The sequence below is a fragment of the Pseudomonas sp. GM41(2012) genome, from assembly GCF_000282315.2.
Lineage (GTDB): Bacteria > Pseudomonadota > Gammaproteobacteria > Pseudomonadales > Pseudomonadaceae > Aquipseudomonas.
The window spans coordinates 57,672-173,014 of the sequence record NZ_AKJN02000002.1 but is presented as its reverse complement, the minus strand read 5'-3'; the positions used below and the strand labels follow the sequence as shown (position 1 = coordinate 173,014).

Genomic DNA, 115,343 nt, shown 5'->3' with positions numbered 1-115,343 from the left:
GCGACCTCTATGAGGTGTTCAAGAACTACCGCAAAGGCATCACCAAAGGTCTGCTGAAGATCCTGTCGAAGATGGGCATTTCGACCATCACGTCGTACCGCGGTGCGCAGCTGTTTGAAGCCATTGGCCTGTCCGAAGAAGTCTGCGAGCTGAGCTTCCGTGGCGTACCGAGCCGCATCAAAGGTGCGCGTTTCGTCGACATCGAAGCCGAGCAGAAAGCCCTGGCTGCCGAAGCCTGGAGCCCGCGCAAGCCGATCCAGCAGGGCGGTTTGCTGAAGTTCGTCCACGGTGGCGAATATCACGCGTACAACCCGGACGTGGTCAACACCCTGCAAGCCGCTGTGCAGCAGGGCGACTACAGCAAGTTCAAGGAATACACGGCGCTGGTGGACAACCGTCCGGTGTCGATGATTCGCGATTTGTTCAAGGTCAAAACCCTGGACACGCCGCTGGACATCAGCGAGATCGAACCGCTGGAGTCGGTGCTCAAGCGCTTTGACTCCGCGGGCATCTCCCTCGGCGCCTTGTCGCCGGAAGCTCACGAAGCCCTCGCCGAAGCGATGAACCGCCTCGGTGCGCGTTCCAACTCCGGCGAAGGCGGCGAAGACCCGGCGCGTTACGGCACCATCAAGAGCTCGAAAATCAAACAGGTTGCGACTGGCCGTTTCGGTGTGACCCCGGAATACCTGGTCAACGCTGAAGTGCTGCAGATCAAAGTCGCTCAGGGCGCCAAGCCCGGCGAAGGCGGTCAGCTGCCAGGCGGCAAGGTCAACGGTCTGATCGCCAAGCTGCGTTATGCAGTACCGGGCGTGACCCTGATCTCGCCTCCACCGCACCACGACATCTATTCGATCGAAGACTTGTCGCAGCTGATTTTCGACCTGAAACAAGTCAACCCGAAGGCCCTGGTCTCGGTGAAGCTGGTAGCAGAAGCGGGCGTCGGCACCATCGCTGCCGGTGTGGCCAAGGCCTACGCGGACTTGATCACCATTTCCGGCTACGACGGTGGTACCGGTGCATCGCCGCTGACCTCGATCAAATACGCGGGCGCTCCGTGGGAACTCGGCCTGGCCGAAACCCACCAGACCCTGCGCGGCAACGACCTGCGCGGCAAAGTCCGGGTACAAACCGACGGTGGCCTGAAAACCGGCCTCGACGTGATCAAGGCAGCGATCCTCGGCGCTGAAAGCTTCGGCTTCGGCACCGCGCCAATGATCGCGCTGGGCTGCAAATACCTGCGTATCTGCCACCTGAACAACTGCGCCACCGGCGTCGCAACTCAGAACGAGAAGCTGCGCAAGGATCACTACATCGGGACCGTCGACATGGTGGTCAATTTCTTCACCTACGTCGCCGAAGAAACCCGTGAGTGGCTGGCCAAGCTGGGCGTGCGCTCCCTCGAAGAGCTGATCGGCCGTACCGATCTGCTGGACATCCTCGAAGGCCAGACCGCCAAGCAAAACCACCTGGACCTGACCCCGTTGCTGGGCAGCGATCACATCCCGGCAGACAAGCCTCAGTTCTGCCAGGTCGACCGTAACCCACCGTTCGACAAAGGCCTGCTGGCCGAGAAAATGGTCGACATGGCCACCTCGGCCATCAACGACATGAGCGGCGCCGATTTCGCCCTGGATATCTGCAACTGCGACCGTTCGATCGGCGCGCGGATCTCCGGTGAAATCGCTCGCAAGCACGGCAACCAAGGCATGGCGAATGCACCGATCACCTTCCGCTTCAAAGGGACGGCCGGTCAGAGCTTCGGTGTGTGGAACGCTGGTGGCCTGAACATGTACCTGGAAGGCGACGCCAACGACTACGTCGGCAAAGGCATGACCGGCGGCAAACTGGTCATCGTTCCGCCGAAGGGCAGCGTCTACAAGACTCAGGACAGTGCCATCATCGGCAACACCTGCCTGTACGGTGCAACTGGCGGCAAGCTGTTCGCCGCCGGTACCGCGGGCGAGCGTTTCGCGGTGCGTAACTCCGGTGCTCACACGGTTGTGGAAGGCACGGGCGATCACTGCTGCGAGTACATGACCGGTGGTTTCGTCTGCGTATTGGGCAAGACCGGTTACAACTTCGGCTCAGGCATGACCGGCGGTTTCGCCTACGTGCTCGACCAGGACAACTCCTTCGTTGACCGGGTCAACCACGAACTGGTGGAAATCCAGCGGATCAGCGGTGAGGCGATGGAAGCCTATCGCAGCCACCTGCAACGCGTGCTGAACGAATACGTCGAGGAAACCGACAGCGAGTGGGGTCGTAACCTCGCTGAAAACCTCGATGACTATCTGCGTCGTTTCTGGCTGGTCAAGCCCAAGGCTGCCAACCTGAAATCGTTGCTTTCCAGCACCCGTGCCAACCCGCAGTGATATGCGCCTGAAGAGTTTGATGAGGTTTTAACAATGGCTGAACGTCTGAATAACGACTTCCAGTTCATCGATGTCGGGCGCAAAGATCCGAAGAAGAAACTGTTGCGTCAACGCAAGAAAGAGTTCGTGGAGATCTACGAACCGTTCAAACCCCAGCACTCGGCCGATCAGGCTCACCGTTGCCTGGGTTGCGGTAACCCGTATTGCGAATGGAAGTGCCCGGTGCACAACTTCATTCCGAACTGGCTGAAGCTGGTGGCCGAGGGCAACATCCTCCAGGCCGCCGAGCTGTCGCACCAGACCAACACCCTGCCGGAAGTGTGCGGCCGGGTGTGCCCGCAGGATCGTCTGTGCGAGGGTGCTTGCACCCTTAACGACGGCTTCGGCGCGGTGACCATCGGTTCGGTCGAGAAGTACATCACCGACACCGCGTTCGCCATGGGCTGGCGCCCGGACATGTCCAAGGTCATACCGACCGGCAAGCGTGTTGCGGTGATCGGCGCAGGCCCGGCAGGCCTGGGCTGTGCCGACGTGCTGGTCCGCGGCGGCGTGACCCCGGTGGTGTTCGACAAGAACCCGGAAATCGGCGGCTTGCTGACCTTCGGCATCCCTGAGTTCAAGCTGGAAAAGACCGTGCTGAGCAATCGCCGCGAAGTCTTCACCGGCATGGGTATCGAGTTCCGTCTGAACACCGAAGTGGGCAAGGACGTGACCGTCGAGCAACTGCTCGAAGAGTACGATGCCGTGTTCATGGGCATGGGCACCTACACCTACATGAAGGGCGGCTTTGCCGGTGAGGATTTGCCGGGCGTGCATGACGCGCTGGACTTCCTGATCGCTAACGTGAACCGCAACCTGGGCTTTGAAAAGTCGCCGGAAGATTTCGTCGACATGAAAGGCAAGAAGGTGGTGGTGCTGGGTGGTGGCGACACGGCGATGGACTGCAACCGTACGTCGATTCGCCAGGGCGCCAAGTCGGTAACCTGTGCTTATCGTCGTGACGAAGCGAACATGCCGGGCTCGCGCAAAGAGGTGAAGAACGCCAAGGAAGAAGGCGTGAAATTCCTCTACAACCGCCAGCCAATCGCGATCGTCGGTGAAGACCGCGTCGAAGGCGTGAAGGTGGTCGAGACCCGTCTCGGTGAACCGGACGCCCGTGGCCGTCGCAGCCCCGAGCCGATCCCGGGTTCCGAAGAGATCATCCCGGCTGATGCCGTGGTCATCGCGTTCGGTTTCCGTCCAAGCCCGGCATCGTGGTTCGAACAGCACAGCATCCAGACCGACAGCCAGGGCCGCGTAGTGGCCCCGGAGCAAGGTCAGTACAAGCACCAGACCAGCAACCCGAAAATCTTCGCCGGTGGCGACATGGTTCGCGGTTCTGACCTGGTGGTCACGGCGATCTTCGAAGGCCGCAATGCCGCCGAAGGGATCCTGGATTACCTGGGCGTTTAACCCCTCAATCGCGGCAAGCCTCGCTCTGTAGGAGCAAAGCTTGCTCGCGATAGCATCACCGCTGTGTTCAGGTTGACCGAGGTGCCTGCATCGCGAGCAAGCTATGCTCCTACGGGGGTTGAAGTTGTTTCGGCAGGCAGTTCCACCGCGACAAATTGACCCGATAGACAAAAGGCTGACCTGCAACCGTGCCTTTTGCGTCGCGCTCTGAGAAAATGCCCGCACTTTTTTTCCGGATGCCGACATGACTGCCCTGAAGAACGACCGTTTCCTTCGTGCCCTGCTCAAGCAACCCGTAGACGTCACGCCTGTCTGGATGATGCGTCAGGCCGGTCGCTACCTGCCGGAATACCGCGCCAGCCGTGCCAAGGCCGGCGACTTCATGAGCCTGTGCATGAACCCGGAGTTCGCTTGCGAAGTCACGATGCAGCCGCTCGATCGCTACCCACAACTGGACGCGGCGATCCTGTTCTCCGACATCCTGACCATCCCCGATGCCATGGGCCAAGGCCTGTACTTCGAAACCGGTGAAGGTCCGCGCTTCAAGAAAGTCATCAGCACGATGGCTGACATCGAAGCGCTGCCGATTCCTGATCCTCACAAAGACCTCGGCTACGTCATGGACGCGGTCAGCACCATCCGCCGCGAACTGAACGGTCGCGTGCCGCTGATCGGCTTCGCCGGCAGCCCATGGACTCTGGCCACCTACATGGTCGAAGGCGGCTCGTCGAAAGACTACCGCAAGACCAAAACCATGCTCTACGACAACCCGCAAGCCTTGCACCTGCTGCTGGACAAGCTCGCGCAGACGGTCACCAGCTACCTCAACGGCCAGATCATGGCCGGGGCGCAAGCGGTGCAGATCTTCGACAGCTGGGGCGGCAGCCTTTCGGCGGCGGCGTACCAGGAATTCTCCCTGGCCTACATGCGCAAAATCGTCAGCGGCCTGATCCGCGAACATGAAGGCCGCAAAGTGCCGGTCATCCTGTTCACCAAGAACGGCGGCCTGTGGCTCGAAAGCATTGCTGATGCTGGCGCTGATGCGCTCGGCCTGGACTGGACCTGCGACATCGGCAGCGCCCGTGATCGCGTCGGCAGCAAAGTCGCCCTGCAAGGCAACATGGACCCGACCGTGCTCTACGCCAAACCAGAAGCCATCCGCACCGAAGTCGGTCGCATCCTCGCCAGCTACGGCAAGGGCAGCGGCCACGTGTTTAACCTCGGCCATGGCATCACCCCTGAAGTCGACCCGGAACACGCCGGCGCCTTCCTGCGCGCGGTGCATGAACTGTCGGCGCAGTATCACGAGTGATCGTCGCCCAATAAAAAACGCCCGGCTTATGCCGGGCGTTTTGTTTGTGTTGGTTTTTAGCGGCCTAGGAGTTGTTCGGCGTAGCGGGCGATAATGTGGTCGAAAGGTTTTTGGTCGCGGATATCGGTAGAACGAATTGCAGCAACGAGACGGGTCAGCTCTTCCTCGCTGGCCTGTGTGATGAACTCCTCATCGAACAACAGTCGGATTGTGTTCTGACGGCGATTGTTGAGATATGCAATGTCGAGTGCTAACACTTCAATCATCTTCGTTGCCGGCAGATCGGTAGATACTGTCGGTTGGATTTCACCGGTTCTCAGGTATCGAAAACGTAGTTCACATTGCTCGTCCATTGGGGAGATATGCTGCGCTTCATCAAACCAGTTGCCCTTACGGTGGCCGCAGTGCAATGGATTGCCAGGTTTTGTCTCGCGAAGGCAAGAGGCATGGAGGTTTTGATACTCCAGTGCCAACTCCCCATAGTGTTCTTGGGGCTTGAAATGCTCGATATGACTGCTGCTAGCATCTATTTCTCTACCGCAGTAACAACAAAAGTAGCCTTGTTCTTGCAGTAGATTCGTGTGCAAATCACGCTTCTGCGGATTTTGTAAGTTGGAGTACGTTGGACTCCAGTCATTGTTCGCTGTAGATTTCCAGGTTGTAAACGACGCGGGTTCAGTTCCTTTGATCACTCGTTTCATTTACCGAGGATCTCCTTACGCCTGATCAAAGCTTCCGCACCCGCAAATTCTGGTAAGTCAGGGGCTTGTTTCTTGAGCGCTTCTAGTTGTACTTTAGCCTTTTTAAGGTCGTTATCCTCGAGTGTAGAAAACAACTTAGACAACAGCGCTTCAATTTTTGGCTCACGTTGGGAGACGTCCATCACCTCCTCAAGCACGCTGCTAGAGTCCAGCCCATAAGTTACGCGGGGGTGAGACCCGTCTCCGTTATTCAGCACGATAACTTCTTCCGGTTTCAGGCTACCGATGATTTGCGGTGAATGGCTGGCGGCGATGAACTGCACCTTAGGGAAGGCTGATTTTAATGCAGCTACGATGCTTCGTTGCCAAGAGGGGTGCAGGTGGATATCAAGCTCATCGATGATAATAATACCGACGGTTTCAGCTAATGCTTTTTGGCCAAAATGAGGATTTAGAAGACAGATTCGACGAGCAATGTCTGCCATTAATGCGATCATTGCGCGCTGGCCGTCGCTCAGTTGGTTGAAAGGAAGTGACTCCTTTGTATCAAGGTCGACCATCAGGCTGCGAAGGGTTATGTCGTAGCGAAGTCCATGTGAATTAGGAAGTGCCTTTTTGAGCGCTGAGTTTACTAGGGATAACTCATCATCGAAATGTTTGATCGCCCCTTCGGTTTCCGAAACTTTTTGAAGGCGTTCTAGGGTCTTTCCAATGAACCAGCTCTCAAAGTCGGTAAGGTTCGCCGCGGCATCGAACCAGTTCTCATAGCCGTGCAGGCGTGATACCCGTTGACTGGCAGCTGATTCCGCGGTCACACCTGATATTGCCCACCGTCTGTTTGCTCTATAAAAAGCAAGTATTGGTAGATCTAGATTATTTTCAGTGCCCAGCAGATTCTTTTTCTCTGTGAGTACTTTAAGTACGTTCGCATCTGCACTCGCGGATCCATCGTTACGTAATTTTTCGATAACCCAGTTTGATAAACCGAAGATGCATCCCTCTGCTTTAAGTTGCATCGGATAACATCTTTCAAATCGGACTCTTCCTTGGTGTTTGTCAATCGCGAAACGTATCAACTCTTCGTCTAAAGGTACGAAGTACCCATTGAACGCGTTACTGAAGTCGGTAAGGCAAGTTGCTATCGCTTGTAATAAGGAGGTTTTGCCACTCCCGTTAACCCCCACCACCAGATTGAAACCCGGCTGAAAGTCGAAAGTGGCATCTTCGTAGCAACGAAAATTCTGAATGTTGAGACGGTCCAGGCGCATTCTGGCTTCCCTTTACCAAGACTGACGAATGCCGTCAGTGTACCTTGGCTCGCGATTACCGCTAGGGCGCAGTTGTGGCTAAACCTGTGCTGTGCCCGGCAACGGCGGTAACTTCGCCAGTTTCAGCGCCACCAGCAGCGCAATCACCAGCAACCCGCCAATGAACAACCCGATCCCGTTCCACCCGCCCAAGTGCCAGAACACCCCGCCCGCCGTCCCGGCGATGCTCGAACCGGCGTAATAGCTGAACAGATAAAGCGACGATGCTTGCCCTTTGGCCTTGATCGCCCGACGGCCGATCCAGCTACTCGCCACCGAATGGGCGCCGAAAAAACCGAAGGTGAAGATCAGCATTCCGATGATCACCACCGGCAGCGGCGTGAGCATGGTCAGGGCGAGGCCGGCGATCATCAGCACGATGGTCGCCCACAGCACTTTGCGACGGCCGAGCTGGTCGGCCAACGAGCCGATTTTCGCTGAGCTGTAGATACCCGACAGATACACCACCGAGAGCAGCCCGACGAAGGCCTGATCCATGTGGTACGGCTCGGCCAGCAGGCGATAGCCGATGTAGTTGAAGAGGGTGACGAACGCGCCCATCAGCACGAAGGCTTCAAGGAACAGCAGCGGCAGGCCGGCATCGCGAAAGTGCATGGTGAAGCCGTCAATCAGGCTGCGCGGGTGCAATGAGCGGGCGCGGAAGTTGCGCGACTCGGGGAGGATTTTCCAGAACACAGCCGCCGCGATCAGCGCCAGACCACCGATCACCAGCATCGCCGTGTGCCAGCTGACGAAGTCGATCAACACGCCAGTGATCAAGCGTCCGCACATCCCGCCAATCGCGTTGCCGCCGATGTACAAGCCCATGGCCAGGCCGATGTGTTGCGGATGGATCTCTTCACTCAAGTAAGTCATGGCAACCGCTGCCAGGCCACTCAACGACAACCCTATCAGCGCCCGCATCACCAGCACGCCGTGCCAGCTCGGCATCATGGAACTGGCGATTGTGCAGAGCGCGGCAGCGAACAGCGCGGCGACCATCACCGGTTTGCGCCCGATGCGATCAGAGATCGGGCCGGTGATCAGCAGACCAATGGCGAGCATGCCGGTGGCGACCGACAGGATCAGGCTGCTCTGGGCGGCGTTGATGGAATACTCATGGGACAGCAGCGGCATCATCGGTTGCACGCAATAAAGCAGGGCGAAGGTCGCGAAGCCGCCGGAGAACAGCGCCAGCACCGTGCGCATGAACATCGGCGTGCCTTTTTCGATGTAGATCTCCTTTAATTCGGCGACAACATCGTCCACCGCTGCGGGCGGAACTTCATGGGCAAGTGGAGCAACAGCAGTTTTCACTTCGGACCTCGGAGGGCGCAGCCGGTCAGGTAATGAAAAAAGCATATAGCTGCCTAATGATTCAATCCAATATATTGTTCGACCTGTTTGATAGGTTTAACGACCTAATGGAGTTTTCATGGAATTGCGTCACCTGCGCTACTTCATTGCTGTTGCCGAAGAACTGCACTTCGGCCGCGCTGCCCAGGTGCTGGGCATCTCGCAACCGCCCCTGAGCCAGCAGATTCAGGCGCTGGAGCAAGAGGTGGGTGCGCGGTTGTTCGAGCGGACCAATCGTCGGGTCGAGCTCAGTGAAGCCGGCCGGCTGTTTCTGGAAGAGGCGCGGCTGGTGTTGGCGCAGGTCGACAAGGCGGCAGATGTTGCGCGGCGGGCGCAGTTGGGTGAGCTGGGCGAACTGAAGATTGGCTTCACCTCGTCGGCGCCGTTCAACTCGACCATCCCTCAGGCGATCTTTTCGTTTCGCCAGCGATTCCCGGCGGTGCACCTGAACCTGCGGGAGATGAGCAGCACCCAGGTAGCGGATGCGTTGGTGGATGAGTCGATAGAGGTCGGGATCATGCGGCCGCTTGGGTTGCCGGACTCGCTCAGCGTGGTGGAGCTGATGCGTGAGCCACTGGTGGCGGTGCTCAGCTCCAAGCATCCATTGGTGACCGATAGTGAAGAAGGCTTGTTTCTGTCAGCCCTGGCCCTCGAGCCTTTCGTATTTTTCCCACGCAGTTATGGCAGTGGTCTGTACGCACAATTGCTCAGCCTGGCCCGGGATGCCGGTTTCAGTCCGCACTTCGCGCAAGAGGCGGGCGAGGCGATGACGATCATTGGGTTGGTGGCGGCGGGGTTGGGTGTTTCGGTGCTGCCGGCGTCTTATCAACGGATGCGCATCGAAGGGGTGGTTTATCGGCCATTGCTTGATCCAGAGGCGGTGTCGGCGGTGTGGCTGGTGCAGCGCAAGGATCAGAAGTCGCCGATGGCCAAGGCGTTTGTGGAGTTGTTGACGCGTAAGGTTGAAGGAATCTGAGTAAGTTACCGCACTTGGGACATCCTAAGTTACGGATCCGCCTTAGGGATTTATCCGATTCTTGCGCAAAATCGATTTCTTTCGATGAGTGCCATGGATGCCACTTCTATATCAGCCCAAGGAAGGCAGCGTGCTGATTTGCGATTTCAGGGGCTATGAAGTCCCTGAGATGATCAAGGTCAGGCCCGTTGTCGTGATACGTAAGCATAGAACGAACAGCTTGCTGGTAACGGTTGTGCCGTTGAGTACTACCGCTCCGGATCGCGTACTTGAACATCATCTGGAACTTCAAAGTCATCTCCAAGGTGCGAGTCCTATCTGTTGGGCAAAGTGCGATATGGTTGCGACAGTAAGTCTCTCCAGACTCGACCGGATCAAAAGCCGAGACCGTCACGGGAAGCGCATTTATGTCATTTCACAACTTGAAACAGATGAGTTCTACGCAATCAAAGTCGCAGTGCGCAGCGCCCTAGGACTGTGATGGCATAAGGTATGGTGTGGTCGGGCGAACTGCCATCCGTTGCCCCAGGTTCAATTTCAAGCAATACTGCCCGCGTTCCCGAAAGGGGCTTGTGAGACTCTGAGGATCCTGGGTAACCAGCCATCGCAGAGCCAGACAGGTACAGGGCGATGACAAGCCGGCCTGTTTGTGAAGGGGCGCCGAAAGGCGCCCTTTGTCGTTTCTGGCGTTACGACCAGCGCCGGAAAATCAGCGACGTATTAACCCCACCAAACGCAAAGTTGTTGTTCATCACATACTGATTACTCATCTGCCGGAACTCGCCGCGCAGGTAATCGAGTTTGCCGCAGTGCGGGTCGACGTCGTCGAGGTTGAGGGTGTGGATGTACAGGTCGCGGTTCATCATTTCGATGCTGAACCAGGATTCCAGTGCACCGCAGGCTCCGAGGGTGTGACCGAGGAAACTCTTTTGCGAGCTGATCGGCATGTGCTCGCCGAACAACGCGCTCGTTGCCAGTGTTTCGGCAATATCGCCCTGTTCAGTGGCCGTGCCGTGACCATTCACGTAGCCGATGTCCGAAGGCTGCAGCCCGGCGTCTTCCAGCGCCAGTTCCATGGCTCGGCGCATGGTGACCTGCTCTGGGCGGGTGGCGTGCTGGCCGTCGGCGTTGCTGCCGAAACCGACGAGTTCGGCGTGGATGTGCGCACCGCGAGCCAAGGCGTGTTCGAGTTCTTCGAGCACCAGCATGCCGCTGCCTTCACCGATCACCAGGCCATCGCGGCCACTGTCGTAGGGGCGTGGGGACGTCTGCGGCGCATCGTTTTTCAGGCTGGTGGCGTAGAGCGCGTCGAAGACCATCGCTTCGGTGGGGCACAGTTCTTCGGCACCGCCGGCGAGCATCAATGGCAGGCGACCGAACTTGACCGACTCGTAGGCATAACCGATGCCCTGGCTGCCGCTGGTGCAAGCGCTGGAGGTCGGGATCAGCCGGCCGGTGAGGCCGAAAAAGATGCTGATATTCGCCGCCGTGGTGTGCGGCATCATGCGCACATAGGAGTTGGCGTTCAGGCCCTCGGCCACTGAGTTGAGCAGCATGTTGCCGAACGCCTTGATCTCGTCGGTGCTGCCGGTGGATGAACCGCAGGAAACGCCCATGCGCCCGTCCTTGATCGATTCGTCACCCAACAGCCCGGCATCGGCCAATGCCTGTTCTGCCGCGCCGACCGCCAGGCGCGAGACCCGGCCCATGCTGCGCAATTGCTTGCGGGTCCAGTGGCTCGGCACTTTGAAGTCGTCGATCGGCCCCGCCAGGCGCGTGTTGAGTTCGGTGAAGCGATCCCACTCGTCCATCCGGCGAATGCCGCTGCGATTGGCCGCGAAGTTGCCGACGATGGTGGCCCAATCGCTGCCCAGTGAGGTGATACCGGCCATGCCGGTGACGACGACGCGCTTCATCAGCACAGGCCTCCGTTGACGGCCAGAACCTGCCGGGTGATGTACGACGCTTCCGCCGACATCAGGAAATTCACCGCGCTGGCCACCTCTTCCGGGGTGCCCATGCGTTGTGCGGGGATCATTTTCATCATTTCTTCCACCGGCACGTTTTCATCGAGCATCGCGGTGTCGATCAAGCCGGGTGCGACACAGTTAACAGTAATTTTGCGCTTGCCCAATTCAATCGCCAACGCCTTCGCCGCGCCGATCAAACCGGCCTTGGAAGCGCTGTAGTTGACTTGGCCACGGTTGCCGATCAACCCGGAAACCGAGGTGATGCAAACAATCCGTCCGGCGGCGCGACGACGAATCATCGGCATCATCACCGGGTGCAGCACGTTGTAAAAACCGTCGAGGTTGGTGCGCATCACCACGTCCCAATCATCTTCGGTCAAGGCCGGAAAAGCACCGTCGCGCGTCAGGCCGGCGTTCAGCACCACGCCGTAATAGGCGCCGTGGGTTTCCACGTCGGCTTCGAGAATGGCTTTGCAGTTGGCGCGATCGGACACGTCGAATTGCACAATGCGCACGTTGCGCCCCAAGGCTTCGATTTCGGCCTTCACGGCTTCAGCGTCCGCCAGGCCACTGCGGCAATGCAGCACGATGTCATGCCCGGCCTGGGCCAGACGCAAAGCGATAGCACGGCCGATGCCACGGCTGGAACCGGTGATCAGTACGGATTCAGTCATGGCTGGGTTCCTTGGGTTTCATGAAGGTATTGAGCAGCCTGAGGCGGACGGAACACGTTCAGACGAGCGGTGGCGTGAATGCCGGGGGCGGTGATGTGGCATTCGAACACGCCCATGCCGTTGTCGTCCTCCAGCGAGCGGATGCCGTGGATGGTCAGCTCGGTGCCGGCGGGGAAGTGCTCGACGTTGCATTCGAATTTGCGGGTGCCGAGCAGAAACCCCAGCTCCACCGCATCGCCTCGCTGGCGCGCATGGCAACCGGCGTAGGCGGCGACGCTCTGGGCCATTAGTTCGATGCCGACCCAGGCCGGCAGGCTGCCGTCCGGGCGGTTGAACAGGCCATCGGGTTTGACCGTGAGGCGGGTGTAAATCTGCTCATCATCGAACGACAGGATCTGCTCGATGAAGATCATGTCGCCAGCGTGCGGCAGCAGCTCGGCGATCGGCCAGTCAATCATGGGGCGTCTCCGATAATCAGGCTGACGTTATTACCACCGAAGGCAAAGGAATTGCTCATCAGATAGCGAGGTGCAATGGACGTCAGGCGATCGGCCGGGGTCACCCAATTCAGGGCTGGCAATTGGGGATCCGGTTGGCCGTCCCAGACGTGGGGCGGCAGGGCGTGCTCGCGATTGCCTGCACTCAGGCTCAACCAGCAGAACGCCGCTTCCAGGGCGCCGGCCGCACCGAGGGTGTGACCGGTCATGGGTTTGGTCGATGAACACGGCACCCCCGCCGGGAACAACGTCGCCACCGCCAGGCTTTCCATGGCGTCGTTGTGTTGGGTGGCGGTGCCGTGCAGGTTCAGGTAATCGATCTGTTGCGGCTGCAGTTGTGCTCGGCTCAAGGCTTTGCGCATCGCTTGCAGGGCGCCGCGGCCGGTCGGTTCCGGTGCGGAAATGTGGTGTGCATCGGAGCTGGCGCCACTGCCGAGCAGGGCAATCGGCTGGCTGTCGCCGACATTTTTGCTCATCAAAAACAGCACCGCCGCTTCGCCTATGTTGATGCCGTTACGGTTCACCGAAAACGGGTTGCAGCGTTGCCCGGACACCGCTTCCAGCGCCGAAAACCCATTGAGGGTCAACTTGCACAGGCTGTCGACACCACCGCACAGCACAGCGTCGCACATGCCCAGGTCCAGCAGTCGCTGAGCACTCATCAGCGCTCGGGCGCTGGAGGTACAGGCCGTGGAAATCACATAGGCCGGGCCGCTCAGTTGCAGCCAGTCGGCGAGGAAGTTCGCCGGGGCGCCGAGTTCCTGTTGCTGATAGTCGTAATCGGCCGGGAACTGATGCTCGCGGATGTAATGGGCCAGGCTGCGACTGGCTTCGTCGATGCCCGAGGTGCTGGTGCCCAGAACGATACCGATGCGGTCGCGGCCGTAGGTCTGGATCGCCTGGTCGATGTCTTCGCGAATTTGCAGCGCGGCTTCCAGCAGCAATTGATTATTACGGGTGTCTTGCGGCGCAAGCTCAGCCGGGATCGGCGCCAGTTCGCCTTGGACCGCGGCCACGGGCAGCGACCGTTCCGCCACCCAGCCAGCCTCATTGCGCATGCCCGAACAGTCACCGGCAAACAGGTTGCGAGCGACTTCGGACTTGTCACGGCCCAGGGCGCAGATCACCCCGAGGGCATTCAGGTAGGCCGTCATGGCGCGTCCTCGCTGAGCGGAGTGACTTGATATTTCGGGCCTTTGGGCAGGTTCAATTCAAAGCTCATGGGTTGTGAGTAACGGACTTCCCAGTGCGCTGGCAAGGACCGTTGCGAGCCATGCTGCCACGCGGCGGGATAGTTGCCCGACAGTTCATCTTTTGGGGTCAGTGCAAACAACAGCGCGGCGAACAGCTCTCGCGCTTCCGGATTGGGCGGTAGCAGACCGTCAGCCTGCCACTCGCCATCGACCAGTTTCTGGCGCGCCTGTGGAATGCCCAGCAAGTCCATCATCGACCAGCGAATGCCAGGGCCTTCACGCTGGATCACCAGCACCCAGTCCTGCCGTTGGTCGGCCACCAGACGCTGGATGTGCAATTGCAGCGGCAACGCCAGGTTCGGGGTTTGCTCAGGCAGCGGCGCCCGGCTGGCACAGGCGCTCAGCAACAGGACCGCGCCAAGTAGCAAAAACCTCAGGATGCCGGCTATCCCTGTGGGAGCGAGCCTGCTCGCGATGAGGGCACTACATTCAACAGTTATGCTGGCTGACCCACCGCTATCGCGAGCAGGCTCGCTCCCACAGGTTTGAGTTGCAATGAACATCACACAACACCTTCAAGGGGTTTGCGCGCGACCACATTGACCAGGGTTTCTTCCCGTTGGCCGAAGGGCTTTGGCCGGCGCAGACCCAAGCGTTCAAACAGGCCGAAATCCTTGGCGCGGCTCCACCACAAGTATGGATAAGACACGTTTTGCGGGCCGAGTTCGAAACCCTGCTGGCGAATCATGTCCAGGTACCCGGCGGCGCTCTTTTGCACGTGCATCGGATGGCGGAACAACCAGCGGATCACCCAGGTATCAATGTAAGCCTCGGTGGATTCGGCGAACAGCAGATAGCCACCGGGCTTGAGCACGCGGTAGAACTCGGCCAGTGCCTGTTCCTGCTGCACCAGATGGTGGAAGGTCTGGTGACAGAACAGCAAATCGACGCTGGCGTCCGGGACGTTGATGCTCGCGCAGTCGCTGCCGGTCAACTCCACCGCCATGCCCTGACGGACGGCTTCTTCGCCGGCCAGGTTCAGGCTGTGCGGGTCGGCGTCCAGACCGATCAGGCGCTGGGGGGCAAAGGTCTGGCGCAAGTACTGGAACGACTTGCCCTGACCGCAACCGGCATCCAGCAGCACCGGGTTGCTCGGCGGTGTTTCGCTGAACAGGCTGCGCAAATCGGTGATTGCCACTCGCAGAACATGGTGCTGCCAGGTGTGGCTGCGCAGGAACCAGAAACCAAAGCGGGTTTCTTCGACGTAGGTGTCGCTCAAGTAGCTCATGTGGCGTCCTTTGCACAGAGCTCCGAGAGCATCCGCAGCCGGCGCTTGGGTTCGGCGACGAACGGATTACGCTCGTCCCAGGCATAACCGGCGAGGATCGAACTGATCATGCGGCGAATATCCGGCGAGCCGCCCTCAAAATAAATCACATCCTGGAACGTCCCGGCGTACCAGCCTTCGACGTAGCAACGGAACGTGTCGACGCCGCGTTTGAGCGGGATGGCGAACTCAGTCTGCCAGTCGACATTTTCGCCTTGCAGTTGGCGATGCAGAACCCCGGCGGCCATGCTCGCCGAGCGCATGGCGATGGTCACGCCGGAGGAGAACACAGGGTCGAGGAATTCCGCTGCGTTACCAAGCAGGGCAAACCCTGGCCCATGGAGGGTTTTGACGTTGGCCGAGTAGCCGCCGATGGTTCGGGCAGGCGTGTCCCACACGGCGTTGTTCAGCACGCCGGCCAGGCTTGGGGTTTCAGCGATGAACCCGCGCAGGCACTCATCCAGATTCTCCATACGGCCTTCGAAGTGTTCGGCTGCCGCGACCACGCCCACCGAACAACGGCCGTTGCTGAACGGGATGGTCCAGAACCAGATGTCGCGGTGGATCGGATGGGTGGTGATGAGGATTTTTTCCCGTTCGAAGGCCGGGTTGTCGATGTGGTCTTCGACGTGGGTGAACACGGCCTGGCGCACCGGGAAATTCGACGGCGCTTCAAGGTCGAGCAAGCGCGGCAGCACACGGCCGTAGCCGCTGGCATCCAGCACGAAATCGGCTTCGACGCGGTACTGACTGCCGTCTTCGCGAAGCACGTCGAGCTGCGGTTTCGGCAGGTTGAAATCGGCGCTGACGATGGCTTCGCCGTAACGAACGTCCACGCCTTGCAGCGCGGCTTGATCGGCCAGCAGCTTGTCGAAATCGGCACGCTGGACCTGGAAGGTGGTCGGCTTGCCGTTGCTGAACGTCTCGCCGAAATCAAAGGCGCTGTATTGCTCGCCCCAAGCGAATGCCGCACCGTTTTTCAACTGGAATCCGGCGGCGTTCACCGCCTCGAGCATGCCGGCTTCTTCGACGAAATCCAGGCAGTGGGACAGCAGGCTTTCACCGATGGAAAACCGTGGGAAATGCTGGCGTTCGATCATCAGTACGTCATGACCTTTGCGCTTGAGCAGCGCGGCGGCGATGGCGCCCGATGGACCTGCACCGATAACCACGACCTGGCGATGTTCCATTTCAACTGTTGGCACGGGGGCTCCTTGCCGGGACGGCGATGTTCAAAGGGGTTCGGTGCATACCGGCGAGTGCCGGCAGCAGTGTCGCGATCAGGCCCATCACCATCAGCGCGAAGTACAGCGCCGGGCTGATGAGTTGTTGTTGCTGCAACAGGTTGAGAAAGACGATCTCGCTCAAGCCACGAATATTCAGCAAGACGCTTTCCCGCCAGCGACTGGCGCCTTCAAACGAGGCACCGGCCCAGCCGAGGCCCAGCCAGTTGCCCAGCAGTTTACTGGCAATCGGGAACAGCAGCAGTGCCGCCAGTTGCACCCAGCCGAGGCTGGCCATGGCCGCGTGGACGTTGATTTGCACGATGCCGAACGTGAGGATCAGCGGGATCGCGATATACGTCTGCAAGTGACTCATCCAGATCACCGGCAACGGCAGCACCAGCGGCACTTTGAGCGCGGCCATCCACAGCAGGTAACCGATGCCGAAAATCAGCGCATTGAGCTTGAAGTGTTCCGCCACGACCAGCAGTGCAAAGAAGCAACCGCTGTGCAGCAACGGTTGGCGCAAGCGCAGCAGACGCAGCAGCAACGGCAGGCAGGCGCCGGCCAGCGGCAGCAAGAGGCTGCTCAGGTGCAGGCTGCCCTGGGCGATAGCGAACAGGGTCCAACAGGTGAGGTCGATCAGGATCGCGGTCTGCACCAGTCGCCGGGTAGCGGCAGGCGGGTACTTGATGTGTCGCAGGTACAGATACAACACCGGAATCGCCGTGATTGCGAACAGCAGGCCGACTGCCAGCGAACTGATCCAGGGTTGCGGCGGTAACAGCCAGACTGCTGTCGCGAGACCGCAGGCAAATGGAATGGAGAAACTCGGCAGGGCGATTTTCAGGCTCTGACGGTCGAGTCGCAGGTCAATCACGTCACTGAGAATGTGCCCCAGCAACAAGGCAAAGCCCAGGCTGTAGACATTTTTCAGCCAGGCCGGCGCGACCAGTGCGGCGCCGCTCAATTGCCACTGCGGTTCGATCCAGAAGTACATCAGCAGCGGCAGGCCGAAGGTGGCCAGCAGCAACTGGCTGACAATCGGGATCACGCCGAAGTGACGACCGACACGGGTGGCCGCGGCGAACAGCGCCAGGGCCATGACCCAGAACACGGCGATCATCATGTTGCCGACTCCGTGACCGGGGCGGTGTGAACCTGGCGTCCGGCCCACGGCGCAAGGATGAAGCTGTACGCCAGGCCGAGGCTCACCGACAGACCGAAGTTGCTCACCGCCGGCGTGCTGGACACCGCCAGCAAACCGAACGACAGCCAGGTGGTCAGCGCCGCCAGCAAGGTGCCCAGCAGGCTCACGGCAGCGCCGCCGACCTGTTCACGCATGAGGATCGCGTAATCGACGCTGATGGCCGTCACCAGCAGCAGGCCGAACAGGCTGAACAGCGTCAGCGGTTGCCCCAGCCAGCCGAGACTGGCCAGGCTGCACAGCGCGGCCAACAGCGGCAGCGAGACGATTCGCAGCGCGCCGCCGAAACCGAACGGCAGGATCAGCACCAGCACGATCAGCACACAGGAAGCGAGTTTCAACTCTGCGGCACTGATCTGGGTGTCGGCGAACACCTTGTTCAACTCACCGAGGCGATCCACCAGTTCCACGCCCGGCAAATCCAGAGCCTGGACTCGCAACAAGGAAGGGTTGTTCAAGCCTTGCAGACTGACCATCGCCGCTACGCCGTCATCGGTCGGTCCCAGCCATAGCGTGCGATAGGGTTCGGCCAAAGGACCGACCAGCGCCGCATCGATGTCTTCGGTGGGCAGTGCCTGCAACTTCGTGAGCTCTGCTTGCAGCGCCTCGGCCGGCACACCGACATCGAGCAGCGGTTGCCAGAATTGCGGCAGCTTGTTCAGCGCTTCACGTACTTTCTGCTGTTCGGTGGGTTGGCTGACCAATTGATTGAGGGACAGATAACCCTGGAGTTTTTCCAGGTTGACCAGCTGATCCAGTCGCTCGTTCAGCGCGGTTTGGCGTTCCAGCAGTTGCTGCTGATTGGCCGCGCGCACCAGAAAGAACTGGCTGGTGGGTTGATAGCCGGTGATGCGTGCAATGGTTTGTGCTTCGTCTGTCAGTTGCTGCGGTGCACCGACCCATTGGCGAATGTCGTTTTTGGTGTCGAGCTGCAACAGGCCGCCCACACAAAAGGCAATCAGCAGCGCCAGCAGCACCGGCGTACTCGCGAGTTTGAGCAGCGCTTCACGGCACCTCAGCAAATACTCGGCCACTCGCAGCGGCCACTGCGCTGGACGCAAATCTGTGCCCTTGAGCAGTGCCGGCAGCAGGCACACCGCGGACAAATAAGCGCCGAGCAGACCGGCGGCAGAGAACACGGCAATCTGGGTCAGCGCCGGGAACGGTGTCCAGGCCAGGGCCAGGTAACCGATGCAACTGGTGATCAGGCTCAGCGTCAGGCCCGGCAACGTCAGGCGCAGGGCCGGCCAACTGTGCCAGGGTTTCAGGCTCCAGCTCTTGGACAGGTAATGCAGCGGGTAATCGACCGCTACGCCGATCAGGCTCGAACCGAGCACCAACGTCATCACATGCATATGGCCGAACAGCGCCACACAGGCCACCGCGCCGAAAAGCATGCCGACCAGCACCGGGACGAAGGCCAGCAACACCCGCCAGCGCCGGAAGGCCAGCAGCAACAGCAATAGAATGCCCGCCGTGGCACCGCCACCGACCCAGGTCATTTCCCGGGTGGCTTGTTTTTGCCCACTGGCCGCATAGAGCAAGCCGCTGGCGGCAAGCAATTGAACGTTGGCCTGGGCGGCTTCTTCACGGCTGTGCTGGAGCAGGTCGGCCACTTGCAGCGGCAGGTTCATGTCGAAGGCGTTGCCCGTGGTGCGCGAGCGCAGCAGCACCCAACTCTTGCCGTCGGCATCGGCGACCAGCGCACCGCTGCCGATGTCCAGTTGCACTGAACCGTGCTGCGGCTGGCTGTTCTGGATGCGTCCGGTCAGGCCCAGCCAGTCATCCTGGCTCGGCACCAGACTGAAACCGGTGAAGGGGTCGAACAGCGCTTGTACTCGCTGCTGGATAAAGGCGTCGGGATGCTCGATCAGTTGCTGTCTATCAGCCGCTGAAAGCATTGCCAGTCGGCCATTGAGCAATTGAGTGCGCAGCGCCGGCAAGTCGGCTTGCAGGTTCCACTGAACCTTCTCGAACAAGCCGCTCGCCTGCCATTGCTCACCCAGTTTCTGCGCCATCGCGACTGCTTGCTGGCGATCGCTGTGGCCGACCAGCACCAGCATTTCGCGGTTCAGTGGTTCTTGCATGCGTTGTTCGGCGCGCAGTTCCAGCGCGTCCGGCGCCGTGCCCGGCACCAGTTCCATCAGGTTGGCCGACAGCGGTGCGCCGTCACGCCATTGCCAACCGGCGAGCGCGAGCACCGCCAGCAGCAGGATCAGAAACAGCCGTGGAAGCCTCCGTTCATTCGGCAAAGTCATGTTGCTCCGCGTCGCTCAACGGTTGGAAGCGGGTGCTGTTCTGCATGCGCAAGAGGGTGCTGTCACCCTGGGTTTCGAGCAGCTCGATGCTGTGCACCAGTTCGCCGCCGTCAATGTTGATCTGAGTGAACACCTGCTTGAGCAGCATGGAGCGCGGGGTCAGCGTCAGCTTCCAGTTCTGTGCGTCGCCGCTCAGTGAAAGCTCGAAATCCCGTTGCAGCCCGCTGCTGTCGCCTTGCAGTACGGCGAGGAACAAACGGTTCTGCTCGGCGCCGGCACTCTTGCTCGGCAGCATTTGCCAACCGTTGGCGTCACGCCGGGCAATGCCTTTGGCGCTGATGCGGTAATCCTGTTGCAGCGGGGTTTTCAGCAGCCAGAGCAAACCGTGGTTTTTAGCGAGGACGAAAGTGCCCTTGCTGGTCAGCGGCTGGGGCAGGGCACGCAGGTGTTTTTCCTGAATGAAATTGCCGTGGATCACGTCAGGCTTGGCCAGTTGATCGCTGAGCTGTTGCAGATCGAATGCATGAGCGATCGATGACAACCCAAGCAGCGCCAATGCGCCGAGGCATTTGAAGAACGGGTTCATGCGAGCATCCTTTCAACAGCGTCGGTGAAGACCTTGGGTGAGGCCAACTGCATTTCGCGGCTGCTCATGTCGACGGCGACCTGCACGGAACTGGCGCGGGTCAAGCGTTCGCCGGTTTCCAGATCGCTGATCAGGTAGCTGATCTTCAGACGGTTCTCCCATTCCACCAGATTGGCCCGCACGTTGAGCTTTTGGCCAAACACGGCGCCGCGCACATAACGTAATTGCAGATCGATCACCGGCCACGCGTAACCCGACTCGACCATGGCCGAGTAGTTGTGGCCGATCTTGTCCAGCAGCGCGCAGCGGGCGACTTCCAGGTATTTGATGTAATGGCCGTGCCAGACGACGTTCATGGTGTCGACATCAAAGAACGGCACGAGGATTTCCGTATCGGTGTGAAGCACTCCCTTGCTACGCATGCAGCCTCCAGTGTTGCTCGGCGATGCGTTGCAGACACAGGCGCAATTCACCTTCCAGCGCGCGGTCTTCGATGACCGGCGGGAAGTCCTTGGCCAACTCTTCGTGCATGGCCGCCAGGGCTGGCGGCAATGGACGTGCATCCTCGGCCTTGCTGCGCAGCCAGACGCCTTGGTTGGCGGCCAGCAGGGTGGCGGCGGCGACCTGTTCGGTCAGTTCCAGCACGCGGATCGCATCGCGGGCGGCGATGGTGCCCATGCTCACTTTGTCCTGGTTGTGGCACTCGGTGGAGCGCGAGAAGACGCTGGCCGGCATGGTGTTTTTCAGCGCTTCGGCGGTCCAGGCGCTGGTGCCGATCTGCACGGCTTTGAAACCGTGATTGAGCATCGCGCGATCCGCGGTGGCGCCGGACAGGTTACTTGGCAGACCATGGTTGTAACGCTCGTCCACCAGCAAGGCGAGTTGACGGTCGAGCAGGTCGGCGACGTTGGCCACCAGGTTTTTCAGGCTGTCCATGGCGAACGCAATGTGGCCGCCGTAGAAGTGCCCGCCGTGCAGCACGCGCTCGGCTTCGGCGTCGATGATCGGGTTGTCGTTGGCGCTGTTGAGCTCGATCTCGATGAACGAGCGCAGCCAGTTCAGGCTGTCGGCCAATACGCCGAGGACGTGGGGTGCACAACGCAGGGAATAACGGTCTTGCAGACGATGCAGCGGTGCTGTCGGCGCGTCGATCGCCAGATCCTTGCGCAGCCACGCGGCGACTTGCATTTGCCCCGGATGCGGTTTGGTGGCGAACAGGCGCTCGTCAAAGTGCTCGGGGTTGCCTTGCAGGGCGACCACGTTCAACGCGGTGATGCGCGTGGCCAGTTGCAGCAGGTAATCGGCGCGGGCATAGGCCAGGCACGCGAGACCGGTCATGACGGCAGTGCCGTTCATAAGCGCCAATGCTTCTTTCGGGCGCAGTACCAACGGCTCCCAACCCAGTTCGCGGTGCACGTCGGCCGCTTGCCGGCGTTCACCCCGGAACATCACTTCGCGCTCGCCGGACAAGGTCGCGGCGACATAGGACAACGGCGTCAGATCACCGCTGGCGCCCACCGATCCTTCTTCCGGGATCAGCGGCAGAATGTCGTGTTCGAGGAAGGCTTGCAGGCGTTCCAGCAGTTCCACGCGCACCCCGGACACGCCGTGGCACAGCGACTGCAAGCGCGCCGCCAGCACCGCGCGAGTGGCCTGCGCATCAAGCAGTTTGCCCAGACCGCAGCCGTGGAACGTGTACAGATGACGGGGCAACGCCTCGACGTGATGCAGCGGCACCGCGACCACGCAGGAATCGCCGTAGCCGGTGGTCACGCCGTAGATCACACCTTCCTTATCCAGCAGGGAGTCGAGGAATCGCGCACCCTTGGCAATACGCTCGCGGTACGCAGGGTCGCTTTGCAACTGCGTCGGCACCTGACGGTTGGCCAGGGCCAGCACGTCTTCGATGCGCAAAGGGAGTTCGCCGAAGGTTACCGGCTCAAGCGTTGGCGTCGTCATCGGTCTTCCAGAAAGGGTAAAAGTTGAACCATTGTTGGGGCGCTTCAAGGCAATAGTGACCCAAGCGTTCGGCATAGCGGGAGGCCCACTGATGAATGACCTGCTCGCGGTCGCTGCGCTTCCACACCACGGCCTCGGCGAACGGTTCGAGGGTCAGTCGATAGTCGCCCGTCGGTTTCTTCAGGCACAGCATCAGGTTGATCGGGCATTTCAGCAGACCGGCCAGCAACCAGGGCCCCTGAGGGAACGCGGCTTGATGGCCGAGGAAATCCACCGTCACGCTGCGCCCGCCGTGCAGCGGCACGCGATCGCCGGCAATCGCCAGCCATTCGCCGCGCTCCAGGCGTTCATGGAGTTGCAGCATGATCAGCGGGTCCAGCTCGCTGACTTGAATCAGCCGCAAATTGGTCGCGCCAGCTTCACCGAGCAAACGGTTGAATTGTTCGGCGTGCTTGGTGTGCACCAGCACGTTCATCGTGACTTTTTCGCCGATCTCGGCCAGCGCACGGCAGACCTCGAGATTGCCCAAATGCGCGCCTACCAGCATCTGCCCGCGGGTGCCGCGCAGTTGATTGCGCAGCAAGGCCGGGTCGATGATTTCGATCTGCTCGATGCTCAACTTGCCGTTCCAGACGTCGAGCTTGTCGAGCATCGAGTCGGCGAAGGCCATGAACTGTGCGAAGACTCGCCAATGGGTCGGGCGCAATTCATTGCGACCACTCCAGTCGGCGAGCCGCTGCTGGTATTGCCAGGCGCTGTGACGGGCGCTGCGCCCGAACAGGAAAAAGTACAGAACGATGCCATACAGCAGCGGGCTCAGCAGCCGACGGCCCAGCACTTTGGCGCAGAGTGCGGTGAATTTCATCAGCCAGAAACTGCCGCGCTCTTCGCGATCAGCCCAGTGCTTTTTATCAGCGTGAGTGCTCATGCTCGCCACCGTCGCCAGAGAATCACTGGCGCCCGCAGCAACATGCCGAAGAACAACCGGGTGTGCATGCTCGTAATCAGCACGTTGTCGTGGAACAGGCGGAAATGCGAGACGCCATCCAGCGGGTAATGGACGTTGGTTTGCAGCCATTGCATAGGCAGATTGCGCCAGGCCAGTCGTACCAGAATGTCCGAGTCGAAGTCCATGCGCTTGCCGATCTTCGCCGAATCGATCAGCGCCAGGGTCGGTGGTAACGGATAGACGCGGAAGCCGCACATAGAGTCGCGAATCTGCAACGACAGGGTGTTGATCCAGACCATGACGTGAGTCAGGTAACGGGCGTACAAGCGACCTTTCGGCACGCTGGCGTCGTATCGCGGATAGCCGCAGATCACCGCCTCGGGATGGGCGCGTGACAGTTCGATGAAGGTCTGGACGTCTTGCAGATCATGCTGACCGTCGGCATCCACCTGCAAGGCATGGCTGAAGCCCAGGCGCGAGGCTTCGCGAAAACCGGTCATGACCGCGCCACCCTTGCCCTGGTTGGCGCCGAGCCGGACCAGGAACACCTTGTCGCGCAGGGCCAGTTGATCGAGCACCTTTGCGCAGGCCGGGCTGCTGGCATCGTCCACCAGAATGCATGGCAGGCTGCTGGCGAGCAGCGCATCAACCACCGTGGTGATGGCGGTTTCGTGGTTGTAGACCGGGACGATTGCGCAGGGGCTATGCATGTTGGGTTTCGCCTGAAGCACCGAGGCGCCTGCATCGCGAGCAGGCTCGCTCCCACAGGGGATTCGTGTAGGGCGCAGATCCAGTGTGGGAGCGAGCCTGCTCGCGATTGAGTGCGCAGCACTCACTAAGGTTATGCATCGCTTGAGGCCTCCAGCAAGATCCGTCCACTGGAGCAGGTCGCAGTCTCATTGCGATAGGTGAAATACAACTTGCTGCGCGTCGGATCGAAGCGCAGGTGCAGTTGGACTTCATCGCCGGGGCGCACCAGTTGCTGAAATTTGAGCACTTCCATGCCGGCGAATTTTGCCGGCAGGTCCATCAATTGCTGGCCCAGCGTTAACGCCCATTCCACTTGCACCACGCCGGGCAATACCGGCGCCTGGGGGAAGTGGCCGCTGAAGTAGGCGAGGTCGGGTGGTACCGCCAGTTGCAGGCTCCACTCGCCATCGACTTCGACCTGATCCAGCACTTCCGGCGTCTTTGGGCGCGGCGCCAGCAGCAGGGCTTCAACGGTGGCCTGGGGCAGTTTGCCCTGAGCGTTCAGCGGCAGTTGCCGCAGCAGGCGCCAGCGTCGTGGCAGGGCCAGGGCTTCGCAATGCTGGCTCAGGTGCTGACGCAGTTCTTGCGTGAGGGTGCGTCGACCTTGATTGCGCAAGGCATGCAGGCCTGACTCGGTCAGCACCAGCAGCGCACCTAATGAGGCGCGGTTTTCCTGAACCACGCCAAGACGCGCTTCGGCGACCCAGTCGTGGGCCATCAGTGCCTGTTCCAGCATGGGTAGCGAGATACGTTTTTCTTCCAGTTTGACGATTCGGTCCAGCCGTCCGAGCAGTTCGAATCGGCCGTCGGCAGCGATTCGCGCGGCATCCGCGGTGTGTTCGATATGGCCCGGCGGCAAGTACGGCGAAGCAATAAGCAGGGCGCCGTCGCTGTCCTGGCTCAACTCGATGTCAGCAAAGGGCAGCCAGAGCGCGTGGCCCTGACGCCAGGCGATACCTCCGGTCTCTGAGCTGCCGAAGATTTCCGTCGGCCATTGCTGCAGGCGTTGCTGAAGGCTTTGCGCGGCCTCGGCCGGCAATGCACCGCCGGAAGAAAATACTCGGCGAACCGCACTTAATGTGGGCCAGTCGAGGTTGTCACCCATGCGCTTGAGCAGCGCCGGGCTGGCGACCCAGGCAAACGCCGGGTGTTCACGGCTGGCGCGCTGCAGGTCTTCAGGGAATGCCAGTTGCTTGCGCACGAACTCGCGCCCGGCGCACAGCGGCCACAGGACCCGAAACAACAAACCATAGATGTGTTGAGTGGCGACGCTGCCGATGATGCAAGCCGCGCCAAGATCGGCACCCCAGAGCCGTTCCAGCGCTTCGACTTCATTGGCCAGTTGGCGCAGGGTTTTGTCGATGCGCTTGGGCTCGCCGCTGGAGCCAGACGTGCACAGGCTCAGCGAACAGCGATCCAGATCCAGTGCGGCCGCCATCAACGGCGGATGCCGGTAATCGCTCAGGTGCGCGTCATCGGCCTGATCGGTCAGCCACAGATCGACTTCGGTCGACCAGCGCTGGCGAGTCTGGGCTTGCAGGTCTGCGGGCAGCAGCACGCTGACCCCGGCGCGCCAGGCACCGAGCAGGGCAATCGCCAGGTCAGCGGCGTCCTCAAGGTGCACGGCAATGCGCCGCACACCCTGGGCTTGCAGGCCCGCGGCGAGGCTTAACGCCTGTTCGCAAAGCTGAGCGTGATTCAGTGCCGGTTCGGCCGTCACGGCACGTTCCGGTTGTGTCTTGAGCAACAATTGCTCAAGTTTTATCCAATTCATGGGTGGCCTCGTACCCGTTGTCGTATAAGCCATTCAATGGCAAATAGCAGGCCCATCAATCCGTAGGAAATCAGGCCGGTGTACAACATCCACCAACTTAGCGGCGCCCAGAGGGTCAGGGCGGCAGCGAGCAAACCGTTACAGAAGAAAAACACGCACCAGACGATCGTCACCTGGCGGGTATAAACAATCGCCTTGGCCGGCAGTTGCGGTTCACGCAAACGCGCCAGGCGTTCGATGATCGGCGGGCCAACAATCAAGCTCAGGCCAAACAGCCCGAGCATGAAGGCGCTGATCAGCACCGGGTACCAGCGCAACAACAATGGGCTGTCGAACAGTGCCAGCAACAGGCAAAAAGCAATCGCGGTGACCGCCATCCACAAACTGCCGGGCTTGCGCGTACCGAGCAGCGCCCGGGCCAGCCACAGGCTGCCCAGCAGCAGGCCGAACTGCCACGGCGCGAAATGTTCCATGCCGAAATACACCGCGAAGGGGTACAGCAGGCCCGCCAGCAGCAGGCCGAGGCCGATCAGTCGGCTCATGCGGCTGGCTGAACCAGACGGTAGACCGCCTCGACCACGTCGCTGACGGTACGCACCGATTTGAACTCTTCGGCAGCGATTTTCTTGCCGGTCTGGCGTTTGATGTGATCGATCAGGTCGACCGCGTCAATGCTGTCGATTTCCAGGTCCTGATACAGGTTGGATTCGAGGCTTACGCGCTCGGGGTCCAGCTCGAAGAGTTCGACCAGAGCATCGCGCAGGGTGTTGAAGATGTCGTCACGAGTTTGCATGGTCCGGTCTCAAGCTGCCTGTTTTGCAGTGACGAACGCCGCAAGGCTCGCCACGTTGCTGAAGTGATTGCGGGTGTCTTTGGCGTCGGCGTCGATTTTGATGCCGTACTTCTTCTGGATGGCCAGGCCGAGTTCCAGGGCGTCTACCGAATCCAGGCCCAAGCCTTCGCCGAACAGCGTCTGATCGTCGCCGATGTCTTGTGCGCTGATGTCTTCAAGGCCCAGGGCGTCGATGATCAGTTCTTTGATTTCACGGTGTAGATCGCTCATCTTCGGCGAGCTCCTTAATATAGTAATGATGCAAATAGTCATTGAGCTTGCGCGAGGCCTGAGGAGCAGGGCCCAGCGAGGCGAAGGCTTGTGGGTCTATATCGGCCCCGACACGGAAACTGAAGTGCACACGGCGTTTGGGGATCCGATACCAGGGGTCGGCCTTGGTCAACGTGGTCGGGTTGACCTTGATGATCACCGGGGTGAGGATTTTCGCACCGCGCAGGGCGATTGCCGCAGCACCCCGATGGAAGGCTGGCGCCTGACCGGGCTGAGTGCGGGTGCCTTCAGGAAAGATGATCAGGGTCTGGCCGCTTTTCAGCGCGTCGGCAGCGGCATCGAGCATGTCCATGCTGCCGTCGTTGCTGATGTATTCGATGCAGCGTAGCGGGCCGCGGGTAAAGGGGTTCTCCCAGAGGCTTTTCTTGACCACGCAGTTGGCGTGGCGCACCAGGCCGATCAGGAACACTACATCGATCAGCGACGGGTGATTGGCGATGATCATTTGCCCCGGCCGACCGAGTTTTTCGGCGCCCTGGATGTCGTAAGTCAGCACGCCGGTACGCGCCATGAATCGCACAAAAAACCAGAACAGGCGGGCGACGGTGTGCCGCGCTCGCCGCCGATGTGTCCGGGCATCGCCGGGCAGGCAGTTCAGCAGCGGGAAAACCACCAGTCGCAGGCATAGCCCGCCCAACCCGAACAGGGTGAAGCTTGCGGCGGTAGCCAGCAGGCGCCAGTAATAGGCGTCGCGGTTTTTTTCGGTTACAGGTTGCGTTGCCAGGTCCATACACGATTTTTCCAGGCATGTTGGCAGGTTGTCTGCTGGCCGAGCAGGGTGCGCAAAAGGTTCAGGGCATGGGGCCATTGGGCTTTGGACAACTCATCCGACGCGCTGTTCAGGGACAACTGCCAGTCATTTCCGGGAGTGATCAGCAGGCCGACCGCGTAAGGGAACGGCACGTCGTCGATCCAGGTCGAGTAGGCCTTTGGCGGTTGCTCTTCGGTGACGATCAGCAGTACCGCGGGAGCGCCCTCGGAAAGCAGCGCCGCGGCCTCTAGCATGCCGTGTTCAAGGCCATCGCCGGCTGCTGCGAGGGCCGTCATTTCGCTGGTTTCGCCGCGCATGATCGACCACAGGCCGATGATCGCGTTGTGCACGGACAGGCTGAATTGAGTCGGCGACAGCGGCTGTTCGGTAGCCAGATCGCTGAGAATATCGAAAGTGCGCGGGGTTTCGCCGTGGCGAGAAATAAAGACCAACGGTAGGTCCTGACGGCCTTCGGCCAAGGGCCAGCCGACACTGAACGCCATCCGCGCCAGACGACTGAGTCGCCGGCGCTGCATGGCCGGCAGAAACGAGACGTCGGGTGCGGCATCGCTGCTCGCAAGCACGACCGGTTGTCGGCTCCAGGCTTGCCAATCGTCCACGCTTTCGAGCCCAGGGGCCCACGCGCGCCATTGGGCGATGTTGAAATTGATCACAGACATTCATCCCGCCCCTGCGGGCTTCCTTGACGCGGTGAGTCGCAAAACACGCGAATTACCTTACGTAGCGCTGAGCGCTGAGTGGTGCGCATTATCCCGTTGCGGCGGGCGTGTAGCAAATGATGGTTACATTTTGCTCAATGAAATGTACCGGTTGGTTCGTGCATGGCTGTCGTTTGGCCATTATCCGCATTTCGGTCGGCCGATCTGCCGGCTCTGTCGGCAAGCAGTGCATGAGTTCACGGATTTTTCCGCGCGAGATTGCACCTGACTATGTAGTCCCAATGCTGGCGAGGTAGCTAAGCAGCGCCGTGGACTACTACACTCGGTCATTCTTTGATACACGGAGGTTTTGACATGCGGCGCGTGGTGTTCAATCAGAAAGGTGGCGTAGGCAAATCCAGCATTGCCTGCAATCTGGCGGCGGTCAGTGCCAGCGAAGGTTATCGCACGCTGTTGGTGGATCTCGATGCCCAGGCGAACTCCACTCAGTACCTGACGGGGCTCACCGGGAATGACATTCCCATGGGTATCGCCGATTTTTTCAAGCAGACCTTGTCTTCCGGGCCTTTCGCCAAGAAAAACCAGGTCGATATCTACGAAACCCCGTTTGATAACCTCCATGTGATTACCGCAACGGCCGAGCTGGCTGACTTGCAGCCCAAGCTTGAGGCGAAACACAAGATCAACAAGCTGCGCAAATTGCTCGAGGAACTGGACGGTGATTACGACCGGATCTACCTCGATACGCCGCCAGCGCTGAATTTCTATGCGGTATCTGCATTGATTGCCGCTGATCGTGTGCTGATTCCCTTCGATTGCGACAGCTTCTCGCGTCAGGCGCTGTATGGCCTGTTGGCGGAAATCGAAGAGTTGAAGGATGACCATAACGAAGGGCTGGAAGTCGAAGGTATCGTCGTCAACCAGTTCCAGGCTCGCGCTAGTCTGCCCCAGCAAATCCTCGACGAACTGATCGCCGAAGGCCTGCCGGTGTTACCGGTGTACCTGGGCAGCTCGGTGCGCATGCGTGAATCCCACCAGGCCAACACGCCGCTGATTCACCTCGACCCGCGTCATAAGCTGACGCAGCAATTCGTCGATCTGCACAACCTCCTCGAAAACGCCTGATTACGTCAATGACGCCCAATCACTGTGGGAGCGAGCCTGCTCGCGATAGCGTCGTGTCAGTCGATATAAACGTTGACTGACACACCGCTATCGCGAGCAGGCTCGCTCCCACAATGGGATAGGCAGTGCTTTCAGATACCCTGGCTACGCAACCAGCTCATCAACTGCGGTAACGGGAAGGCGCCGCTCTGACGCGCCACTTCCCGGCCGTTCTTGAACAGAATCAGACTCGGAATCGAACGGATCCCCAGCTGCGCCGACAGCTGCTGGTTTGCCTCGCTGTCCAGCTTGGCCAGTCGACACTTGCCCGCCAATTGCACCGCCGCCTGCTCGAACACCGGTGCAAACGACTTGCACGGCCCACACCAATCCGCCCAAACGTCCACCAGCAACGGCAGATCACCTTTGATCTGGCTGGCGTAATCGCTTTGCTTCAACTCAAAGGGTTTATTCAGCAGGACTTCGGTTTTGCAGCGACCGCATTTTGGATGGTCGTTGAGGCGCTCGGCGGGGATGCGGTTGAGGCCGTTGCAGTGGGGGCAGGGGATGAGGAGTGGGTCGGTCATGGTTGGCTCTTCGAAAGTTGGCAGTCGATGCGATGGATCTGGAGGCAAAGCCCGCGTTTATCAAGGCAGAGATATGTAGGCAGGAGCCTTCTGCAATTGGAGAGGTGACCTACAGGTCAAGGTGCCTCTGTCTGCTAGTTAGCGAGTGATTCAACTCTTAATCTTCACTCGCACTTTCCGATAGCAACCAAATAGGCACAAAAATGAGCGATATCGTCAAACAAGCCATTGAACATTGGCCGTCCGTATCATGGTTGTTAAAACGACCTGAATCCGAAGCTGAATACGAACGGTTGGTCGAATCGCGCAATGAGTTGCTAAAAATAATGGGCAACGATGAATTGCATCCGTTAGAGGGGCTGGTGTCGATCATAGGCGACCATATCGAAGCCTATGACCGAGAGCACCAATCAATGCCAATCTGAAATATTCAGTGTTCTACTCAAGACGAGCAACTGATCTCCAGATGCTTGCCCCACTCCGGCGGCCGCTCTGCGTAGCTCTCCATCCCCGGTTGCTCATCGAACGGATTACTCAGCACCGCATGCAGGCGGCGAACTTCTGAATAGTCGCCGCTTTCCGCCGCATCGATGGCTTTCTGCGCCAGGTAGTTACGCAGGATGTACAGCGGATTGACGGCGTGCATCCGTTTGCGGCGTTGTTCCTGATCAACCTCGCCTTCACGTGTCACCCGGGCGATGTAGAGTTCGCCCCAGGCATCGAAACCTTTGATGTCGACGAAGTCATCGCGCAACCGGGCGACGGCCAGTTCCGGTGATTCTTCTCCCAAGCGGCGGAAGAACAGGCTGTAGTCGACGCCACTGTTCTGCATCAGTTGCAGCAGGTGCTCCAGCAGGTTCTGGTCTTCATCTTCGGCCTTAGTGAAACCGAGGCGGCGGCGCATCAGGTCCAGGTAATGGGCCTGGTACAACGGGAAGTACAGGCCGAGGGTTTCACGCAGGGCTTCGACGCTGATGAACGGCGTCAGGGCCTGAGCTAGGGCGCTGAGGTTCCACTGGCCGATCGGCACCTGGTTGCTGTAGGAGTAACGGCCCTGGTCATCCGAGTGGTTGCAGATGAAGTGGGCGTCGAAGTCGTCGAGAAACGCGAACGGGCCGTAGTCGAAGGTAATGCCGAGGATCGACATGTTGTCGGTGTTCATCACGCCGTGGCAGAAGCCATAAGCCTGCCATTTGGCGATCAGTTCGGCATTGCGCTCGACGATTTCACGAAACATCGCCAGGTACGGTTCCGGCTGTTCCAGGCATTCCGGGAAATGCATGGCCAGCACGTGATCGCCGAGTTCTTTCTGCTTCTCGGGACGTTTGGTGTAGTAGAAATATTCGAAATGCCCGAAACGCACATGGCTCGGCGCCATGCGCAGGACCATGGCCGCGCGTTCCTGCTTCTCGCGCCACACCGGCGTGTCGGAGCCGATCACGCATAGGGCGCGGGTGGTCGGGATGTTCAGGGCATACAGCGCTTCGGAGGCAAGAAATTCGCGAATCGAGGACCGCAGCACCGCCCGTCCATCACCCATGCGCGAAAAGGGCGTCTGGCCGGCACCCTTGAGGTGCAGGTCCCAATGCTCGCCGGCCTCGTTGTAGACCTCGCCCAGCAACAGACCGCGACCATCGCCCAGCTGTGGGTTGTAGGAACCGAACTGATGACCTGAATAGACCATCGCCCGTGGGATCGCGTCGGCCCAGAGCTTATGGCCGCTGAACAGTTCGGCGAACTCAGGGGTTTCGGCCTCGGCAGGGTCTAGATCGAGCAGCGCCATGGCGGCAGGGCTGGCCACCACCAGACGCGGATTGTCGATCGGCTCGGGCAGCACATGGGTGGAAAACGTATCGCCCAGGCGGGCGAAACGATTATCGAAGGTCAGTTCGTCGAGGGCTTTCAAGGGCCATCTCCAGCAGAATGTCCGAGCATTCTGCTAGGGATAAGCCGCTTAGTCGAGCTTGGTGGCTGGCGGCTCTTGCAGCGGTTGGCCATCGGGTTTGGGCGCAATGGTTTTGGCTTCCGGATCGACGGGCACCATTCTGTATTCCTGGCCCTGGATGTTCTTGAGGTAAACCTCCATCTGCCGGAACGAGATGTTGATGTGCTGTTTCTTGAACTCGCGATTGATGAAGCGGTTGACCTCATCGAGCACCGGGTTACGGTCACCGAGGTCACGTACATGCATGCGCAACTCGTGGTCGAGGGTGCTTTCGCCGAAGTTCAGGAAGTACACGTGGGGTTCCGGGTCTTTCAGTACTCGCGGGTTATCGCGCGCGGCCTTGAGCAGCAATTCCTTGACCAGGTCCAGGTCCGAGCCGTAATCGACACCGAGCTTGAGGGTCACTCGGGTGATGGTGTCGGTCAGGGACCAGTTGATCAATTGTCCGGTGATGAACGTCTTGTTCGGGACAATGATGTCCTTGCGGTCGAAGTCGGTGATGGTCGTGGCGCGGATGCGGATTTTGCTCACCGTACCCGACAGGTTGCCAATGGTGATGGTGTCGCCGATCCGCACCGGACGTTCGAACAGGATCATGATCCCGGAGATGAAGTTCGCGAAGATTTCCTGCATCCCGAAGCCGAGACCCACCGACAGCGCCGCCACCAGCCATTGCAACTTGTCCCAACTCACGCCGAGTGTCGACAGGGTGGAGACGAAACCGATGCCAGCGATCACGTAAGACAGCAACGTAGTGGTGGCATAGGCACTGCCCTGAGCCAGGTTCAGCTTCGACAGCACCAACACTTCCAGCAACCCCGGCAAGTTGCGCGCGAGGGCGAAGGTGATGCCGATGATGATCAGCGCGCCGAGCATGTCGCCAATGCTGATCGGCACCATGCTCATGTTGGCGCCGGTACCGCTGGTGTATTCGTAGAGGGTGACGTTATCCAGGTACGAGAACACAGAGATCAGATCGGACCAGACCCAGTACAACGCCGCGATGAAACCACCCAGCAGTGCCAGGCGGATCAGGCGCAGGGACTGTTCGTTGACCTTCTCGATATCCAGCGTTGGCTCTTCGATCACCGCTTCGCCGTCGCCGGCCTCTTTCGCGGCCTGGCGTTTGGCCAGGGCGCGCTGGTAGGCCAGACGGCGTGCCGCAACGCTGAGGCCGCGCACGAAGGTGGCCTCGATCACCAGCCAGAACATCAGCAGGTAAAGGGTGTTGATCAATCGGTCACTGAGCTTCAGCGCGGTGTAGTAATAGCCGAAGCACACCGCCACGAACAACGCGACAGGCAGGACGGTGAACAGGATCCCCACGGCCTTGCGGAACAGCGAAGCGTTCTGGTGAGTCGGGCTGCTGATCAGCAGGCGGCTGAGCAGCCAGGCCATCAGTGCATAGCAGGTCAGCACCACCGGCATGCCGAGTACGTCATCGGCCAGGGTCGCGGGTTGCAGTTCGGCGACTGCCACCACCGCGACCAATGCCATGACCACCAGCCCGAGTCGACGGACCCAGCCCTGCAGGAACTCGACCTGAGGTTTTTCCCAGCGGAAATGCAGTTCGGCCACGCCGCCTGGCGCAAGAATCCGGTAAGCGGTGTAGAACACTAGCCACGCCTGGGCCATTTGCAGCAGTGCCGCGCCCATGTTCGCGTTCTGTCCGCGGGCGTCGATTTGCAAGGCCAGGCCACACAAGGCCAGGCCCAGGGATACCGGCATCGCCAGCAGAATGTTGATCAGGATTGCCTGCGGCGTGTGCCACTGGCTGTCGCGTTTGAAGTGACCGATGTCCTGGTGAACCTTGCTCAGTCGGGCGTACAGGCTTTTGCGTCGCCACAGCAGAGCACCGATCAACAGCGCCAGGGGCAGGAACAGCAGTGGCCGTTGGGTCAGGCCATCACTTAATTCGCTCAGGCTGGAAGCCCACGGCAGCGTGGTGACCTGACGTTCCAGGCGCTCCGGCACGGCGCGCATCCATTCCAGGTCCAGCGGCTTGTTGCTGGGAATCCAGAACATCTGCTCATCGAGGGTCGCCCGCAGGCTTTGCGCGGTGCTGAGCAGTTGCTTCTGATTGAGTTGCAACGTGATGGATTCGTTGAGCACAGCGCTGAGTTCGCGGTTCAGCCGCTCCAGCAGGTCGGCGCGGGTCGTGGCCAGTTCCAGCAGGCTCTTGCGCAGTTGCGGGGTGACTTGCTCGGGAGGCTGAGTCGACAGCAGGTTGTCTACGTAGGTCGCCGGGTTGCTGAGCAGTTCCCGTTGTTGGCTGACTTCGAATTGATAGAGGCGAATGTCGGCGATCTGGTCGGCCAGGTCACGGTCGAGCCTGAGGCGTGGCAGGGACTGTTTCTGTTTGTAGAGAATCTTGGAGAGCAGCAGGCTGCCCTTGAGCACGTTGATTTGCTCGTCCAGCGCTGAGTCGCTCTGGGTCACGTTGTCCAGTTGCTGCTTGGTCTGCAGGTTCTGCTGGGTGACTTCGTTGAGGCGGTCGGTACTTTTGAGCAGGTAGTCAGAAAGCTTGAGGTTGGCTGCGCTTTCGGTAGCCAGCAGGCTGCTGCCACCGGATTTCTGCGCTTCGATGGATTGCTGCGTCACCGTCTCCTGGGACTGGGCCAGGCGCTTCTGGTTGATCAGGGTTTGCAGCTCCTGGATTTCCTGATCCAGGCGATCGGATTTTTCCGAGAGCAAGTCATGCTGGCTGTTGCCCAGGTCCTGCAGTTGATTGTTGCCGGCCAGTTCCTGGCGACGCAACGGGATCAGGGCATTCAGCGCCGCGAGCTCTGCGTTGAGCAGGTCGCGTTGCTCTGGGGTCAAGATCTTGCCGGCGTCCTTGCCGATCTTGAGGATGTTGTTGATCTGCTGGATGCGCGTCTGGCTGGCAGAAATTTCGGCCTGGGCGCGCTCGGGGCGGGTCTGGGCAGTAATCACCAGACTGTTGGCGTCGGCCAGGGCTTTTTGCAGATCGCTTTGCTGGGTGGAGCGCTCGGTGAGCATTTGCTCCAGTTGCTGAATAGGCTCTTTGGCATAGCGCTGCGGTACTGGCAGCAATTTGGTGGCTTTGAGCTTGGTCAGTTCTCGCTGGTTCTCGATGTTCTGCTTGGGGGCGTTGGCCAGTTGCTGCTTGAGATCGGCCAGTTTCTGCTCGTAATCACGCTTGTTGTTGAGCTGTGTCAGCGTGCTTTGCAGGATGCTCTGGAGTGCTTTCTGATCGGCTTCCGGCAGTTTGCGGTCGGCGATCTTGTCCAGGTTCGCCTGCACGGCTTCGCTGGACGGCGGTTCGGCCGCTTGCAATGTACCGACAGAAAGACTCAAGCCCAGCAGGGCCGTGATGATAAACGTGCGCAGGGTTGACATAGAGACCGATCGAAAACGAGACGAAGTGTGGAGTTTAGAGGAAGAGTCCCGGGCCGGGGCGACTTCCTTCGGGGAATCTGACGCCCACTTTACCGATCTTGTTCCCTTCCATGACCGCGACGGTCCAAATGGTGTTGTTCCACTCCACCTGGTCACCGACTACGGGTGCACCGCCCACTTTCTGGGCAATGAAGTGGCCGAGCGACATGTCCGGATCGATGCCTTCCACTTTCAACCCGTACAGCGCCGCAACCGCAGCCAGCTGGGCGTCTCCTTCGAGTACGAAGTCGCCGAAGAAGCGCAAGTCGAGGCCCCGTTGCGGTGCCTGGCTGAAGAGTTTTCCGAGGGCCGGAAGGTTGTGTTCATGGCCGATTACGCACAGCAAATCGTCGACTTCGAGCACCGTACTACCCGACGGATGGAGCAGTTGCTGGCCACGAAACAGGGCTGCAATGCGGGTGCCTTCGGGCATTTTCAGTTCGCGAAGGGGCGAGCCGATGCACCATTTCTCGGCACCGAGGCGATAAACGAACAGCTCCCACTCACTGGTGACGTGGACTTCCAGGGCGGCACGGGAGATCGGCGCCGGCTCTGGCGGAACGGTCACTTTCAAAAGCTTCGCCACCCACGGCAGGCTCGTGCCCTGCACCAGCAGCGACACCAACACGATAAAGAAGGCGAGGTTGAAATAGAGCTGGGCGTTGGGCAGGCCGGCCATCAACGGGAACACCGCCAGAATGATCGGAACCGCGCCGCGTAACCCGACCCAGGAAATGAACGCCTTCTCGCGCCCATGGAACGCCTTGAAGGGCAGCAGGCCGACGATCACCGACAACGGCCGCGCAAACAGAATCATCCACAGCGCCAGGCCCAGAGCGGGCAGGGCAATCGGCAACAAGTCGTGTGGCGTTACCAGCAGCCCCAGTACCAGGAACATGCCGATTTGCGCCAGCCAGGCCATGCCATCGAGCATGTGCAAAATGCCGTGGCGGCTGCGCACCGGGCGATTACCGATGACCAGACCGCACAGGTAAACCGCCAAAAAGCCGCTGCCGTGCAAGGCGTTGGTCAGGGCAAACACGACCAATCCGCCAGCAATGACCAGGATCGGATAAAGGCCGGTGGCCAAATGGATGCGGTTGACCAGTTGCAGCATGACCCAGCCGCCGCCCAGGCCGATGACAGCACCGATACCGAACTCACGCATCAAGTGCCCGAGCAGGCTCCAGTGCAGACCGGTCTGGCCGCTGGCGAGCATGTCGATCAGGGTCACGGTGAGGAACACCGCCATCGGGTCGTTGCTGCCGGACTCGATCTCGAGGCTGGCGGTCACCCGTTCGTTCAGGCCCTTGCCGCCGAGCAGCGAGAACACCGCCGCGGCGTCGGTGGAACCGACGATAGCGCCGATCAGCAGCCCCTGAATCAGGTTCAGGTTGAACAGCCACGCGGCTGCCATGCCGGTCAGCCCGGTGGTGATCAACACCCCGACCGTCGCCAGCGACAGCGCCGGCCATAACGCCACGCGAAAGCTGGAAACCCGGGTGCGCAAGCCGCCGTCGAGCAGGATGACTGCCAGCGCGAGGTTGCCGACCAGATAAGCCGTTGGGTAGTTATCGAAAATAATGCCGGCACCATCGACACCGGCCGACATGCCCACCGCGAGGATGATCACCAGAATCGGGATACCGAGGCGCGATGAAAGTGAGCTCACCAGAATGCTCGCACCTACCAGCAACGCGCCGATCAAGAACAGGCTGTTGATGGTCGTCGCATTCAAAGGCAGTACTCCAGAAAGCTGAAAGGCGGGCGCAAACTGACCATGCAGTCTGCGTGCCAGCGATTCTAACCTGTTGAAATGTGATGCTGTCAAAAAGCTTTTGACGGTGTGGTGTTCAGGTTTTTTGTTCGGCTTGCGACCGGCCCCCTCACCCTAACCCTCTCCCCGAGGGGCGAGGGGACTGACCGAGGTGTTTGTTCTAAATACTGCGACCTGAAAAACTCAAGTCGAACTCAGGCTTTGAAAAGCATGAAGATCGGCTCCCTTTCCCCCTCTCCCCCATGGGGAGAGGGCTGGGGTGAGGGGTGGCTCTTGAAAGCACCACAAATCCCGATCAGAGGCTAAACCGCCCAACCATATTGTTCAGGTCCAGCGCCAATCGCGACAACTCATTGCTCGCAGCACTGGTCTGATTCGCCCCGGTCGCCGACTGCACCGACAGATCACGAATGTTCACCAGATTGCGGTCCACTTCGCGGGCCACTTGCGCCTGCTCTTCGGCAGCGCTGGCGATCACCAGGTTACGTTCGTTGATTTCGACGATCGCGCTATTAATAGTGTCGAGCGACATGCCTGCACCACGCGCGATGTTCAACGTCGATTCAGCGCGCTCGGTGCTGTTGCGCATCGAATCCACCGCGTGCTCGGTACCGCTCTGGATGCTGCCGATCATGCGTTCGATTTCGCTGGTCGACTGCTGGGTGCGATGCGCCAGGGCACGAACCTCGTCCGCCACCACGGCAAAACCACGACCGGCCTCACCGGCACGGGCGGCTTCGATCGCCGCGTTCAATGCCAGCAAGTTGGTCTGATCAGCCAGGCCGCGAATCACGTCCAGCACTTTGCCGATGTCACGGGACTCGTTGGCCAGGTCGCCAATCAGGGTCGCGGTGCTCTGCACGTCGGCGCTCATGCGTTCGATGGCGCTGACGGTTTCCTGCACCAGGTCACGGCCATCACCGGCGGAGGTGGTGGCGTTTTTCGAGGCTTCGGACGTGCTGACGGCATTGCGCGCGACTTCTTCCACGGCGCTGGTCATTTCGTTGACTGCGGTGGCGGCTTGTTCGATTTCGTTGTTCTGCTGGGTCAGGCCACGGGCGCTTTCGTCGGTGACGCTGTTGAGTTCTTCAGCGGCGGACGCCAGTTGCGTGGCGGAACCGGAAATCCGTTGCAGGGTGTCGCGCAGCTTGTCCTGCATCTTCGACATGGCCAGCAGCAAGCGGCCGGCTTCGTCCTCACCATCGACGGTGATCGGGTGGGTCAGGTTGCCTTCAGCAATTTCCTCGGCAGCGCTCAGGGCGTTGGCGATCGGCTTGGTGATGCTGTTGGTCAGCAACCAGGCGAAAAGCAGGGTCAGGCCGGTCGCGATCACCAGCAGGGTGATCACCAGGTTGAAGGCCGAAGCGTACTGGTCGGCGGCTTGCTGATTGGTGTCGAGGGTCTGCTGAGTGTTGATCTCCAGCAAACGGTTCAACACGGTGTTCACCGCTTCGGAGTTGGTCAGCAGATCGGTGTTGAGCAGGGTGCGCAGTTCATCCACCTGATTGTTGCGCGACAGGGTCTTCATCCGGTCTTCGATCTGACGGTACTGGCCGAGCAACTGCACGTACTGGTCGTAGGCCGAACGTTCCTGCGGGCTGGTGATCAGTTTTTCGTAAGTCGCCTGAGCGGCACGAATCTGCTGATTGCGGGTTTCCAGCAGTTCAATAGTCTTTTGCTGGACATCCGGCTCGCGGTTCACCAGCAAACGGTAGGACAGCACCCGCAGGCGCAGGGTGAGTTGCGTGAACTCGTCGAGGCTTTTGATGCTCGGCACGCTGCTTGAGGTGATGTCCTCGGCGGCGCCGCGAATCTTGCTCATCTGGTTCAAGGCAAACACACCCAGAATCAGCATCAGGCCGCCAATCAGGGCAAAACCGAGGAACGCCCGTGGCGCGATATTCATATTACGAAGGGACATGGTGTTTACCGAAAAGAGCGCATCCGTGCGGCGCTGAGACTGACGTATGGATGACTTATCGGTCATACGACTAAAGTCTTGAGCCCCTGCGGGTTTTTGTCGCACAACCGCTCCGGCGACGAAGTGCAGGAACCAGATCCGCCAATCACAGTCTTTAAAGCTCGCGAGGAAGGTCGCCCGCCAGGAAAATCAAGGCCTTGCGCCCCAATAACCCTGGCATCCGTGGTGACTTTTCTTTATCGTACGCGCCCTTTGAAAATGCTTGGAAAATCAAAATGTTGGAAGCATCCCTAAGCCAATTGGAACAGCTGGTCAGCGACCTGGTGCAACAGAACCAGACCCTGCTCGGCACCAACCAAACCCTGAGCGCAGAACTGGCCCAGGCCAAGGATGAAAACGAAAGCCTGCAGCTGAGCCTGATGGAACAGGAAGAGAAACAAGGTGCCACCGCTGCACGCATCCAGGCCCTGGTTGAGCGCGTCAGCGCCGGCCCAGTCAGCGCATGAATCACGGCGCCGCAGGGGTAAAAGTCGTCTCGATCCTGGGGGAGGACTATTCGATCAAGGCGCCGGCCGGGGAAGAGCAAACCCTGCTGGACGCCGCGTTAATGCTGAAGGCTGCCTTGGCCGACACCAAAAGGAAGTACCCGACGCTGATCGGTGACCGCTTGCTGGTATTGGCCGCGATGAATCTGTGCTCCCAGCAGATCGAAATGCAGAAACAGCACAAGCAGGAACTCGACCGTTACCAAGAGCAAGTCAGCGCCACGGTTGAAGTGATCTCCAAGACGATCAATCAGGCCTGATCGGCTTTGCGCACAACCAAAGAATAAATTGTCGTTTGCGTTGTATACAATCGGCACGGCTGTTGCAGTGTTTCAGCCTCTTATTCTTTGGGGGTGCTCCATGCAGTTCTGGCGACGCAGTATTCAATGGCAGTTGATCCTGAGCATGGGCACCGCCCTGCTGGTCAGTATTCTGATCGTGGTTGGCATTTATACCCTCGTGGTCAACCGTCTCGCCGAGCGCTATCTGGTCGAACAAGCGCTGCCGTCGAGCATCGAAGCGATGCGCAACGACATCGAGCGAATCCTCGTTCAACCCCTCACCGCCGCCAAAGACATCGCCAGCAATAGCATGGTGCGCGACTGGCTGGCCGGGGGTGAAAACAGTGCCCAGACCGCCACGTTCGTGGAGTATCTGGAAGGCATCCGCGCCGAGCACAAAGCCTTTACCGCGTTGATCGTCGGCACTGCTTCAAACCACTACTTCACGGAAAAAGGCCTGGACCGGACCCTCAGCCGTTCCAACCCCAAAGACGCCTGGTTCTATTCGTTTCTCGACAGCAATCAGCCGCGCACCCTCAATATCGACAATGACACCGCGACCGGAGAGTTGGCGCTGTTCATCGACCTCAAGGTCGAGCAGGCCGGCAAAGTCGTGGGCGTTGCCGGACTTGGCCTGAGCATGAAAGAGCTGTCGGAGCTGATCCACAATTTCAACTTCGGTGAGCGCGGCAAGGTCTATCTCGTGCGTTCCGACGGTTTGATCCAGGTTCACCCCGAAGCGCAGTTCAGCGGCAAACGCTCCTTGGCCGAGCAGATTGGCGCCCCGGCAGCGCAAGCCGTCATGGGCCAACAAGCTGCCACCCACAGCAGCTTCGATCGCGATGGCGAAGATTTCCTGGCATTGAGCCTGCCGTTGCGGGACTTGGGCTGGACCCTGGTGGCCGAAGTGCCACAGTCGCAGATCTACGCCGAAGCCCGCCGCGCGATGTGGATGAGCAGCGGCATCGGCCTGGCGGTGGCGCTGGTTTGCCTGATGCTGGTGGTGTTGTTGGCCCGTGGATTGGTGCGGCCGATCCGTCAGGTAACAGCGGCGCTGGTAGCCATCGGTAGCGGTGGTGGAGATTTGACCCACAGGTTAGATTCCAGTCGCGCTGATGAACTGGGTGACCTGGCTCGCGGCTTCAATCGATTCCTGGAAAGCCAGCGCGACATGATCGGCGAAGTGCTGACCACCAGCGAGCGTTTACGCACGGCCGTCGGCCAGGTGGCGCGGGTGGTGGACAACACCGCCGAACGCTCCGGCCGCCAGCAGGAAATGACCGACATGGTCGCCACCGCCGTCCACGAAATGGGCCTGACCGTGCAGGAAATCGCGCAGAACGCCGGCAATGCAGCGGTGGCTTCACAAACTGCCCGGGATGAGGCGATGCAGGCGCGGGAAGTGGTGGGCGGGTCGATCCGGCATATTGAAAGCATGTCCGATGAGATTGGCCTCGCTGCCAGTGCGGTGGGCGAGTTGGCCCATCAGGTGGCCTCCATCGATCAGGTGTTGGCAGTGATTCGCGGGATTTCCGAGCAGACCAATTTGCTCGCGCTCAACGCGGCCATCGAAGCGGCGCGGGCCGGGGACATGGGGCGTGGGTTTGCGGTCGTCGCGGATGAGGTGCGGACGTTGGCGCGGCGCACGCAGTCGTCGACTGATGAGATTCAGCAGATGATTGGCAGCCTCAAGCAAGGTGCGGAGAACGCGGTGTCGTCGATGCATTCCGGGCAAGCGGCGACCGGCACGGGCGTCGAGTCGAGCCAGCGCACCGGGGTGTCGTTGACGGCGATTACCGGGCAGGTGGAGCGCATCAGCGACATGAACCATCAGGTGGCGGCGGCGACGGAAGAGCAGTCGGCGGTGACGGAGGAGATCAACCGGAACGTGCAGGGGATTTCTGATTTGGCCCGTGCAACCGCCGGGGAGGTCAGGGCTTGTCGTGAGGATTGTCAGACGTTGCAGCGGTTGGCCGATGATCTGGCGCGGCAGATGGGTAGCTTCAAACTCACCTGAAAAATGCGACGGCAGTGCTGACGCAATCGCGGGCAAGCCCGCTCCCACAGGATTTTTGTGTTGGACACATTATCTGTGAACAACAGAGATCCTTGTGGGAGCGGGCTTGCCCGCGATTGGATTTCAGCGACGCCACAGGGTTCTAATCAGAACCACTCATCCTGCATGCTCAGGCACACATCATCCCGCGCCTCAAGAATCGCCAATTCATGGTGGCAACCCGGCACTTCCCACGTCAGGAAATACCGCGCCGCCTGCAGCTTGCCTTTATAGAAGCTCACATCCGCCGCATTCCCTTTGGCCAACCCCTCCTCCGCGCGAATCGCCTGCTCCAGCCAGCGCCAGCCAATCACCGTGTGCCCGAACACTTTCAGGTACAGCGCCGAGTTCGCCAGGCTGCTATTAACCTTGCCTTGCGCCAAATCCGTCAGCAGGCCAATGGTCACCGTTTGCAGACGCGCCACCAATTTCTCCAGCGGCTCACGCAGCGCGGTTAACGATTCATAAGCCTGCGCACGCTCGGCGGTATCGGCAATCAGACGGATCAATTGCTTGAGCCCCGCACCACCGTTCTGCGCCAGTTTGCGGCCCAGCAAGTCCAGCGATTGAATGCCGTGAGTCCCTTCATGAATCGGGTTCAGGCGGTTGTCGCGGTAATACTGCTCCACCGGGTATTCGCGGGTGTAGCCATGGCCGCCGAGTATCTGGATCGCCAGTTCGTTGGCCTTCAGGCAAAACTCCGACGGCCAGGATTTGACGATCGGCGTCAGCAAATCCAGCAGTTCATGGGCCTGTTTGCGCTCGGCTTCAGTCTCAAGGGTCGTGGTGTCGTCAAACAACCGCGCCGCGTACAACCCCAGGTCGAACGATCCTTCGACGTAAGCTTTCTGGGTCAGCAACATGCGTTTGACGTCGGCGTGCTGAATGATCGCCACCGGTGCGGTGTTCGGGTCCTTGCTGTCCGGCACGCGACCTTGCGGACGTTCGCGGGCGTATTCCAGGGAATACAGATAACCGGCGTAACCGAGCATCACCGCGCCCATGCCGACGCCGATCCGCGCCTCGTTCATCATCTGGAACATGTAGCTCAAGCCATGATGAGGCTTGCCCACCAGGTAGCCGACACACTCGCCGTTATCGCCGAAGTTCAGCGCGGTGGAGGTGGTGCCGCGCCAGCCCATCTTGTGGAACAGCCCCGCCAGCAACACATCGTTGCGTTTGCCCAGGCTGCCGTCATCGTTGACCAGAAACTTGGGCACGATGAACAGCGAAATCCCTTTCACTCCGGCCGGTGCATCCGGCAGCTTGGCCAGCACCATGTGCACGATGTTTTCCGACAGCGGATGATCACCGCCAGAGATAAAGATCTTGTTGCCCTTGAGTCGATACGTGCCGTCAGACGCAGGCTCTGCGCGGGTACGAATATCCGACAGCGACGAGCCGGCATGCGGTTCGGTCAGCGCCATGGTGCCAAAGAAGCGACCGTCGATCATCGGTTGCAGGAAGCGCTGTTTCTGCTCCTCGGTGCCGAAACTTTCGATCAGGTTCGCCGCGCCCATGGTCAGGAACGGATAAGAGGTCGACGCCGCGTTGGCTGATTGAAAATGTGCGAAGCAGGCTTGGGACAACAGCGTAGGAAGTTGCATGCCACCCGCATCGAAACTGCGCGCAGCGTTGAGGAAACCGGCTTCGAGGAAGGCATCCACCGCCGGTTTCACTTCCGGAATCAGAATCGCCTGACCGTCCTCATAGCGCGGCTCATTCTCGTCACCCTTGCGATTGTGCGGGGCAAAGAACTTCTCGGCGATGGTGCGGGCGGTGCCGATGGCGGCGTCGAAGGTCTCGCGGTTGTGCTCGGCGAAACGCTCACGCTGGGTCAGGCCCTCGGCATCAAGGACTTCATACAGCTCGAAAGCCAGATTGCGGGAACTGAGCAACGTCTCGGACATGGCGGCCTACCTTTTTTTGGGATGGACCGAGTCTAGGCGTGGGGAGGGCGGGGTGAACAGGATGATTGATGAGCGTGATGGTGTGGTGCGGGCACCGCTAATCAAATGTGGGAGCGAGCCTGCTCGCGATAGCGGTATGTCATCCAATACAGATGTCGGATGACATACCGCTATCGCGAGCAGGCTCGCTCCCACAGGGGATATTGCATACCGGGCGTCCATTGCGGGCGCCCGGTGGAATTGCGGTTTAGCCGATAGTCATCAAACTGGCATTACCACCCGCCGCAGCAGTGTTAACGCTCAACGCCCGCTCAATCACCAGACGCTCCAGCGCAATGTTGGTCTCGCCTTGCGACAAGCCATGAACCCCAACGATCGCACCAGCACGTTTGGCCACTTGCTGGCAGACCGCACGCAGCTGATCGGAATGGCCGTGATGCAGAACCGCATCAAACAGCACTTCGTCCTTGCTCCAGTCGGAAACCAGCTTGATCTTCGCCTGAATTTCCTTCGGCAGACGTGCGAACAACGCCTTGGTCAATTCAGCTTCCGGCCATACCGCCGAACCGCCGACGGCCAATACCGCCGCCAGTTGCGTCAGCAGATCGCCTTCGACTTCCGCCAGGCACAGCACATGTTCTCGCGGCAGAATGGCGTAGCTGTTGCGTTCGCCGGTCGGGCCCGCCAGAAGACGGGTGATCCCGCTTTGCGATTGCGCCGCGAACTGCACGCACAGGGTACTCAGCTCGGTGAGCTTGCTGCTGTCGGCCCAGGCTTGCAGGGCCTTCAGCGGTTTGCTCATGGCATCACGCAGACGAACGTCCGGTGCCGCGATGGCATCACCACGAGCGAAGGATTGTTCGATTGCATCGGTAGGACGCGTCGACAACAGGCGGTACAGGTACAACGGACCACCCGCTTTCGGACCGGTACCCGACAAACCTTCGCCACCGAACGGTTGCACGCCGACCACAGCACCGACGATGTTGCGGTTCACGTAGACGTTACCCGCGTTGACGTTGTCGATCACCTTGGCGATGGTCTCGTCGATGCGAGTGTGTACGCCAAGTGTCAGGCCATAGCCGGAAGCGTTGATCTGACCGATCAGCTGATCGATGTCTTTGCGCTTGTAGCGAACCACGTGCAGCACCGGACCGAAGATCTCCCGTTGCAGCTCGTCGAAGCTCTCCAGTTCGATCAGCGTCGGCATCACGAAGGTGCCGCGTTTGACTTCTTCGGTGTTGGCGATTGCCACCTGGTACACGCTGCGACCTTTGTCGCGCATGCCCTGGATGTGCTTCTCGATACCGGCCTTGGCTTCGGCGTCGATCACCGGGCCAATGTCCACGGACAGGCGTTCCGGGTTGCCGAGACGGCATTCAGCCATGGCACCTTTGAGCATTTCGATGACACGGTCAGCGGAATCTTCCTGCAAGCACAGCACACGCAGTGCCGAGCAACGTTGGCCGGCGCTGTCGAAGGCTGAGGACACCACGTCGATCACAACTTGTTCGGTCAGTGCCGAGGAGTCGACGATCATCGCGTTCTGGCCACCGGTTTCGGCGATCAGTGGAATCGGGCGGCCTTGTGCATCCAGACGACCCGCGACGTTGCGTTGCAGCAAACGAGCGACTTCGGTGGAACCGGTGAACATCACGCCTTTGACCCGATCGTCACCGACCAGACGCGCGCCAACGGTTTCGCCACGGCCCGGCAGCAGTTGCAGCACGCCTTCCGGAATCCCGGCTTCGAGCAGCAAGCGCACGGCTTGAGCAGCTACCAGCGGGGTTTGTTCCGCAGGCTTGGCCAGTACCGGGTTACCGGCAGCCAATGCTGCAGCGACTTGGCCACTGAAGATCGCCAGCGGGAAGTTCCACGGGCTGATGCAGACCACCGGACCCAACGGGCGGTGGGCGTCGTTGGTGAAATCGTTGCGAGCCTGCACCGCGTAATAACGCAGGAAGTCCACGGCTTCACGTACTTCGGCGATGGCGTTGGCGAAGGTCTTGCCGGCTTCGCGAGCCAGCAGGCCCATCAGCGGCTGGATCTCGCCTTCCATCAAATCAGCGGCACGTTCCAGAATCGCGGCACGTTCGGCGGGCGGAGTGGCCTGCCAGATCGGTGCAGCGTTCAGGGCGCACTGGATCGCGTTATCGACGTCTTCGACAGTCGCTTCCTGCACATGGCCGACCACGTCACGCAGATCCGACGGGTTCAGGACTGGCGCAGGGGTTTCAGTGCTGGACGCGCAACCGAGCATCGGCGCGGCTTTCCAGTTGTTATGAGCGGTTGCCAGCAGGGCGCAGGACAGCGAAGCCAAACGATGTTCGTTGGCCATGTCGATGCCGCTGGAGTTGGCGCGCTCGGCACCATAAAGATCACGCGGCAGCGGAATACGCGGGTGCGGCAGGCCGAAGCCGCCTTCCAGCGTAGCCATCTGCTCGATGCTGGCCACTGGATCGGCCACCAGCTCCTGGATCGAAATGGATTGGTCGGCGATGCGGTTGACGAACGAGGTGTTCGCGCCGTTTTCCAGCAGACGACGTACCAGGTACGCCAGCAGTGTTTCGTGAGTACCGACCGGTGCGTACACGCGGCACGGACGGTTCAGCTTGCCTTCGGAAACTTTGCCTACAACCTGTTCGTACAGCGGCTCACCCATGCCGTGCAGGCACTGGAACTCGTACTGGCCGGGGTAATAGTTCTGACCGGCGATGTGGTAAATGGCCGACAGGGTGTGGGCGTTGTGCGTGGCGAATTGCGGGTAGATGACTTCCGGCACCGACAGCAGTTTGCGGGCGCAGGCGATGTAGGAAACGTCGGTGTACACCTTGCGGGTGTAGACCGGGTAGCCTTCCAGGCCTTCGACCTGGGCGCGCTTGATTTCGCTGTCCCAGTACGCGCCTTTTACCAGACGGATCATCAGGCGATGACGGCTGCGACGAGCCAGGTCAATCACGTAGTCGATCACGTACGGGCAACGCTTTTGATAAGCCTGGATCACAAAACCGATGCCGTTCCAGCCGGTCAGTTGCGGCTCGAAGCACAGGCGCTCCAGCAGATCCAGCGACAGCTCGAGGCGGTCGGCTTCTTCGGCGTCGATGTTCAGGCCGATGTCGTATTGCTTGGCAAGCAGGGTCAGCGACAGCAGGCGCGGGTACAACTCGTCCATCACACGCTCGTACTGCGCACGGCTGTAACGCGGGTGCAGTGCCGACAGCTTGATGGAAATGCCCGGACCTTCATAAATCCCACGGCCGTGAGACGCTTTGCCGATCGAGTGGATGGCTTGTTCGTACGAGGCCAGGTACTTCTGGGCATCGTGCTCGGTGAGTGCGGCTTCACCCAGCATGTCGTAGGAGTAGCGGAAGCCTTTGGCTTCGAACTTGCTGGCGTTGGCCAGGGCTTCGGCGATGGTTTCGCCGGTCACGAACTGCTCGCCCATCAGGCGCATGGCCATGTCGACGCCCTTGCGGATCATCGGCTCGCCGCTCTTGCCGATGATGCGGCTCAAGGACGACGTCAGGCCGGCTTCGTTGTGGGTGGCGACCAGTTTGCCGGTCAGCAGCAAGCCCCAAGTGGCGGCGTTGACGAACAGCGACGGGCTGTTACCCAAGTGCGGGTGCCAGTTGCCGGTGCTGATCTTGTCGCGGATCAGTGCGTCACGGGTGCCTTTGTCCGGAATACGCAGCAGCGCTTCGGCCAGGCACATCAGCGCCACGCCTTCCTGGGACGACAGGGAAAATTCCTGCAACAGGCCCTGAACAATCCCGGCACGGCCGCCGGCGCTCTTCTGATTGCGCAGTTTTTCGGCAATCGAGGCGGCGAGCTTGTTGGTGGCTTCGGCCATGGCGATCGGCAGGCGAGCCTGCTCGATCAGCATCGGCACCACTTCCGGCTCAGGGCGACGGTAAGCGGCGGTGATCGAAGCGCGCAGGACCGATTGCGGCAGGATGCTTTCGGCGAATTCGAGGAAGCATTGGTGCGCGTGGTCAGCGTGGACTTCGCCGGCGTCGTCAGCATCTTTGCTGATCAAACCGCTCAGCTCGGTCAGGGTTGCACCACCCTCGAGTTTTTCCAGGTAATTGAAAATTGCCTGCTTGATCAGCCAGTGCGGCGTTCGATCAATCGAGGTCGCGGCGGCCTTGAGGCGCTCGCGGGTCGGGTCGTCAAGTTTGACCCCAAGGGTGGTGGTAGCCATATTTTTATCCTCATGTTTGCCACGACCGCGTGGCATCAGCTGGCGGCAAGATTAGCCGTGCAACCGTCGAGGTGCAACCGGGTGCAACCCTTTTTTTGTCGGAATAATACGCAGCTCGTCAGGAAATAAATTCCGGTACGAGCGTACCGCTCCTGCTTGGTGCTTTTGCTTCTAGTAAACCGCCAAGACTGCGCTAAAAGGGAGCAAAAACAGGGCTTTTTCAGGTAAATCCGACTAGGTGCAACTTATTCTCGCGAAACTGGTTGCACCTTATTTGCTTTGTTGAATAGCATTCGCGCCCAAGGTGCAACCGGTCAAAAAAGACAGGTGCACCGGCTGATGGCTTTCCTGGGGAAACATCAGTCATAAATGCGCGGGCCCCGAAGTCGTCTGAACAAACGTTGTCGTTTGTCGGCGGTTTCACACTCTGCCGCTACATAAAAACAAAGCCAGGGCATCACTTAATGAGCGTAAGCAATCCAACACTGATCACGTTCGTGATCTACATCGCAGCAATGGTGCTGATCGGCTTCATGGCCTATCGCTCCACCAACAACCTTTCTGACTACATTCTGGGCGGTCGCAGCCTGGGCAGCGTCGTGACTGCATTGTCCGCCGGCGCCTCCGACATGAGCGGCTGGTTGTTGATGGGCCTGCCGGGCGCTATCTACATGTCCGGTCTGTCCGAAAGCTGGATCGCCATCGGTCTGATCATCGGTGCTTACCTGAACTGGCTGTTCGTCGCCGGCCGTCTGCGCGTGCAGACCGAGCACAACGGTGATGCGCTGACCCTGCCGGATTACTTCTCCAGCCGTTTCGAAGACAAAAGCGGCCTGCTGCGGATCATCTCCGCGGTCGTGATCCTGGTGTTCTTCACCATCTACTGCGCTTCCGGCATCGTGGCTGGCGCCCGTCTGTTTGAAAGCACCTTCGGCATGTCCTACGAGACGGCGCTGTGGGCCGGTGCTGCGGCGACGATTGCCTACACCTTCGTCGGCGGTTTTCTGGCAGTGAGCTGGACTGACACCGTACAAGCCACCCTGATGATCTTCGCCCTGTTGCTGACGCCGATCATCGTGCTGCTGGCCACCGGCGGCATCGACACCACGTTCCTGGCCATCGAAGCGCAAGACCCAAGCAACTTCGACATGCTGAAAAACACCACCTTCATCGGCATCATCTCGTTGATGGGCTGGGGCCTGGGCTACTTCGGTCAGCCGCACATCCTGGCGCGTTTCATGGCGGCGGATTCGGTCAAGTCGATCGCTAACGCTCGCCGTATCTCCATGACCTGGATGATCCTGTGCCTGGGTGGCACCGTGGCTGTCGGTTTCTTCGGTATTGCCTACTTCTCGGCAAACCCTGCCGTGGCCATGCCAGTGAGCGAGAACCACGAACGTGTGTTCATCGAACTGGCCAAGATCCTGTTCAACCCATGGGTTGCCGGTGTACTGCTGTCGGCCATTCTGGCTGCTGTGATGAGCACCCTGAGCTGCCAACTGCTGGTGTGCTCGAGCGCCCTGACCGAAGACTTCTACAAAACCTTCCTGCGTAAAACCGCTTCCCAGGTCGAGTTGGTCTGGGTCGGTCGCGCCATGGTGCTGCTGGTTGCCTTGATCGCTATCGCTCTGGCGGCTAACCCGGAAAACCGTGTACTGGGTCTGGTCAGCTACGCCTGGGCTGGTTTCGGTGCTGCTTTCGGTCCGGTTGTCCTGATCTCCGTGATCTGGAAAGACATGACCCGCAACGGCGCACTGGCCGGCATCCTGGTCGGCGCGATCACCGTGATCGTGTGGAAACACTTCGAACTGCTGGGCCTGTACGAAATCATCCCGGGCTTCATCTTCGCCAGCCTGGCGATCTACATCGTCAGCAAACTGGGCGCGCCAACTCACGGCATGCTTCAGCGCTTCGCCGCTGCCGAGGCAGATTTCCGCCTGAACAAGTGATCGGGATGAGCTGATGCTCTGACCTTTCGGCTACAACAAAACGGCCCGCTTCCTACTGGATGCGGGCCGTTTTTTGTTTGCGGGGAGGAGGTTTATTGCCGTCGCGGCCGCCATCGCGGGCAAGCCTTGCTCCTACAGTTCTGAGGTGGCCCCTATAGGTGTGAACGACACGAACCTGTAGGAGCAAGGCTTGCCCGCGATGACGGCCTTCGCTCCAGCACAACATTTCTGACACTAATGTCTGTAGTTTTCTATCCTGTTTTTTGAAGGACAAATCTCTAAAAAAGTAGGGCAAATCTGATTTTCCTGCCCCCCCATCAACACCCCTTGTCGCTCATGCAGAATCGCCCGCCTTCATTCTGCAGAGACACATCGGATGTTCGCTCCTGCCAATCAACCGCGTTTCACGTTGACGATCGACGGTGTCCAGAATGAGCTCAAGGTGCTTGAGTTCACGGGCACGGAAGCCATCAGCCAGCCCTACCGTTTTGACCTGGAACTGGTCAGCGAACGACCGGACATCGAACTTGAAAGCCTCCTGCATCGTCAGGCATTTCTGAGTTTTGATGCGCAGGGTTCCGGCATTCATGGTCAGATTTTTCGCGTTGGCCAAAGCGATTCCGGACAACGCCTGACGGGCTACCAAATCAGCCTCGTGCCGCGACTGGCCTACCTCGGTCAGCGCATCAACCAGCGAATTTTCCAGCACAAAAGCGTGCCGGCGATCGTCGCGCAAATTCTCAAGGACCACGGCATCCAGCGCGATGCCTTCGAGTTCCGGCTCGGCAGCGATTACCCCGCGCGTGAGTACTGCGTGCAATACGCCGAAAGCGATCTGGCGTTCATCCAGCGGCTGTGTGCCGAGCTCGGCATTCACTACCACTTTCAGCACAGCCTCGACGGGCACCTGTTGGTGTTTGGTGATGACCAGACGGTTTTCCCTCGTCTGTCTGAGCCGACGCTGTACCTGCCGGGCAGCGGAATGGCGGCGGATGCGCCGGCCATCAAACGTTTCAACGTGCGGCTGGAAACCCGGACGACAGCGGTAACCCGTCGCGACTACGACTTCAAAAAACCTCGCCTGCAACTTGAAAACCGCCTCGACAGTGAGCTGCGACCGGTGCTTGAGGATTACCACTTCCCGGGCCAATTCACCGACCGCGAACACGGCAAGCATCTGGCCCAACGAGCCCTCGAACGCCACAACGCCGACTTCCGTCAGGCCGAAGGTCGTGGCGACGAATCGGCATTGGTCAGCGGGCATTTCCTACACCTGGCCGAGCATCCGCGTCAGGCATGGAATGACCTGTGGTTGATCACCGAAATCGAACACCATGGCCGCCAGCCGCAAGTGCTGGAAGAGTCGGCTACCAGTGACGGCCCGGATGATTTCCAGGGCTATCGCAATACCTTTCTGGCAACACCGTGGGACGTTTCGTTTCGCCCTCCACTCGGGCCGGAAAAACCCCGCATGCTCGGCTATCAACCTGCCGTGGTCACCGGCCCGACCGACAGTGAAATCCATTGCGACGAGTTCGGCCAGGTCAAGGTTCAGCTTGCCTGGGACCGTGACGGTCAGCTCGATGAACACTCCAGTTGCTGGCTGCGCGTCGCCACCGGCTGGGCCCATGACCGTTATGGCAGCGTGATGATCCCACGAGTCGGCATGGAAGTGCTGGTGGGATTCGTCGACGCCGATGCCGACAAACCGCTGGTGATGGGCTGCCTGCCAAACGCCGCAACCCCAGTGCCGCTCGATCTGCCCGCCGACAAAACCCGCAGCATTTTCCGCAGCCAGAGCAGTCCCGGTGGCGGCGGTTACAACGAATTGCGCATCGAGGATCGCAAAGGCGCCGAGGAAATCTACCTGCGTGCCCAGCGAAACTGGACTCAGCACGTACTGAATGATCAACAGGTGCAGGTCGATAACGCCCGCAGCATCGTCGTCACCGGCACCGCTCGCCATGAGCTGAAGGCCGACGAGCAGCGCATCACCCATGGCCAGCGCCAGACCGAAGTGAAGCTGGATGATCACCTGGTGGTGGTCGGTGACCGACACATTCGCGTGACCAGCCAGGCGCTGAATGCCAGTCAGCAATTCCATGTCAGCGCCGGTCAGCAAGTGGTCATCGACGGCGGGGCCAGCGCGACGATTCAGGCGGGCGGGCAGTGGATCAATATTGGCCCCGGCGGAATTTTCAGCAGCGTGCCGATTCAGGTGGGGGGCGCGTTGATGCCGGCCATGGCTGCTTCGCCGGCCTTGCCGGATACGCCGTTGAAACTCGTCGCCGCACCAGCGGCGATTCTCAGCGCGGCGCAGATCATGAGCCTGAAAGGTGATGCGCCGTTTTGCGAAGAGTGCGAGCGCTGCAAGGAGGGTGTCTGTGCAGCCTGATCACTTGTCACCTCTCGACTGGCTGGATCGCCAACCGCTCAAACCTTCCGAGCAGTTGTTCGCGGTTTTCAGCAGCGCGAGCGCCGTTGAACCGCATAAAGCCTGGCAGCGTTCGATCTCCGCTCAAGCACCCAGTCCAATCTGGGGCGACACCGCTTACGCCGAGTGGGAACCGGTAATGCCTTATGTCGGAATCGTCGCTGCGGGTAGTGAGTTTCTGGAGTGGATCTCCAACACCGAGTCTCGTGATTGGGGTTGGCTGGCGGTTTCTTCTGCCCCTCAGGAGGTGTTGGTCGAGCATCTTCGTAGCCTCACTCAAGTCCTTTTGCCCAACGGTAATGCTGTGTTTTTCCGCTTCTGGGACGGGCGTTACTTGCTGTCGATTCTTCGGTCAGCCGAGGTCAACGCTACGCAGCTGATGCCGGTGATCGGACGCTGTTTGATCAATGGTCAATCGCTCGAAATCGGCGGTAACTCGCTGAAAACTTCTCGTGTTTTTCCATGGTGGGAAGTTTCCGAATCGCTGCTCAAACACCTCGCCGAAGAGTCCGCAACAACCCGCATCAACAACTTGGTGAAGTGGTTGAGCGAGGACCGCCCTGATCTTTATGAGGCATTTTCGATAAGCGTCTTGCGGCACAAAGTCTCGATCTTTCTTGAAACACCGGACCTGCCTCAAGCACCCAAAACAGCTTTGGTGGACTACCTGATGGCGGAGCTGAACTGATGGATCAGATTGTACGGATCGAGCAGGAGCTCGACGGTTTCCCAAGCACCCTTTCTCTTTATCGCGAACAGTTGAAGCACTGGTTCAGTCGGGCGGCGGACAAGGCCAGTCACGCGGCTGATTTGCCTTCGTTGATGGGCATGGAACGGATCATTCGATTCGGCAGCACCAGCACAGCGGTGAGCAGTGGCGACGACGATTTTCTCTCCTCCGTGGTGCAATGCCCAAAGGGTGGAAAGCTAGAGATAGAGAGCAAGTTTGAATCGGTTTATGACATCCCCGTGGGGAATATTCAGGTCGATGTGATTGCGCTTGAGAGCGGCGAAACGACGGTTGTCACGCTTGATGAAAATGGCAAAGGGACGTTCAAGGGGGACGAGGGCAAGTTCTACCGCATTCACGTCCACAACGAAGTCACACCGCAGCACGTTGAAGATCTTTTCTCTTCCTACGATGGCCTGACGAAAGAGCTCGAAAACTGGCTGCAAGATGAATGGAAGACATTCAAGCCGAAGTGGTCGGAATCTTCTTCGGTTGCTGCAGGCAATGGAATGCTCGCGGGAAGTTGGGCGGCAATCGAGGGCGTGTGGGACGGCATCGGTCTGCTTTCGGACATCCTCAAGGATCCCGGGAAATTTGGTGAGCGGTTGGGCGAGAGCGCCGCAGAGTTGAAGAAACTCGCGCAAACCGCCCCCGATGTCATGGAAAAAGCCCAACTGCTGGCCAGTGACGAAGCGGCGTTGTGCCTGCTGTTACGCACCGCCAGCCTCTGGTTGGACATGCTGCCGCCCGGCGAGATCGCCGGTAAAACCGCCGAGGCTGTGTCGACGGTAGTCGTGCAGTTGCTCATCGACATTCTGATCGGGGTTGTCCTGACCTTCGCCGGTGCAGGTGCGGGCATTGCCTATCTGGGTATGCGCCTTGCGAACTATGGCACGCGGATCGTTGATGCTGTTCAGGGCTTCGTCAAAGCGGTTTTTAGCATCATCAACAGCTTCACTACCTACGTCGACCGCTACAAAAAAGTCGCCGCACGCGGTGTTGCGGCGGGTCTGAAAAAAGGGCGGATGCAACTGCGCTGGGATGCCAAGCGCAATACCACACTCAAGCAAAACGAACACCACGACAACGTCCCTGATCAGGCGAAAAACCCCAACGGCGACAGCACCGATTCCGTTGATAAAACCGCCACCAACAAATGCCCGGTGTCGATGGTCACCGGCGAAGAACTGCTGACCCTCACCGACGGTGCGCTGGACGGCATCCTGCCGTTCGACTTCACCCGGCTCTATCGCACCAGCGCCGCTGAAATCGATATCGGCCTCGGCTTCGGCTGGAGCCATTCGCTGTCTCATCGACTGGAAATCGATGGCGAAAACGTCCTCTGGATCGACCACGAAAACCGTCGCACCACCTTTCCGTTGCCAACCAGCGAACGCCCGGCGATTCACAACAGCCTGTCGCGGGCGGCGATTTATCTCGGCGATGAACGCGAAGAACTGATCCTCGCCCAGGCCGGTGACGACACGCGTTTCTATCACTTTCAAAACGGCCGACTGACAACCATCAGCGACGCTTACGACAACCGCCTGCGCATCACCCGCGACCGACAAGACCGCATCAAACGCCTCGACAACGGCGCCGGCCGTGCCTTGCGATTGCGCTATGACCGCAGTCATTTGGTCGCCGTCGACTATCAGGTTTTTGTCCCGGCCCAGACCCTCGACGAGGCTTGGCGCACCGAGCAGACACTGGTCAGTTACAGCTACGACGAACGCGAGCAACTGATCGAAGCCACCAATGCCGCCGGCGAAAGCGAGCGCTACGACTACGACTATCAGCACGTCATCCTGCAGCGGCAGTTGGCCGGTGGGGCGAGTTTCTTCTGGGAGTGGGAACGGTCCGGCAAGGCGGCACGATGCATCCGGCATTGGGCGTCGTTTGCGCAGATGGACGCGCGTTACGTCTGGGATGACGAGGGCAGTGTCACAGTCCAGAACATCGATGGCAGCGAAGAGGTTTACGTCCACGACGACCGGGCGCGGCTGGTGCGCAAGGTCGAACTGGACGGTGGCGAGCACCTCAAGGCTTACGACGACCAAGGTCGGTTGCTTGCCGAGCAGGACCCGCTCGGCGCTGTCACCGAATACCGTTACGACGAAGTCGGACAGCTGATCGCGCTGATTCCACCGGAAGACGAACCGACGGCCTACGAGTATCGCAACGGTTTCCTGCACGCACGGTACCGCGGCAAAGCGGTGTGGAAATATCAGCGCAACGCCCAGGGTGACATCACCGAAGCGACCGATCCCGACGGCCAGGTCACCCATTACCACTACGACGACAAAGGGCAGCTGCTGTCGATCCGTTCCCCGGACACCAGCCGGCATGTGTTTGTCTGGAATGGCTTGGGACAGTTGGTTGAGGAAACGCTGCCAGATGGTGGTGTGCGGCGGTTTTCCTACGACGCGTTGGGGCGGCAGATTACCCGTCAGGATGAACATGGCGCCGTCATCCAGTACCAATGGGATGCCGTTGGCCGACTGATCCAGACCACGCTTCCTACCGGCGCCAGCCGCGCCTTTAGCTACAACGCCTACGGCAAGATCACCGCCGAACGCGATGAACTGGGCCGCGTCACCCGCTACGAATACATCGACGACCTGCACCTGGTCAGCCGCCGCCTCAATCCCGACGGCACCCAGCTGCAGTACCGCTACGACAACGCGCAGTTGTTGCTCACGGAAATCGAAAACGAATCCGGCGAAAAATATCGCCTGGACTACACGCCCAACGGCTTGATCCGACAGGAAACCGGATTCGACGGCCAACGCACGGCGTACACCTACGACCTCAATGGCCAACTGCTGGAGAAAACCGAGTTCGGCGAGGATGGCTCGCGGTTGGTAACGGCTTATAAGCGGGATTCGGCCGGACGCCTGCGGGTCAAAACCCTGCCCGACGGCATCCAGGTTGAATACCGCTACGACAGCCTCGGCCGGTTGGTCAGTGTCGACGATGGCCACGACCATCCGCTGGAGTTCGAATATGACCAGCAGGATCGGCTGATCACCGAGCATCAGGGTTGGGGCACGTTGCGCTACGGCTATGACGCCTGCGGTCAACTCAACCATCTGCGCCTGCCGGACGGCAGCAAACTCGATTACCACCACGCCAAGGGCGGTGCGCTGACGGCCATCGACCTCAACGGCGCGCGGCTCACCACTCACCAATTCGCCTTCGGCCGCGAACAGCAACGCCAGCAAGGGCTGCTGCTCAGCGAATATGCCTACGACGATCAGGGCCGATTGAAGGCCCACGCTGTCAGTCAACAGCACCAAACCCTGTATCGCCGCGACTATGCCTACAGCGCCAACGGCAATCTCGACAGCATCGCCGACACCCGTCACGGCCAACGCAATTACCAATACGACCCGCTCAACCGCCTGATCCGCGTCCGTCACACCCGCGATCAACAACCGGAAAGCTTCGCCCACGACCCGGCGGGCAACCTGCTGATGCAGGACCACCCCGGCGCCGCGAAGGTGCTGGGTAATCGCCTGCTCATGCAAGGCGACCGCCATTACGACTACGACGCCTTTGGCAACCTGATCCGCGAACGTCGCGGCACCGGGCAAAAACTGGTCACCGAGTACCGCTACGACTGCCAGCATCGGCTGATCGGCGCCACCCTGCCCAACGGCAGCCAGGCGACCTACCGCTACGACGCGTTCGGCCGCCGTATCAGCAAAACCGTCGACGGCAAAACCACCGAGTTCTTCTGGCAAGGCGACCATCTCGTTGCGGAACATAGCCAGGATCACCACCGCAGCTACGTTTACGAACCCGGCACTTTCCGCCCACTGGCCATGCTCGACGGCAAAGGCCCGCGCAAGGCCTGCCCGTTCTACTACCAGCTCGATCACCTGGGTACGCCGCAGGAGCTCACGGATTACAGCGGCGAAATCGTCTGGTCGGCGAAGTACAACGCCTACGGCAAGGTCACGCACTTGGCGTTCGGCGGGGGCGAGCAACTAGAGCAACCGTTGCGGTTTCAGGGTCAATACTTCGACGCCGAGAGCGGCCTGCACTACAACCGGCATCGGTACTATGATCCGGAGATTGGTCGGTACCTGACGCCGGACCCGATCAAGTTGGCGGGCGGGCTGAACCAGTACCAGTACACGCCGAATCCGACGGGGTGGGTTGATCCGTTGGGGTTGAGCGGGAATTGCCCGCCGCCGAATAAGCCTGGGTGTGGCGCGCCGGATGATGTTAGTGAGACGGTTGTTGATGGCGGTGAGGTAAAAACTCCAAACGCGAAGTCGCGTCCTAAAAATTTTAGGAATGATGAAAAGCTTGACCTTCATTATAAAAAACACGGGAAAAAAGAGTTCGACGCTCAGAGCAAAGAGGAATACCTACAAATTTCTCGTGATGTAGTGAATCAAGGCATAAAAGTGAAATATCCGTATGAAGGAGAAGTTAGAGTGGCCTATTTGCAACTGCTGGGAAATTCACAGAGGAATGGTGATACAAAGTTTGCATTTGTCGGTACTAATAATAATGGCGATATCACGACCCTGCACGTCAAAAGTGGAAAGGATTTCTGGAAAGTGTTAAACGGTGATGCAAAGGATAACGAGTTGAGGCCAGTAAATGACTAAGAAGTATAGTGCGCTTGTCATGGAGGTTGACGAGATCGTCGAAGAGGCGGTTGTTTTGCTTGTCAATGGTGTAATAGTCCAATGCTTTATTAACTACTGTCCATTTAAAATTGAAGTCGGTAAAACTTACGAGGTTGAGTTTGAAATGGTTTTGCCTGACAGCGTCGGCATGGAAGTAAGTCAGGATGAATATGTCGGAGTTGAAATGGAGGATGACAGTTTTTCATGTGTGGTGGCGGGCTATTTAGATGGTGCTGTATTAAGATCTTTTATTGATTTCGATGCTCAAGATATTCATTATGACTACCCGTTTTTTAACCAAAAATTTATTAAAATAAATGTTATTCGTATTGATGTGGCTTTCTGATTTTGGTGCCGGATTTTTGAGCGGCGGGGGATGGATATATTCTCAATTCGCGGGCAGACCAACAAAAGCAACAAATAAATCCGTCCTCTTTTTGGTTCCCATTTTTGGTCCGTATTCTATTGTGTCAAGTTATGGTCGGTTTTTGAGAAATGATGTTATTTATGCCTATTAAAAAATTGATTTCTACACTGCGAGCTATGTATAAGAATTGGGCAGATAGTTCGGTTTCTGCTATTCAGCAACAAACCACTTGCTGCGAACTTAATGGTGAAAGCAAGAGGTGGAGAGCCGTTCCAAGCTCTAGGTTTATAAGCCATAGTGCGCAGTTGAATGCTTTTAATGAAGCGATGACAAGGGAGGCTAGAAAAATGTCTCGTTTTACTGGAGAGGATAGTAAAGGAAATTTGTTAGTAAGAATGGAGGCTGAAAATGTAGGTGAGGGATATGAGCCTAATCCTTTAGATCCAGCCAATCCGCGTTTCATTCCTCAGATGAATGCCTTTGAAATGAAATTCGACTTTGAGACATTGCAGCCTATAGCGCTTTATCCGATAGAGAAAATTTAATGCTGATGCATCCGTATCTGAACGTTCCATATAATCCAAGTGTAGAGCACTTTCTCGGTGGGTTCGATATATATGATCGCGAGGAGAGTCTTGGGGTTGAATTGTCGGCGTACGATCCTGAGTGTCCTTCAGATAGAGAATTTTTAATATCCCGGTTTATTGTCAAGCGCTTCGCTGCGTTGAGTTATCGGCACAAGTTTGTTTTGTTTTTTGTGTTGAGAGAGGCTCTTGATGGTGACTCAAGTGTGTTTGCTGAAATTTTGGAACATGATTCGAGGTCTCATTCCTCGCTTCCTCTTGGGTGGAATGAAATGAAAGATCCAAAAGCGTTTTTTGAGGATGTGTACGTCAAATTGTCCGAAGCGTGGGTTGATGATCTGTATAAAGCGAGTCAGGAGGACTTTTCAACTTGGTGAAGGCTAGTACTTAAACTAAGGCTCAGGATGCAGAATAATGAGCGCTAGATTTTCCGCGTTATTCCAATTCCTTGCTCAACAAATAAATCCGTACCATTTATGTTGATGAGTGATATTTGACGGACTGCTGCTTTGAAGATAGTGAAATCTACTCGATTTGATGATGTCGACTACGATGTTGGATATGCGTACCGCGGTTATAACCACGACATACAGAACGAAGAGGATGTGTTTCTGATCAGGCTTTACGATGACGAACCCGGACAGGCAACGGTAGTAAGTCCGACTACGATGTCTAAAAACGGTAACCTTAGAAAACTTGTTGAGTTCTTACAGGCCGAGTTAGGAGTTTCCAAGATTTGTCTCTACAAGGGCGATTTGGGGAGCTACACCGAGATCGATCTTGATAGCTTGGCATTCTGCTCCGTCTGAAGTCGGCGGTAAGAGAGTGGCAGGCGTTTTTACACACTCTGGGCCGAATTCTGTCGCTACTGAGCGGCAGCTATAGGTGGTGGATTCAACAGGCGGCGAAATCAAGCCCAGCTTCAGTGAAGCCTTTCGCCACGTTTGCTTTTTTGAGCGAAATTTCTGGGCAAGGTCGTCAGAAGTTTCCTTCAAACCATATCGGTTTCCATGAACTGGTGCGAAGTGAGATCCATGGATAGTCTTTGGCTGTCGCTGCAAATGCAGTGGCAGGGTGTAGGAACCCTTGGAAATTCACCGCGCGTCAGCGCTGTCGTTTGATTGCGGCACTTTATTCGTGTCCGTAAGATCGTTCGCGGCGGCTGTGCGTGGGACACGCTTCGGCGTGGCTGAGTTTGGTGGATCCTCAGTTTCCTACTCCCGCGCACGGCTGCCACCCAAGCCCGTAGGAAAGGCCGTTGGTAGCTTGAATTTATCCACCAAGGTCTCAAAAAATGAAAACACTTCATCCCGATCCCCCCTATGAAAAACCAATTCCCCATCCCAAAAGCCGCTTCATGGCACTCACCAGCAATTGCGACGACATGCCAACCCTGTTCGTCGACACCCAAGCGCCGCTGGATGTTTTGTATGACGCTGCCAACTACCGAATTCGTGCCGTCACCCAAGTGATGGAGAACTTGTCCATGCGCGGTTCGATCGAGTGTCAGTCCTTCATTCTTAGTGATTTTGCTTTGCTCTGTGCCATTCCGTTGCGGGATGGGTGTGATGTGCTGGATGTGTTAGGGCGGCGGTTGAAGGCTCGGTCTTCGGAGTAGCGGCGAAGGGCTTTTGTGGCGAGGGGGCTTGCCCCCGTTGGGCTGCGAAGCAGCCCCAAAACCAGCAACGCGCATTGTCAGGCACACCGCAGGGCTTGGTTTGACGACTGCTGCGCAGCCGAACGGGGGCAAGCCCCCTCGCCACAGGGTCCACCATGTCCCCGGTCCAAACAGGTTTGTGTGATGCCCGAAGTAGGGGTTGGGATAGCCCGCTCGGCTGTGAGGTCCTGACGTTCGCCTCGGTACAAGGTAAACTTCCCGCCCTTCGCAGGAGCAGCCATGAATTATCGTCACGCCTTCCATGCCGGCAATCACGCCGATGTGTTCAAACACCTGACTTTGACCCGCATCATCGCTTTGATGTCGCGCAAGGAGCAGCCGTTTGCCTATCTCGACACTCACGCCGGCATTGGTCTGTATGACCTGCAGGGTGATCAGGCGAGCCGTACCGGTGAGTACCTGGAAGGTATTGCGCGTTTGTGGGATCAGCCGGATCTGCCGGCGTTGACCGCTGATTACATGAAGGTGCTGCACGACATGAACCCGGATGGCCAGTTGCGCTATTACCCGGGGTCGCCGGAATTGGCGCGGCGTCTGACGCGGCCGCAGGATCGGGTGATGCTCAATGAGAAGCACCCCGAGGACGGCTTGCTGCTGAAGGACAACATGGCAGGCGACCGTCGGGTGAAGGTGCATCTGGGTGAAGGCTGGCATGTGCCGCGGGCGATGTTGCCGGTGCAGGAGAAGCGGGCGGTGATGTTGATTGATCCGCCGTTCGAGCAGCTGGATGAGATGCAGCGCTGTGCGGCGTCGCTGAAAGAGGCGATTGGCCGGATGCGCCAAACCGTGGCGGCGATCTGGTACCCGGTGAAGGACCAGCGCATGTTGCGTCGTTTTTATCAGGACCTGGCGGGTACGGGCGCGCCGAAGTTGTTGCGGGTCGAGTTGCTGGTGCATCCGCTGGATACGCCGAACAGTCTGAACGGTTCGGGGTTGGCGATTGCGAATCCGCCGTGGGGTCTGGAAGAGGAATTGCGTGAGTTGCTGCCGTGGTTGTCCAAGAAGTTGGGGCAGACCCAGGGTGGGTGGCAGATGGATTGGTTGATTGCCGAATAGGGTAAATCGACAAGCAAGATCAAAAGATCGCAGCCTTCGGCAGCTCCTACATTGGGATGACGTGCATCCTGTAGGAGCTGCCGAAGGCTGCGATCTTTTGCTTTTTGGGGTTTAAATCGGGCAGGTCACGCCGGTACCGCCAATCCCGCAATACCCTTCAGGGTTTTTCGCCAGGTATTGCTGGTGGTAAGCCTCGGCAAAGAAGAACGTCGGGGCTTCGTCGATTTCAGTGGTGATGGCGCCTTTGCCAGCCTTGGTCAACTCAGCCTGGAACACTTGCTCGCTGTGCTTGGCGGCTGCCAGTTGAGTCGGGTTGGTGGCGTAGATCACCGAGCGGTATTGGGTGCCGATGTCGTTGCCTTGGCGCATGCCCTGAGTTGGGTTGTGCAGTTCCCAGAACATCTTCAGCAGCTCTTCGTAGCTGACTTTCGCCGGCTCGTAGACCACCAGTACCACTTCGCTGTGACCGGTCAGGCCCGAGCAGACTTCTTCATACGTCGGGTTCGGCGTAAAGCCGCCGGCGTAACCCACCGCCGTGCTGACCACGCCTTCGCGCTGCCAGAACTTGCGCTCTGCGCCCCAGAAGCAGCCGAGGCCGAAGATCGCGAAATCCACGTCCATCGCGAACGGGCCCAGCAGCGGGGCGTCGTGGACGAAGTGTTTTTCCGGCACGGTCATTGGAGTTTCACGGCCAGGCAGAGCTTGTTCTTTAGTCGGGAGCACGTTTTTGTTCACCAGAATTTCCGAGCGCAAGACCATGATCAGTCCCCTCAGTCAGGTTTGAATGTAGAAAGTCAGACCGCCAGTTTGCCCAATGATGCCAAGTTAATCACTAGTCAAAATGTGGGAGTGAGCCTGCTCGCGATGGCGTCGTGGCAGTCTGCATCGTTGTCGCTGATACACCGCTATCGCGAGCAGGCTCACTCCCACAGGGTGCTGCTGTGTTACAGAGATAGCGGGCCACGCGGGTAGCGCTTGAGCTTTTCGATCAGCTCTACGCCGGGGATCGGTCGGTCGAACAGGTAACCCTGGCCGACGTCGCAGCGGTGACGGCGCAGGAAAGCCAACTGCTCGGCAGTTTCGATGCCTTCAGCCACGACCTTGAGTTTCAGGTTGTGGGCCATGGCGATCACTGCGGAGGTGATTTCCATGTCGTCCTGGTTGTCGGGGATTTCGTGGATGAAGCTTCGATCGATCTTGATGATGTCGATCGGGAATTTTTTCAAGTAACTGAGCGACGAGTAACCGGTGCCAAAGTCATCCATGGCCAGGGTCAGGCCCAGGCGCTTGAGCTGATCGAGCTGTAAGTGGGTGTCTTCGGTGGCTTCCAGCAACAGGCCTTCGGTGAGTTCGAGCTCCAGCAGGTTTGCCGGCAGCGCTTCTTCCTTGAGGATGTTGGCGATGGACGACACCAGGTCCGGATCGGAGAACTGTTTGGGCGACAGGTTGATCGCCACCTGAAGATTGCCCAGGCCAGCGGCGGTCAGGTCTTTGCTCATGCGGCACGCCTGGCGGGCGATCCATTTGCCGATGGGGATGATCAAGCCGGTTTCTTCGGCGACGCTGATGAACTGGTCCGGGCGGATCATGCCTTTTTCCGGATGGTTCCAGCGTAGCAAGGCTTCCATCCCCAATAGGCGACCGCTGCGCAGGCAAAGCTTGGGCTGGTAGAACACGTCCAGCTCGTTCTGGGTCAGGGCGCGGCGCAGGTTGTTTTCGACGAACAGTTTGTAGCTGGCTTCGGCGTTCAGCGCTTCGGTGAACACCTGGACCTGATGTTTCCCATTGGCCTTGGCCTTGTGCAGGGCGAGGCCGGCGTTGCGCATCAGGGTTTGCGGGTCACGGCCATGCAACGGCGCGCAGGCCAGGCCCACGGAGCCGGTGACGCTGATCAGCTGGTTGTCGACGAACATCGGTTTGTCGAGGGTCGCCAGCAATTGATTGGCTATCTGTTGGCCCGCACGCAAGTCGGTGTCGTCCAGCAGCACGGCGAATTCGTTACTGGCGAACCGCGCCAGACTGCCGCTCGGGCTCAGGCTGTTGCGCAGGCGTCGGGCCAGGCTGATCAGCAGTTTGTCGCCGGTCTGATGGCCGAGGCTGTCGTTGATCCGCTTGAAGTTGTCGATGTCCACCAGCAACAAGCTGATCGGGGTATCGCTGTCTCGGGCGAAACGTTCATCGAGGTTGCGGATGAAGGCCGGGCGGTTGCCGAGGTTGGTCAGGTTATCGGTGTAAGCCAGACGCTCGATGCGCTGCTGGGCGAGCTTGGTCTGGGTGATGTCTTCGTAGATGCCGATGTAATGCGTCAGCTCGCGGTTGTCGCCGTAAACCTTGGAAATCGACAACTGGCCCCAGTAGGGTTCGAGGTTTTTACGGCGGCTTTTGAACTCACCCTGCCAGCTGTTGCTCTTGGCCAGCGCCGAGGGCGCGTCGAACAGCAGCTCGCTGAGGTTTTCCAGTGCCGGCAGTTCCGACAGCCGCTGGCCGTGGACTTCTTCGGTCGTGTACTGGGTGATTGCCGTGAAGCTCGGGTTGACGTATTCCACCACGCCATCGCAATTGACCAGCAAAAAGGCGTTGGCGCTTTGCTCGACCGCACGCTGGAACAGGTGCAGGGCGCTGGTGGCGGTGCGGCGGTTGTGGTTGTTGATGACTTGGGCAAACTGATCCGCCAACTCACCGGCGAAAGCAATTTCGTCCGATTGCCAGGCGCGGGTCATACCGGTCTGTTCCAGGCAGAGTACGCCGACCACTTGGCCGTCGACGCGGATGCTGGCGTCGAGCATGGCGTTCACATCACGCGGGCGCAGGTGTTCGGCCATTTCCCGGGTGCGCGGGTCGCGTATGGCGTTGTGGGCGTCGATGGCGCGGCCGGTGTGCAAGGCGTCCAGGTAATCAGGGAAGAGACTGACGTCGATCGGCTCTGGCAGCAGGTAGTCCTGGCTAGCACGGTGATAGGCCGAAATCGGCACGAGCTGTGAACCTTCGAGGTTCCACAGGCTGGCGCAGTCGATTTCGTAAATGTCACAGGCACTGCGAGTGATCAGTTCGGCGGCTTCTTTCAGGGAGTTGTTGCTGCTATAGCGCTGGCGGGTCAGCAGCAGGATCAAGTCCTGCTGGGCGCGCACCCGGTCCAGGTGCAGAAGCTGTTCCTGCTGGGCGCGCTGATTGAGTTCCAGGGCGATTTGCAGGCGAGAGTTCTGGGTTTCGAGGTCCAGGGAGGGCAGCAGTTGCTCGCCCTCGAACAGGCCATCGACCACCAGCAGGTAGCCGCGCAGCAGGTGTCGATTGTGCTGTTTGTAGGCTTCGCCCAGTTCCAGCAGGTTCAAGGAGCCTGCGGCGGTGTGCAGGGTGTAGCGGATCAGGTAATGCGGGCTTTGGGTGAGTTGCTGCTGAACCGCGTCATGCAGTTGATAGCGCGCTTCGGGCTCCATCAGGCTGGCGTAGGGCGAGCCGACCAGAGCACAGAGCTCCACAGCCGGCAGGCCGAACTGTCGTTCGCAATTGGGATCGAGAAACAGCAGCGCCCAGCTCGCTTCATTCAGCCGTTCGAAACGCAGCATGCCAAGCCGCGAGGGCACAGGCAACTGCGTCACTACCTCGGCCACCATACGGCTGGCGGCATCGGGTTGGCTCTTCATATGGAGGGAAACTCGCTTCGAATAGGCTGAACGCGCCGGGCTCTCGCCCTCTTTACTGTTACCTGCGGCAAGGTTGCATCATTGCGACACTGACTGACAAGAGACATGAAGGCCAAGTGCTATAAGAATATGTCGGCAGGCGCGAAGATTTCTCCAGCGCAGGGCCGAAAGTAATGTTTTTGGCCGAAAAGATCGCAGCCTGCGGCAGCTCCTACAAGGAATGGCGTACACCCTGTAGGAGCTGCCGAAGGCTCGGGCCGCGTTCGGACGATCTTTTTGGGATCACCGAAGTGCTATGCCGACCGACTGCAAAAGGTTACCGTCCTGGTCGTGATAGTTGACCTGAACCTTCTCCTGATCAACGACCAGATGGGCAAAGTTGTCCTGGCTGACCACCTCGCTGGTCAGTTCATGCTGATAGTCGCCAGCGGCTGTTCGCGCCAACGGTTGATCGAGGATGAAGGTAGATGCCTTGGCGTACGGCAGCAGCTTGCTGTTGCACAGCGGTGACGAAACGATGGTATGAACCTCGAAGTCCGAGTCCTCGCTGTGGGTCAAGCGACTGGTCAGGGAGCCATGGACATCGCCGGAAACGACGAAGACGTTTTTGATGCGGTGCGTACGAATGGTCTCCAGCAGCCGCAGACGCTGTTCGGGAAAGGCCTTCCACGCGTCGTCGCCATGGGCTTTGCGGTTGGGGTAGAACATCACGCTGGTGACCACGAATTTGACCCTGGCCGGGCTGTGAATCAACCACTTGCACAAGGCCTGTTCCTGCTCTTCGTCGAGGATGCGTCGATCGTTGGCCGACAGGTTGCGTCGGGTCCGACTGTCAGTGACAAACCATTCGATATCGCCTTCGGCGAATTGATACCAATAGTGTTCCAACTTTCTATTTATTTGACCGCTGGCAAGAAGTTCATGCGCCGGGCTATGACTGGCTTGATACAACTCATACGCCGCGATGGCGTTTTTGTATAAATAGGCGTCGGCCTTACTTTCGTTGGCGGGCCAGTTGTCTTCAATTTCGTGATCGTCGAGGATCATGTAAGTCGGCACGCCGGACATTAACTTTTCAATATTGGGTTGGGAAAAAGCTGCGCGGTACTTGCTGAGTATGTCCTTGAGTTCCCGGTCGGGAGCAATGACGTTCAGGTCATCGACATAGATTTGATCGCCGGTCATCAACATAGCGCTGATGGGCGGCTCGGCCTGCTGCGCCAGATTCGTGATCGAGGCGAAAATCCTGTCCCCCAGATGCGGCGCAGACGGGATGCCAGCGGTCATGCGCAGGTAACGACATGAACCGGCGATGTAGGCCCGTGGAATCGTGGCTTTGCTGGACTGCGTGCGAAACCGGTAGATACCCCGCGGCCATTGCAGTGGCAGTTCCTGAACCGTTTCCACGGTGTGCACCGGGCTCATGGGGCTGAACCAGCCCGCCTGGTATTCGTACTCGGTATCGGCGGCAAGGTTGTTGAGCGCAATGACGTCGGACATATCACGCACTATCGTCAACTTTGCAAATACGCCGTGGGACCAGCGCTCTTCGCCTACCCGTCGATAACGAATGCCTGCAAATACCTGTGCGTTGTTTTGAAGTTCGCCACGCAAGAAGATGCGCGCGTGGTTAGTTGTTGTGTGGCCAATAATAGGGCCGACAGTCGGTTTGAACATGTTCGAATCCATTCGAGTTAATGCTAACTAAGCAAATTTGGCTAATGAAGGTTTAGCGATAATGAGTTGAACTAAGCTTAGTTATTGGTTAGCAAGAAATATCGAGCAGAAGTGGACTGGAGTTGTGGGCCACGTAAGCCGCGAATGTAGGAAAGGGGCGTCGGGTGACTTTCTTCCAGGCAAAAAAAGCCCCGCCAAACTGGCGGGGTTGAGGTACGAGCGTGGCGCTCGGAAAACGTGGAACGCGACGGGCCCTCCGGTGAAGGAGGGCCGGTCGGTGTTACAGCAGGATGGTGCGGATGTCCGCCAGCAGGTCGCTCAGACGCTTGGTGAAGCGTGCAGCAGCGGCGCCGTTGATCACACGGTGATCGTAGGACAGCGACAGTGGCAGCATCAGTTTCGGCTGGAAGGCTTTGCCGTCCCAGACTGGCTGGATGGTTGCCTTGGAAACACCGAGGATCGCCACTTCCGGAGCGTTGACGATCGGCGTGAAGCCGGTGCCGCCAATGTGGCCGAGGCTGGAAATGGTGAAGCAGGCGCCTTGCATGTCGTCAGCGGTGAGCTTTTTGTCGCGGGCTTTGGCGGCCAGCACGGCGGCTTCGGCTGCCAGTTGCAACAGGCTCTTTTGATCGACGTTCTTGATGACCGGTACCAGCAGGCCTTCAGGGGTGTCGACTGCGAAGCCGATGTTCACGTACTTCTTGCGGATGATCGCCTTGCCGCTTGGTGCCAGCGAACTGTTGAAGTCCGGCAGTTCCTTGAGCAGGTGCGCGCAGGATTTGAGCAGCAGCGGCAGGATGGTCAGCTTGACGCCAGCCTTCTCTGCAACGGCTTTCTGAGCGATACGGAACGCTTCCAGGTCGGTGATATCAGCCGAATCGAACTGAGTCACGTGCGGAATGTTCAGCCAGCTGCGGTGCAGGCTCGACGCGCCGATTTGCATCAGGCGGGTCATCGGCACTTCTTCGGTTTCACCGAAGCGGCTGAAGTCCACGACCGGAATCGGCGGGATGCCCGCGCCGCCGGTTGCGCCAGCAGCAGCGGCCGGTGCTTCCTTGGCCTTCTGCATCATGGCCTTGACGTAAACCTGCACGTCTTCTTTCAGGATGCGACCGTGCGGACCACTGGCGCCGACAGCGTTCAGCTCGACACCGAACTCGCGAGCCAGTTGGCGAACCGCAGGACCTGCATGAACCTTGGCGCCCGGTTTAGCCGGTGCAGCAGCAGGTGCGGCCGGTGCCGGGGCGGCGGCTGCAGGAGCAGCTTCAGCCTTGGCAGCCGCAGGTGCCGGAGCAGCAGCGGCGGTCGCCGGGGCAGCAGCAGGCGCAGCGCCTTTGACTTTCAGCTTCAGGATCAGGTCGCCGGTACCGACTTCGTCATCCAGCTTGATGGAAACGCTTTCCACCACGCCAGCGGCAGGCGATGGAATTTCCATGCTCGCCTTGTCGGATTCCAGGGTGATCAGCGACTGATCGGCTTCAACGGTGTCGCCGGCCTTGACCAGGACTTCGATGATCTTGGCCTTGCCCGACGAGCCGATATCCGGGACGTGAATGTCCTGGACGCTGTCGGCAACCGGTGCAGCAGGCGCAGCGGCTGGAGCAGCGGCGGCGGCCGGAGCAGGCGCAGCAGCCTGGGCTGGCGCGGCAGCAGCAGGGGCCGCAGCACCCGCCACTTCCAGATCCAGAATCAGGTCACCAGTGCCGACTTCGTCGTTGAGCTTGACGCTGATGCTCTTGACCACGCCAGCGGCAGGCGAAGGGATTTCCATGCTGGCCTTGTCGGATTCCAGGGTGATCAGCGACTGATCAGCCTCGACGGTGTCGCCGACCTTGACCTGGATCTCGATGATCTGGGCCTTGCCCGACGAACCGATGTCCGGCACGTGCACTTGCTGCACAGACGCAGCAGCAGGCGCAGCAGCTGGAGCGGCCGCTGCAGGAGCAGCAGCCGGTTTCGCTTCAGCCTTGGCAGCCGGCGCAGCAGCAGCAGCCGCTGCAGCGGCACCTTCGACTTCCAGCTCCAGCAGTTCGTCGCCTTCTTTCAGGCGATCGCCCAGCTTCACTTTGATGCTTTTGACGATGCCGGCCTTGGGCGCAGGAATTTCCATGCTCGCCTTGTCCGACTCAAGCGTCAGGATGCTCTGGTCGGCTTCCACACGGTCGCCGACCTTCACAAATAGTTCGATTACTTCACCTTCACCGCTGCCGATGTCAGGTACGCGAATGAGTTCGCTCACAGAGTGTCTCCTCAGCAGTCCAGTGGGTTGCGTTTTTCCGGGTTGATCCCGAACTTGGCGATGGCTTCAGCCACCACTTTAGGCTCGATATCACCACGGTCAGCCAAGGCTTCCAGGGCTGCCAACACCACGAAATGACGGTCGACTTCGAAGAAGTGACGCAGCTTCTTACGGCTGTCACTGCGGCCGAAACCGTCGGTGCCCAGGACTTTGAATTCCTTGGACGGGACCCACTGACGAATTTGCTCAGCGAACAGCTTCATGTAGTCGGTAGACGCGATGACCGGACCTTGACGGCCGTTCAGGCACTCTTCGACATAGCTCAGTTTAGGCTTCTGGCCCGGGTGCAGACGGTTGCTGCGCTCTACGGCCAGGCCGTCGCGACGCAGTTCGTTGAAGCTGGTAACGCTCCACACGTCAGCGCCGACGTTGAACTGTTCACGCAGGATTTTCGCCGCTTCGCGAACTTCGCGCAGGATGGTGCCGGAGCCCATCAGCTGAACGTGGTGCGCCGCTTCGCGGGTGTCTTCCTCGAGCAGGTACATGCCCTTGATGATGCCTTCCTCGACACCGGCCGGCATGGCTGGCTGCTGGTAGGACTCGTTCATCACGGTGATGTAGTAGAAAACGTCCTGCTGCTCTTCGGTCATCTTCTTCATGCCGTCCTGGATGATCACCGCCAGCTCATAGCCGTAGGTTGGATCAAAGGTGCGGCAGTTCGGGATGGTGGCAGCCAGGATGTGGCTGTGACCGTCTTCGTGTTGCAGGCCTTCGCCGTTCAGCGTGGTCCGGCCGGCGGTGCCGCCGATCAGGAAGCCACGGGTGCGGCTGTCGCCAGCGGCCCAGGCGAGGTCGCCGATACGCTGGAAGCCGAACATCGAGTAGAAGATGTAGAACGGCAGCATTGGCTGGTTGTGGCTGGAGTACGAAGTACCGGCAGCGATGAAGGAGCTCATGGCGCCCGCTTCGTTGATGCCTTCTTCGAGGATCTGGCCCTTCTTGTCTTCCTTGTAGAACATCACCTGGTCTTTATCGACTGGCTCGTAGAGCTGGCCGACGGAGGAGTAGATGCCCAACTGACGGAACATGCCTTCCATACCGAAGGTACGGGCTTCGTCCGGGATGATCGGAACGATGCGCGAACCGATTTCCTTGTCCTTGACCAGTTGCGCGAGGATCCGCACGAAGGCCATGGTGGTGGAAATTTCACGGTCGCCCGAGCCGTCCAGGATTGCCTTGAGGGTATCCAGCGGTGGCGTCGGGATGTCGAAGCTTTTGGCCCGGCGCTGTGGCACGAAACCGCCCAGTGCAGTACGGCGCTCGCTCAGGTAACGGGCTTCGGCGCTGTTTGGCTCTGGCTTGAAGAACGGCAGGTTTTCCAGCTCGGAGTCTTTAACCGGAATGTCGAAACGATCGCGGAACAGCTTCAGGCTTTCAACATCAACTTTCTTGGTGTTGTGCGCAGTGTTCTTCGCTTCGCCGGCACCGGTGCCATAACCTTTGATGGTCTTGGCCAGGATGACGGTCGGTTGTTCTTTGTGGTTGACCGCTTCGTGGTACGCCGCGTAGACCTTGTACGGGTCGTGACCGCCACGGTTGAGTTTCCAGATCTCGTCGTCGGACAAGTCTTCAACCATCGCCTTGAGTTCTGGCGAGTTGAAGAAGTGTTCACGAACGAACGCGCCGTCTTTGGCTTTGTAGTTCTGGTACTCGCCGTCGATGACTTCGTCCATGCGACGTTGCAGGATACCGTCGACGTCTTTGGCCAACAGTGGGTCCCAGAAACGGCCCCAGATGACTTTGGTTACGTTCCACTGAGCACCGCGGAACACGCCTTCGAGTTCCTGGATGATCTTGCCGTTGCCGCGAACCGGGCCATCGAGGCGCTGCAGGTTGCAGTTAATAACGAAGATCAGGTTGTCGAGCTTCTCGCGGCCAGCCAGCGAGATCGCGCCCAGGGATTCCGGCTCGTCGCACTCGCCGTCGCCCAGGAAGCACCAGACTTTTTGCTTGCCTTCAGGGATGAAGCCACGGGCTTCCAGGTACTTCATGAAGCGTGCCTGGTAGATCGCCTGGATTGGGCCCAGACCCATGGATACGGTCGGGAACTGCCAGAAATCAGGCATCAGCCACGGGTGCGGATAGGACGACAGGCCTTGACCATCGACTTCCTGACGGAAGTTGTTCATCTGGTCTTCGGTGATGCGGCCTTCCATGAACGCACGGGCGTAAACGCCTGGCGAGGTGTGGCCCTGGAAGTAGATCAGGTCGCCGCCGTGTTCGTCGGTCGGGGCCTGGAAGAAGTAGTTGAAGCCGATGTCATACAGGGTTGCGCTGGAGGCGAAGCTGGAGATGTGACCGCCCAGGTCAGAATCTTTCAGGTTCGTACGCATCACCATGGCCATCGCGTTCCAGCGTACCAACGAGCGAATGCGGCGTTCCATGAACAGGTCGCCAGGCATGCGTGCTTCGTGGGTAACGGGGATCGTGTTGCGGTATGGCGTGGTGATGGCGTAAGGCAATTGCGAACCGCTACGGGTTGCGAGTTCGCCCATACGGGTCATCAGATAGTGAGCGCGGTCTTCGCCTTCTTTGTCGAGAACCGATTCCAGGGCGTCCAGCCATTCCTGGGTTTCGACGGGATCGAGGTCTTGCATGGCTTGCTCCAGGGCGGAAAGGCTTCCAGAATCGGTTGCCTGAGTTTGCGACTGGCCTTGTGGGCAGACGATATAAATTCTTGGATTGCCGAGAGGTTGTTCCGGCGGCGTGTAGTTTTACTACAAATCATCGGGCATTTCAGCCTTTCGAATGTATATACGAGTAGTAAAACTACAGATGAGCGGCTTGTGGCCTCCAGCTGCGTTGTGAGAATAATCGTTAAGGTTGGTCTTTTGCCAACCAGAAAAGGTGAAAGCTTGATGCTGTCTGCCAAAAATAAAGAAATTTCAGCTATTTCTAACCTTTGTTCGACAGTCGATCAGGTAGTGCATTCTCGCGAATCACTACATGCAGCCCTCTACACGCCGATCAAGGATAGACCATGAGCCTCCCTTCGCTTGCCGAACTGCCTGGCATCCTCCTGCCGTTTGTCACCCGTGCCGAGCAGTCGTTCCGCGCGGCAGTCGCGGTGCTTCCCGACGACCATGGCCTGGCCGGCTGGACGCCTGAACGCTGGGCGCAATTTGCCCGCGTCACCGCTGCCAGCGACTTCGTGATTGAACAAAGTGTCCGTGACCCGTTGATGTTGCTGGAGCTGGTGCAGTCCGGTGAGCTCGACCGAAGTTTTGCGCCCGGCGAGCTGTGCGCACAGATTGCGGCAGCGGTGAATGCAGCGGGAACCGACGATGAGCTCGGTCGCGCCCTGCGTCGTCAACGTACCCGTCATCAAGTGCGGATCATCTGGCGCGACCTGACGCGTCAATGCGATCTGATCCAGACCTGCCGCGACCTCTCGGACATGGCCGATGCCAGCATCGATCAGGCCTATCAGTGGTTGTACTCGCGGCATTGTCAGCAGTTCGGCGTGCCGACTGGGCGGCGCAGCGGCGAGCCGCAGCAAATGGTCATTCTCGGCATGGGCAAGCTCGGTGCGGTGGAGCTCAACCTGTCGTCGGACATCGACCTGATCTTCGCCTATCCCGAGGGTGGTGAAACCGTCGGGGTCAAACGCTCGCTGGATAACCAGGAGTTCTTCATTCGTCTCGGCCAGCGCCTGATCAAGGCGTTGGACCCAATGACCGTCGACGGTTTTGTATTCCGTGTCGACATGCGCCTGCGGCCTTACGGTTCGGCCGGCGCATTGGTGCTGAGCTTCAACGCGCTGGAGCAGTATTACCAGGATCAGGGGCGCGACTGGGAACGCTACGCGATGATCAAGTCGCGGGTGGTGGCCGGCGATCAAGTGGCCGGCGCGCAATTGCAAGACATGCTGCGGCCGTTCGTTTACCGGCGTTACCTCGACTTCTCGGCCATCGAAGCGCTGCGCACCATGAAGCAGCTGATTCAGCAGGAAGTCCGGCGCAAGGGCATGGCCGATAACATCAAACTCGGCTCCGGTGGCATTCGTGAAGTCGAATTTATCGCCCAGGCATTCCAGCTGATCCACGGTGGCCGCGACCTGAGCTTGCAGCAGCGTCCTCTATTAAAAGTACTGAGCACGCTGGAAGGTCAGGGTTACCTGCCGCCGGCGGTGATCAGCGAACTGCGCGAAGGCTACGAATTCCTGCGGTACACCGAGCACGCGATCCAGGCGATTGCTGACCGCCAGACCCAGATGCTGCCGGACGGCGCTCAGGATCAGGCGCGCATTGCCTTTATGTTGGGCTTCGCCGATTGGACCGCTTTCCACGAACAGCTGATGTATTGGCGCGGTCGCGTGGCCTGGCACTTTGGTCAGGTGATCGCTGATCCCGACGAAGAAGAAGGCACCGAAAGCGAAGTGGTGGTCGGCGGCGAATGGCTGCCGCTGTGGGAAGAGGCTCAGGATGAAGAGGCCGCTTGCCGTCAGTTGGAAGAGGGCGGTTTCGCTGATGCCACCAAAGCCCTGAAAGCGTTGGCCGGTTTGCGCAGTAGTCCGCAATTGCGCGCGATGCAGCGCTTGGGGCGTGAGCGCCTCGATGCCTTTATTCCGCGGTTGCTGGCTCAGGCCGTGGAGCACGCCAATCCGGATCTGGTGCTGGAAAGAGTATTGCCGCTGGTGGAGGCCGTGGCCCGTCGTTCCGCGTATCTGGTTTTGCTGACCGAGAACCCCGGCGCGCTGCGACGCTTGTTGACCTTGTGCGCCGCGAGCCCGTGGATCGCCGAACAGATCACCCGCTTCCCGCTGCTGCTCGACGAATTGCTCAACGAAGGTCGGCTGTTCAAACCGCCATTGGCGCCGGAACTGGCCGCCGAGTTGCGCGAGCGTTTGACGCGGATTCCCGAGGACGACCTCGAGCAGCAAATGGAAGCCCTGCGACATTTCAAACTGGCGCACCGCTTGCGCGTCGCCGCTTCGGAAATCGCCGGCAGCCTGCCGTTGATGAAGGTCAGTGATTACCTGACCTGGCTCGCCGAAGCGATCCTCGAACAAGTGCTGGCCCTGGCCTGGCGCCAGACCGTGGCCAAATACGGTACGCCGCAGCGTACCGACGGTACGTTATGCGATCCCGGCTTCATCATTGTCGGTTATGGGAAAGTCGGCGGTCTGGAATTGGGGCATGGTTCGGACCTGGACCTGGTGTTCATCCACGATGGCGACCCGCAGGCGGAAACCGACGGGCCGAAGCCTATCGACGGCGCGCAATTCTTTACTCGGCTGGGGCAGCGGATCATTCACTTGCTCACGGCCCAGACCAACTCCGGTCAGCTGTATGAAGTGGACATGCGTCTGCGACCGTCCGGCGCGTCGGGGTTGCTGGTGAGTTCGCTCGGTGCGTTTGCCCGGTATCAGGAAAATGAAGCCTGGACCTGGGAACATCAGGCGCTGGTGCGGGCGCGGGTGCTGGTGGGTAGCCCGGACGTCGGCCAGGCGTTCGAGAAAGTCCGCGCGGCGGTATTGGGCAAACCGCGGGACCTGGCGACCTTGCGCCAGGAGGTCAGCGAGATGCGCGCCAAAATGCGCGATAACCTTGGCAGCAAGAGCACCGCGGCCGGCACCGGAGCAAATGCCTTCGAGGCCACGGCGCCGTTCGATCTCAAGCAGGACGCCGGAGGTATCGTCGATATTGAATTTATGGTGCAATACGCGGCCCTGGCGTGGTCCGAATCGCACCCGCCATTGCTGCGCTGGACTGACAATATCCGCATTCTGGAAGGGCTGGAGGAGGAAGGGCTAATGCCCGCCGAAGACGCCAGCCTGTTGCGCGAGGCCTATAAAGCCTACCGTTCAGCCGCTCACCGGCAGGCCTTGCAGAAGGACGCCGGGGTGATACCGGGCGACCAGTTCGTGGACGAACGGCGGCAGGTAGTGCGGATCTGGCGCGAGCTGGGGCTAAGCTGAAACCGGATATTTGAAACACCCGATACCCAATGTGGGAGCGAGCCTGCTCGCGATGAGGCCGTCACATCCAGCCTGTATGCTGACTGTCACGCCGCCTTCGCGAGCAGGCTCGCTCCCACAGTAGATCTGCAGTGTTTTGTAGAATTCTCGAGGCGGGGAGGCGTATGCCTCCCCGGCTCGTTTATGGAAACCACATGAAAATTCTGATCGTTGGGCCCAGTTGGGTCGGTGACATGGTGATGGCGCAGACACTGTTTCAGTGTCTCAAACAGCGCCACCCGCAATGCGAAATCGACGTGCTGGCCCCCGAGTGGAGCCGGCCGATTCTTGAGCGCATGCCCGAAGTACGCCAGGCCTTGAGCTTTCCGCTCGGTCACGGTGCTTTGGAGCTGGCGACGCGTCGGCGCATCGGCAAATCCCTGGCCGGCCAGTACGACCAGGCGATTCTGCTGCCCAATTCCCTGAAGTCGGCATTGGTGCCGTTCTTCGCCGGCATCCCGAAACGCACTGGCTGGCGTGGCGAATTCCGCTACGGCTTGCTCAATGACGTGCGCACGCTGGATAAAGAACGTTACCCGCTGATGATCGAACGCTTCATGGCCCTGGCTTACGAGCCGGGTGCCGAGCTGCCGACACCTTATCCACGACCGAGCCTGCAGATTGACCCGGTCACTCGCGAAGCGGCAATGGCCAAGTTCGACCTGGCGCTCGACCGCCCGGTGTTGGCGCTGTGCCCCGGTGCCGAGTTTGGCGAGTCCAAGCGCTGGCCGTCCGAGCACTATGCCAAGGTTGCCGAAGCGAAGATCCGCGAAGGCTGGCAAGTCTGGTTGTTCGGTTCGAAAAACGATCACGCCGTCGGCGAAGACATCCGCTCGCGACTGATTCCCGGTCTGCGTGAAGAGTCGGTGAACCTCAGCGGCGGCACCTCCCTGGCCGAAGCCATCGACCTGATGTCCTGCGCCGACGCGGTGGTGTCCAACGACTCCGGCCTGATGCACGTTGCCGCAGCGCTGAATCGCCCGTTGGTGGCGGTTTACGGCTCGACGTCGCCGGGTTTCACGCCGCCATTGGCCGAGCACGTCGAGATCGTGCGCCTGGGCATCGAATGCAGCCCCTGCTTCGATCGCACGTGCCGTTTCGGTCATTACAACTGCCTGCGCCAGCTCATGCCGCAAGCGGTGAACGAAGCCTTGCAGCGTTTGCAGGGCACTGTGGTCGAGGTCAAATAGTTTGCGGGTACTGCTGATCAAGACTTCTTCGCTGGGCGACGTGATTCACGCGTTGCCGGCGCTGACCGACGCGGCACGGGCGATCCCCGGCATCCAGTTCGACTGGGTGGTGGAAGAGGGCTTCGCCGAAATCCCGACCTGGCACCCGGCCGTGGACAAGGTGATTCCGGTGGCGATCCGTCGCTGGCGCAAAAACATCTGGCAGACCATCAAGAGTGGCGAGTGGAAGCGCTTCAAGCAAAGCGTTCGCGCCAACAAATATGATTTGGTGATCGATGCCCAGGGCCTGCTCAAAAGTGCGTTGCTGACCCGATACGCCAAAGCCCCGGTGGCCGGGCTGGACAAAAACTCGGCCCGCGAGCCGATTGCCGCACGCTTCTATTCCCGGCGTCTGGCCGTGGCGCGTGGGCAGCACGCGGTGGAGCGAGTGCGTCAGCTGTTCGCCGTGGCCCTGGGTTACGACCTGCCAAAAGGCTTGGGCGATTACGGCCTGAACATCGAGCGACTGGTGGAATTGCCGCGCAAGAATCCTTACGTGGTGTTCCTGCACGGCACCACGTGGGACACCAAACACTGGCCTGAAGCCTACTGGCGCGAGTTGGCCGAGCGCGTCGGCTATCTCGGTGTCGCGGTGAAGCTGCCGTGGGGTAATCCGATCGAGAAAGCCCGGGCCGAGCGCATCGCCAAAGACATGAGGCACGTCGAAGTGCTGCCCAAGCTGAATCTGGCGGGTGTCGGCAAAGTGCTGGCCGGCGCGCAAGCCTGCGTGGCGGTGGACACCGGTCTCGGTCACCTCGCCGCTGCGCTGGACGTGCCGACCCTGTCGCTGTTCGGCCCGACCAACCCGGGCCTGACCGGCGCCTATGGTAAAGCGCAGATTCACATGGCCAGCGATTTCCCCTGCGCGCCGTGTATGCAAAAGAAATGTACGTATCAACCGACGGCCGAAGATGCCCGTCAGTTTGACCTTAAACGCGAGTGGCCCCTGTGCTTCACGCGTCTGAATCCCGAGCGTGTCGCGACCCGACTGAGCACGTTGTTACTGGCTGAGGAGCTGCGCTGATGCAATTGGCATTCGTCTTGTACAAGTACTTTCCATTCGGGGGCTTGCAGCGCGATTTCATGCGCATCGCCCTGGAATGTCAGCAGCGCGGCCATCAGATTCGGGTCTACACGCTGATCTGGGAAGGCGACATTCCGCCGGGCTTCGAAGTGTTGGTGGCGCCGGTCAAGGCGTTCTTCAATCATCGACGCAACGAGAAACTCAGCGAATGGATGGAAGCGGATCTGGCCAAGCGTCCTGTGGATCGGTTGATCGGTTTCAACAAAATGCCGGGTCTGGACGTCTACTACGCAGCCGACGGCTGCTTCGAAGACAAGGCGCAAAACCTGCGTAACTCGCTGTACCGTCGTTGGGGCCGCTACCGGCACTTCGCCGAGTACGAGCGCGCCGTGTTCGCCAAGGATGCCGAGACTGAAGTGCTGATGATTTCCGAAGTCCAGCAGCCGCTGTTCATCAAGCATTACGACACGCCGCTGGAACGCTTCCATTTGCTGCCACCGGGCATTTCCCAGGACCGTCGCGCGCCGGCCAATGCCGCCGAGATCCGTGCCGAGTTTCGTCGCGAATTCAACCTCAAAGACGATGAGCTGCTGCTGGTGCAAATCGGCTCCGGGTTCAAGACCAAGGGTGTGGATCGCAGCCTCAAGGCGCTGGCCGCATTGCCCGCCGATCTGAAGAGACGCACCCGGCTGTTTGTAATTGGCCAGGACGACCCCAAATTATTCCAGATGCAGAGCGCCACACTGGGGCTCGGCGACAACGTGACGTTCCTTAAAGGCCGCAGCGACATCCCGCGTTTTCTGCTCGGCGCCGACCTGTTGATTCACCCGGCGTACAACGAAAACACCGGGACTGTGTTGCTCGAAGCCCTGGTGGCCGGGTTGCCGGTGCTGGTGAGCGCGGTGTGTGGTTACGCCCATTACATCGCCGAGGCCGACGCCGGTCTGGTGCTGGACGAGCCTTTCGATCAGGCGCAGCTGACCCAGTACCTGACCGGTATGTTGAACGACGCTCAAGCACGGGCGGCCTGGAGCCGCAATGGTCTGGCCTTCGCCGAGACGGCCGACCTCTACAGCATGCCGCAGCACGCGGCCGATGTGATTCTGGCGGAGCACGCTTAATGAAGTTGATGCTGGCTGAACCGTTCAAGAGCCTCTGGGCCGGACGCGACCCGTTCGCCGAAGTCGAGGGCCTCCAGGGCGAGGTATACCGCGAACTTGAAGCGCGCCGGACGCTGCGTACCGAAGTCAATGGCAGTGGCTTTTTCGTAAAGATCCACCGTGGCATTGGCTGGGGCGAGATCTTCAAGAACCTGCTCACCGCCAAGCTGCCGGTGCTCGGTGCCGGCCAGGAATGGAAGGCCATCCAGCGCCTGCAAGAAGTCGGCGTGCCGACCATGACTGCCGTGGCTTATGGCGAGAAGGGCAGCAACCCGGCGGACCAGCATTCGTTCATCATCACCGAAGAGCTGGCGCCCACTGTCAGCCTCGAAGATTTCAGCATCGACTGGGTCAAGCACCCGCCCGAGCCAAAACTCAAACGCGCGCTGATCGCCGAAGTCGCGCGCATGACCGGCATGATGCACCGCGCCGGCGTCAACCATCGCGACTGCTACATCTGCCACTTTCTGCTGCACACCGACAAGCCGGTGACGGCCGACGATTTCAGGCTCTCGGTGATCGACCTGCACCGCGCGCAGACCCGTCCGACGATTACCCGGCGCTGGCGCAACAAGGACCTGGCGGCCCTGTATTTTTCGGCGCTGGACATTGGCCTGACCCGTCGCGACAAACTGCGTTTCCTCAAGGGATATTTCCAGCAGCCCCTGCGCCAGATTCTGGGTGAAGAAGCCGGGTTGCTCGCCTGGCTCGAAGGCAAGGCCAACAAACTCTACGACCGTAAACAGCGATACGGGGATGCGCTCTGATGGCGGGTTGGACACTGGAGCCTGAGTACAGCGATCTGGCAGAAGATTTCGGCAGTCTTGAGGCTGTGTTTGCGCTTCAGGGTGAACGCCTGACGCGCGACCTGTTGTCCGAGGTCATTCGCGTCCAGCGCAATGGCGTCAACTATTACGTCAAACGCTACGTGGGTGCGGGCAAAGGTCTGCGCCGTTACCTGGGCAAGCCTCGGGTGAAAGCCGAGTGGCAGAACCTCAAGCGCTTCGCCAAGTGGGGCATTCCGACCGCCGAAGTGGTGGCCTGGGGCCTGGAACGTCGCGGTGCGGCGTACGATCGCGGGGCGATGATCACCCGTGAACTGCCGCATACCGAAGACTTGTCGGCCCTGGCCGAGCGCCATGATCCTAAACTGGCGGACCGCGCCTGGGTCGATAACGTCAGCCGGCAGCTGGCGGGTTATACCCGGACCATGCACGACCACCGCTTCACCCATAACGATTTGAAGTGGCGCAACCTGCTGATCGACGATGAGCCCCGGCTGTTTTTGATCGACTGCCCCAATGGCGATTTCTGGCGCGGCTTTTGGCTCAAGTACCGGATCACCAAGGACCTGGCCTGTCTGGACAAGGTCGCCAAGTATCACTTGTCGGCTACCCAGCGCCTGCGCTTTTACCTGCAATACCGCCAGTGTGATCGGCTGAATGCCGCCGACAAAAAACGGATTCGGCACGTGGTGAGATTTTTTGAGGGACGCGAATGACTGATTTTCTGGCGGCTGAAGACCGTGCGCTGCTTGAGCGACACGGTCTCGGCACCTTTGACGCACTCTGGGCCAAGCAGCTCGACGCTGTGGACGAGCCCAACACCGGTCGCGGTGGCTGGAGTAGCGTGTTCCGGCTGGATCTGGAAGGTCATGGCTACTACCTCAAACGCCAGAGCAACTACCAGATGCGCACCTTGCATGCGCCCTTTGGTGAGCCGAGCTTTGCCCGTGAATTTCGCAATATCAGTCGCTATGAAAAGCTCGGTATTCCAGCGTTGAAAGCGGCGTTTTTCGGTGAGCGCAAAGTCGACGGCGAAGTCCGGGCGATTCTGCTGACCCGTGCCCTGGACGGTTGGGATGACCTGGATTCGCTGTTGCAGCGCTGGTCGGACCTGAGTTCGGCGCAGCATTCGGCCATTCTGAAGGCCTGTGGGCAATTGGCTCGGCGCCTGCACGGCGCGCGTCAGGTTCACGGTTGTTTCTACCCCAAGCACATTTTTCTCCAAGCCACCGGCGACGGTTACCTGGCCCAGCTGATCGACCTGGAAAAGACCCGGCCGTTGCTGTTTGGTCTGCGTGATCGGGCCAAAGACCTGGAGCCGTTGCTGCGTCGGGCGCCTGAGTGGAGCGAAGCACAGGTGCGCGAGCTGCTGGCCGCCTATCTGGATCAATCGCAAGACAGCTCGCTGATCGACAGCTGGCTGGCGCGACTGACCGCGCGGCGCACTCATAAGGAGACGCGCTGATGCGTTTGTCGGAACTGAAAAACGCAGGACGCAGCCCGCGCCTGCCGCTGAACATTCCACTGGCCGATGCCGCCGGCCCCGCTGAGCTGCAATTGCTGAGTCTGTTGCGGGTGTTGCCGGGGCAGCGTTATGTCGGTGCCGGCGTCTGGCGTGGCCGGCCGGTGCTGGCCAAGTTGTTGGTCGGCAGCAAAGCGGCGCGGCATTTTCAGCGGGAACGCAACGGTGTGCATTTGCTCGCCGCCCAAGGCCTGACCACGCCGCAACTGTTGGCCGACGGCCTGAAGGACGGCGAGGGCGGCTGGCTGCTGTTCGAGTTCATCGAGGGCGCCGAAAGCCTCGGTGAAACCTGGAAACAGGTCGAGCATTTGCCGGTGCTGGCGGATATGCAAGGGGCTGTGCTGGCTGAGGCATTGGGCGCTATCGGCCAAATGCATCGCAAGGGGCTCTGGCAGGAAGACCTGCACCTGGACAACCTCTTGCGCCAGCGCGGCCGGTTGTATTTGATCGATGGCGGCGGCGTCTGCTCCGAAACCCCTGGCCAGCCGCTCTCGCGGCAGAAAGTCCTGGAAAACCTCGGGGTGTTTTTCGCCCAGTTGCCCAAGTCGCTGGAGCCCTACACCGAAGAATTGCTGGTGTATTACCTGTTGAGCAACGGCGAGCATGCCTTACCCATGGAAGCGTTGCAGAAGCAGATCGACAAGATCCGCAGCTGGCGTCTCAAGGACTATCTGATCAAGATTGGTCGCGAATGCACGCTGTTCAGTGTCCAGCGCGGAGCGTTCGGCTTGCGGGCGATTCGCCGCGAGGAAGAAGCGGCGATGCTGCCGGTGCTGGCGCAGGCCGATGCGTTGCTCGATCAGGGCCATCTGTACAAGACCGGAGGCGCGGCGAGCGTCGGCAAGGTCGAGGTGGCGGGTCGTACGCTGGTGATCAAGCGCTACAACATCAAAGGTTTTGCCCACTGGCTCAAACGTTTCTGGCGCCCGAGTCGTGCCTGGCACTCCTGGCGCGAAGGCAATCGCCTGGCGTTTCTCGGCATCGCCACGCCCAAGCCATTGGCGTTGCTGGAGAAGCGTTTTCTCTGGTTGCGCAGTCGGGCTTATCTGGTGACCGAGTATTTGCCGGGGCCGGACATCATCGAGCGATTTGCACCTTACGTTGAAAACGGCAAGGCACCGGAAGCCGAATTGCTGGCGCTGGATCATTTGTTTGCCGAGCTGATTGGCGAGCGGATCAGTCACGGGGATTTCAAGGGGCATAACCTGTTCTGGCAGCATGATCGCTGGGCACTGATCGATCTGGATTCGATGTGTCAGCATGCCTCGCTCAGCAGCTTCGCCCCGGCCTATGCGCGGGATCGGGCAAGGTTCATGCGTAACTGGCCTGAGAGCAGTGCGCTTTATCAGGTCATTGATCAGCGTTTGCCCAAAGATATCTCTAGCGCTGCCTGAATCCCCATCGCGAGCAGGCTCGCTCCCACACTGGATTTATGTCACGCCGAAGATCCCCTGTGGGAGCGAGCCTGCTCGCGATGGGGCCAGAACAGCCACCCGAGATTAAGGGACAGGTTCTTATGAAATGTCCTACATGATCTGCAGAACCCGTGAACTGTGCCCTGAATAGCCGCGATGCTAGTTTGCCTGACGTTCACGGAGGGCAGATTTTGACGATAAAAATGACGGTGTTACTGAGCACTTTTGCACTGGTTTTATCAGGCTGCGGGACCGCTATTACAGTGCTGCAGGATGACGAAGACGCGGCTCGTAGTCTTAGAAAGCAAAAAACCTACTGTCAGTCCATCCCGCGCATCTACAGTGGTCTGGCGTTCGACTTTTGCGTATTAAATGCAGCACCTGATCCCACGGGTATTCTTTTGCCGTTCGTATTGGTGGATTTCACCCTGTCGGGTGTTTTCGATACCGTCCTCCTGCCCTATACGATTTACCGCCAGGCTACTGACGGCAATCTCAGCATCTATTGGCGAGCAGGCCGCGGGTAACTCTTTTGTATTCCGGCGTGTCAGTGCTACACCTGACGCACTTGGCTCGAAGAACAAAAGGTGAATAGCTCGTGTCGACCCCGACTTTGCCCTCTCAACAGTTTTTTCTTTTTGAAAACGAAAGCGAAGCTGAAACTAATGTTGAGGCGGAAAAGCTTTTACCTCCGTCCGGGAGGTACAGCGATTTCATAATCTATGTGGATGAGAGCGGCGATCATGGGATGCAAACATTAGATCCAAACTACCCAATGTTTGTGCTGGCATTTTGTGTGTTTCATAAAAGGCATTATTGCGAAAAGGTAATTCCTGCCCTTCAGAAGTTCAAATTTAATCATATGGGGCATGACCTGATCGGTCTGCATGAATTGGAAATTCGAAAAGAAAAGGGAGCGTTCTCCAGTCTTTTCACATCAAGGCAACACAAGCATGCCTTTCTCGATGAGTTGACGGGAATCATTGAGGCCAGCAATTTCGTCCTGATCAGCTGCGTTATCGACAAAGCCGCTCTTCGCGAAAAGCAAGGTCCTGTCCACAATCCTTATCACGTCGCGCTCGGATTCTGCCTTGAAACGCTTTATGAGTATTTGCAGGAAAAGAATCAACAGAGCGTTTTAACTCATGTGATTTTCGAGCGTCGAGGGAAGCGGGAGGATAATGAGCTTGAACTGGAGTTCCGTCGCATGTGCGATGGCGCGAACAGATTGGGCATACAACTGCCGTTCGACATCGTCTTTGCAACCAAACAAGTGAATTCCACGGGGTTACAGCTAGCGGATCTTGTTGCAAGACCCATTGGTATGAGCGTTTTGCGGTCGGGGCAAGAAAATCGTGCCTTTGACGTGCTCAAGCGCAAGTTCTACTGCAGTGGTGGGCGTAACAATGTGGGAGAGGGGTTCGAGAATTGGGGGTTAAAAATTTTCCCTCTCTCAGAAAGCGAAAAGCCCCGGTGAAACTCACCGAGGCCACAACGCCGACCGGGATCCCCCAGTCCATTTGCGCAGGAGTCTATGTCGAGGTCCGTCATCTGTCAACGCGCCAGCTTGCCACTTCCCGCTAGAGGCTTGCCGTCGCTTTTAAGCTATAATCCCGCCCTTTAGCTGCCACTCGCCCTTTGCGAGGGCACATTAATCTTTGAGGCGCTTTGCGCCTGCATGCAGACTAAAGAGGCTAGACCCCTGTGGCATTGACGATTCTTGGCCTGTCCGGCGCCCTTAGCCATGATCCTTCCGCAGCGTTGTACATCGACGGCAAGCTGGTCGCGGCGGCTGAGGAAGAGCGCTTTGTGCGCGATAAACATGCAAAGAACCGCATGCCTTACGAGTCGGCAAAGTTCTGCCTCGAGCAGGCCGGCATCAAGCCATCCGACGTTGATGTGGTAGCGATTCCGTTCGCGCCGATCAGCCTGTTCGGCAAGGCTCGCTGGCATTACGCCAAGCGTTACTGGTACGCCCCGGACCGCGCGCTCGACGCGATCCTGATGGGCAACCGTCGCTACAAGCGCTATCGCAACAAGATTGTCTGGTGCCTCGAGCAATTGGGTTTCGATCCGAAGAAAATCAAGATCGAGCCGGTCGAGCATCACCTGGCCCACGCCTCCAGCGCTTACCACTGTTCCGGTTTCAAAGAGAAAACCGCGATCCTGGGGATCGACGGCAAGGGTGAGTACGCCACGACCTTTTTCGGTTACGGCGAAAACGGCAAGATCCACAAGATCAAGGAATTCTTCGATCCGGACTCCCTCGGCGGCCTGTACGGCGCGATCACCGAGTTTCTCGGTTTCGAGATGCTCGACGGTGAGTTCAAGGTCATGGGCATGGCGCCGTATGGCGATGCCAGCAAATACGATTTCTCGCGCCTGGCTTCGTTCGAGAACGGCGAGCTGGTGATCAACACCGACTACGCCAACGTCATCGGCCTGCGTCGTTATAAAGAGAAAGGCAAAGGTTTCTACTTCTCGCCGAAACTGATCGAGTGGCTGGGGCCGAAGCGCGAAGGCGACATCGCTGACGAGCCGTACATCCATTACGCCGCGAGCATGCAAGCGCTGTTCGAAAAGATCTCGCTGCAGATGATCGACCATTACCTGGGCGACGTGCTCAAGGAAACCGGCAAGCTGGCCTTCGCCGGTGGCTGTGCGTTGAACGTCAAGCTGAACCAGAAAATCATCGCCCGCGATGACGTTAAAGAACTGTTCGTACAGCCTGCGTCCGGCGATGCCGGTACCGCGGTCGGCGCGGCGGCCTATGTGTCCCACGCCCGTGGTGTGCCGGTGGAGAAGATGGAACACGTCTACCTCGGTCCGTCGTACACCAACGAAGACGTGCTTGCCGCGTGTGCCCGTCACCCGAGCAAGCCGGTCTGGCGCAAGCTCGAGAACATGCCGGAAAACATCGCCAAAATCATGGTCGATGGCAACCCGGTGGCCTGGTTCCAGGGCCGCATGGAGTTCGGTCCGCGCGCCTTGGGCGGTCGTTCGATCATTGGTTGCCCGAGTGCGACTGGCGTGGCTGACCGCATCAACCACCAGATCAAGTTCCGCGAGCGCTGGAGGCCTTTCTGCCCGTCGATGCTCGACACCGTTGCACCGCAGATGATCAAGATCGATCACCCGGCGCCGTTCATGACCTTCACCTTTGAAGTGGCGGAAGAGTGGAAGACCCGCGTGCCGGAAGTCGTCCATGAAGACGGTACGTCCCGGGCCCAGGTGCTCAAGCGCGAATACAACCCGCGCTATTACGACATGATGAAGGCGCTGGAAGTGCTGACCGGTAACGGCGTGTCGCTGAATACCTCGCTCAACCGTCGTGGCGAACCGATGATCTGCTCGCCGACGGACGCCCTGAACATGTTCTTCGGTTCCGATCTACAGTATCTGATCATGGAAGACATCCTGGTGGTCAAAGAGGGCGCGGACGCATATGACACGCTCGGCTGAACGCCATGTGTTGCAGTTCTGTCACGGCTATGACGGGCCGTTTCTGGACTGCGCCCGGCAGTACGCCAGCCTGTTCGCGGGGACCGGTTATCGAGTGACCACGGTGTTTCTGACCGGGGCCGCCGATGCCGAAGTTGCCGCGGGCTGCGCTTCCGATGAAGTGCTGTTCATGGAATACAGCTCCAAGGCCATTCGTGGCCTGAAGCTGGGCGCCATCAGCGATCTGCGCAAGATCGCCGCCTCGCGCAATTTCAGTTTTTGCATCGCTCACCGTTTCAAACCTATTTATATCGCCTTGCTCGGTACGTCGTTGCCGGTGATTGGCGTGCATCACGCGTTTGACGATTACAAGCGCGGCACGCGCAAACTCTTCGCCAATATTTTCCGCAAGCGCCTGAGCCTGCTCGGGGTTTCCGATGCGGTGCGCGACGATATGCGCCATTGCCTGCCGAAGTGGCCGGCGGCGCGGATTCAGACGCTCTATAACCGTATCGATGTGCAGACCTTGCAGGACAGCCAGGTATCCGTTCGCGAGGCCCGGGTAACCCTCGGCCTGGCGCCGGATGCCTGGGTTGTCGGCAATGTCGGACGGCTGCATCCGGACAAGGATCAGACCACGCTGCTGCACGGTTTTGCTGCGGCGTTGCCGGGTTTGCCGGCCAGCAGTCAATTGGTGATTCTCGGTGCCGGTCGACTGGAACAGGACCTCAAGGCCCTGGCCCGTGAGTTGGGTATCGGCGACCGCGTGCTGTTCCTCGGTCAGGTGCCTGAAGCCCGACGCTATTTCCGTGCCTTCGATGTGTTTGCCCTGAGTTCCGATCACGAACCGTTCGGCATGGTGTTGCTGGAGGCCATGGCTGCCGGTGTGCCCTTGCTCGCCACGGCGTGTGGCGGGGCAAAGGAAGTGGTCGAGGGCGTCGGTATTCTGTTCCCGTTGGGTGATGCCGAACACTTGGCTCAAGGGCTGCAACATCTGGCCGCGATGGACGAGCAGCAACGTCACCAGTGTGCCGAGCTGATGCTCGATCGCTTGCGTGAACGCTTCTCCGACCGCGCGGTACGCGATGCCTTCTGGCGTTTGCCGCACGTTACCGAACTGGCGCCGAGGGGCTGATGCTCAACCGATTTCAAGGCTGGCGCGAACGTGGCTGGGCGGTAGTCGACGCCTCGACATATGCCGAGGCCTGGCAACGATATGGCGGCAGCGTCGCCACTCATCCCATGGTGGTCGAGCGACTGGCGCAGTTGGCCGACATTCCTGTGCGCTACCTGGCCTGGGAGCAAAACGGAGAAGTCAAAGCGGCGATCCCGACCTGGGGCCGCGACCTGGCCTTGTCCAAGGATGTGCTCAAGCGCTGCGGCAAAAAAGGCCTGTTCGACCTCGGTAATGCCGAGTTCATCCTGCCGGCCGCTGCCGATGCACAAGCGCCGCTGCGTCATCGTGGACGCTACCTGTCGGCGCTGAATGAAGGCCGCTTCACTGGCATCAAGTTGCAAGCTGAACAACTGGCGATGGCCCGTACTCCCGAAGAACTGTCGAAGAAGTTTCGCTACAACCAGCGCCGTGAATTGCGATTGCTGGAAGAAGCGGGCGGAGTGATTCGGCCGGTCGCCGAGTTTTCCAGCAGTGAGCTGGCGGCGATCTATTGCGACCTGTTCCAGCGTCGCTGGGGCTTCCCGGCGACGGGGGCCGAGCGCATGGCTGAGGTCATCGAGTTACTGCGTGATTTGCTGATCGGCTCGGTGATTTTTCTCAACGATGCGCCAATAGCGATTCAACTGGTCTACCGTGTCGAGACACCGCAGTGGATCAGCGTCGAGTACATCAATGGCGGCGTCGATCCCGAAACCCGCGAATTCAGTCCGGGCAGCGTGCTGAGCTTTCTCAATACGCAAAGCGCCTGGGAGCATGCCCGGGCGTTGGACAAACCGTTGCGCTTTTCTTTCGGTCGCGCCGACCGTGAATACAAGGATCGCTGGTGCAATCCTGTGCCGGTGTTCACCGTATGAGTCAGCCCATGAACCGCAAGCAGCAATTGCTCAAGCGCCATCGACGCACCAAACGCATGGGTCTGCTCATCGCGCTGGTGCTATTGATTGCCATGGGTGTTTTGGTGACCTGGTGGCTGCCGCTGGTGCTCGCGGTTCTGGGCTGGATTGCCCACGAGGCCTGGTTTGCCGACCATTTGTTTTATTCGCCCAAAGACGATTATCAGTACAGCTTTCCACCGTACACCCAGCAGCCCAAGGTTCACCTTGACGGTGAGCGTTTGCGCCTGGACGACGGCGTCATGCTGGTCGACGACGCCACGCTGGTCTTGTCGCTGCGGATAAAAAGCACTTGGCTGGGACGCTTCATCGATCCCGTAGTCGAGTTGTCGGGTGGGGATAACCCGGACCGACAAACGTTCGAACGTGGTGTGAACGGCCTGCGTTACCTCAACCTCAGTGGTCAGGCGCAGGTTCTGTCGCGAGGTAAGTTACGCCTGCGTGGGCGTTTCTGCCGACTGCTGGGTGAGCCGGTGCTCAGGGCATTCGAGCATCCGGATTACAGCCGTCAACGGGTGATGGTGATCGCGCCCCACGCCGACGATGCCGAGTTGGCCGCATTCGGCTTGTACAGCAGCGCCAGTCAAAGCTGGATCGTGACCCTGACCGCCGGTGAAATCGAGGCCGGGCACTATCAGCAAATGGGGCTCAATGGCGTCGAAGCGTCTCGGTTGAAAGGCTCGCTTCGCGCCTGGGACAGTCTCAGTGTGCCGCTGTGGGGCGGTGTACCTCAGGAACGCTGCATTCAGTTGGGCTATTTCTGCCTGCAATTGCCCACCATGCAAAGCACGCCGACCGAGGCCGTGGGGTCTCGTGAGGCACAACTGGGTGATACCCGATATTTTCGACGGTTCAATCCGTTTACCCTGGGCAGTGACGTCGATGGCATACCGTCCTGGAACAACCTTTTGGCCGACCTGAGTGAGTTGATCGAGCGTATCCAGCCTCAAGTCATCGTTTTGCCACATCCGCGTTTCGACCCGCACCCAGACCATCTATGCTCCCAGCAAGCGGTGATGCAGGCATTGAACGGTACAGCCTGGCAGCCCGAAACCTTATTGCATTACGCCAATCATCTACACGATAACGATCGCTGGCCAATGGGTGATGCCGGGACCGGTGTGACACTGCCGCCACAGATCAATAATCACGAACCGTTGCGTCCTTGGGCGCTTTGTTTGTCGACCGAAAAACAGTGGCACAAGGCTATGTCGTTGGGCATGATGCACGACCTTCAGCCCCGACTTCCCCTCAAGCGTCTACTTCGCCGGGCGATACAACGCTGTCTGGCGGCCCGACACTGGCCGGCTTTCGGCGAAAACGAGTTCTTCCGCAAAGCGGTGCGACGCCACGAATTATTCTGGGTCCAAGAGCTGTCTGGAAAGAGAGAGACCAATTGAAAGTTCTGTTTCTGGTGCAGAAAGAGCAGCGAGCGATCCTCGATCGACTGTATGACGGTATCGCCGAGCACTGCGACTGCGACAAGCGCGAGCTGACCAGCGCGGAGCAGGACGACTTGCGTGGATACTTTCGCAAGCATGTCGATGTGACCCGCTACGACCGGATTGTTTTTTTCCTGCGCTTCAAAAAAGAAATCAGACAGGTGAGGTTCATACAAACCCTGCCCAATCTGGTTATTCTGGAACACGATGCGTACCAGAACTACATCCCGTGCAAGTACACCGGCAAGTTCAGTGCGCATTACCGCAAGCTACCTTGGGTGCGGGTGATCAGCTCGGGCTTCATGGTCAGCCAGCGCTTGCGTGATGAAGGGTTTGACGCGCATTTCGTGCCCAAGGGCTACGATCAGGCACTGTTGCAAAACTGCCAGCGTGAACGGGATATCGAGTTGGGTTTTGTCGGCAGTCTCAACAGCGTGGCGTATGCCGGGCGCAAGGCCATGCTTGAGTCCGTGGCCGAAGTGGAGAATCTGCTGATCACACGCACCAAGTCGGGTGAGGAATACTGCGAGACGTTGAGCCGGATCCGTTACTTCGTCAGTGCCGACGTTGGCATGGGCGAATACATGATCAAGAATTTCGAGGCCATGGCCTGTGGTTGTGTGCTGTTTGCTTACGATCAAGGGGAAGCAGAGAATCGCGCGCTGGGGTTTGTCGATATGCACAACATCGTGCTCTATCGAACCCGCGACGAACTCAGGGAAAAACTGGCGGTGTTGCGCGAGTCCCCACAGCTGACCGAGACCATTTCATTGGCCGGTCAGGCGTTGGTAGAGCAGCGTTACACGTTCCGGGCTGTCGGACATGCGATTGTCGAGGCCCTGCGTGCGCCGCTGCGCGAGCATGTCCCGCTGGGCTGGAAAGAAAAATTACGCTTGTCGCTGGGGCTGTGAGGCCGGGCGATTAAACAACCAAGGTGCGGTGTAAATAAATGGTGTTCAGCGAGACTAGCGACATTTCGGTAGTAATCACTAGTTGCGGTCGCTTCGATCTGTTGAAGCGTACCCTCGAGACGTTCGACCGGTTCAACACAGCTCCCATCCGTAAAGTGTTCATTACAGAGGACTCCGGCGACAGCGCCGTAGAGGCTTGTATTCCTGAGCACTGGAGGGCGCATACCCAGTTCTTCATCAACAACCCGCGCCTGGGGCAGTTGCGATCTATCGATGCCGCTTATGCTCAAGTGCAGACATCGTGGATTTTTCACTGTGAAGACGATTGGGACTTCTACCGCGAAGGGTTCATCGAAGAGTCCCAATGCCTGCTGGAGGAAGATCCGCAGGCACTGCAGGTGTGGCTGCGCAGCTTCAATCATGACCTGATGGTTCACAGTCCTTACGTGTTCCTGAACGAACGCAAAGTCAGCCATGGCATTCCTTTCTACGTACTGGGCTCGCAAAAAGCCGAGTGGCAAGGTTTTTCCTTTAATCCAGGGCTGCGCCGTCGCGCGGATTACTTGACACATGCACCGTATTCCGCATTTTCCGGCGAAAAGGAGTTGTCGCGTCGGTATGCTGGCGAAAACCGTTATGCGTTGATTCTGGAAAACGACGCGGTATTGCACACCGGCTTCGGTGAGCATGTGGTAGTTCCCAAGGATCGGCTGAACAAACTACGGCGTAAACGTCTTGAACGGCTGAAGCTGATGGCCGCTCTTATCTCGGGTCTTGCAATAGGTTGGGTGTTACATGGAATTTAGCGGCATGCGGTCAGGAAAAAACACCATGGCATATTTCGGAACGGTGCTCTGTCTGTTTCTTTTGAGCTTTGTGGTGGGCTGGTCGTCGAAGTGGACCAACAACCTGTTCTACGTCCTGATGGCATTGCCGGGCCTGGTCTTCCTGATCAAGGAGCGCGGTGCGGGCTTGCTCAAGGAACCGCTGGCTTGGGGTTGGCTGGCGTTCATTCTTTGGTTTCTGGTACCTGCGACGATTGCAGGGCAGATGCAGTTCTACAAACACGTCTTCTATGTACTGATGTTCGTCATGGTGGTCGGCGCCTTTACCGATCCGCAGTTCTTCCGCAGTGCGGCGTTTGTCCGCGCTCAGTTCTGGATTCTGACGTTGTACATCTTCAGCAGCTCGCTCTACGGTTGGGCAACCGGTGAATTCGCCGTCGGCAGCCGCGTGGCGCTGCTCCCGGCACGCCTGGATAACGTCATCTACGCCAGCATTTGGCTGTTCTGTTCGTTGGCGCTGGCGCTGCCAGTCTGGCTCAGGACGCGAAAGTACATCGAAGCTGGCCTGGCCATCGTTTTGTCGGTGTTCGCGGTAGCCTTCGTCCTGCAGACGCGCACTGCGTTTGTGGGGGCTGCTTTCCTGTTTGGTCTCTGGGTGCTTTACGGTATTTACCACAGGCCGCGGCTGGTAGGCGGTGCGGTGGCAATTTGCGCAATTGTTTTGGGCCTGCTGTTCCTGGTGGTGCACAACGAAGCCTGGTACCAGTCCCTCTGGAACCGAGGTGATTCGTACCGCCTCGAGATTTTCCATATCATGGTCGGCGAGTGGCGCAACTGCGGCTGGGTACTGGGCTGTGGCATCGGCTTTCACACCGCCCAGATGCTCGATGGCTGGATGCCGATTCAGCATCCGCACAACATTTTCGTAGCGCTGGGGCTTTACAGCGGCGGGGTCGCGCTGGTGTTGTTCGTTGCGCTGATGGCCGCATCCCTTTGGCAGGCCTGGCGTCTGCGAGACGTGTGGGGAATGTACCTGGCGTGTGCGCTGGTGATGCTGAACTTTGATGGCAGTTTGCTGATAGGTAACCCTGACGAGTTGTGGCCACTGGTGCTGCTGCCCGCCGCGATGATCCTGTCTCGCGTAATGAGAACGCGGCAACCTGCGCTGGCGTAATGCCTGACCTTCGCCTCCTCCCCGGAGGCGAAGGTCATCAGATTATTTTTTGCAGGGCGACGCTCAGCTCCTCCGGGGAGCAGATGCTCTGGGTCTGGCCATAATTGTGCATGAAGACTTCGCCGCGACCCTCGAGCAGCCATTGCCGATCTTGCGGGTAGCGCACCATATGCTTGAAGTTGCGCAGTCGCAGAGTCTTGCGCAGCGGACGTCGATACACCCGCATGTCGGCGATGTCGATCAGGCCCAACTGATGCTCGGGTGTGAGCACGATGTTGCCCAGGTGCGCCGAGCGAAAATAAATCCCCCGCTCATGCAAAGTGGCCATGAAGGCCCCTAATTGGCCGCGCAACGGATCGGCATCGCCCTCGATGTCCAGCAGCTGACGCAGGGTCTGGCCCGGCAGCGGATCGTAGTGCACCGCATCGCGCTCGATACTCGCAATACGGTAAACCTGACGAATCGACGGGCAGGGGATGTGCCGTTCACGCAACGCATCGCAGTTGTCGGCAAAGCGTTTGGCGTACGGGTACCACGCGGCCGACGTCAGCAGGCGTTTGCGGCGAAACAGTTTGAGTATTGAACCGTCCGTCAACCGCAGAACCTTGTCCCCCGAACCATCCGCTTCAAGGACTTGTGCTCCCTCGCGCAGGGCGAGATATCGGGTGTGATCAAGCGCTTGCATCAAAACTCCGGGTTGGGCGCCGTGAGGCATGGATAGCCGGCCATGTTACCGCAGCTCAGCGACTAAAATGGCCTGTGTTACACTCGCGGGCTCTTTTCTCATACAACGGGTTCTCATGACCAGCCCTGATTCGCCTGCGCCGTCGAGCTTGAAGATTTACCTGCGCCTGCTGTCGTATGTGCGCCCGTACTGGGGCATGTTTGCCATCAGTATCGTTGGCTTTGTGATTTTTGCCTCGACGCAACCCATGCTTGCAGGGATTCTCAAATATTTTGTCGATGGCCTGAGCAACCCCGAAGCGGTGCTCTTCCCGACTGTTCCCTATCTGCAAGACTTGCAGTTGCTGATGGCCGTGCCGCTGCTGATCATCCTGATCGCCGCCTGGCAAGGCCTGGGATCGTTCCTGGGTAACTATTACCTGGCCAAAGTGTCGTTGGGGCTGGTCCACGACTTGCGTGTCGAGCTGTTCAACAAGTTGCTGGTATTGCCCAACCGTTATTTCGACACCCATAACTCCGGGCACCTGATTTCGCGCATCACCTTCAACGTGACCATGGTCACCGGTGCTGCCACGGACGCCATCAAAGTGGTCATTCGTGAAGGCCTGACCGTGGTGTTCCTGTTCGCTTACCTGTTGTGGATGAACTGGAAACTGACCCTGGTGATGCTGGCGATCCTGCCAATCATCGCGATTATGGTGAGCAGCACCAGCAAAAAATTCCGCAAGCAGAGCAAGAAAATCCAGGTGGCGATGGGCGACGTGACTCACGTGGCCTCCGAAACCATCCAGGGCTATCGCGTGGTGCGCAGCTTTGGTGGCGAGAGCTATGAAGAGCGTCGTTTCGCCGAAGCCAGCCAGGGCAACACCGACAAGCAACTGCGCATGACCAAGACCGGTGCGGTCTACACGCCCATGCTGCAATTGGTGATCTACACCGCCATGGCGGTGCTGATGTTCCTGGTGCTGTTCCTGCGCGGCGATGCCACCGCCGGTGACCTGGTGGCCTACATCACCGCGGCGGGCCTGTTGCCCAAGCCGATTCGGCAGCTGTCGGAAGTCAGCTCGACAATCCAGAAAGGCGTTGCCGGTGCCGAGAGCATTTTCGAGCAACTGGACGTCGAGCCCGAGATTGACCAGGGTACCGTCGAGCGCGATCGCGTCAGCGGCCACCTGGAAGTGCGCAACCTGAGCTTCACCTATCCAGGGACCGAGCGTGAAGTGCTGAAGAACATCAACTTCACGGCGGCACCGGGGCAAATGATCGCCCTGGTCGGTCGCTCGGGTAGCGGCAAGTCGACCCTGGCCAGCCTGATTCCGCGTTTCTATCACCACGAAACCGGCGAAATCATGCTCGATGACGTGGAAATCGAAGATTATCGTTTGCGCAATCTGCGTCGGCACGTGGCGCAGGTGACGCAGCATGTGACCCTGTTCAACGACACCATCGCCAACAACATCGCTTACGGTGACCTGGCCGGCGCACCACGTGCCGACATTGAAAAGGCCGCCACGGATGCTTACGCGATGGACTTTATCTCGGAGATGCCGCAAGGCCTGGACACCCAGGTCGGCGAAAACGGCGTGTTGCTGTCCGGTGGCCAGCGTCAGCGCCTGGCGATTGCCCGGGCCTTGTTGAAGAACGCCCCGTTGCTGATTCTCGACGAGGCAACGTCGGCACTCGATACCGAGTCCGAGCGGCATATTCAGGCGGCACTGGATCAGGTCATGAAAGGTCGCACCACACTGGTGATTGCTCACCGGTTGTCGACCATCGAGAAAGCCGACCTGATCCTGGTCATGGATCATGGCGAAATTGTCGAGCGCGGCACCCACGCTCAACTGCTGGCGCAAAACGGCTACTACTCGCGCCTGCATGCGATGGGCCTGGACGAGCCGGTTACTGCGGGTATCGCCTGACCCCCGCTGGCCGCCACCGAGGGGTGGCGGCCGCAAAAAATCCTCTCATCAATGCCATGCGCAAGCCCACGCCAACCCTGTGTTAATATCGCGCCCCTGTTCATTTTGTATGTGGGTTGCTCCATGAAGTTGTCCATGCCGCGATTCGATCAAGCCCCTGTCTTGGTGGTCGGCGATGTCATGCTCGACCGTTACTGGCATGGTGGTACCTCACGGATTTCCCCTGAGGCGCCGGTACCGGTAGTCAAGGTCGAGCAAATCGAGGACCGCCCGGGCGGTGCCGCCAACGTTGCGTTGAACATTGCCGCCCTCGGCGCCCCGGCCTCGCTGGTCGGCGTGACCGGCGACGATGAAGCCGCCGACAGTCTGGCCAATAGCCTCAAAGGCGCTGGCGTACGGGCGTTGTTCCAGCGCATTGCGCACCAACCGACCATCGTCAAGCTGCGGGTCATGAGCCGTCACCAGCAACTGCTGCGTATCGACTTCGAAGAACCTTTCGCCACCGACGCGTTGGCGTTGGGCGAGCAAGTCGACGAATTGCTCGAAGGCATCAAAGTGCTGGTGCTGTCCGACTATGGCAAAGGCGCGCTGAGAAACCATCAGGTGCTGATCCAGGCGGCACGTGCCCGTGGCATTCCGGTGCTGGCCGATCCCAAGGGCAAGGATTTCTCGATCTACCGGGGTGCGAGCCTGATCACCCCGAACCTCAGCGAATTCGAAACCATCGTCGGCGGTTGCGCCGATGAGCACGAACTGGTGAGCAAGGGCGCGCAGCTGATGCACGACCTTGACCTCGGCGCATTGCTGGTGACCCGCGGCGAACACGGCATGACCCTGTTGCGTCCGGATCATCCGGCGTTGCACCTGCCGGCCCGTGCCCGTGAAGTATTCGATGTGACCGGTGCCGGCGACACGGTGATTTCCACCCTGGCGGCCGCCATTGCCGCTGGCGAAGAACTGCCGCACGCGGTGGCCCTGGCCAACCTGGCAGCGGGTATCGTGGTCGGCAAACTCGGTACGGCAGCCATCAGCGCACCGGAACTGCGTCGCGCCATCCAGCGTGAAGAAGGTTCGGAACGCGGTGTACTCGGCCTGGAGCAGCTGTTGCTGGCGGTCGATGATGCGCGTGCGCATAAAGAGAAGATCGTCTTCACCAACGGCTGCTTTGACATTTTGCACGCCGGCCACGTGACCTACCTCGAACAGGCGCGGGCTCAGGGCGATCGCTTGATCGTGGCGGTCAATGACGATGCGTCGGTCAGCCGCCTGAAAGGCCCGGGTCGTCCGATCAACAGCGTCGACCGTCGCATGGCCGTACTGGCAGGTCTGGGCGCCGTGGATTGGGTGATCAGCTTTGCTGAAGGCACTCCGGAAAACCTGCTGCGCGAGGTCAAGCCGGATGTGCTGGTCAAGGGCGGGGACTATGGAATCGAGCAGGTTGTCGGCGCAGACATCGTGACCGCTTACGGCGGAACGGTGAAAGTGCTGGGGCTGGTGGAAAACAGCTCGACTACCGCGATTGTCGAGAAAATCCGTCAATCCGAGTGAAGCCTAAAAGATCGCAGCCTCGTTTCACTCGACAGCTCCTACAGGGAATCGCATTCCAATGTAGGAGCTGTCGAGTGAAACGAGGCTGCGATCTTTTGCTTTCAAGAGCTGACTTTTTTCCGCGGTACGATTCTCTTCAGCAATTGCTTCGCCTTCCCACGTAACCGCGCCAAACCTGAATCTTTCCCCGGTGGGCTCAAGCCCTGTTGCCGCACCCAATCCTTCCAGCGAATCCGCTCATCCCTCACCAGCCAGCCTTCCTGCTGGGCAAAACTCTCTGCCAGGTACAACCCGCGAGTACTCGCCGGGTACAGCTGATCCTTTTTCAAGGTATAGAGCTCAGCCATCGGCTGGCCGTCCTGCAGCGGCATCAAGTACAAATCGGGACGTTTCCGATCGAGCCGGGCCACCAGCTGATCGCCTTCCAGTCGTTCGTCGACATGGAACAGGCTCAGGGATTTGGCCTCCTTGGGCACGTCCAGACGCAAGTCATAGATCAATTGCAGCGAGGCCGTGGGCAAATGCACGTAAGCCCGCGGGCGTTCGATCAACTGCATCTTGGCGCAACGCACCGGCCGCGCCGAACCGGACAACGGCGTCAGGCGAAACGGCAGGGCTTCACGGTAATGCAGCGCGGACGAGTAGGGCGCCGGCAGCCAGGTGTCGTTGAAACGCCCGCCGAGCCAGCCTTCCGGGGTTTCCAGCAGGCACTCTTCGGCAATTTCCTGAATCGCGGTGTGCAGCGGCAGGTTCAGCTCATGGGCGGGCACGTAACCGGATATCAGTTTGAGCACCACGTCGCCGCGGTCTTGCCGACGCTGACGCACCAACACCCAGTAATCGCGGTTCTGCCAATGCAGGGTCAGGCGCACCGAAACCCCGAGGTTGGCCAGCTCCAGCGAAAACCGCTGAGTGTCGGCGACCGTCACCGGGCGGCGACGTTGCAGCGTCTGGGAGAAATTGAGTGGCATCCCGACGCTTTGATAACTCAGGCCTTCGGGAGTCGCTTCGACGAATAACGGCAGGGTCTTGAAGTTGCTCGGGTTCTTTCTTATGAGCGTACGCGGCATGTCGGCTCCTGCTTAAGGCCGCGTGGGCGGCATCAGTTTCTACGTAGGACCTGGGCAACGGTCGCGACGTTATGGGCGAGGTGCAGCGGATTAATGGTCCCGACAATAGCACTGGCAACACCCGGATGTTCAAACAACAACTCGAAGCTGGCGCGGACAGGGTCCACCCCCGGGCTCAGGCAAACATGACCGCTGGCGAGGGCTTTTTTGACCAGAATGGCTTTGCCGTGAGCAGCAGCATAGTCAATGACCGGCTTCTCGTTCTGCTCGTTCAGATTGTAGGTGACCATCGCGCAATCACCTTGTTCCAGAGCCTTCAAACCACCTTCGACGGTTTTGCCGGAAAAACCGAAACCGCGAATCTTGCCTTCGCTCTTCAGCTCGGCGAGGGTCGCATAGGCTTCACTGTCGTTGAGGATGACCAGGTCGTTGCCGTCGGAGTGCACCAGCACCAGATCGATGAAGTCCGTTTCCAGCCGTTGGAGGCTACGTTCCACCGACAGCCGGGTGTGGGCGGCGCTGAAATCGTGGCTGGACTGACCGTCGGCAAACTCTTCGCCGACCTTGCTGACGATCACCCAATCCTGGCGCTGACCCCGCAGCAATGGACCGAGGCGTTCCTCGCTGCGGCCATAGGCCGGGGCCGTGTCGATCAGGTTGATGCCCAGGTCGCGCGCAAGTTTGAGCAGCATGCGCGCTTCGTCGTCATCGGGAATCTGGAAGCCGTTGGGGTACTTCACGCCTTGGTCGCGGCCGAGTTTTACCGTGCCCAGGCCCAGTGGCGAAACCAGCAGGCCGGTGCTACCCAGCGGGCGAAGCAGATCGTGCAGGGTCGGTTGGCTCATGGCAGCAGTTGCTCCCAGGCAGGGACGCCCATCGGCGGCTTAGGCAGGTCGGGCAGCGGCGCCGGATGGCTTGGCTGGATGCCGTCGCGCTGCAAGGATGCGATGACGCGATCAGCAAAGTCCGGAGCCAGCGCCAGTTTGGTTGGCCAACCGACCAGCAGCCGGCCTTCTTCGGCAAGGAATGCATTGTCAGGACGGGTCATTCCCGATTGCAACGGCTCGGCGCGATCCACTCGAAGGGTGGCCCATTGCGCTGTGCTCAGGTCGATCCATGGCAGCAACTGGCCGAGTTCTTTCTGCGCGGTGGCAATTTGCTCGGCGGGTTCGCGGGCGACACCTTCGGCTTCAGCGATATCGCCGCCCAGGTACCAGACCCATTGACCATCGGCGGCCGGATGGGTGGTCACGGTGATGCGCGGCTTGGTACCGCCGCCCAGGCAGTGGGCATATAGGGGTTTGAGGCCCGGACCTTTGGCGATGATCATGTGCAACGGCCGGCGTTGCATGGCGGGCTGGCTCAAGCCCAGGGCTTCGAGCAGCGCAGCCGTGCCGGCACCGGCGCTCAAGACGATGCGCTGGGCGCGAATCTCGCGCTCGTCGACCTTCAGGCCGACCAGTTTTCCACCCTCCAGCAACGGTTCGATGTTCTGACCGGCGAGCAGGCCATCACCCGCCAGATCGGCCAGGCGCCGGATCAGGCTCGGCACGTCGATCACCAGTTCCGCCAAGCGATAGACCTTGCCCTTGAAACGCTTGTCTTGCAGGGCGGGCGGCAATTGCTCGCCCTTGACCTGATCGACGCGGCCGCGCACCGCTTTACTGGCGAAGAAACTGGTGAGATTGCCGGCGATCGTGCCAGGGGACCAGAGGTAATGGGCTTCGGACAGCAGGCGCACGCCGGTCAGGTCCAGTTCGCCGTCACCGGCCAGGGCTGCGCGCCAGCGTCGAGGCATGTCGGCGATGGCTTCCGAGGCGCCGGTCAGGGCGCCATGCAATGCGTACTTGGCGCCGCCATGGATGATGCCTTGGGATTTCAAGCTTTGCCCGCCACCGAGGCTGGCGCTTTCCACCAGCACGGTCGAAAAACCCTGGCGACGCAGGCGCGCATTCAGCCAGAGGCCGGCGACACCAGCGCCGACAATCAGAACGTCGGTGGAAATAACGGATGGCATGCAGCGACCTCAGTGTTCAAGACGAGGGCGCAGTATACAGACTCGACGAAGAGGGGATTTGTTGGTGATCAACAGGACAAACGCAAAACCCTGTGGGAGCGAGCCTGCTCGCGATAGCGGTGGATCAATCAACATTGATGTTGAATGCTCTGCCGCCATCGCGAGCAGGCTCACTCCCACAGTGGATTGGGTGCGCGCTTAATGCCCGGCGGTTTTGGAGAAGAGCTGGATGACAACGACGCCCAACACAATCAACGCCATCCCCATCATCGCCGGCACATCCAGTTTCTGCCCGTAGATGAACAGCGCCGCAACGCTGACCATCACGATCCCCATGCCGGCCCACACCGCGTAAGCCACGCCGACCGGAACGCTACGCACCACCAGCGTGAGCATCCAGAAGGCGATGCCATAACCGACAATAACCAGAATCAGCGGCAGCGGGGTGCTGAAGCCTTTGACCGCTTTCATCGAAACGGTGGCGATCACTTCGGCGCAGATGGCAATGGCCAGGTAGTAGTAAGCGGTCATAGGTGCGTCCTCGTGTGAAGTGTTGCTTTCTGAGGTCGGCATTTTAGAGATTCTCCAGATGCGGTAAAGTCATTACCTATCTGTTCTGAAGATGGGTTGAGCCATGAACACGCAATGGAATCTGGAGCAGCTGCGGCTGTTTGTCAGCGTAGCGGAGCAGCGTTCGTTTTCTGCGGTAGCGCGGGATCAGCGCAAGGCGCAGTCGGCGGTCAGCAGTTCGATTGCGCTGCTGGAAGAGGACCTGGGCGTCAGCCTGTTCGACCGTAGCAGCGGCCGCCAGCCGAAACTCACCGAGGCCGGTAACGCATTGCTGGATGAGGCGCGGGAAGTGCTGCGCCAATGCGAACGCCTTAACGGTCGGGCGCTGGCCATGATGCGCGGCCAGGAGGCGCGTTTGCGTGTGGCCCAGGATGAAGCGATGCCTTATCAGCCGATCATCGAAAGCTTCGAAGCCCTGGCTCAACAATTTCCCAGCCTTGAAGTGCAGCTGACCAGCGCGGCCCAGGGCGATGTCGCGCGCAAACTGGTGGAGCGTCGGGCCGATCTGGGGTTGCTGTTTTATCACGACCAGATTCCCGAAGCGCTCGAGCGGCGGGTGTTGGGCAGCGTTGAAATGGTCACGGTGTGCGGCGTCGGCCACCCACTGGCGAAGCAGGCTCAGGTCGATTGTCAGCAACTGGCGCAGCATCGTCAGTTGCTGATGTCCACACAGTCGAGTGTCTATCCCGGCAGCGAACCGGCCAGCCCGCAAGTCTGGCGGGCCGACAGTTTCTACGTGATGGCTGAATGGCTGGTGCGCGGCCTCGGCTGGGCCTGGCTGCCGCGTCACGTGGTGCAGTACCCGGCGTATCAGGATCTGATGGTCGAGCTGGTCAGCGAATGGACCCCGCCAGCGCTGGTGGTGGAGCTGGTCTGGCGCCGCGATGAACCTCTGGGGCCAGCGGCTCGTTGGTTGGCGGAACGTTTTGCCGTGCACTTGCAGACGATCGGTGAAAAAAGCCGATAAACTCCGCCGCCATGAATAGAACTCTCTACACCGCGCTGTTTTACCTGGGGCTGCCACTGGTAGCGATTCGGCTGTGGCTGCGGGCGCGTAAGGCGCCAGCGTACGCCAAGCGCATTGGCGAACGTTTCTCCTTCGGGTTACCGGCGATGAAAACGGGCGGCATCTGGGTGCACGCGGTGTCGGTGGGCGAAAGCATTGCCGCGGCGCCAATGATTCGCGCCTTGCTGCAGCGTTATCCACAGTTGCCCATTACCGTGACCTGCATGACTCCGACCGGTTCGGAGCGCATCCAGGCGCTGTTCGCCAATGAGCCGCGCATCCAGCACTGCTATTTGCCTTACGACTTGCCTTGCGCAGCGAAGCGATTCCTTGATCGGGTCCAGCCGAAACTGGCGGTGATCATGGAAACCGAGCTCTGGCCGAACCATATCCATCAGTGCGCCAGGCGTGGGATTCCCGTGGCCCTGGCCAATGCGCGACTGTCCGAGCGTTCGGCCAAGGGCTATGGCCGCTTCGGCAAACTGACCCAGCCGATGCTCGCCGAGATGAGCCTGTTCGCGGTGCAGACCGAGGCCGAGGCCCAGCGCTTCCGCGATTTGGGGGCGCGTTCGCAAACGGTGGAAGTGACCGGCTCGATCAAGTTCGACCTGACCATCGACCCGGCACTGCTTCAGCGTGCCGCTGAGTTACGTGCGCAATGGCAGGCGCAGGAGCGTCCGGTATGGATTGCGGCCAGTACGCACGAAGGCGAAGACGAAGTGGTGCTGGCGGCTCATCGTCAGTTGCTGGCCAATCATCCTGATGCGTTGCTGATTCTGGTGCCGCGCCATCCCGAGCGTTTCAACCCGGTGTTCGAGCTGTGTCGGCAACAGGGTTTCGCCACGGTCCGTCGCTCCACTGGCAACCCGGTCACCGCGCAAACTTCGGTGCTGGTGGGCGACACCATGGGTGAGTTGCTGTTTCTGTATGCCTTGGCCGACAGCGCTTTTGTTGGCGGCAGTCTGGTGCCGAACGGCGGGCACAACCTGCTGGAGCCGGCGGCGCTGGCCAAACCAGTGTTGAGCGGACCGCACCTGTTTAACTTCCTCGAAATCGCCGCGCAACTGCGCAGTGCCGGGGCGTTGCAGGAAGTGGAGGATGCCGAAGGTCTGGCGCTGGCGGTGCAGCGGCTGTTCGAGTTGCCGCGCGATGCGCAGCGGATGGCGGAGGCGGGGTTGAAAGTCATGCGCACCAATCAGGGCGCGTTGCAGCGGTTGCTGGATGGGTTGGGGCGGTTGATCGAGCGTTAGACCGAATCGCTTGACATAAAAAGATCGCAGCCTCGTTTCACTCGACAGCTCCTACACGGGATTTGTATTCATCCTGTAGGAGCTGTCGAGTGAAACGAGGCTGCGATCTTTCGCTTTTTACTGCGTCGGATTTGCCCTCAACTGCTCCGCCGCAGCCTTCGCCAGGTCCGGCGGCAGGAAGTCTTTGTCCGGGTTGTAATCAGCCTTGAGGTAGCGCGCCAGATCCTGCAAATCCCCCGGGTTCAACGTGCCCGCGGCCTGTTTCAAGCGCAGGTTGTCGAGGATGTAGTCGTAACGCGTGTTGTTGTAGTCGCGCACCGAGGTGTACAGCTGACGCTGGGCATCCAGCACGTCGACGATGTTCCGTGTGCCCACCTGATAACCGATTTCGGTCGCTTCCACCGCGCTCTGGTTGGAGATGATCGACTGCTTGCGCGCCTGCACCTGCTCGACGTCGGTGTTCACGGCGCGATGCAGATTGCGGGTGCTTTCCACCACTTGCCGGCGCAGGGATTCACGTTGCTGCTCGGACTGATCCAGCTGCGCATACGATTGACGCACCTGGGAATTGATCAGGCCGCCGCTGTAGATCGGGATATTCAGTTGCAGGCCAACCGTCGTTTGCTCGACGTTGCCACCGTAAGGCTGGCCGAAGGCGTTCGGGTTGCTGAAGCCCAGGGCGTCGTTGTCACCTTTCTCGTATTTCGCCACGGCATCCACGGTGGGCGCATGGCCGGCCTTGCGCTGCTTGAGGGTTTCTTCGGCGGCGCTGACGGCGTAGTTGCTCGCGAGCAGATTGAGGTTCTGTCTGGCTGCCGTATCAACCCAGGCCTTGGCGTCGTTCGGTGCTGGCGGCAGGATCGGCAAGGTATGGGCAATGCCCCAGATCGAGTTGTACTGACGGTTGGTCAGGGTGATCAGGGCTTCGAACGCATCGTCTACCTGGCGCTGCGCGACGATTCGGTTGGCGCGGGCGGTGTCGTAGCTGGCTTGCGATTGCAGCACATCAGTTTTGTCCGAGAGACCGACGTCGAAGCGTTCGTTGGACTGATCGAGCTGGCGCTTGAACGCGGCTTCTTCGGCCTTGGTTGACGCCAGGTTGTCCTGGGTTCGCAAGACATTGAAGTAGCTGACGGCAGTTTGCAGGATCAGGTTCTGCTGGGTTGCCGAGAGCTGCAACGCAGCCTGTTCGTTAACGTCTTTGGCGGCCTGGAACTGGAACCAGCGATCAGCACGGAACAGCGGTTGCGCCAGGGTCGCCTGATAGGAATGAGCATTGCGGTTGGCGGTAGCCGAAGGCTGATCGATCACCGTGCGCACGTTGGCAAGTTCGGCACCGCCCGAGAGGTTCGGCAGCAGCCCGGCGCGGGCCTGGGGCACGACTTCTTTCTGGGCGCCATATTGAGCGATGGCTGCAGCAAGGTCGGCGTTGTTGTCCACCGCTTCCTGATAGACGCTGACCAGATCGTTCTTGGTCGATAAGGGCGCTTCTGCTGCCCAGGCCATTCCATTGGACGCACAAGACACGGCAAGGGCCAGTGAGAGTTTGCGCAGCATGAGGCCATCCCTAAAAAATTACGCTGATAATTTGAGCGCCAAGGCTACGGCGCGGCTCATACAGCGTCAAGGCACGGTATGGCGTAGCGAGTGTAGTTGTGCGCAACGATGGCAACAATCCTGCAATTGCGCCATTCATCATGGTGTTTACCGCGGTGTTGGCGTTCTTTGGCAGTTGTGTCTAGACTGGCCGGGTTCTTGTCGGGGTGCCTTGCTATGAGGCTGAGATCGAATAATTTCGGATCCCGTTGAACCTGATCAGGTTAGCGCCTGCGTAGGGAACAAGATTTCTCGTCACCCGGCGAGTCCTCTTGTGCTTCGTCCGGGATGTTGTTCGACAATCGAACACCCCTCGAGCACTGAGCACAGCACAGCTGGTTTTCCCAGCGCCCGTGCGTCCATTCGTTTACAGGTTCGCTCCGACAAAAAATCCACTGCCTGGATGTGTTCGGAGAGCCCGTGATGACGATAAAACTAAAAAACACTACGAACCTGAGTGATTCGGCCCAAGTCGATCAACAATCGGTTCAGCCGTTTACCTGCTCGCAAAAAATCTATGTTCAGGGCTCTCGCCCGGACATCCTCGTGCCGATGCGCGAAATCAGCCTTGATGTGACCCCGACCGACTTCGGCGGTGAGGTCAACGCGCCTGTCGTTGTGTACGACACTTCGGGCCCGTACACCGACCCCAACGTCATCATCGACGTGCGCAAAGGTCTCGCCGATGTACGTTCGCCGTGGATCGAATCCCGTGGCGACACCGAGCGCCTGCCAGGTCTGAGCTCCAACTTCGGCCAGGAACGCCTCGCCGATGCGGAGCTGACCAAGCTGCGTTTCGCCCACGTGAACAACCCGCGCCGCGCCAAGGCCGGTGCCAACGTCAGCCAGATGCACTACGCCCGCAAAGGCATCATCACCGCCGAGATGGAATACGTCGCCATCCGCGAAAACATGAAGCTTGAAGTGGCTCGTGCCGCTGGCCTGCTGGACCAGCAACACGCCGGTTACAGCTTTGGCGCCAGCGTGCCGAAAATCATCACCCCCGAATTCGTCCGTGAAGAAATCGCCCGCGGTCGCGCGATCATTCCGGCCAACATCAACCACACCGAACTGGAACCGATGATCATCGGCCGTAACTTCCTGGTGAAGATCAACGGCAACATCGGCAACAGCGCTTTGGGTTCGTCCATCGAAGAAGAAGTGGCGAAACTGACCTGGGGCATTCGCTGGGGTTCGGACACGGTCATGGACCTGTCCACCGGCAAACACATCCACGAAACCCGCGAGTGGATCATCCGTAACTCGCCGGTGCCGATCGGTACAGTGCCGATCTATCAAGCGTTGGAAAAAGTCGGCGGCGCTGCCGAAGACCTGACCTGGGAGCTGTTCCGCGACACGCTGATTGAACAGGCCGAGCAGGGCGTCGACTACTTCACCATCCACGCCGGCGTGCTGTTGCGCTACGTGCCGCTGACCGCCAAGCGCGTGACCGGCATTGTGTCCCGTGGCGGTTCGATCATGGCCAAGTGGTGCCTGGCGCATCACAAAGAAAACTTCCTCTACACCCATTTCGAAGACATCTGCGAAATCATGAAGGCCTACGACGTCAGCTTCTCGCTGGGTGATGGCCTGCGTCCGGGCTCGATTGCCGACGCCAACGACGCGGCGCAATTCGGTGAGCTGGAAACCCTCGGCGAGCTGACCAAGATCGCCTGGAAACACGACGTGCAGTGCATGATCGAAGGCCCGGGCCACGTGCCGATGCAGTTGATCAAAGAGAACATGGACAAGCAGCTGGAATGCTGTGACGAGGCGCCGTTCTACACCCTCGGCCCGCTGACCACGGACATCGCGCCGGGCTACGACCACATCACCTCGGGTATTGGTGCGGCGATGATCGGCTGGTTCGGTTGCGCGATGCTCTGCTACGTGACGCCGAAGGAACACTTGGGTCTGCCGAACAAGGATGACGTGAAGACCGGGATCATCACCTACAAGATCGCCGCGCATGCCGCCGATCTGGCAAAAGGTCATCCGGGCGCGCAGATCCGCGACAATGCCTTGAGCAAGGCGCGTTTCGAATTCCGTTGGGAAGACCAGTTCAACCTGGGCCTCGATCCGGACACCGCTCGTTCGTATCACGATGAGACCCTGCCGAAGGATTCGGCCAAGGTTGCGCACTTCTGCTCCATGTGCGGGCCGAAATTCTGTTCGATGAAGATCACCCAGGAAGTCCGCGAATACGCGGCCAACCAGCGGATCGAAACCGTTGATGCCGAAGTCGCCCAGGGATTGGCGGAACAGGCCGAGCGGTTCAAACAGGAAGGCAGTCAGCTGTACAAGAAGGTTTGATCTGATCCGAAAGGGTGGGGCCTGAAAGGGCTCCATCGCCAGCAGGCTGGCTCCCACACTGGATTTGTGGTGTTCACAAGTCCCCTGTGGGAGCCAGCCTGCTGGCGATAGCGATCAAAAAAACAACAAATGTCCCTCTGAGATAACACCCTTGAGCATTCAACCCAGCACGTATTCCCCTGATATCGCGGTGCCCACAGACAAACGTGTCTTCGGCGGCCGCGATCTGTTTTCCCTGTGGTTCTCCCTCGGCATCGGCCTGATGGTCCTGCAGACCGGTGCATTGCTCGCGCCAGGTCTGGGCCTGTCCGGCTCGCTGCTGGCGATCTTCCTTGGCACGCTGGTCGGTGTTCTTTTGCTGGCTGCGGTCGGCGTGATCGGCAGCGACACTGGTCTGTCGTCGATGGCCGCGCTCAAACTCAGCCTCGGTGCAAAAGGCGCGAGCCTGCCGGCCGTGCTGAACCTGCTGCAACTGATTGGTTGGGGTTCGTTCGAAATCATCGTCATGCGCGATGCCGCCAGCCTGCTTGGCGCGCGGGCGTTCAGCGAAGGCAGCCTGCTGTCCAATCCGCTGCTGTGGACCGTGTTCTTTGGTGGTTTGGCGACCTTGCTGGCCGTCAGTGGTCCGCTGACATTCGTCCGTCAGATCCTGCGCAAGTGGGGCATCTGGTTGCTGCTGGCCGCGTGCATCTGGCTGACCTGGAACCTGTTCGCCAAAGCTGATCTGGCGACGTTGTGGGCGCAGGCCGGTGATGGTTCGATGCCGTTCGCCGTGGGCTTCGACATTGCCATCGCCATGCCGCTTTCGTGGTTGCCGCTGATTGCCGACTACTCGCGTTTCGGCAAGCGTGCGAAAAATGTGTTTGGCGGCACGGCAGTGGGCTTCTTTATCGGTAACTTCTGGCTGATGAGCTTGGGCGTGGCCTACACCCTGGCGTTTGCGCCGAGCGGTGAAGTGAATGCCTTGCTGTTGGCATTGGCCGGTGCGGGCCTGGGGATTCCGCTGCTGCTGATTCTGTTGGACGAGTCGGAAAATGCCTTCGCCGACATTCACTCGGCAGCCGTTTCCAGCGGAATTCTGCTGCGCATGAAGGTCGAGCATCTGGCGCTGGCCATCGGCGTGATCTGCACGCTAATCGCGTGCCTGGCGCCGCTGGCCCAATATCAGAACTTCCTGCTGTTGATCGGTTCGGTGTTTGCGCCGCTGTTCGGCGTGGTGCTGGTGGATCACTTCATCCTGCGCAAACGCGGTGCTCGCGTGGCGTCAGCCGCATTGCGCTGGCCGGCCTTGCTCGCCTGGTTGGGCGGGGTGAGCACCTATCATTTGCTGGCTAATCTGTATCCGGACATCGGCGCAACCCTGCCGTCACTGATTCTGGCAGGGCTGCTGCAACTCGTGCTGGGTCGGGCCTTCAGTTACGGCCAGGAAACAGCTCGGGCTTGAGAATGCCGTTCAGGCGTGGGTAAGGGATCTTCAGTTCGACGTGACCCAGCGCGTAAGGCGCGATGGTGCTCACTTCGTACTTGAGGATCACCCCGCCGTACGTCAGCGCCACGTTTTGGGTTTTGGCGAAGGGCCAGCTCTTCACGAACTCTGGCTCCTGATCGAGCTTGGTGCTGATCAGCCAACTGTTGTGCGCCACCTGCGCAGCTTTCCAGAACGCCTCTTCCTGCCCCGGCACCAACATGTCCGACAGCGTCAGCACTTTGTGTTGCTGGCGCGAATAGTTGATGAAGCTGCGGCCCGGCGTGCCATGAGCACCGCCGGTGTCCAGGTAGCTGGAAAATTCGACGATCACCAAGCCGTCATGCTGCTCACGTACCTTGGCTTGCAGGTAACTGCTGCTACGCGGGCCGGCACTGCTCAAAAATTGCTCGCGATACGCTGCCAGCGTCGGCGCTACCGGGGCGTCGGGCGAGGTGCGGGTCAATTGCAGCAGGCGTTTTTCGACGATGCCGTCCAACTGCGGTTCGGCGGGGAAGCGCAGCGTATCGATGTTCACCAGCGGGCAGTCAGGTGTTGTGCAACCCGGTTTCAGCGTTTCGGATGCATCGCGGGTAGTTTCCAGCGGCGTCCGGTAGTTGGGTTGGAACAAACTCTGGCAGGCGCCCAGGGTCAGGGCGATTGCAGCCACGGAGGCGATTTTAAAAAGCGACATGGGCGTCCTTCATAAAACAGGGAAAGGCAAAAAGTTATCCGCTTCGACTATCAACGAAGCAGTCAGTTCGCCACTAAGCTAATTAGAGTTGGTTTCGCCCTCACCGTCTATCCCGCTGACTGGAAAGGGGCTGCATCAAAGGTCGCGGGCGCGTTAGGATGGCGCGAAGTCGAGGTTGCAAGTAACAAACAAGGAGCCTCATAACGGATTTGCAGTAAACGAGGATTGTCATGACTGATTTTGCCAACGCCATACCGACCGCCATTGATATCGTTCGGCGCGAAAAGTGCTATGAGGGCTTCTACAAGCTCGATCGTGTGCACTTGCGCCACGAATTGTTTGCCGGTGGCATGAGTCGCGAGATCAATCGTGAAGTGTTCGTTCGCCACGATGCGGTGTGCGTGCTGCCGTACGATCCGCAGCGCGATGAAGTGGTGTTGATCGAGCAGTTTCGCGTCGGCGCCGTGGGCAAAACCGACAATCCATGGCTGATCGAACTGGTCGCCGGTCTGATCGACAAGGATGAAGTGCCGGAAGAAGTTGCTCACCGCGAAGCGCAGGAGGAAGCTGGGCTTGTGTTCGGGGCGCTCTGGCCGATGACCAAATATTTTCCATCGCCGGGCGGCAGCAATGAATTTGTTCACTTGTACCTGGGGCGTTGCGACAGCACCGGCGTCGGCGGCCTGCATGGGCTGGAGGAAGAAGCAGAAGATATCCGCGTCACGGTCTGGGCGTTCGAAGATGCCCTGCAGGCCGTACGCGACGGACGAATTGCCAACGCGGCCAGCATCATTGCCTTGCAATGGCTAGCTTTGAACCGCGCTGAAGTGAGGGGGTTATGGTCGTAAACAAACTGCGCGATCGCTATAGGGTCGACCTCGTGGGGCTGCAAGCCTCCTGCGAGGCCAACTACGCGCGCCTGATGCGACTGCTGCCGGACATGCGCAACGAGCCGGAGGCGCGGCGCATTGCCGTGACCCACGGCGACCAGATGCTCGGCGTGCTGGCTCTCGAAGTCCTTCAAGTCTGTCCGTACACCACAACCCTGCAAGTGCGCCAGGAACACAGCCTGCCGTGGCTGCCGGTGCCGCAACTGGAAGTTCAGGTCTATCACGACGCGTGCATGGCCGAAGTCGTCAGCGCCGAACATGCGCGACGCTTTCGCGGCATCTATCCTTACCCGAATGCCTCAATGCATCAGCCGGACGAAAAGGCCCAGCTGAATATGTTCTTGGGTGAGTGGCTGAGCCATTGCCTGGCCTGCGGACACGAGTACGCGGTCGTTCGATAGATGTGAACTGCGTCAGCTTCACAGGTTTCCCCTTTTGATCATCCCCCAGCATAATTGCGGCACTCATCCATCCCGTGATTCAGCCCTGGGAGAACGCCTTGCCGAGCGTATCCACATTGACCACCGCCGATTCGGCGTTGCTGGTGCAACTGTCCGACAGTCATCTGTTTGCCGAAACGGACGGTACGTTGTTGGGCATGAATACCCGTGACAGCCTGCAAAAAGTCATCGAGCTGGTGCGGCTTCAGCAGCCGCAGATCGACCTGATCATTGCCAGCGGTGATCTGTCTCAGGACGGAACGCTGGAGTCCTATCAACTGTTTCGCGACCTGACGCGGCAACTCGATGCGCCGGCGCGCTGGATTCCCGGCAATCATGATGAGCCGCAGATCATGGCTGAGGCCGCCGTGCAGAGTGCGTTGCTGGAGCCTGTGGTGGATGTCGGTAACTGGCGTGTCACGTTGCTTGATTCGGCCGTACCGGGTTCGGTGCCGGGGTATTTGCAGGATGAGCAGCTACAGTTGCTGGCACGTTCGTTGAGTGAGGCGCCGGAGCGGCATCATCTGGTGTGCTTCCATCATCATCCGGTGTCGATCGGGTGTGCGTGGATGGAGCCCATTGGATTGCGCAATCCAGACGCTTTGTTTGCGGTGCTGGATCGGTTTCCGCAAGTACGCGCTGTTTTGTGGGGGCATGTGCATCAGGAGATCGACCAGGATCGCAATGGCGTGCGGCTGATCGCCTCGCCTTCGACGTGTATTCAGTTCGAACCGGGCAGTGATGATTTCAAGGTCAGTGACCAGGCGCCGGGGTATCGGTGGTTGCGACTTTTGCCTGATGGTCAGTTGGAAACCGGCGTGGAACGTGTCACCGGGTTCGACTTCCAAGTGGATTACGGCTCCAACGGTTACTGATCACCCATCCCCCTGTAGGAGCACGGCTTGCCGGCGATGGCGTCTTTGAAGTCGCCATCGCGAGCAAGCTTTGCTCCTACAGGTGCGCGTACATTTCGATGGATGCTGGCGCCCAACACCCCCATCTCCCTGTAAACTGCGCCTCTTTACCCGACGCACAGGGAGCTCAAATGTCTGGTTCGATCCTTTATATCCACGGTTTCAACAGCGCGCCTTCGTCTAAAAAGGCCACGCAGTTGGTACAAGTAATGGAACGACTGGGCTTGAGCGATCAGTTGCGCGTCCCGGCCTTGCATCACCATCCGCGTGAGGCCATCGGTCAGCTAAACAAGGCGATTGAGGAGCTTGGGCGGCCACTGCTGGTCGGCAGCTCACTCGGCGGCTACTATGCGACTCACCTGGCCGAGCGCCATGGCCTCAAGGCCCTGCTGATCAACCCTGCCGTCAGTCCGCACCGGATGTTCGACGGGTATCTGGGGACGCAGAAAAACCTGTATACCGATGAGGCCTGGGAGTTGACCCACGACCACGTGACGGCCCTGGCCGAGCTGGAAGTGCCGGCGCCCCAGGACCCGCAGCGGTATCAGGTGTGGTTGCAGACCGGCGATGAAACGCTGGACTACCGCCTTGCCCAGCAGTATTACCGGGCCTGTGCCTTGCGCATCCAGGCCGGCGGCGACCATAGTTTCCAGGGTTTTGCCGAGCAATTGCCGGCAATGCTGAGTTTTGCCGGCATCGGCGCAGATTTGTATCAGGCGATTGATTTCACAGCACTGTGAGTCTTCGCCTCTTTTTCACAGAACACTCTTTTTACAGGCGGACGACGAGACCCCATGGCCACTCCCAGCGCTAGCTCTTATAACGCAGACGCCATCGAAGTCCTCTCGGGCCTCGACCCGGTGCGCAAACGCCCCGGCATGTACACCGACACCAGTCGGCCGAACCACCTCGCCCAGGAAGTCATCGACAACAGCGTCGACGAAGCCTTGGCCGGGCACGCGACCTCGGTGCAGGTCATCCTGCACGCCGATCACTCCCTGGAAGTCAGCGATGACGGTCGTGGCATGCCGGTGGATATCCACGCCGAAGAAGGCGTGTCGGGCGTCGAGCTGATCCTCACCAAGCTCCATGCGGGCGGCAAGTTTTCCAACAAGAACTACCAGTTCTCCGGCGGTCTGCACGGGGTGGGTATTTCCGTGGTCAACGCCTTGTCGAACGAAGTCCGGGTGCGCGTAAAGCGTGACGGCAACGAATACCAGATGACTTTCGCCGACGGTTACAAGAAAACCGAGCTGGAAATCATCGGTACAGTCGGCAAGCGCAACACCGGTACCAGCGTATTCTTCGCGCCGGACCCGAAATACTTCGATTCGCCGAAATTCTCCATCAGCCGCCTCAAGCACGTACTCAAGGCCAAGGCCGTTCTGTGCCCGGGGCTGCTGGTCAGTTTTGAAGACAAGGCCACCGGCGAGAAAGTCGAATGGCATTACGAAGACGGCCTGCGCTCCTACCTGGTGGACGCGGTCAACGGATTCGAGCGTCTGCCGGACGAACCGTTCTGCGGCAGCCTGGCCGGTAACAAAGAAGCGGTCGATTGGGCGCTGTTGTGGTTGCCGGAAGGTGGCGACAGCGTTCAGGAAAGCTACGTCAACCTGATCCCGACGGCGCAGGGCGGTACCCACGTCAACGGTCTGCGTCAGGGCTTGCTCGATGCGATGCGCGAGTTCTGCGAATTCCGCAGCCTGCTGCCACGCGGCGTGAAGCTGGCGCCGGAAGACGTCTGGGAACGCATCGCTTTCGTGCTGTCGATGAAGATGCAAGAACCGCAATTCTCCGGCCAGACCAAAGAACGTCTGTCGTCCCGTGAAGCGGCAGCATTCGTTTCCGGTGTGGTCAAGGATGCCTTCAGCCTGTGGCTCAACGCCAACCCGGAAACCGGCCTGTTGCTGGCGGAACTGGCGATCAACAATGCCGGCCGTCGTCTGAAGGCCAGCAAGAAGGTCGAGCGCAAGCGCATCACGGCGGGGCCGGCACTGCCGGGCAAACTCGCCGACTGCGCCGGGCAGGACCCGATGCGTTCCGAGCTATTCCTGGTGGAAGGTGATTCCGCCGGCGGTTCGGCCAAGCAGGCGCGAGACAAAGAGTTTCAAGCGATCCTGCCGTTGCGCGGCAAGATCCTGAACACCTGGGAAGTCGATGGCAGCGAAGTGCTGGCCAGCCAGGAAGTGCACAACATCGCCGTGGCCATCGGTGTCGATCCGGGCTCGGCGGACATCGCCCAGCTGCGTTACGGCAAGATCTGCATCCTCGCCGACGCCGACTCCGACGGTCTGCACATCGCCACGTTGCTGTGCGCGTTGTTCGTCCAGCATTTCCGCCCGTTGGTGGATGCCGGTCACGTCTACGTCGCAATGCCGCCGTTGTACCGTATTGACCTGGGCAAAGAGATTTACTACGCCCTGGACGAAGCCGAGCGCGATGGCATCCTCGATCGTCTGGTGGCCGAGAAGAAACGCGGCAAGCCGCAGGTCACACGATTCAAAGGTCTGGGTGAAATGAACCCGCCGCAGCTGCGCGAAACCACCATGGACCCGAACACTCGGCGTCTGGTGCAGCTGACGCTGGAAGATTTCGAAGCGACCTCGGAAATGATGGACATGCTGCTGGCGAAGAAACGCGCCGGTGACCGTAAATCCTGGCTGGAATCCAAAGGCAACCTGGCCGAGGTTCTTGGCTGATGCGGGTTGGCTTTGCCCTGGCGTGTGCGTTACTTCTGACCTCGATTTCGGTGTTTGCCGAACCGGTGCCGGAACTGCGCCTGTTGTCCGAGCATCCCGTTGACGGTATGCGCGGCGGCAACTTGTCAGGGTTGGCCCAGTGCGGCAAGGATATGTGGACGGTGTCGGATCGCGACGACGATCAGATTTACCGGCTCGATACCCGCGACAGGGTATGGCAAGCCGAAACCGTGGGCATCGGCGTACCACCGGTGCCAGACAGCGGTTTGCCCTGGGGCTTGCGTTCGCGAACCTGGGTGGCGTCGTTTGTCCGTGGCGGGGATCTGGATTTTGAAGGCATCACCTGCGACAGCGCCGGTAATCGCTACATCGTCAGCGAATCCCATGCCGCGATACTACAAGTGCCGCCCGTTGGGCCGTCGTCCTGGCTGAAGATCTCGCCGATTCTGATTCGCGAAGCCCGGGCCAGCGGCATGCTGCTGCACTTCAATGCGTTGTTCGAAGGCCTGGCGATCAATCCGGCGGGTGATCAATTGTGGCTCGCCGCCGAGCGTCAAAGCCGTGGCTTGTTGTTGATCAAGCGCAAACAAACGGTATGGGATTGCGATGGTGGCTGTGTGTTGCTGAGCGAAGCCGGGAAAGAAATGCAGCCGGCGCAGTTTCCCCGAGCCAAAGCAGTGTCCAGAGACTTTTCCGACCTGTCGCTGTTCAACGGCAAGCTGTTTACCCTTGAGCGCAACGCTTACCAGATCTGCCGCCGAGATCCGGTGACGGCCAAGGTCGAGCGCTGCTGGTCGTTTGCCGATGAAGCCTTGCAGGCGCATCGCCGCTATTCAAATCCTTACGGCCTGACCGAAGCGTTGATTATTGACGCCGAGGGCGCGTGGATTGGCACCGACAACAACAACGATGCCCGCGCCGATGGCGAGGAACGTCCGATCGTCTGGCGCTTTGCCGCGCCTGAAGGCGGCTGGAGCGCCAAGCCTTGAGCCAGCAAACGCCGGGAAAACGCGCCGGTCGGGTATTTATGGTGCTGGCCTGGTGCGCGGCGCTGTTTCTGGCGACGCGGTTTTTCGGCCAGTGGGAGGCGCGGCAGCAGAACCCCAACTCCGTCATCAGCTCTGAGCAGGGCGAAGGTTTTATCGAAGTGAAACTGGCCAGCAACACACAGGGTCACTTCGTCGCCAGCGGCCAGATCAACGGCCAGCCGGTGGATTTCATGCTCGATACCGGGGCGACCGACGTGTCGATCCCGGCGGAATTGGCCGAACGGCTGAAACTGGAAAAAGGCTTCGGGGTAACCCTGAGCACAGCCAATGGTCGCACCCAGGGTTACCGAACCCGCATCGACCGGCTGCAACTGGGCGACATTGTGCTGCGTGATGTGCGCGCCCTCGTCGTGCCAGGCCTGGATGGCAAGCAAGTGCTGCTCGGAATGAGCGCGCTGAACAAACTTGAATTTACCCAGCGCGGTGGCACCATGCTGCTGCGCCAGACAACGAACCGATGAGGCCCGCATGAGCGACTCCCTTGATCTCAGCCTGGACGGTGTAGAACGCCGGTCACTGGCTGACTTCACCGAAAATGCCTACCTCAACTACTCCATGTACGTGATCATGGACCGTGCATTGCCGCATATCGGCGACGGCCTGAAACCGGTACAGCGGCGCATCATCTACGCGATGAGCGAGTTGGGGCTGGACGCCGATTCCAAGCACAAGAAATCGGCGCGTACCGTCGGTGACGTGCTTGGTAAATTCCACCCGCACGGCGACTCGGCCTGCTACGAAGCCATGGTGCTGATGGCCCAGCCGTTCAGCTATCGCTACACGCTGGTCGACGGCCAGGGTAACTGGGGTGCGCCGGATGATCCCAAGTCCTTCGCCGCCATGCGTTACACCGAAGCACGGCTCTCGCGTTATTCCGAAGTGCTGCTCAGCGAATTGGGCCAGGGTACTGCGGACTGGGGTCCGAACTTCGACGGTACGCTCGACGAGCCGCTGGTGTTGCCGGCGCGTTTGCCGAACATCCTGCTCAACGGCACCACCGGCATCGCCGTGGGCATGGCCACCGACGTACCGCCGCACAACCTGCGCGAAGTCGCCACGGCGTGCGTGCGTTTGCTCGATGAGCCCAAAGCCACGGTCGAACAGCTCTGCGAACACAT

92 protein-coding genes, 2 pseudogenes and 1 riboswitch (2 of these 95 cut by a window edge) are annotated in these 115,343 nt (G+C 59.5%); of the genes and pseudogenes, 51 read left to right on the top strand and 43 right to left on the bottom strand.

Features of this window, described 5'->3' with window-relative positions; translation table 11 throughout:
• The 3 genes from gltB to hemE all read left to right on the top strand — a co-directional run.
• Positions 1-2,372, top strand: partial view of a glutamate synthase large subunit gene (gene gltB, locus PMI27_RS28130; RefSeq protein ID WP_008149578.1) — the 3' portion only. The gene continues 2,074 nt to the left of window position 1, outside the view; the window shows 2,372 of its 4,446 coding nt (coding positions 2,075-4,446); its start codon lies off the left edge, out of view; it ends in the stop codon at positions 2,370-2,372.
• A 33-nt stretch (positions 2,373-2,405) separates the two neighbouring features.
• Complete coding sequence (locus PMI27_RS28135; protein WP_008149580.1) at positions 2,406-3,824, top strand: FAD-dependent oxidoreductase; 1,419 nt, start codon at positions 2,406-2,408, stop codon at positions 3,822-3,824.
• A 244-nt stretch (positions 3,825-4,068) separates the two neighbouring features.
• Positions 4,069-5,136 (top strand): uroporphyrinogen decarboxylase, encoded by a 1,068-nt coding sequence (hemE, locus tag PMI27_RS28140; RefSeq protein ID WP_008149581.1) that lies wholly within the window; start codon positions 4,069-4,071, stop codon positions 5,134-5,136.
• A 56-nt stretch (positions 5,137-5,192) separates the two neighbouring features.
• On the opposite strand, the gene PMI27_RS28145 is transcribed toward hemE, so the two are convergent.
• From PMI27_RS28145 to PMI27_RS28155, 3 genes are all read right to left on the bottom strand, one after another.
• The gene (locus PMI27_RS28145) at positions 5,193-5,837 is read right to left on the bottom strand and encodes a retron system putative HNH endonuclease (RefSeq protein ID WP_008149583.1); all 645 of its coding nucleotides are present in this window, start codon (positions 5,835-5,837) and stop codon (positions 5,193-5,195) included.
• Positions 5,834-7,105 (bottom strand): AAA family ATPase, encoded by a 1,272-nt coding sequence (locus PMI27_RS28150; protein WP_008149585.1) that lies wholly within the window; start codon positions 7,103-7,105, stop codon positions 5,834-5,836. The genes PMI27_RS28145 and PMI27_RS28150 overlap by 4 nt, the downstream gene beginning before the upstream one ends.
• Before the next feature lie 78 nt (positions 7,106-7,183).
• Positions 7,184-8,461 (bottom strand): MFS transporter, encoded by a 1,278-nt coding sequence (locus PMI27_RS28155; RefSeq protein ID WP_033052967.1) that lies wholly within the window; start codon positions 8,459-8,461, stop codon positions 7,184-7,186.
• A gap of 118 nt (positions 8,462-8,579) precedes the next feature.
• Here PMI27_RS28155 and PMI27_RS28160 point away from each other — a divergent pair, with 118 nt between their 5' ends.
• Together PMI27_RS28160 and PMI27_RS30080 are read left to right on the top strand one after the other, a co-directional pair.
• Positions 8,580-9,476 (top strand): LysR family transcriptional regulator, encoded by an 897-nt coding sequence (locus PMI27_RS28160; protein WP_008149588.1) that lies wholly within the window; start codon positions 8,580-8,582, stop codon positions 9,474-9,476.
• Positions 9,477-9,573: 97 nt separating this feature from the next.
• On the top strand, positions 9,574-9,957 hold the full coding sequence (locus PMI27_RS30080; protein ID WP_008149591.1) for a type II toxin-antitoxin system PemK/MazF family toxin: 384 nt from the start codon (positions 9,574-9,576) through the stop codon (positions 9,955-9,957).
• Between the two features lie 208 nt (positions 9,958-10,165).
• Here PMI27_RS30080 and PMI27_RS28165 read toward each other — a convergent pair whose 3' ends face one another.
• From PMI27_RS28165 to PMI27_RS28255, 20 genes are all read right to left on the bottom strand, one after another.
• Complete coding sequence (locus tag PMI27_RS28165; protein ID WP_008149593.1) at positions 10,166-11,392, bottom strand: beta-ketoacyl-ACP synthase; 1,227 nt, start codon at positions 11,390-11,392, stop codon at positions 10,166-10,168.
• Positions 11,392-12,120, bottom strand: a complete 729-nt coding sequence (fabG, locus tag PMI27_RS28170) for a 3-oxoacyl-ACP reductase FabG (protein ID WP_008149595.1) — start codon at positions 12,118-12,120, stop codon at positions 11,392-11,394. Before fabG ends, PMI27_RS28165 begins: the two co-directional genes overlap by 1 nt.
• A complete protein-coding gene (locus PMI27_RS28175; protein WP_008149597.1) occupies positions 12,117-12,578 on the bottom strand; it encodes a hotdog family protein in 462 nt (153 codons plus the stop codon). Before PMI27_RS28175 ends, fabG begins: the two co-directional genes overlap by 4 nt.
• Positions 12,575-13,771: a beta-ketoacyl-[acyl-carrier-protein] synthase family protein gene (locus PMI27_RS28180; RefSeq protein WP_008149599.1), complete on the bottom strand. Its 1,197-nt coding sequence runs from the start codon at positions 13,769-13,771 to the stop codon at positions 12,575-12,577. The genes PMI27_RS28175 and PMI27_RS28180 overlap by 4 nt, the downstream gene beginning before the upstream one ends.
• Entirely contained in the window at positions 13,768-14,373 is a 606-nt protein-coding gene (locus tag PMI27_RS31955; RefSeq protein WP_008149601.1) for a hypothetical protein, read from the bottom strand. Before PMI27_RS31955 ends, PMI27_RS28180 begins: the two co-directional genes overlap by 4 nt.
• Complete coding sequence (locus tag PMI27_RS28185; RefSeq protein WP_008149603.1) at positions 14,373-15,098, bottom strand: class I SAM-dependent methyltransferase; 726 nt, start codon at positions 15,096-15,098, stop codon at positions 14,373-14,375. The genes PMI27_RS31955 and PMI27_RS28185 overlap by 1 nt, the downstream gene beginning before the upstream one ends.
• Positions 15,095-16,342: an NAD(P)/FAD-dependent oxidoreductase gene (locus tag PMI27_RS28190; protein ID WP_008149605.1), complete on the bottom strand. Its 1,248-nt coding sequence runs from the start codon at positions 16,340-16,342 to the stop codon at positions 15,095-15,097. The genes PMI27_RS28185 and PMI27_RS28190 overlap by 4 nt, the downstream gene beginning before the upstream one ends.
• Positions 16,329-17,486, bottom strand: coding sequence for a hypothetical protein (locus tag PMI27_RS28195; RefSeq protein ID WP_033052983.1), 1,158 nt, complete (start codon positions 17,484-17,486; stop codon positions 16,329-16,331). Before PMI27_RS28195 ends, PMI27_RS28190 begins: the two co-directional genes overlap by 14 nt.
• Positions 17,486-19,825, bottom strand: a complete 2,340-nt coding sequence (locus tag PMI27_RS28200) for an MMPL family transporter (protein WP_008149610.1) — start codon at positions 19,823-19,825, stop codon at positions 17,486-17,488. Before PMI27_RS28200 ends, PMI27_RS28195 begins: the two co-directional genes overlap by 1 nt.
• Positions 19,809-20,411, bottom strand: a complete 603-nt coding sequence (locus tag PMI27_RS28205; protein WP_008149612.1) for an outer membrane lipoprotein carrier protein LolA — start codon at positions 20,409-20,411, stop codon at positions 19,809-19,811. Before PMI27_RS28205 ends, PMI27_RS28200 begins: the two co-directional genes overlap by 17 nt.
• Entirely contained in the window at positions 20,408-20,833 is a 426-nt protein-coding gene (locus PMI27_RS28210; RefSeq protein ID WP_008149615.1) for an acyl-CoA thioesterase, read from the bottom strand. The genes PMI27_RS28205 and PMI27_RS28210 overlap by 4 nt, the downstream gene beginning before the upstream one ends.
• Complete coding sequence (locus PMI27_RS28215; protein ID WP_008149617.1) at positions 20,826-22,370, bottom strand: HAL/PAL/TAL family ammonia-lyase; 1,545 nt, start codon at positions 22,368-22,370, stop codon at positions 20,826-20,828. Before PMI27_RS28215 ends, PMI27_RS28210 begins: the two co-directional genes overlap by 8 nt.
• Positions 22,351-23,298: an LpxL/LpxP family acyltransferase gene (locus PMI27_RS28220; RefSeq protein ID WP_008149619.1), complete on the bottom strand. Its 948-nt coding sequence runs from the start codon at positions 23,296-23,298 to the stop codon at positions 22,351-22,353. Before PMI27_RS28220 ends, PMI27_RS28215 begins: the two co-directional genes overlap by 20 nt.
• Entirely contained in the window at positions 23,295-24,029 is a 735-nt protein-coding gene (locus PMI27_RS28225) for a glycosyltransferase family 2 protein (RefSeq protein WP_008149620.1), read from the bottom strand. The genes PMI27_RS28220 and PMI27_RS28225 overlap by 4 nt, the downstream gene beginning before the upstream one ends.
• 131 nt (positions 24,030-24,160) lie before the next feature.
• Positions 24,161-25,843: an acyl-CoA synthetase family protein gene (locus tag PMI27_RS28230; protein ID WP_008149622.1), complete on the bottom strand. Its 1,683-nt coding sequence runs from the start codon at positions 25,841-25,843 to the stop codon at positions 24,161-24,163.
• Positions 25,840-26,385 (bottom strand): membrane protein, encoded by a 546-nt coding sequence (locus PMI27_RS28235; protein WP_008149624.1) that lies wholly within the window; start codon positions 26,383-26,385, stop codon positions 25,840-25,842. The genes PMI27_RS28230 and PMI27_RS28235 overlap by 4 nt, the downstream gene beginning before the upstream one ends.
• On the bottom strand, positions 26,382-26,636 hold the full coding sequence (locus PMI27_RS28240; protein ID WP_007992314.1) for an acyl carrier protein: 255 nt from the start codon (positions 26,634-26,636) through the stop codon (positions 26,382-26,384). The genes PMI27_RS28235 and PMI27_RS28240 overlap by 4 nt, the downstream gene beginning before the upstream one ends.
• A 9-nt stretch (positions 26,637-26,645) precedes the next feature.
• Positions 26,646-26,906: a phosphopantetheine-binding protein gene (locus PMI27_RS28245; RefSeq protein ID WP_008149626.1), complete on the bottom strand. Its 261-nt coding sequence runs from the start codon at positions 26,904-26,906 to the stop codon at positions 26,646-26,648.
• A complete protein-coding gene (locus tag PMI27_RS28250) occupies positions 26,887-27,696 on the bottom strand; it encodes a lysophospholipid acyltransferase family protein (RefSeq protein WP_008149628.1) in 810 nt (269 codons plus the stop codon). Before PMI27_RS28250 ends, PMI27_RS28245 begins: the two co-directional genes overlap by 20 nt.
• Positions 27,672-28,397, bottom strand: a complete 726-nt coding sequence (locus tag PMI27_RS28255) for a beta-ketoacyl synthase chain length factor (RefSeq protein ID WP_008149630.1) — start codon at positions 28,395-28,397, stop codon at positions 27,672-27,674. The genes PMI27_RS28250 and PMI27_RS28255 overlap by 25 nt, the downstream gene beginning before the upstream one ends.
• Positions 28,398-28,751: 354 nt before the next feature.
• Here PMI27_RS28255 and PMI27_RS28260 point away from each other — a divergent pair, with 354 nt between their 5' ends.
• Positions 28,752-29,522, top strand: coding sequence for a ParA family protein (locus PMI27_RS28260; protein WP_008149632.1), 771 nt, complete (start codon positions 28,752-28,754; stop codon positions 29,520-29,522).
• A gap of 131 nt (positions 29,523-29,653) precedes the next feature.
• Here PMI27_RS28260 and trxC read toward each other — a convergent pair whose 3' ends face one another.
• Positions 29,654-30,088: a thioredoxin TrxC gene (gene trxC / locus PMI27_RS28265; RefSeq protein WP_008149634.1), complete on the bottom strand. Its 435-nt coding sequence runs from the start codon at positions 30,086-30,088 to the stop codon at positions 29,654-29,656.
• A gap of 203 nt (positions 30,089-30,291) precedes the next feature.
• Between trxC and PMI27_RS28270 the strand changes: the two genes are divergently transcribed.
• The gene (locus PMI27_RS28270; protein WP_008149636.1) at positions 30,292-30,513 is read left to right on the top strand and encodes a hypothetical protein; all 222 of its coding nucleotides are present in this window, start codon (positions 30,292-30,294) and stop codon (positions 30,511-30,513) included.
• A 17-nt stretch (positions 30,514-30,530) separates the two neighbouring features.
• Here PMI27_RS28270 and selO read toward each other — a convergent pair whose 3' ends face one another.
• The 5 genes and pseudogenes from selO to PMI27_RS32350 form a co-directional block, all read right to left on the bottom strand.
• Complete coding sequence (selO, locus tag PMI27_RS28275) at positions 30,531-31,994, bottom strand: protein adenylyltransferase SelO (RefSeq protein ID WP_008149638.1); 1,464 nt, start codon at positions 31,992-31,994, stop codon at positions 30,531-30,533.
• Positions 31,995-32,042: 48 nt separating this feature from the next.
• Complete coding sequence (gene mscK, locus PMI27_RS28280) at positions 32,043-35,393, bottom strand: mechanosensitive channel MscK (protein ID WP_008149640.1); 3,351 nt, start codon at positions 35,391-35,393, stop codon at positions 32,043-32,045.
• 34 nt (positions 35,394-35,427) lie between these two features.
• The gene (locus PMI27_RS28285; RefSeq protein WP_008149642.1) at positions 35,428-37,170 is read right to left on the bottom strand and encodes a potassium/proton antiporter; all 1,743 of its coding nucleotides are present in this window, start codon (positions 37,168-37,170) and stop codon (positions 35,428-35,430) included.
• A 334-nt stretch (positions 37,171-37,504) separates the two neighbouring features.
• On the bottom strand, positions 37,505-38,368 hold the full coding sequence (locus PMI27_RS32355; protein ID WP_371922129.1) for a methyl-accepting chemotaxis protein: 864 nt from the start codon (positions 38,366-38,368) through the stop codon (positions 37,505-37,507).
• Positions 38,360-39,115: pseudogene (locus tag PMI27_RS32350) on the bottom strand (MCP four helix bundle domain-containing protein); the annotation flags it as partial. The pseudogene PMI27_RS32350 and the gene PMI27_RS32355, both read right to left, overlap by 9 nt.
• Positions 39,116-39,405: 290 nt before the next feature.
• Here PMI27_RS32350 and PMI27_RS28295 point away from each other — a divergent pair.
• From PMI27_RS28295 to PMI27_RS32340, 4 genes and pseudogenes are all read left to right on the top strand, one after another.
• Positions 39,406-39,636, top strand: a complete 231-nt coding sequence (locus PMI27_RS28295) for a hypothetical protein (protein WP_008149645.1) — start codon at positions 39,406-39,408, stop codon at positions 39,634-39,636.
• A complete protein-coding gene (locus tag PMI27_RS28300) occupies positions 39,633-39,935 on the top strand; it encodes a cell division protein ZapA (protein ID WP_008149648.1) in 303 nt (100 codons plus the stop codon). The genes PMI27_RS28295 and PMI27_RS28300 overlap by 4 nt, the downstream gene beginning before the upstream one ends.
• 100 nt (positions 39,936-40,035) lie before the next feature.
• A pseudogene (locus PMI27_RS32345) lies at positions 40,036-41,106 on the top strand (HAMP domain-containing protein); the annotation flags it as partial.
• A gap of 21 nt (positions 41,107-41,127) precedes the next feature.
• On the top strand, positions 41,128-41,973 hold the full coding sequence (locus PMI27_RS32340) for a methyl-accepting chemotaxis protein (RefSeq protein WP_443200773.1): 846 nt from the start codon (positions 41,128-41,130) through the stop codon (positions 41,971-41,973).
• Positions 41,974-42,119: 146 nt separating this feature from the next.
• Here the strand turns inward: PMI27_RS32340 and PMI27_RS28310 are convergent, their stop codons facing one another.
• Together PMI27_RS28310 and putA are read right to left on the bottom strand one after the other, a co-directional pair.
• Positions 42,120-43,922: an acyl-CoA dehydrogenase gene (locus PMI27_RS28310; RefSeq protein WP_008149651.1), complete on the bottom strand. Its 1,803-nt coding sequence runs from the start codon at positions 43,920-43,922 to the stop codon at positions 42,120-42,122.
• Positions 43,923-44,169: 247 nt separating this feature from the next.
• Positions 44,170-48,123, bottom strand: coding sequence for a trifunctional transcriptional regulator/proline dehydrogenase/L-glutamate gamma-semialdehyde dehydrogenase (gene putA / locus PMI27_RS28315; RefSeq protein ID WP_008149653.1), 3,954 nt, complete (start codon positions 48,121-48,123; stop codon positions 44,170-44,172).
• Between the two features lie 464 nt (positions 48,124-48,587).
• On the opposite strand from putA, the gene putP reads away from it, so the two are divergent.
• The 9 genes from putP (at position 48,588) to PMI27_RS28365 (ending at position 61,567) form a co-directional block, all read left to right on the top strand.
• Positions 48,588-50,072: a sodium/proline symporter PutP gene (putP, locus tag PMI27_RS28320; RefSeq protein WP_008149655.1), complete on the top strand. Its 1,485-nt coding sequence runs from the start codon at positions 48,588-48,590 to the stop codon at positions 50,070-50,072.
• Between the two features lie 376 nt (positions 50,073-50,448).
• Positions 50,449-52,467 carry a type VI secretion system Vgr family protein gene (locus PMI27_RS28325; protein ID WP_008149657.1) on the top strand — a complete coding sequence of 673 codons (2,019 nt, stop codon included), beginning with the start codon at positions 50,449-50,451 and terminating at the stop codon, positions 52,465-52,467.
• Entirely contained in the window at positions 52,457-53,194 is a 738-nt protein-coding gene (locus PMI27_RS28330; protein WP_008149659.1) for a DUF4123 domain-containing protein, read from the top strand. Before PMI27_RS28325 ends, PMI27_RS28330 begins: the two co-directional genes overlap by 11 nt.
• Complete coding sequence (locus PMI27_RS28335) at positions 53,194-57,861, top strand: RHS repeat-associated core domain-containing protein (RefSeq protein ID WP_008149661.1); 4,668 nt, start codon at positions 53,194-53,196, stop codon at positions 57,859-57,861. The genes PMI27_RS28330 and PMI27_RS28335 overlap by 1 nt, the downstream gene beginning before the upstream one ends.
• A complete protein-coding gene (locus tag PMI27_RS28340; RefSeq protein ID WP_008149663.1) occupies positions 57,854-58,228 on the top strand; it encodes a hypothetical protein in 375 nt (124 codons plus the stop codon). Before PMI27_RS28335 ends, PMI27_RS28340 begins: the two co-directional genes overlap by 8 nt.
• Positions 58,229-58,389: 161 nt before the next feature.
• Positions 58,390-58,794: a hypothetical protein gene (locus PMI27_RS31950; protein ID WP_238545874.1), complete on the top strand. Its 405-nt coding sequence runs from the start codon at positions 58,390-58,392 to the stop codon at positions 58,792-58,794.
• Positions 58,794-59,210, top strand: a complete 417-nt coding sequence (locus tag PMI27_RS28350; protein WP_008149669.1) for a hypothetical protein — start codon at positions 58,794-58,796, stop codon at positions 59,208-59,210. Before PMI27_RS31950 ends, PMI27_RS28350 begins: the two co-directional genes overlap by 1 nt.
• A gap of 917 nt (positions 59,211-60,127) precedes the next feature.
• Positions 60,128-60,451, top strand: a complete 324-nt coding sequence (locus PMI27_RS28360; RefSeq protein ID WP_008149673.1) for a hypothetical protein — start codon at positions 60,128-60,130, stop codon at positions 60,449-60,451.
• Positions 60,452-60,730: 279 nt separating this feature from the next.
• Positions 60,731-61,567 (top strand): 23S rRNA (adenine(2030)-N(6))-methyltransferase RlmJ, encoded by an 837-nt coding sequence (locus PMI27_RS28365; protein ID WP_008149676.1) that lies wholly within the window; start codon positions 60,731-60,733, stop codon positions 61,565-61,567.
• Between the two features lie 111 nt (positions 61,568-61,678).
• Here the strand turns inward: PMI27_RS28365 and msrA are convergent, their stop codons facing one another.
• The 5 genes from msrA to aceE form a co-directional block, all read right to left on the bottom strand.
• Complete coding sequence (msrA, locus tag PMI27_RS28370; RefSeq protein ID WP_008149678.1) at positions 61,679-62,326, bottom strand: peptide-methionine (S)-S-oxide reductase MsrA; 648 nt, start codon at positions 62,324-62,326, stop codon at positions 61,679-61,681.
• A gap of 185 nt (positions 62,327-62,511) precedes the next feature.
• Positions 62,512-65,208 carry a putative bifunctional diguanylate cyclase/phosphodiesterase gene (locus PMI27_RS28375; RefSeq protein ID WP_008149680.1) on the bottom strand — a complete coding sequence of 899 codons (2,697 nt, stop codon included), beginning with the start codon at positions 65,206-65,208 and terminating at the stop codon, positions 62,512-62,514.
• Positions 65,209-65,490: 282 nt separating this feature from the next.
• Complete coding sequence (locus PMI27_RS28380; protein WP_008149682.1) at positions 65,491-66,885, bottom strand: alkaline phosphatase D family protein; 1,395 nt, start codon at positions 66,883-66,885, stop codon at positions 65,491-65,493.
• Between the two features lie 280 nt (positions 66,886-67,165).
• Positions 67,166-69,124: a dihydrolipoyllysine-residue acetyltransferase gene (gene aceF, locus PMI27_RS28385; RefSeq protein WP_024164513.1), complete on the bottom strand. Its 1,959-nt coding sequence runs from the start codon at positions 69,122-69,124 to the stop codon at positions 67,166-67,168.
• A gap of 11 nt (positions 69,125-69,135) precedes the next feature.
• On the bottom strand, positions 69,136-71,781 hold the full coding sequence (gene aceE / locus PMI27_RS28390) for a pyruvate dehydrogenase (acetyl-transferring), homodimeric type (protein ID WP_008146269.1): 2,646 nt from the start codon (positions 71,779-71,781) through the stop codon (positions 69,136-69,138).
• Between the two features lie 383 nt (positions 71,782-72,164).
• On the opposite strand from aceE, the gene glnE reads away from it, so the two are divergent.
• The 17 genes from glnE to PMI27_RS28475 all read left to right on the top strand — a co-directional run bounded on the left by glnE (position 72,165) and on the right by PMI27_RS28475 (position 92,101).
• Positions 72,165-75,104 carry a bifunctional [glutamate--ammonia ligase]-adenylyl-L-tyrosine phosphorylase/[glutamate--ammonia-ligase] adenylyltransferase gene (glnE, locus tag PMI27_RS28395; RefSeq protein WP_008146268.1) on the top strand — a complete coding sequence of 980 codons (2,940 nt, stop codon included), beginning with the start codon at positions 72,165-72,167 and terminating at the stop codon, positions 75,102-75,104.
• A gap of 194 nt (positions 75,105-75,298) precedes the next feature.
• Complete coding sequence (waaF, locus tag PMI27_RS28400; RefSeq protein WP_033052957.1) at positions 75,299-76,333, top strand: lipopolysaccharide heptosyltransferase II; 1,035 nt, start codon at positions 75,299-75,301, stop codon at positions 76,331-76,333.
• Position 76,334: 1 nt separating this feature from the next.
• On the top strand, positions 76,335-77,396 hold the full coding sequence (rfaC, locus tag PMI27_RS28405; RefSeq protein WP_008146265.1) for a lipopolysaccharide heptosyltransferase RfaC: 1,062 nt from the start codon (positions 76,335-76,337) through the stop codon (positions 77,394-77,396).
• The gene (locus tag PMI27_RS28410) at positions 77,396-78,517 is read left to right on the top strand and encodes a glycosyltransferase family 4 protein (protein ID WP_008146263.1); all 1,122 of its coding nucleotides are present in this window, start codon (positions 77,396-77,398) and stop codon (positions 78,515-78,517) included. The genes rfaC and PMI27_RS28410 overlap by 1 nt, the downstream gene beginning before the upstream one ends.
• Positions 78,517-79,323 (top strand): lipopolysaccharide core heptose(I) kinase RfaP, encoded by an 807-nt coding sequence (gene rfaP, locus PMI27_RS28415; RefSeq protein WP_008146261.1) that lies wholly within the window; start codon positions 78,517-78,519, stop codon positions 79,321-79,323. The genes PMI27_RS28410 and rfaP overlap by 1 nt, the downstream gene beginning before the upstream one ends.
• Positions 79,323-80,057 carry a lipopolysaccharide kinase InaA family protein gene (locus tag PMI27_RS28420; RefSeq protein ID WP_008146259.1) on the top strand — a complete coding sequence of 245 codons (735 nt, stop codon included), beginning with the start codon at positions 79,323-79,325 and terminating at the stop codon, positions 80,055-80,057. Before rfaP ends, PMI27_RS28420 begins: the two co-directional genes overlap by 1 nt.
• Positions 80,054-80,806 (top strand): lipopolysaccharide kinase InaA family protein, encoded by a 753-nt coding sequence (locus PMI27_RS28425; RefSeq protein WP_008146257.1) that lies wholly within the window; start codon positions 80,054-80,056, stop codon positions 80,804-80,806. Before PMI27_RS28420 ends, PMI27_RS28425 begins: the two co-directional genes overlap by 4 nt.
• Complete coding sequence (locus PMI27_RS28430) at positions 80,806-82,257, top strand: lipopolysaccharide kinase InaA family protein (protein WP_008146254.1); 1,452 nt, start codon at positions 80,806-80,808, stop codon at positions 82,255-82,257. The genes PMI27_RS28425 and PMI27_RS28430 overlap by 1 nt, the downstream gene beginning before the upstream one ends.
• A 212-nt stretch (positions 82,258-82,469) precedes the next feature.
• The gene (locus tag PMI27_RS28435) at positions 82,470-82,805 is read left to right on the top strand and encodes a YceK/YidQ family lipoprotein (RefSeq protein WP_008146253.1); all 336 of its coding nucleotides are present in this window, start codon (positions 82,470-82,472) and stop codon (positions 82,803-82,805) included.
• Positions 82,806-82,876: 71 nt separating this feature from the next.
• The gene (locus tag PMI27_RS28440) at positions 82,877-83,755 is read left to right on the top strand and encodes a DUF3800 domain-containing protein (protein ID WP_008146250.1); all 879 of its coding nucleotides are present in this window, start codon (positions 82,877-82,879) and stop codon (positions 83,753-83,755) included.
• 227 nt (positions 83,756-83,982) lie between these two features.
• A complete protein-coding gene (locus PMI27_RS28445) occupies positions 83,983-85,740 on the top strand; it encodes a carbamoyltransferase family protein (protein WP_008146248.1) in 1,758 nt (585 codons plus the stop codon).
• The gene (locus tag PMI27_RS28450) at positions 85,724-86,854 is read left to right on the top strand and encodes a glycosyltransferase (protein ID WP_008146246.1); all 1,131 of its coding nucleotides are present in this window, start codon (positions 85,724-85,726) and stop codon (positions 86,852-86,854) included. Before PMI27_RS28445 ends, PMI27_RS28450 begins: the two co-directional genes overlap by 17 nt.
• Entirely contained in the window at positions 86,854-87,750 is an 897-nt protein-coding gene (locus PMI27_RS28455) for an antimicrobial resistance protein Mig-14 (RefSeq protein ID WP_008146244.1), read from the top strand. The genes PMI27_RS28450 and PMI27_RS28455 overlap by 1 nt, the downstream gene beginning before the upstream one ends.
• Positions 87,751-87,758: 8 nt before the next feature.
• Positions 87,759-89,189, top strand: a complete 1,431-nt coding sequence (locus PMI27_RS28460; protein ID WP_008146242.1) for a PIG-L deacetylase family protein — start codon at positions 87,759-87,761, stop codon at positions 89,187-89,189.
• Positions 89,186-90,142 (top strand): glycosyltransferase family protein, encoded by a 957-nt coding sequence (locus tag PMI27_RS28465; RefSeq protein ID WP_008146239.1) that lies wholly within the window; start codon positions 89,186-89,188, stop codon positions 90,140-90,142. The genes PMI27_RS28460 and PMI27_RS28465 overlap by 4 nt, the downstream gene beginning before the upstream one ends.
• A 38-nt stretch (positions 90,143-90,180) precedes the next feature.
• Positions 90,181-90,948, top strand: coding sequence for a hypothetical protein (locus PMI27_RS28470; protein ID WP_008146237.1), 768 nt, complete (start codon positions 90,181-90,183; stop codon positions 90,946-90,948).
• Between the two features lie 25 nt (positions 90,949-90,973).
• Positions 90,974-92,101 carry a hypothetical protein gene (locus PMI27_RS28475; RefSeq protein ID WP_008146235.1) on the top strand — a complete coding sequence of 376 codons (1,128 nt, stop codon included), beginning with the start codon at positions 90,974-90,976 and terminating at the stop codon, positions 92,099-92,101.
• A 37-nt stretch (positions 92,102-92,138) separates the two neighbouring features.
• Here PMI27_RS28475 and PMI27_RS28480 read toward each other — a convergent pair whose 3' ends face one another.
• Entirely contained in the window at positions 92,139-92,786 is a 648-nt protein-coding gene (locus tag PMI27_RS28480) for a hypothetical protein (protein ID WP_008146233.1), read from the bottom strand.
• A 115-nt stretch (positions 92,787-92,901) separates the two neighbouring features.
• On the opposite strand from PMI27_RS28480, the gene msbA reads away from it, so the two are divergent.
• Positions 92,902-94,704 carry a lipid A export permease/ATP-binding protein MsbA gene (msbA, locus tag PMI27_RS28485; RefSeq protein WP_008146231.1) on the top strand — a complete coding sequence of 601 codons (1,803 nt, stop codon included), beginning with the start codon at positions 92,902-92,904 and terminating at the stop codon, positions 94,702-94,704.
• Between the two features lie 123 nt (positions 94,705-94,827).
• Positions 94,828-96,252, top strand: a complete 1,425-nt coding sequence (gene hldE / locus PMI27_RS28490) for a bifunctional D-glycero-beta-D-manno-heptose-7-phosphate kinase/D-glycero-beta-D-manno-heptose 1-phosphate adenylyltransferase HldE (RefSeq protein ID WP_008146229.1) — start codon at positions 94,828-94,830, stop codon at positions 96,250-96,252.
• Positions 96,253-96,353: 101 nt separating this feature from the next.
• On the opposite strand, the gene PMI27_RS28495 is transcribed toward hldE, so the two are convergent.
• From PMI27_RS28495 to PMI27_RS28510, 4 genes are all read right to left on the bottom strand, one after another.
• Positions 96,354-97,322 (bottom strand): hypothetical protein, encoded by a 969-nt coding sequence (locus PMI27_RS28495; RefSeq protein ID WP_008146227.1) that lies wholly within the window; start codon positions 97,320-97,322, stop codon positions 96,354-96,356.
• A gap of 32 nt (positions 97,323-97,354) precedes the next feature.
• Entirely contained in the window at positions 97,355-98,167 is an 813-nt protein-coding gene (locus PMI27_RS28500) for an aldo/keto reductase (RefSeq protein ID WP_008146224.1), read from the bottom strand.
• On the bottom strand, positions 98,164-99,339 hold the full coding sequence (locus PMI27_RS28505; RefSeq protein WP_008146223.1) for an NAD(P)/FAD-dependent oxidoreductase: 1,176 nt from the start codon (positions 99,337-99,339) through the stop codon (positions 98,164-98,166). Before PMI27_RS28505 ends, PMI27_RS28500 begins: the two co-directional genes overlap by 4 nt.
• Positions 99,340-99,537: 198 nt before the next feature.
• Entirely contained in the window at positions 99,538-99,870 is a 333-nt protein-coding gene (locus tag PMI27_RS28510; protein WP_008146221.1) for a DMT family transporter, read from the bottom strand.
• A gap of 103 nt (positions 99,871-99,973) precedes the next feature.
• Here PMI27_RS28510 and PMI27_RS28515 point away from each other — a divergent pair, with 103 nt between their 5' ends.
• Both PMI27_RS28515 and waaA read left to right on the top strand, forming a co-directional pair.
• Complete coding sequence (locus PMI27_RS28515) at positions 99,974-100,876, top strand: LysR family transcriptional regulator (RefSeq protein ID WP_008146219.1); 903 nt, start codon at positions 99,974-99,976, stop codon at positions 100,874-100,876.
• 11 nt (positions 100,877-100,887) lie between these two features.
• Positions 100,888-102,165, top strand: a complete 1,278-nt coding sequence (gene waaA / locus PMI27_RS28520) for a lipid IV(A) 3-deoxy-D-manno-octulosonic acid transferase (protein ID WP_008146217.1) — start codon at positions 100,888-100,890, stop codon at positions 102,163-102,165.
• 117 nt (positions 102,166-102,282) lie between these two features.
• Here the strand turns inward: waaA and PMI27_RS28525 are convergent, their stop codons facing one another.
• A complete protein-coding gene (locus tag PMI27_RS28525) occupies positions 102,283-103,722 on the bottom strand; it encodes a TolC family outer membrane protein (protein ID WP_024164512.1) in 1,440 nt (479 codons plus the stop codon).
• Positions 103,723-103,914: 192 nt separating this feature from the next.
• Positions 103,915-104,020, top strand: a riboswitch (TPP riboswitch).
• Between the two features lie 164 nt (positions 104,021-104,184).
• On the opposite strand from PMI27_RS28525, the gene thiC reads away from it, so the two are divergent.
• Both thiC and cytX read left to right on the top strand, forming a co-directional pair.
• Complete coding sequence (thiC, locus tag PMI27_RS28530; protein ID WP_008153363.1) at positions 104,185-106,074, top strand: phosphomethylpyrimidine synthase ThiC; 1,890 nt, start codon at positions 104,185-104,187, stop codon at positions 106,072-106,074.
• A 151-nt stretch (positions 106,075-106,225) separates the two neighbouring features.
• The gene (gene cytX / locus PMI27_RS28535) at positions 106,226-107,518 is read left to right on the top strand and encodes a putative hydroxymethylpyrimidine transporter CytX (RefSeq protein WP_008153362.1); all 1,293 of its coding nucleotides are present in this window, start codon (positions 106,226-106,228) and stop codon (positions 107,516-107,518) included.
• Here cytX and PMI27_RS28540 read toward each other — a convergent pair.
• The gene (locus PMI27_RS28540; protein WP_008153361.1) at positions 107,487-108,233 is read right to left on the bottom strand and encodes an RsiV family protein; all 747 of its coding nucleotides are present in this window, start codon (positions 108,231-108,233) and stop codon (positions 107,487-107,489) included. The genes cytX and PMI27_RS28540 overlap by 32 nt on opposite strands.
• Before the next feature lie 230 nt (positions 108,234-108,463).
• On the opposite strand from PMI27_RS28540, the gene PMI27_RS28545 reads away from it, so the two are divergent.
• The 8 genes from PMI27_RS28545 to parC form a co-directional block, all read left to right on the top strand.
• On the top strand, positions 108,464-109,081 hold the full coding sequence (locus PMI27_RS28545) for an NUDIX domain-containing protein (RefSeq protein ID WP_008153356.1): 618 nt from the start codon (positions 108,464-108,466) through the stop codon (positions 109,079-109,081).
• Positions 109,072-109,524 carry a DUF1249 domain-containing protein gene (locus PMI27_RS28550; protein WP_008153350.1) on the top strand — a complete coding sequence of 151 codons (453 nt, stop codon included), beginning with the start codon at positions 109,072-109,074 and terminating at the stop codon, positions 109,522-109,524. Before PMI27_RS28545 ends, PMI27_RS28550 begins: the two co-directional genes overlap by 10 nt.
• A gap of 98 nt (positions 109,525-109,622) precedes the next feature.
• Complete coding sequence (gene cpdA, locus PMI27_RS28555) at positions 109,623-110,438, top strand: 3',5'-cyclic-AMP phosphodiesterase (RefSeq protein WP_008153349.1); 816 nt, start codon at positions 109,623-109,625, stop codon at positions 110,436-110,438.
• A 170-nt stretch (positions 110,439-110,608) separates the two neighbouring features.
• On the top strand, positions 110,609-111,217 hold the full coding sequence (locus tag PMI27_RS28560; RefSeq protein ID WP_008153348.1) for a YqiA/YcfP family alpha/beta fold hydrolase: 609 nt from the start codon (positions 110,609-110,611) through the stop codon (positions 111,215-111,217).
• A gap of 54 nt (positions 111,218-111,271) precedes the next feature.
• Positions 111,272-113,176, top strand: a complete 1,905-nt coding sequence (parE, locus tag PMI27_RS28565) for a DNA topoisomerase IV subunit B (RefSeq protein WP_008153347.1) — start codon at positions 111,272-111,274, stop codon at positions 113,174-113,176.
• Positions 113,176-114,165, top strand: a complete 990-nt coding sequence (locus tag PMI27_RS28570; RefSeq protein ID WP_008153346.1) for an esterase-like activity of phytase family protein — start codon at positions 113,176-113,178, stop codon at positions 114,163-114,165. Before parE ends, PMI27_RS28570 begins: the two co-directional genes overlap by 1 nt.
• Positions 114,162-114,686: a retropepsin-like aspartic protease family protein gene (locus tag PMI27_RS28575; RefSeq protein WP_008153345.1), complete on the top strand. Its 525-nt coding sequence runs from the start codon at positions 114,162-114,164 to the stop codon at positions 114,684-114,686. Before PMI27_RS28570 ends, PMI27_RS28575 begins: the two co-directional genes overlap by 4 nt.
• A gap of 7 nt (positions 114,687-114,693) precedes the next feature.
• A protein-coding gene (gene parC / locus PMI27_RS28580; RefSeq protein WP_008153344.1) for a DNA topoisomerase IV subunit A crosses the window boundary here: on the top strand, positions 114,694-115,343 show its 5' portion. 1,618 nt of this gene lie beyond the right edge of the window; only the first 650 of its 2,268 coding nucleotides appear in the window; the start codon lies at positions 114,694-114,696; its stop codon lies off the right edge, out of view.

Bases quoted from the DNA above. Each gene is read 5' to 3' on its own strand.
- PMI27_RS28135 (WP_008149580.1), top strand. From the start codon at position 2,406: ATGGCTGAACGTCTGAATAACGACTTCCAGTTCATCGATGTCGGGCGC.
- hemE (WP_008149581.1), top strand. From the start codon at position 4,069: ATGACTGCCCTGAAGAACGACCGTTTCCTTCGTGCCCTGCTCAAGCAA.
- PMI27_RS28145 (WP_008149583.1), bottom strand. From the start codon at position 5,837: ATGAAACGAGTGATCAAAGGAACTGAACCCGCGTCGTTTACAACCTGG.
- PMI27_RS28150 (WP_008149585.1), bottom strand. From the start codon at position 7,105: ATGCGCCTGGACCGTCTCAACATTCAGAATTTTCGTTGCTACGAAGAT.
- PMI27_RS28160 (WP_008149588.1), top strand. From the start codon at position 8,580: ATGGAATTGCGTCACCTGCGCTACTTCATTGCTGTTGCCGAAGAACTG.
- PMI27_RS30080 (WP_008149591.1), top strand. From the start codon at position 9,574: ATGCCACTTCTATATCAGCCCAAGGAAGGCAGCGTGCTGATTTGCGAT.
- PMI27_RS28165 (WP_008149593.1), bottom strand. From the start codon at position 11,392: ATGAAGCGCGTCGTCGTCACCGGCATGGCCGGTATCACCTCACTGGGC.
- fabG (WP_008149595.1), bottom strand. From the start codon at position 12,120: ATGACTGAATCCGTACTGATCACCGGTTCCAGCCGTGGCATCGGCCGT.
- PMI27_RS28175 (WP_008149597.1), bottom strand. From the start codon at position 12,578: ATGATTGACTGGCCGATCGCCGAGCTGCTGCCGCACGCTGGCGACATG.
- PMI27_RS28180 (WP_008149599.1), bottom strand. From the start codon at position 13,771: ATGACGGCCTACCTGAATGCCCTCGGGGTGATCTGCGCCCTGGGCCGT.
- PMI27_RS31955 (WP_008149601.1), bottom strand. From the start codon at position 14,373: ATGTTCATTGCAACTCAAACCTGTGGGAGCGAGCCTGCTCGCGATAGC.
- PMI27_RS28185 (WP_008149603.1), bottom strand. From the start codon at position 15,098: ATGAGCTACTTGAGCGACACCTACGTCGAAGAAACCCGCTTTGGTTTC.
- PMI27_RS28195 (WP_033052983.1), bottom strand. From the start codon at position 17,486: ATGATCGCCGTGTTCTGGGTCATGGCCCTGGCGCTGTTCGCCGCGGCC.
- PMI27_RS28200 (WP_008149610.1), bottom strand. From the start codon at position 19,825: ATGACTTTGCCGAATGAACGGAGGCTTCCACGGCTGTTTCTGATCCTG.
- PMI27_RS28205 (WP_008149612.1), bottom strand. From the start codon at position 20,411: ATGAACCCGTTCTTCAAATGCCTCGGCGCATTGGCGCTGCTTGGGTTG.
- PMI27_RS28210 (WP_008149615.1), bottom strand. From the start codon at position 20,833: ATGCGTAGCAAGGGAGTGCTTCACACCGATACGGAAATCCTCGTGCCG.
- PMI27_RS28215 (WP_008149617.1), bottom strand. From the start codon at position 22,370: ATGACGACGCCAACGCTTGAGCCGGTAACCTTCGGCGAACTCCCTTTG.
- PMI27_RS28220 (WP_008149619.1), bottom strand. From the start codon at position 23,298: ATGAGCACTCACGCTGATAAAAAGCACTGGGCTGATCGCGAAGAGCGC.
- PMI27_RS28225 (WP_008149620.1), bottom strand. From the start codon at position 24,029: ATGCATAGCCCCTGCGCAATCGTCCCGGTCTACAACCACGAAACCGCC.
- PMI27_RS28230 (WP_008149622.1), bottom strand. From the start codon at position 25,843: ATGAATTGGATAAAACTTGAGCAATTGTTGCTCAAGACACAACCGGAA.
- PMI27_RS28235 (WP_008149624.1), bottom strand. From the start codon at position 26,385: ATGAGCCGACTGATCGGCCTCGGCCTGCTGCTGGCGGGCCTGCTGTAC.
- PMI27_RS28240 (WP_007992314.1), bottom strand. From the start codon at position 26,636: ATGCAAACTCGTGACGACATCTTCAACACCCTGCGCGATGCTCTGGTC.
- PMI27_RS28245 (WP_008149626.1), bottom strand. From the start codon at position 26,906: ATGAGCGATCTACACCGTGAAATCAAAGAACTGATCATCGACGCCCTG.
- PMI27_RS28250 (WP_008149628.1), bottom strand. From the start codon at position 27,696: ATGGACCTGGCAACGCAACCTGTAACCGAAAAAAACCGCGACGCCTAT.
- PMI27_RS28255 (WP_008149630.1), bottom strand. From the start codon at position 28,397: ATGTCTGTGATCAATTTCAACATCGCCCAATGGCGCGCGTGGGCCCCT.
- PMI27_RS28260 (WP_008149632.1), top strand. From the start codon at position 28,752: ATGCGGCGCGTGGTGTTCAATCAGAAAGGTGGCGTAGGCAAATCCAGC.
- trxC (WP_008149634.1), bottom strand. From the start codon at position 30,088: ATGACCGACCCACTCCTCATCCCCTGCCCCCACTGCAACGGCCTCAAC.
- PMI27_RS28270 (WP_008149636.1), top strand. From the start codon at position 30,292: ATGAGCGATATCGTCAAACAAGCCATTGAACATTGGCCGTCCGTATCA.
- mscK (WP_008149640.1), bottom strand. From the start codon at position 35,393: ATGTCAACCCTGCGCACGTTTATCATCACGGCCCTGCTGGGCTTGAGT.
- PMI27_RS32355 (WP_371922129.1), bottom strand. From the start codon at position 38,368: ATGCAGGACAAGCTGCGCGACACCCTGCAACGGATTTCCGGTTCCGCC.
- PMI27_RS28295 (WP_008149645.1), top strand. From the start codon at position 39,406: ATGTTGGAAGCATCCCTAAGCCAATTGGAACAGCTGGTCAGCGACCTG.
- PMI27_RS28300 (WP_008149648.1), top strand. From the start codon at position 39,633: ATGAATCACGGCGCCGCAGGGGTAAAAGTCGTCTCGATCCTGGGGGAG.
- PMI27_RS32340 (WP_443200773.1), top strand. From the start codon at position 41,128: ATGATCGGCGAAGTGCTGACCACCAGCGAGCGTTTACGCACGGCCGTC.
- PMI27_RS28310 (WP_008149651.1), bottom strand. From the start codon at position 43,922: ATGTCCGAGACGTTGCTCAGTTCCCGCAATCTGGCTTTCGAGCTGTAT.
- putA (WP_008149653.1), bottom strand. From the start codon at position 48,123: ATGGCTACCACCACCCTTGGGGTCAAACTTGACGACCCGACCCGCGAG.
- putP (WP_008149655.1), top strand. From the start codon at position 48,588: ATGAGCGTAAGCAATCCAACACTGATCACGTTCGTGATCTACATCGCA.
- PMI27_RS28325 (WP_008149657.1), top strand. From the start codon at position 50,449: ATGTTCGCTCCTGCCAATCAACCGCGTTTCACGTTGACGATCGACGGT.
- PMI27_RS28335 (WP_008149661.1), top strand. From the start codon at position 53,194: ATGGATCAGATTGTACGGATCGAGCAGGAGCTCGACGGTTTCCCAAGC.
- PMI27_RS28340 (WP_008149663.1), top strand. From the start codon at position 57,854: ATGACTAAGAAGTATAGTGCGCTTGTCATGGAGGTTGACGAGATCGTC.
- PMI27_RS31950 (WP_238545874.1), top strand. From the start codon at position 58,390: ATGCCTATTAAAAAATTGATTTCTACACTGCGAGCTATGTATAAGAAT.
- PMI27_RS28350 (WP_008149669.1), top strand. From the start codon at position 58,794: ATGCTGATGCATCCGTATCTGAACGTTCCATATAATCCAAGTGTAGAG.
- PMI27_RS28360 (WP_008149673.1), top strand. From the start codon at position 60,128: ATGAAAACACTTCATCCCGATCCCCCCTATGAAAAACCAATTCCCCAT.
- PMI27_RS28365 (WP_008149676.1), top strand. From the start codon at position 60,731: ATGAATTATCGTCACGCCTTCCATGCCGGCAATCACGCCGATGTGTTC.
- msrA (WP_008149678.1), bottom strand. From the start codon at position 62,326: ATGGTCTTGCGCTCGGAAATTCTGGTGAACAAAAACGTGCTCCCGACT.
- PMI27_RS28375 (WP_008149680.1), bottom strand. From the start codon at position 65,208: ATGAAGAGCCAACCCGATGCCGCCAGCCGTATGGTGGCCGAGGTAGTG.
- PMI27_RS28380 (WP_008149682.1), bottom strand. From the start codon at position 66,885: ATGTTCAAACCGACTGTCGGCCCTATTATTGGCCACACAACAACTAAC.
- aceE (WP_008146269.1), bottom strand. From the start codon at position 71,781: ATGCAAGACCTCGATCCCGTCGAAACCCAGGAATGGCTGGACGCCCTG.
- glnE (WP_008146268.1), top strand. From the start codon at position 72,165: ATGAGCCTCCCTTCGCTTGCCGAACTGCCTGGCATCCTCCTGCCGTTT.
- waaF (WP_033052957.1), top strand. From the start codon at position 75,299: ATGAAAATTCTGATCGTTGGGCCCAGTTGGGTCGGTGACATGGTGATG.
- PMI27_RS28410 (WP_008146263.1), top strand. From the start codon at position 77,396: ATGCAATTGGCATTCGTCTTGTACAAGTACTTTCCATTCGGGGGCTTG.
- rfaP (WP_008146261.1), top strand. From the start codon at position 78,517: ATGAAGTTGATGCTGGCTGAACCGTTCAAGAGCCTCTGGGCCGGACGC.
- PMI27_RS28420 (WP_008146259.1), top strand. From the start codon at position 79,323: ATGGCGGGTTGGACACTGGAGCCTGAGTACAGCGATCTGGCAGAAGAT.
- PMI27_RS28425 (WP_008146257.1), top strand. From the start codon at position 80,054: ATGACTGATTTTCTGGCGGCTGAAGACCGTGCGCTGCTTGAGCGACAC.
- PMI27_RS28430 (WP_008146254.1), top strand. From the start codon at position 80,806: ATGCGTTTGTCGGAACTGAAAAACGCAGGACGCAGCCCGCGCCTGCCG.
- PMI27_RS28450 (WP_008146246.1), top strand. From the start codon at position 85,724: ATGACACGCTCGGCTGAACGCCATGTGTTGCAGTTCTGTCACGGCTAT.
- PMI27_RS28455 (WP_008146244.1), top strand. From the start codon at position 86,854: ATGCTCAACCGATTTCAAGGCTGGCGCGAACGTGGCTGGGCGGTAGTC.
- PMI27_RS28460 (WP_008146242.1), top strand. From the start codon at position 87,759: ATGAACCGCAAGCAGCAATTGCTCAAGCGCCATCGACGCACCAAACGC.
- PMI27_RS28470 (WP_008146237.1), top strand. From the start codon at position 90,181: ATGGTGTTCAGCGAGACTAGCGACATTTCGGTAGTAATCACTAGTTGC.
- PMI27_RS28475 (WP_008146235.1), top strand. From the start codon at position 90,974: ATGGCATATTTCGGAACGGTGCTCTGTCTGTTTCTTTTGAGCTTTGTG.
- PMI27_RS28480 (WP_008146233.1), bottom strand. From the start codon at position 92,786: ATGCAAGCGCTTGATCACACCCGATATCTCGCCCTGCGCGAGGGAGCA.
- msbA (WP_008146231.1), top strand. From the start codon at position 92,902: ATGACCAGCCCTGATTCGCCTGCGCCGTCGAGCTTGAAGATTTACCTG.
- hldE (WP_008146229.1), top strand. From the start codon at position 94,828: ATGAAGTTGTCCATGCCGCGATTCGATCAAGCCCCTGTCTTGGTGGTC.
- PMI27_RS28495 (WP_008146227.1), bottom strand. From the start codon at position 97,322: ATGCCGCGTACGCTCATAAGAAAGAACCCGAGCAACTTCAAGACCCTG.
- PMI27_RS28500 (WP_008146224.1), bottom strand. From the start codon at position 98,167: ATGAGCCAACCGACCCTGCACGATCTGCTTCGCCCGCTGGGTAGCACC.
- PMI27_RS28505 (WP_008146223.1), bottom strand. From the start codon at position 99,339: ATGCCATCCGTTATTTCCACCGACGTTCTGATTGTCGGCGCTGGTGTC.
- PMI27_RS28510 (WP_008146221.1), bottom strand. From the start codon at position 99,870: ATGACCGCTTACTACTACCTGGCCATTGCCATCTGCGCCGAAGTGATC.
- PMI27_RS28515 (WP_008146219.1), top strand. From the start codon at position 99,974: ATGAACACGCAATGGAATCTGGAGCAGCTGCGGCTGTTTGTCAGCGTA.
- waaA (WP_008146217.1), top strand. From the start codon at position 100,888: ATGAATAGAACTCTCTACACCGCGCTGTTTTACCTGGGGCTGCCACTG.
- PMI27_RS28525 (WP_024164512.1), bottom strand. From the start codon at position 103,722: ATGCTGCGCAAACTCTCACTGGCCCTTGCCGTGTCTTGTGCGTCCAAT.
- thiC (WP_008153363.1), top strand. From the start codon at position 104,185: ATGACGATAAAACTAAAAAACACTACGAACCTGAGTGATTCGGCCCAA.
- PMI27_RS28540 (WP_008153361.1), bottom strand. From the start codon at position 108,233: ATGTCGCTTTTTAAAATCGCCTCCGTGGCTGCAATCGCCCTGACCCTG.
- PMI27_RS28545 (WP_008153356.1), top strand. From the start codon at position 108,464: ATGACTGATTTTGCCAACGCCATACCGACCGCCATTGATATCGTTCGG.
- PMI27_RS28550 (WP_008153350.1), top strand. From the start codon at position 109,072: ATGGTCGTAAACAAACTGCGCGATCGCTATAGGGTCGACCTCGTGGGG.
- PMI27_RS28560 (WP_008153348.1), top strand. From the start codon at position 110,609: ATGTCTGGTTCGATCCTTTATATCCACGGTTTCAACAGCGCGCCTTCG.
- parE (WP_008153347.1), top strand. From the start codon at position 111,272: ATGGCCACTCCCAGCGCTAGCTCTTATAACGCAGACGCCATCGAAGTC.
- PMI27_RS28570 (WP_008153346.1), top strand. From the start codon at position 113,176: ATGCGGGTTGGCTTTGCCCTGGCGTGTGCGTTACTTCTGACCTCGATT.